At 28.1% G+C, this 114913-nt stretch carries 94 protein-coding genes, 1 riboswitch and 1 other annotated feature (1 of these 96 running past the window's edge); of the genes, 80 read left to right on the top strand and 14 right to left on the bottom strand.

Features of this window, described 5'->3' with window-relative positions; all coding sequences use genetic code 11:
- The first annotated feature begins 373 nt into the window (after positions 1-373).
- The 11 genes from infC (at position 374) to OW729_RS08800 (ending at position 13487) form a co-directional block, all read left to right on the top strand.
- Positions 374-892: a translation initiation factor IF-3 gene (gene infC, locus OW729_RS08850; RefSeq protein ID WP_268061135.1), complete on the top strand. Its 519-nt coding sequence runs from the start codon at positions 374-376 to the stop codon at positions 890-892.
- A gap of 19 nt (positions 893-911) precedes the next feature.
- Positions 912-1109, top strand: a complete 198-nt coding sequence (gene rpmI / locus OW729_RS08845) for a 50S ribosomal protein L35 (protein WP_268061129.1) — start codon at positions 912-914, stop codon at positions 1107-1109.
- Between the two features lie 30 nt (positions 1110-1139).
- Positions 1140-1499 (top strand): 50S ribosomal protein L20, encoded by a 360-nt coding sequence (rplT, locus tag OW729_RS08840; protein ID WP_268061128.1) that lies wholly within the window; start codon positions 1140-1142, stop codon positions 1497-1499.
- Positions 1500-1900: 401 nt separating this feature from the next.
- Positions 1901-3256, top strand: a complete 1356-nt coding sequence (locus tag OW729_RS08835) for a TrkH family potassium uptake protein (protein ID WP_407647656.1) — start codon at positions 1901-1903, stop codon at positions 3254-3256.
- A gap of 12 nt (positions 3257-3268) precedes the next feature.
- Complete coding sequence (locus tag OW729_RS08830; RefSeq protein ID WP_268061126.1) at positions 3269-3931, top strand: potassium channel family protein; 663 nt, start codon at positions 3269-3271, stop codon at positions 3929-3931.
- Between the two features lie 12 nt (positions 3932-3943).
- A complete protein-coding gene (locus tag OW729_RS08825) occupies positions 3944-4738 on the top strand; it encodes a TrmH family RNA methyltransferase (protein WP_268061125.1) in 795 nt (264 codons plus the stop codon).
- Positions 4739-5218: 480 nt separating this feature from the next.
- A complete protein-coding gene (locus OW729_RS08820) occupies positions 5219-7300 on the top strand; it encodes a methyl-accepting chemotaxis protein (RefSeq protein WP_268061124.1) in 2082 nt (693 codons plus the stop codon).
- A gap of 229 nt (positions 7301-7529) precedes the next feature.
- Positions 7530-7779: a binding site (T-box leader), on the top strand.
- A 46-nt stretch (positions 7780-7825) separates the two neighbouring features.
- The gene (gene pheS, locus OW729_RS08815) at positions 7826-8845 is read left to right on the top strand and encodes a phenylalanine--tRNA ligase subunit alpha (RefSeq protein ID WP_268061123.1); all 1020 of its coding nucleotides are present in this window, start codon (positions 7826-7828) and stop codon (positions 8843-8845) included.
- A 74-nt stretch (positions 8846-8919) separates the two neighbouring features.
- Positions 8920-11298, top strand: coding sequence for a phenylalanine--tRNA ligase subunit beta (pheT, locus tag OW729_RS08810; protein WP_268061122.1), 2379 nt, complete (start codon positions 8920-8922; stop codon positions 11296-11298).
- A 91-nt stretch (positions 11299-11389) separates the two neighbouring features.
- The gene (locus tag OW729_RS08805; RefSeq protein ID WP_268061121.1) at positions 11390-11983 is read left to right on the top strand and encodes a cell division protein ZapA; all 594 of its coding nucleotides are present in this window, start codon (positions 11390-11392) and stop codon (positions 11981-11983) included.
- A gap of 364 nt (positions 11984-12347) precedes the next feature.
- Positions 12348-13487, top strand: a complete 1140-nt coding sequence (locus OW729_RS08800) for an aminotransferase class V-fold PLP-dependent enzyme (RefSeq protein WP_268061120.1) — start codon at positions 12348-12350, stop codon at positions 13485-13487.
- 222 nt (positions 13488-13709) lie between these two features.
- On the opposite strand, the gene OW729_RS19485 is transcribed toward OW729_RS08800, so the two are convergent.
- Positions 13710-14006 carry a DUF3343 domain-containing protein gene (locus OW729_RS19485; RefSeq protein WP_407647654.1) on the bottom strand — a complete coding sequence of 99 codons (297 nt, stop codon included), beginning with the start codon at positions 14004-14006 and terminating at the stop codon, positions 13710-13712.
- Between the two features lie 344 nt (positions 14007-14350).
- Positions 14351-15199: a hypothetical protein gene (locus OW729_RS08795; protein WP_268061119.1), complete on the bottom strand. Its 849-nt coding sequence runs from the start codon at positions 15197-15199 to the stop codon at positions 14351-14353.
- A 227-nt stretch (positions 15200-15426) separates the two neighbouring features.
- Here OW729_RS08795 and OW729_RS08790 point away from each other — a divergent pair, with 227 nt between their 5' ends.
- On the top strand, positions 15427-17010 hold the full coding sequence (locus OW729_RS08790; RefSeq protein WP_268061118.1) for a ligand-binding sensor domain-containing protein: 1584 nt from the start codon (positions 15427-15429) through the stop codon (positions 17008-17010).
- A gap of 155 nt (positions 17011-17165) precedes the next feature.
- Here the strand turns inward: OW729_RS08790 and OW729_RS08785 are convergent, their stop codons facing one another.
- A complete protein-coding gene (locus tag OW729_RS08785) occupies positions 17166-18599 on the bottom strand; it encodes a hypothetical protein (RefSeq protein ID WP_268061117.1) in 1434 nt (477 codons plus the stop codon).
- A gap of 146 nt (positions 18600-18745) precedes the next feature.
- Here OW729_RS08785 and OW729_RS08780 point away from each other — a divergent pair, with 146 nt between their 5' ends.
- From OW729_RS08780 to OW729_RS08750, 7 genes are all read left to right on the top strand, one after another.
- Entirely contained in the window at positions 18746-20815 is a 2070-nt protein-coding gene (locus OW729_RS08780) for a glycosyltransferase (RefSeq protein WP_268061116.1), read from the top strand.
- 263 nt (positions 20816-21078) lie between these two features.
- Positions 21079-22044 (top strand): NAD-dependent epimerase/dehydratase family protein, encoded by a 966-nt coding sequence (locus tag OW729_RS08775; RefSeq protein WP_268061115.1) that lies wholly within the window; start codon positions 21079-21081, stop codon positions 22042-22044.
- Positions 22041-22922, top strand: a complete 882-nt coding sequence (locus OW729_RS08770; RefSeq protein WP_268061114.1) for an NAD-dependent epimerase/dehydratase family protein — start codon at positions 22041-22043, stop codon at positions 22920-22922. Before OW729_RS08775 ends, OW729_RS08770 begins: the two co-directional genes overlap by 4 nt.
- A gap of 90 nt (positions 22923-23012) precedes the next feature.
- Entirely contained in the window at positions 23013-24329 is a 1317-nt protein-coding gene (locus tag OW729_RS08765; protein WP_268061113.1) for a nucleotide sugar dehydrogenase, read from the top strand.
- Positions 24330-24434: 105 nt separating this feature from the next.
- A complete protein-coding gene (locus OW729_RS08760) occupies positions 24435-25724 on the top strand; it encodes a hypothetical protein (RefSeq protein ID WP_268061112.1) in 1290 nt (429 codons plus the stop codon).
- A gap of 66 nt (positions 25725-25790) precedes the next feature.
- Entirely contained in the window at positions 25791-27587 is a 1797-nt protein-coding gene (locus OW729_RS08755) for a tetratricopeptide repeat-containing glycosyltransferase family 2 protein (protein WP_268061111.1), read from the top strand.
- A 12-nt stretch (positions 27588-27599) separates the two neighbouring features.
- Complete coding sequence (locus OW729_RS08750; protein WP_268061110.1) at positions 27600-28043, top strand: DUF6385 domain-containing protein; 444 nt, start codon at positions 27600-27602, stop codon at positions 28041-28043.
- Positions 28044-28248: 205 nt separating this feature from the next.
- Here OW729_RS08750 and OW729_RS08745 read toward each other — a convergent pair whose 3' ends face one another.
- Positions 28249-29127 (bottom strand): DNRLRE domain-containing protein, encoded by an 879-nt coding sequence (locus OW729_RS08745; protein ID WP_268061109.1) that lies wholly within the window; start codon positions 29125-29127, stop codon positions 28249-28251.
- A gap of 224 nt (positions 29128-29351) precedes the next feature.
- On the opposite strand from OW729_RS08745, the gene OW729_RS08740 reads away from it, so the two are divergent.
- Positions 29352-29852, top strand: a complete 501-nt coding sequence (locus OW729_RS08740) for a BclA C-terminal domain-containing protein (RefSeq protein ID WP_268061108.1) — start codon at positions 29352-29354, stop codon at positions 29850-29852.
- 508 nt (positions 29853-30360) lie between these two features.
- Positions 30361-31350, top strand: coding sequence for a glycosyltransferase family 4 protein (locus OW729_RS08735; RefSeq protein WP_268061107.1), 990 nt, complete (start codon positions 30361-30363; stop codon positions 31348-31350).
- Positions 31351-31504: 154 nt separating this feature from the next.
- Here OW729_RS08735 and OW729_RS08730 read toward each other — a convergent pair whose 3' ends face one another.
- Positions 31505-31651 carry a hypothetical protein gene (locus tag OW729_RS08730; protein WP_268061106.1) on the bottom strand — a complete coding sequence of 49 codons (147 nt, stop codon included), beginning with the start codon at positions 31649-31651 and terminating at the stop codon, positions 31505-31507.
- A 501-nt stretch (positions 31652-32152) separates the two neighbouring features.
- Between OW729_RS08730 and OW729_RS08725 the strand changes: the two genes are divergently transcribed.
- The 8 genes from OW729_RS08725 to OW729_RS08690 all read left to right on the top strand — a co-directional run bounded on the left by OW729_RS08725 (position 32153) and on the right by OW729_RS08690 (position 42133).
- On the top strand, positions 32153-32920 hold the full coding sequence (locus OW729_RS08725) for an exodeoxyribonuclease III (RefSeq protein ID WP_268061105.1): 768 nt from the start codon (positions 32153-32155) through the stop codon (positions 32918-32920).
- 172 nt (positions 32921-33092) lie between these two features.
- Positions 33093-33956: a response regulator gene (locus OW729_RS08720; protein ID WP_268061104.1), complete on the top strand. Its 864-nt coding sequence runs from the start codon at positions 33093-33095 to the stop codon at positions 33954-33956.
- The gene (locus tag OW729_RS08715; RefSeq protein WP_268061103.1) at positions 33947-34411 is read left to right on the top strand and encodes a chemotaxis protein CheX; all 465 of its coding nucleotides are present in this window, start codon (positions 33947-33949) and stop codon (positions 34409-34411) included. The genes OW729_RS08720 and OW729_RS08715 overlap by 10 nt, the downstream gene beginning before the upstream one ends.
- Before the next feature lie 474 nt (positions 34412-34885).
- On the top strand, positions 34886-35776 hold the full coding sequence (locus OW729_RS08710; protein ID WP_268061102.1) for a hypothetical protein: 891 nt from the start codon (positions 34886-34888) through the stop codon (positions 35774-35776).
- An 82-nt stretch (positions 35777-35858) separates the two neighbouring features.
- Entirely contained in the window at positions 35859-36608 is a 750-nt protein-coding gene (locus OW729_RS08705; RefSeq protein WP_268061101.1) for a hypothetical protein, read from the top strand.
- Positions 36609-36890: 282 nt separating this feature from the next.
- The gene (locus OW729_RS08700; protein ID WP_268061100.1) at positions 36891-37391 is read left to right on the top strand and encodes a hypothetical protein; all 501 of its coding nucleotides are present in this window, start codon (positions 36891-36893) and stop codon (positions 37389-37391) included.
- Positions 37391-38791, top strand: a complete 1401-nt coding sequence (locus OW729_RS08695; RefSeq protein WP_268061099.1) for a hypothetical protein — start codon at positions 37391-37393, stop codon at positions 38789-38791. Before OW729_RS08700 ends, OW729_RS08695 begins: the two co-directional genes overlap by 1 nt.
- 354 nt (positions 38792-39145) lie before the next feature.
- Positions 39146-42133, top strand: a complete 2988-nt coding sequence (locus OW729_RS08690) for a DUF5050 domain-containing protein (protein ID WP_268061098.1) — start codon at positions 39146-39148, stop codon at positions 42131-42133.
- A 180-nt stretch (positions 42134-42313) separates the two neighbouring features.
- On the opposite strand, the gene OW729_RS08685 is transcribed toward OW729_RS08690, so the two are convergent.
- Positions 42314-43885 (bottom strand): methyl-accepting chemotaxis protein, encoded by a 1572-nt coding sequence (locus OW729_RS08685; protein WP_268061097.1) that lies wholly within the window; start codon positions 43883-43885, stop codon positions 42314-42316.
- 573 nt (positions 43886-44458) lie between these two features.
- Here OW729_RS08685 and OW729_RS08680 point away from each other — a divergent pair.
- On the top strand, positions 44459-46123 hold the full coding sequence (locus tag OW729_RS08680) for a ribonuclease J (protein ID WP_268061096.1): 1665 nt from the start codon (positions 44459-44461) through the stop codon (positions 46121-46123).
- Between the two features lie 263 nt (positions 46124-46386).
- On the opposite strand, the gene OW729_RS08675 is transcribed toward OW729_RS08680, so the two are convergent.
- Complete coding sequence (locus OW729_RS08675) at positions 46387-47343, bottom strand: DMT family transporter (protein ID WP_268061095.1); 957 nt, start codon at positions 47341-47343, stop codon at positions 46387-46389.
- A 95-nt stretch (positions 47344-47438) separates the two neighbouring features.
- Positions 47439-47546, bottom strand: a riboswitch (glycine riboswitch).
- Positions 47547-47722: 176 nt separating this feature from the next.
- Between OW729_RS08675 and OW729_RS08670 the strand changes: the two genes are divergently transcribed.
- On the top strand, positions 47723-48205 hold the full coding sequence (locus OW729_RS08670; protein ID WP_268061094.1) for a 50S ribosomal protein L7ae: 483 nt from the start codon (positions 47723-47725) through the stop codon (positions 48203-48205).
- A gap of 224 nt (positions 48206-48429) precedes the next feature.
- On the opposite strand, the gene ablB is transcribed toward OW729_RS08670, so the two are convergent.
- The gene (gene ablB, locus OW729_RS08665) at positions 48430-49284 is read right to left on the bottom strand and encodes a putative beta-lysine N-acetyltransferase (RefSeq protein ID WP_268061093.1); all 855 of its coding nucleotides are present in this window, start codon (positions 49282-49284) and stop codon (positions 48430-48432) included.
- Between the two features lie 169 nt (positions 49285-49453).
- Here ablB and OW729_RS08660 point away from each other — a divergent pair, with 169 nt between their 5' ends.
- From OW729_RS08660 to OW729_RS08615, 10 genes are all read left to right on the top strand, one after another.
- Positions 49454-50341 carry a MerR family transcriptional regulator gene (locus OW729_RS08660; protein WP_268061092.1) on the top strand — a complete coding sequence of 296 codons (888 nt, stop codon included), beginning with the start codon at positions 49454-49456 and terminating at the stop codon, positions 50339-50341.
- 498 nt (positions 50342-50839) lie between these two features.
- Positions 50840-53794, top strand: coding sequence for a DUF5050 domain-containing protein (locus OW729_RS08655; protein WP_268061091.1), 2955 nt, complete (start codon positions 50840-50842; stop codon positions 53792-53794).
- Positions 53795-54030: 236 nt separating this feature from the next.
- Positions 54031-54321 (top strand): YciI family protein, encoded by a 291-nt coding sequence (locus OW729_RS08650; protein WP_268061090.1) that lies wholly within the window; start codon positions 54031-54033, stop codon positions 54319-54321.
- Positions 54322-54428: 107 nt separating this feature from the next.
- Entirely contained in the window at positions 54429-54935 is a 507-nt protein-coding gene (locus tag OW729_RS08645; RefSeq protein WP_407647653.1) for a GNAT family N-acetyltransferase, read from the top strand.
- A gap of 87 nt (positions 54936-55022) precedes the next feature.
- A complete protein-coding gene (locus OW729_RS08640) occupies positions 55023-55568 on the top strand; it encodes a GNAT family N-acetyltransferase (protein WP_268061089.1) in 546 nt (181 codons plus the stop codon).
- Positions 55569-55707: 139 nt separating this feature from the next.
- A complete protein-coding gene (locus OW729_RS08635) occupies positions 55708-56328 on the top strand; it encodes a hypothetical protein (RefSeq protein ID WP_268061088.1) in 621 nt (206 codons plus the stop codon).
- A 116-nt stretch (positions 56329-56444) separates the two neighbouring features.
- Positions 56445-57539, top strand: a complete 1095-nt coding sequence (locus OW729_RS08630; protein WP_268061087.1) for a GerMN domain-containing protein — start codon at positions 56445-56447, stop codon at positions 57537-57539.
- 384 nt (positions 57540-57923) lie between these two features.
- Positions 57924-59027, top strand: a complete 1104-nt coding sequence (locus tag OW729_RS08625) for a TlpA disulfide reductase family protein (protein ID WP_268061086.1) — start codon at positions 57924-57926, stop codon at positions 59025-59027.
- 35 nt (positions 59028-59062) lie between these two features.
- Positions 59063-59203: a CD1871A family CXXC motif-containing protein gene (locus OW729_RS08620; RefSeq protein WP_268061085.1), complete on the top strand. Its 141-nt coding sequence runs from the start codon at positions 59063-59065 to the stop codon at positions 59201-59203.
- Positions 59196-60035, top strand: a complete 840-nt coding sequence (locus OW729_RS08615) for a 4Fe-4S binding protein (protein ID WP_268061084.1) — start codon at positions 59196-59198, stop codon at positions 60033-60035. The genes OW729_RS08620 and OW729_RS08615 overlap by 8 nt, the downstream gene beginning before the upstream one ends.
- A gap of 113 nt (positions 60036-60148) precedes the next feature.
- On the opposite strand, the gene OW729_RS08610 is transcribed toward OW729_RS08615, so the two are convergent.
- Positions 60149-61120 (bottom strand): MBL fold metallo-hydrolase, encoded by a 972-nt coding sequence (locus OW729_RS08610; RefSeq protein ID WP_268061083.1) that lies wholly within the window; start codon positions 61118-61120, stop codon positions 60149-60151.
- 263 nt (positions 61121-61383) lie between these two features.
- Between OW729_RS08610 and OW729_RS08605 the strand changes: the two genes are divergently transcribed.
- Positions 61384-61836: a YjbQ family protein gene (locus OW729_RS08605; RefSeq protein WP_268061082.1), complete on the top strand. Its 453-nt coding sequence runs from the start codon at positions 61384-61386 to the stop codon at positions 61834-61836.
- 179 nt (positions 61837-62015) lie between these two features.
- Here OW729_RS08605 and OW729_RS08600 read toward each other — a convergent pair whose 3' ends face one another.
- Positions 62016-62555 (bottom strand): superoxide dismutase family protein, encoded by a 540-nt coding sequence (locus OW729_RS08600; RefSeq protein ID WP_407647652.1) that lies wholly within the window; start codon positions 62553-62555, stop codon positions 62016-62018.
- Positions 62556-62828: 273 nt separating this feature from the next.
- On the opposite strand from OW729_RS08600, the gene OW729_RS08595 reads away from it, so the two are divergent.
- Entirely contained in the window at positions 62829-63179 is a 351-nt protein-coding gene (locus OW729_RS08595) for an SdpI family protein (protein ID WP_268061081.1), read from the top strand.
- Entirely contained in the window at positions 63176-63646 is a 471-nt protein-coding gene (locus OW729_RS08590; protein ID WP_268061080.1) for a methylated-DNA--[protein]-cysteine S-methyltransferase, read from the top strand. The genes OW729_RS08595 and OW729_RS08590 overlap by 4 nt, the downstream gene beginning before the upstream one ends.
- A 196-nt stretch (positions 63647-63842) precedes the next feature.
- Here the strand turns inward: OW729_RS08590 and OW729_RS08585 are convergent, their stop codons facing one another.
- The 3 genes from OW729_RS08585 to OW729_RS08575 all read right to left on the bottom strand — a co-directional run bounded on the left by OW729_RS08585 (position 63843) and on the right by OW729_RS08575 (position 67619).
- Positions 63843-64931: a GerAB/ArcD/ProY family transporter gene (locus OW729_RS08585; protein WP_268061079.1), complete on the bottom strand. Its 1089-nt coding sequence runs from the start codon at positions 64929-64931 to the stop codon at positions 63843-63845.
- A gap of 137 nt (positions 64932-65068) precedes the next feature.
- Positions 65069-66151 carry a GerAB/ArcD/ProY family transporter gene (locus OW729_RS08580; RefSeq protein ID WP_268061078.1) on the bottom strand — a complete coding sequence of 361 codons (1083 nt, stop codon included), beginning with the start codon at positions 66149-66151 and terminating at the stop codon, positions 65069-65071.
- Complete coding sequence (locus tag OW729_RS08575; protein WP_268061077.1) at positions 66144-67619, bottom strand: spore germination protein; 1476 nt, start codon at positions 67617-67619, stop codon at positions 66144-66146. The genes OW729_RS08580 and OW729_RS08575 overlap by 8 nt, the downstream gene beginning before the upstream one ends.
- Positions 67620-67743: 124 nt before the next feature.
- Here OW729_RS08575 and OW729_RS08570 point away from each other — a divergent pair, with 124 nt between their 5' ends.
- From OW729_RS08570 to OW729_RS08535, 8 genes are all read left to right on the top strand, one after another.
- Entirely contained in the window at positions 67744-70173 is a 2430-nt protein-coding gene (locus OW729_RS08570; RefSeq protein WP_268061076.1) for a U32 family peptidase, read from the top strand.
- A gap of 241 nt (positions 70174-70414) precedes the next feature.
- Positions 70415-72772 carry an endonuclease MutS2 gene (locus tag OW729_RS08565; protein ID WP_268061075.1) on the top strand — a complete coding sequence of 786 codons (2358 nt, stop codon included), beginning with the start codon at positions 70415-70417 and terminating at the stop codon, positions 72770-72772.
- A 222-nt stretch (positions 72773-72994) separates the two neighbouring features.
- On the top strand, positions 72995-73270 hold the full coding sequence (locus tag OW729_RS08560; protein ID WP_268061074.1) for a hypothetical protein: 276 nt from the start codon (positions 72995-72997) through the stop codon (positions 73268-73270).
- Between the two features lie 134 nt (positions 73271-73404).
- A complete protein-coding gene (locus tag OW729_RS08555) occupies positions 73405-73860 on the top strand; it encodes a DUF523 domain-containing protein (RefSeq protein WP_268061073.1) in 456 nt (151 codons plus the stop codon).
- A 266-nt stretch (positions 73861-74126) separates the two neighbouring features.
- The gene (locus tag OW729_RS08550; RefSeq protein WP_268061072.1) at positions 74127-74273 is read left to right on the top strand and encodes a hypothetical protein; all 147 of its coding nucleotides are present in this window, start codon (positions 74127-74129) and stop codon (positions 74271-74273) included.
- A complete protein-coding gene (locus OW729_RS08545; RefSeq protein ID WP_268061071.1) occupies positions 74255-74401 on the top strand; it encodes a hypothetical protein in 147 nt (48 codons plus the stop codon). Before OW729_RS08550 ends, OW729_RS08545 begins: the two co-directional genes overlap by 19 nt.
- A complete protein-coding gene (locus OW729_RS08540) occupies positions 74383-74508 on the top strand; it encodes a hypothetical protein (RefSeq protein ID WP_268061070.1) in 126 nt (41 codons plus the stop codon). Before OW729_RS08545 ends, OW729_RS08540 begins: the two co-directional genes overlap by 19 nt.
- A 141-nt stretch (positions 74509-74649) precedes the next feature.
- Positions 74650-77166, top strand: a complete 2517-nt coding sequence (locus tag OW729_RS08535) for a glycoside hydrolase family 31 protein (RefSeq protein WP_268061069.1) — start codon at positions 74650-74652, stop codon at positions 77164-77166.
- 121 nt (positions 77167-77287) lie between these two features.
- Here the strand turns inward: OW729_RS08535 and OW729_RS08530 are convergent, their stop codons facing one another.
- Entirely contained in the window at positions 77288-79276 is a 1989-nt protein-coding gene (locus tag OW729_RS08530) for an amylo-alpha-1,6-glucosidase (RefSeq protein ID WP_268061068.1), read from the bottom strand.
- A gap of 305 nt (positions 79277-79581) precedes the next feature.
- Here OW729_RS08530 and OW729_RS08525 point away from each other — a divergent pair, with 305 nt between their 5' ends.
- The 28 genes from OW729_RS08525 to wecB form a co-directional block, all read left to right on the top strand.
- A complete protein-coding gene (locus OW729_RS08525; RefSeq protein ID WP_268061067.1) occupies positions 79582-81510 on the top strand; it encodes a glycoside hydrolase family 15 protein in 1929 nt (642 codons plus the stop codon).
- Between the two features lie 76 nt (positions 81511-81586).
- Positions 81587-83206 (top strand): alpha-glucan family phosphorylase, encoded by a 1620-nt coding sequence (glgP, locus tag OW729_RS08520; protein ID WP_268061066.1) that lies wholly within the window; start codon positions 81587-81589, stop codon positions 83204-83206.
- 78 nt (positions 83207-83284) lie between these two features.
- Positions 83285-84406 (top strand): ABC transporter ATP-binding protein, encoded by a 1122-nt coding sequence (locus OW729_RS08515; protein ID WP_268061065.1) that lies wholly within the window; start codon positions 83285-83287, stop codon positions 84404-84406.
- 166 nt (positions 84407-84572) lie between these two features.
- The gene (locus OW729_RS08510; protein WP_268061064.1) at positions 84573-85586 is read left to right on the top strand and encodes a LacI family DNA-binding transcriptional regulator; all 1014 of its coding nucleotides are present in this window, start codon (positions 84573-84575) and stop codon (positions 85584-85586) included.
- A 204-nt stretch (positions 85587-85790) separates the two neighbouring features.
- Positions 85791-87053: a sugar ABC transporter substrate-binding protein gene (locus OW729_RS08505; RefSeq protein ID WP_268061063.1), complete on the top strand. Its 1263-nt coding sequence runs from the start codon at positions 85791-85793 to the stop codon at positions 87051-87053.
- A gap of 169 nt (positions 87054-87222) precedes the next feature.
- Positions 87223-88170 carry a carbohydrate ABC transporter permease gene (locus OW729_RS08500; RefSeq protein WP_268061062.1) on the top strand — a complete coding sequence of 316 codons (948 nt, stop codon included), beginning with the start codon at positions 87223-87225 and terminating at the stop codon, positions 88168-88170.
- A 1-nt stretch (position 88171) separates the two neighbouring features.
- Complete coding sequence (locus OW729_RS08495; protein ID WP_268061061.1) at positions 88172-89041, top strand: sugar ABC transporter permease; 870 nt, start codon at positions 88172-88174, stop codon at positions 89039-89041.
- Positions 89042-89366: 325 nt separating this feature from the next.
- Entirely contained in the window at positions 89367-90206 is an 840-nt protein-coding gene (locus OW729_RS08490) for a hypothetical protein (RefSeq protein ID WP_268061060.1), read from the top strand.
- A 76-nt stretch (positions 90207-90282) separates the two neighbouring features.
- Complete coding sequence (locus OW729_RS08485; protein ID WP_268061059.1) at positions 90283-90900, top strand: 50S ribosomal protein L25; 618 nt, start codon at positions 90283-90285, stop codon at positions 90898-90900.
- A gap of 149 nt (positions 90901-91049) precedes the next feature.
- Entirely contained in the window at positions 91050-92786 is a 1737-nt protein-coding gene (locus OW729_RS08480; RefSeq protein ID WP_268061058.1) for a phospho-sugar mutase, read from the top strand.
- A 252-nt stretch (positions 92787-93038) separates the two neighbouring features.
- Positions 93039-93911, top strand: a complete 873-nt coding sequence (locus tag OW729_RS08475) for a CPBP family intramembrane glutamic endopeptidase (protein WP_268061057.1) — start codon at positions 93039-93041, stop codon at positions 93909-93911.
- Positions 93912-94095: 184 nt separating this feature from the next.
- Entirely contained in the window at positions 94096-95154 is a 1059-nt protein-coding gene (locus OW729_RS08470; protein WP_268061056.1) for a tetratricopeptide repeat protein, read from the top strand.
- Positions 95155-95279: 125 nt separating this feature from the next.
- On the top strand, positions 95280-96185 hold the full coding sequence (gene galU / locus OW729_RS08465; RefSeq protein ID WP_326498366.1) for a UTP--glucose-1-phosphate uridylyltransferase GalU: 906 nt from the start codon (positions 95280-95282) through the stop codon (positions 96183-96185).
- 196 nt (positions 96186-96381) lie between these two features.
- Positions 96382-98220, top strand: coding sequence for a polysaccharide biosynthesis protein (locus tag OW729_RS08460; protein WP_268061055.1), 1839 nt, complete (start codon positions 96382-96384; stop codon positions 98218-98220).
- Positions 98221-98366: 146 nt separating this feature from the next.
- On the top strand, positions 98367-99683 hold the full coding sequence (locus OW729_RS08455) for a nucleotide sugar dehydrogenase (protein WP_268061054.1): 1317 nt from the start codon (positions 98367-98369) through the stop codon (positions 99681-99683).
- 63 nt (positions 99684-99746) lie between these two features.
- A complete protein-coding gene (locus tag OW729_RS08450) occupies positions 99747-100850 on the top strand; it encodes a Gfo/Idh/MocA family protein (RefSeq protein ID WP_268061053.1) in 1104 nt (367 codons plus the stop codon).
- Between the two features lie 24 nt (positions 100851-100874).
- Positions 100875-101615 carry an N-acetyltransferase gene (locus OW729_RS08445; protein WP_268061052.1) on the top strand — a complete coding sequence of 247 codons (741 nt, stop codon included), beginning with the start codon at positions 100875-100877 and terminating at the stop codon, positions 101613-101615.
- A gap of 123 nt (positions 101616-101738) precedes the next feature.
- The gene (locus OW729_RS08440) at positions 101739-102449 is read left to right on the top strand and encodes an acylneuraminate cytidylyltransferase family protein (protein ID WP_268061051.1); all 711 of its coding nucleotides are present in this window, start codon (positions 101739-101741) and stop codon (positions 102447-102449) included.
- Entirely contained in the window at positions 102437-103483 is a 1047-nt protein-coding gene (gene neuB, locus OW729_RS08435) for an N-acetylneuraminate synthase (RefSeq protein ID WP_268061050.1), read from the top strand. The genes OW729_RS08440 and neuB overlap by 13 nt, the downstream gene beginning before the upstream one ends.
- Before the next feature lie 25 nt (positions 103484-103508).
- Positions 103509-104657, top strand: coding sequence for a UDP-N-acetylglucosamine 2-epimerase (gene neuC, locus OW729_RS08430; protein ID WP_268061049.1), 1149 nt, complete (start codon positions 103509-103511; stop codon positions 104655-104657).
- A gap of 13 nt (positions 104658-104670) precedes the next feature.
- Positions 104671-105309, top strand: a complete 639-nt coding sequence (locus OW729_RS08425; RefSeq protein WP_268061048.1) for an acetyltransferase — start codon at positions 104671-104673, stop codon at positions 105307-105309.
- Positions 105310-105313: 4 nt separating this feature from the next.
- Positions 105314-106363, top strand: coding sequence for a nucleotidyltransferase family protein (locus OW729_RS08420; protein WP_268061047.1), 1050 nt, complete (start codon positions 105314-105316; stop codon positions 106361-106363).
- Positions 106364-106467: 104 nt separating this feature from the next.
- Complete coding sequence (locus OW729_RS08415; protein WP_268061046.1) at positions 106468-107463, top strand: NAD-dependent 4,6-dehydratase LegB; 996 nt, start codon at positions 106468-106470, stop codon at positions 107461-107463.
- Positions 107464-107630: 167 nt separating this feature from the next.
- The gene (locus tag OW729_RS08410; protein WP_268061045.1) at positions 107631-108734 is read left to right on the top strand and encodes a LegC family aminotransferase; all 1104 of its coding nucleotides are present in this window, start codon (positions 107631-107633) and stop codon (positions 108732-108734) included.
- A gap of 78 nt (positions 108735-108812) precedes the next feature.
- Entirely contained in the window at positions 108813-110234 is a 1422-nt protein-coding gene (locus OW729_RS08405; RefSeq protein WP_268061044.1) for a lipopolysaccharide biosynthesis protein, read from the top strand.
- Between the two features lie 96 nt (positions 110235-110330).
- Complete coding sequence (locus OW729_RS08400) at positions 110331-112124, top strand: capsular polysaccharide export protein, LipB/KpsS family (RefSeq protein ID WP_268061043.1); 1794 nt, start codon at positions 110331-110333, stop codon at positions 112122-112124.
- Entirely contained in the window at positions 112121-113593 is a 1473-nt protein-coding gene (locus tag OW729_RS08395; RefSeq protein ID WP_268061042.1) for an O-antigen ligase family protein, read from the top strand. The genes OW729_RS08400 and OW729_RS08395 overlap by 4 nt, the downstream gene beginning before the upstream one ends.
- Before the next feature lie 420 nt (positions 113594-114013).
- Positions 114014-114913 carry the 5' portion of a non-hydrolyzing UDP-N-acetylglucosamine 2-epimerase gene (gene wecB / locus OW729_RS08390; RefSeq protein WP_268061041.1) on the top strand. 150 nt of this gene lie beyond the right edge of the window, so only the first 900 of its 1050 coding nucleotides appear in the window; the start codon lies at positions 114014-114016; its stop codon lies off the right edge, out of view.

The following is a 114913-nucleotide window of genomic DNA, read 5'->3' as shown; positions in this document are numbered from 1 at the left end:
TCTTAAAGCAACCTTTCTCAGTATGTCCACCTCATTTCAAGTTATGAGGTTTATTGTATACTAAAATTTATATTTGGGACATAATCACATGTGTTATATTAAGACATTATCATATATCAATCAGAGAAAAAGAAAATAATTTATAAAAAAGGTTGACAATACAATAAATAAATAGTACAATACTACGTGTCAAGAAGAAACGGGCTGTTTCTCACCTTACAGCACTGCTAGTAAGGTTATGAGGTAGAATAATCAACCTAAATGAATTTTGATTATAATACAAGGAACGGCTCAAAGCTGTTCCTTTTTTATTATGTATTTATATAATGAAAGTATGATTTATATTTCTTGTTTTATAAAAACTCGGAGGTGAATTAATATAAAAAAAGATAGTCTAATAAACGAAGAGATCAGAGAAAAAGAAGTAAGAATTATAGACGATGAAGGACAACAATTAGGAGTAATGAGTTCTAAGGAAGCATTACAAATTGCAGAAGGAAAAGAACTTGATTTGGTTTTAATATCACCAAATGCTAATCCACCTGTTTGTAGAATAATGGACTTTAATAAGTATCTTTATGAACAAGCGAAAAAAGTTAAAGAAGCTAAGAAAAAGCAAAAAACTGTTAGCATAAAAGAAATCAGATTAAGCCCTACTATAGAGGAACATGATATAGGAATAAAAGCTAATCATGCTAGAAAATTCCTAATGGGTGAAGATAAAGTTAAAGTTACTGTGAGATTTAGAGGTAGAGAAGCAGACCATTCTTACAAAGGTCATGAAATTCTAAAAGCCTTTTTATCAAAGATAGAAGATGTTTGTGTTGTTGAAAAAGCAGCAAAACTTGAAGGAAGAAACATGGTAATGGTATTAGCTCCAAAGAGAGCTTAGTTGAAAGGAGGAACTTACAATGCCAAAAATGAAAACACATAGAGGAGCCGCAAAAAGATTTAAGAAAACAGGAAGCGGAAAACTTAAGAGAGCTAAAGCTTTCAAAAGCCATATCTTAACTAAGAAGAGCTCAAAAACAAAGAGAAATCTTAGAAAAGGTACTCTTGTATCTGAAACACAAGAAAAAGCAATGAAGAAATTATTACCATACTTATAATCGATATAGTAGGAAAAGGAGGTCTTTAAAATGGCAAGAGTAAAAAGAGCAGTACACGCTCGTAAAAAACATAAAAAGGTTTTAAAACTTGCAAAAGGTTATTATGGAAGAAGAAGTAAAACTTTTAGAGCTGCTAACGAAACAGTAAACAGAGCTTTAAGATTTGCTTATGTTGGTAGAAAATTAAAGAAAAGAGATTTCAGAAGACTTTGGATTGCTAGAATAAATGCAGCAACAAGAATGAGCGGTCTTTCTTATTCAAAATTTATGAATGGAATGAAGCTTGCTGGAATAAATATGAATAGAAAAATGCTTTCAGAAATCGCTATAAATGATCCTAAAGCATTTGCTGATCTAGTAGAAGTAGCAAAAAAACAATTAAATGCTTAAAACAAAATGCGGCTTTCATAGCTGCATTTTATTTATATTTGGATATGTTTTAAGAAGTTATTGACTTTATATGATTTTTTTAAACATATTTTTAGAGCTAATAAAGGAAGGTTTATATTAAAAAAATATAGTTCATAATTTTTAATGGATTTGTCTGACTGAACGTTATCATTTATACATCTATAACATCGATATATTTTTTATAAAGTATGTTTTAGATTGGTATTGATTATAATAAACAAAGAGAATATTATTATACATAATAAAGTATTTAATTCCCAGTCTACAATTATCAATATTTACTCAAATAATGTTTACTTATAAGTAGTAAGGAAAATAACATTTTTGAAAATTGATAAATGGAGAGTGGGTATTATAGAATATAGATTTTTTAAATTTTTATGAATTATGAGGTGTTGAAATTGCAAAACAAAAATAAACGAAAATTATCACCTGTTCAAATATTAGCTATAGGATTTGCAATTGTTATTTTAATTGGAGCGATTTTATTAAGTCTTCCGATAGCTTCTAAAAATGGTATAAATACGCCCTTTATAGATTGTATATTTACATCTACTTCTGCAGTATGTGTTACTGGGTTAACCACGTTAAATACTGCTGAACATTGGACTTATTTTGGTAAGACAGTTATAATATGTTTAATTCAAATAGGTGGTCTTGGATTTATGTCTTTTGCTACTTTACTTGCACTTATTTTAGGTAAAAGAATAACTTTAAAGGAAAGACTTGTAATGCAGGAGGCAATGAACTCATTTTCACTTCAAGGACTTGTAAAATTAGCTAAATACATATTAATATTTACTTTTTCCGTAGAAGGTGCAGGGGCACTATTAATGTCTACAAAGTTTGTTCCGGAATATGGATTTTTAAAAGGATTATATTTTAGTATATTTCATTCTATTTCTGCATTTTGTAATGCAGGATTTGATCTTACTGGAAATAGTTTAGTACCTTATTTTAATAATTCTGTTATCATACTTACTATTGCTGCGCTTGTAATTATAGGAGGCTTAGGTTTTTCAGTTTGGGCAGAAATATATAATTATAAGGGAATAAAGAAACTTTCACTCCATGCTAAACTTGTAATATCAGCTACTATTGTTTTAATTTTAGTTGGATGGATTTTAATGTTTTTATTTGAAGTAAATAATCCAGGTACTATAAAAGATTTTTCCATAAAGGATAAACTTTTATCATCTTTTTTTGCATCTGTTACTCCAAGAACAGCTGGTTTTAACTCTATATCAACTGCAGATATGACTCCAGCAGGTAAGGGATTGACTATACTTTTAATGTTCATAGGAGGATCACCAGGTTCTACTGCAGGGGGAATCAAAACAGCTACCGCAGGATTACTTTTAATGACCGTTATTTCTGTAATAAAAGGAAGAGAAGATACAGAAATTTTTAAAAGAACTTTAAGTAAGGAATTAGTATATAGAGCATTTGTAATAACTACAATAGCTTTTGGAGTTGTGGTAACTGGATCTATGATATTATCTGTTACTGAGCCAGGAGCTTCACTAGAACATATAATATATGAAACTACTTCAGCTTTTGCAACAGTAGGTCTTACTTTAGGATTTACACCTAAGTTAAGTTTTATTGGTAAAATAGTAATAGCTTTAACTATGTATATAGGAAGGGTGGGTCCTTTAACATTGATCTTAGCATTAGCAAATAAAAAGAAAGGAAGTTCAATAAAATATCCAGAAGGTAAAATATTAGTTGGTTAGGGGTGATTTCTTATGAAAAAAAGACAATTTGTAGTAATAGGACTTGGTAGATTTGGAAGTTCTATAGCTAAAACATTATATTCATTAGGAAACGATGTTCTTGCAATTGATGCAGATGAAGATATAGTTCAAGGTATTGCAGACAGCGTAACTCATGCAGTACAAGCAGATACAACAGATGAAAATAGCTTAAGGACTCTTGGAATAAGTAATTTCGATGTAGCTGTAGTAACTATAGGCTCGAATGTTCAAGCTAGTATAATGACAGCGCTTTTAGTAAGAGAGCTTGGAGTTGATTATATAGTGGCTAAAGCACATAATGAGTTACATGCAAAAGTTTTAAAGAAAATAGGAGTAGAAAGAGTAATTTTCCCTGAAAGAGATATGGGAGTGAGGGTTGCTCATAATCTAGTTTCTTCTAATATACTAGATTATATAGAATTATCTTCTAATTATAGTATTGCTGAAATAGCGGCCCCTAAAGAGTGGTATGGAAAGACGCTAAAAGATATTGATATGAGAGCAGAATATGGAATAAATGTTATGGCAATTAAAAAGAATGATGAGGTTAATATTGCACCTTTAGCTGATGATGTAATACAACCAGATGACATTGTTGTTGCTATAGGTGGAGTAGAAGAATTAAACGATCTTGAAAATCAAATAAACAAATAAAGGGTGAAGTTTTTGAATATAATTGAGAGCAAACAGAACTCGCTTATAAAAGAAGTAAAAAAGCTACATAAAAAAAAATATAGAAATGAAAAAAAGCAATTTGTAGTAGAGGGCTTCAGATTCGTAGAGGAGGCATTGAAGTCCTCTTTTAACGTCCCTTATATATTTGTAAGTGAAAGTGGGATGGATAGATATAAAAGTTTTAAGATAGAAGCTTTAATTAATAAAAATACTGAAGTATATTCTATCAGTGATACCATATTAAAAGAGATATGTAATACAGACACACCTCAAGGAATTTTAGGCGTAGTTGATAATAAATCTGTAGAAGTTGAGAATACCATTGGATTTTATGTATTAGTTGATAAGATTCAAGATCCGGGAAACATGGGAACTATAATAAGAACTGCACATGCTTCAGGTGCTTTAGGAGTTATAATAACAAAAGGAACTGTAGATATATACAACGATAAAACCTTAAGGTCAACTATGGGATCAATATTTAATATTCCTATAATTGAGGATGAAGACTTAGTAACAATAAGAAGTCTTAAGGAAAAGGGATTTAAAATAATAGTAAGTTCTTTAGATACAGACAAAAATTTTTATGATATCGATTTAAATCAAAAAATTATTATTGCTGTAGGAAATGAGGGCAACGGAATAAGTGAAGAAATATATTCCATTGGAGATGAAAAAGTTAAGATTCCTATGCCGGGAGGAGCTGAATCTTTAAATGCAGCTGTTGCAGCAGGAATAATGGTTTATGAAGCAGTGAGACAGAAAACAGCCCAAAATAATCAATGATCAGTGTATAATAATGAGATAGAAACTAAATTTACTGTAAAGAAAAAAATCAGTTATACTGGTTGTTGAAAATTGGCAACTTAATTCTAAAATAGTAATTATATATTTGCGTATAAAATTTTAACATTTATTAAATACAATAATAAAACATATAAAAACATCCACTAAATAATCAAGGGTATTAGTGGATGTTTTTATATGTTAAGAATAATGTTTTTAACTTGCTTATTTGGATACATTTTAATAAATATATAAGTTTAAACAATATAATTTTTTCTATCTGTAAAATAAACATAAAACAGGTTACAAAAGAATTAAGAGATTAGAAATAACTAATTATAGGAAAAAATATAAAGCTAATGGTAGTTTAGTCGAAAATATAGATATAAACATGGCCCTTAGTTTCACCCAGCTGAGAGTTAGAATAACTAGACATCAGATAAAATTCTGAAATGATGTAAAATACAAAGGAGTAAAAGTATGTCAAAATTTGCAACGAGAGAAATAAGGAGTTTTACAAAAATTAAAAGTATTAAAGCAGTAATAATTCTTTCAATTTTACCAGTTGTTTTAATATCTTTGCTTATTATGGGTATTTTTTCAAATTATACTTCTAAAAAGCTTTTAACTTCAGAAATTGAAAGTAGGATGAAGCATCAATTAGAAGAAACTATAAATCTTATAGAGAAAGATATGGAAAGACATGCACAAATAGCAGTGGATTTGGCTAAAGTAGCTGGAGCAAGTAGTACAATCTTAACTAAAGATGCAATTATAAAAGCTCAAGAGGGGGTACTTTCTACTAATAAAGATACTCTAGGAGTTGGTGTTTGGTTTGAACCCTATAAATATAGGTCAGATATTAAATTTTTCGGGCCTTATGTATACAAAGACAATGATACAGTAAAAATTACTGAAGATTATGCTACAGAACAATATAATTATCCAAAACAAGATTGGTATCTTATGGGCAAAAGTGCTAATAAAAATATTTCATGGAAAGAACCTTATTATGATGAAACGTTAAAAATGACTATGGTAACATCTACAGCACCAATAAGTGATGGGAATAAAAAATTTTTAGGTGTAGTTACTGCAGATATGAGCCTGGATACTATACAAAAAAATATTAAGAATATTAAAGTAGGAAATACGGGTAAAGCTATGCTTCTAGCCAAAGATGGGACATACTTAGCTGGAGTTTCTGACAAATCAGTTATGAAAATTAAGATTACAGAAGATGAAAATAAAAGTATAGCTAAATTAGGTAAAGAAATTTTAAAAAATAAAGAAGGGATTTCATCTTTTGATGAAGAAGGTAAAAATTTTGTATACTATAAACAGATACCAAATTTAGAGTGGAGTATAGTTCTATCAATTCCACAAAAAGAACTATATGCTCCAGTCAATAAGCTATTAATGAATATAATTATATTAAGTACAATTACTTGTATATTAGTAATACTTACAGTTAGTATATTTGGAGCATATATTACTAAAAATATTAAAGAAGTAAATGACCTTTCATATGCAATTGCAGAAGGAGATTTAACACAAACAACAAATATTAAAAGTCAAAATGAGCTAGGGTCAATGGGAAAGAACTTAAATAGAATGACCAATAACTTAAAAGAATTGATTGGTAAAGTTACAGGAAGTTTAGAACAAGTAGTGGCAACCGCAGAGGAACTTACTTCAAGTTCTGAACAGACGCAAGAATCTGCTGAGCAGGTATCTTTAGCTATTCAACAAGTAGCAGCGGGTAGTGTGGAACAGGTGTCTATAACTAATGATACAACAAAGATAGCAGAAGATATATTTACAGGTATGGAACATATATCAAATAATATACAAACAGTAACAAATACTTCTTTAGAAGCATTTAAAAGAGCTGAAAAAGGTAATGATGTAGTTTGTTCTGCCATAAAACAAATGAATAATATTAGTGAAAAAGTATCTATATCTTCGCATGGGGTATTGGCATTAGGAGAAAAATCAAAAGAAATTGGAAATATAGTATCAGTTATAACAGATATTGCTGGACAGACAAATTTATTAGCATTAAATGCAGCTATTGAAGCAGCAAGAGCTGGTGAACAAGGGAAAGGTTTTGCAGTTGTGGCTGATCAGGTTAAAAAATTGGCAGAACAATCTGCTTTGGCCGCAGGTAATATATCAAATTTAATAAATGAAATACAAAAAGAGATATCAAATGCTATTAATGCTATGAACAATGGTAATAGTGCAGTTGAAGATGGTATAAATATGGTAAATCAGGCAGGACAATCTTTTGGAGAAATATTAGAAGATATAAACCATGTAGCTTCTCAAATGCAAGATGTAACAGCAGTAACAGAAGAAATTGGTGCAAGAACACATAACATGGTATCTGCAATTGAAAATGTAGCTAAGATTTCTACGGAGTCCTCAGAAAAAGCAGAAAATGTAGTAGCAGCTTCTGAAGAGCAGACAGCATTAATGAAAGAAGTAGCTAATGCTGCTGAAAATTTAACTCAGATGTCTGTGGAACTTCAAACTTTAATGAGTAATTTCAGACTATAGTTTTGCTAAATAGTTATATATTAGTTGAGTTAGATTTTATATGAAATTTGCTATACTAGTAAAAGATCGGTTATTGATTATAAAAAAAATATTTGAAATTAATCTTATATATGGTTATAATATAATGTAAGTTTAAGATATGTTTTAAAAAGTTATTAATTGGCAATTAAGACATATCTTTAGCTGATGATGTGAAAACTTAAGCTATATCAATTCAAAAATGTTAATAAAATAAACTATGATGAAGAGAGTAGGTATATGAATTCTCACAGGGAGAGAAGGTCTTAGAGTGGGAACCTTCTTAGAAAACAGTATACTGAAGTTCACTTCGGAGTTCTGATTGTGAAATTTAAGTAGTAATCAGCGGCAAAAAAGTCGATAATATTTAATGAGAGAATTTATATAGTATTGTTTTTAGATTTAAAACAATATTGTTGCAATTAATCAGGGTGGTAACGCGGATAAACTTCGTCCCTTTTGTTGGGGATGGAGTTTTTTTGTATAGTAAGAGAAAGGAGAATAACAATGAGAGAAAAATTAGAAGTTATTAAAAACAATGCTTTAGAAGAAATTAAAAAAGTTTCAAGTAAAGTTGAAATTGAATCACTAAGAGTTAAATATCTTGGTAAAAAAGGTGAGCTTACTCAAATATTAAGAGGTATGGGTGGATTATCAGCAGAGGAAAGACCTATTATAGGTAAAATGGCTAATGAAATAAGAGAAAGTCTAGAAAGTTTTATTACTTCAGCAGCAGAAGAAATTAAAAATAAAGAGAAAGAATCTAAATTAAAGAGTGAAATAATAGATATTTCTATGCCAGGAAAGAAGCAAATAATAGGTAAGAAAAATCCTCTTCAACTAACTTTGGATAGCATATGTGATATATTTATATCTATGGGATTCTCTATAGAAGAAGGTCCTGAAGTTGAAAAAGATTATTACAATTTTGAGGCTTTAAATATACCTAAAAATCATCCAGCAAGAGGAGAGCAAGATACTTTTTACATAAATGAAGATGTAGTTTTAAGAACTCAAACATCTCCAATTCAAATAAGAACAATGGAAAATCAAAAACCTCCAATAAAAATGATTGCACCAGGTAAAGTTTATAGATCAGATGCAGTAGATGCTACTCACTCACCTATATTTTATCAAATAGAAGGTTTGGTTATAGACAAGGGAATAACTTTTGCAGATTTAAAAGGAACTCTTGAAATGTTTACTAAGAAAATGTTTGGAGACAAAATGAATACTAAATTTAGACCTCATCACTTCCCATTTACAGAGCCTTCGGCAGAAATGGATGCTACATGTTTTGTATGTGGTGGAGAAGGATGTAGTGTTTGTAAAAATAGTGGATGGATTGAAATTCTAGGATGTGGAATGGTTCACCCACAAGTTTTAAGAAATTGCGGTATAGATCCAGAAGAATATAGTGGATTTGCTTTTGGATTTGGATTAGATAGAATGGTTATGCAAAAATATGCAATAGATGATATAAGATTATTATACGAAAGTGATATGAGATTCTTAAATCAATTTTAGAAATAAATATATGCTCATTTGGGTTACAGATAAATAGGCAACTTATAGAAAATAATAAACAGGAGGGAATTTTAATGAAAGTACCAGTAAAATGGCTTAAAGATTATGTAGATATAGATTTATCACCACAAGAGCTTGGAGATGCTTTAACTCTTTCAGGTTCAAAGGTAGAAGAAGTTATAGTGACAGGAGATATAATACAAAATGTTGTTACAGGAAAGATAATAGAACTTGAAAAACATCCTGATGCTGAAAAGCTATCTATATGTCAAGTTGACATAGATAAAGAAGAGCCTATACAGATAGTTACAGCAGCAACAAACATGAAAAAAGACGACATAGTTCCAGTTGCACTTCATGGGTCAACATTAGCGGATGGAACAAAAATCAAAAAAGGAAAATTAAGAGGAGAAGTATCTAATGGTATGTTTTGTTCTGAAGAAGAACTAGGAATAGCAGGAGATGAGCCAGTTGTAGGACTTATGATACTTCCTAAAGATACCCCAATAGGTAAGGATATTAAAGAAGTTTTAGATCTTCAAAAATCTATTATAGATTTTGAAATAACATCTAATAGACCAGATTGTTTAAGTGTTGTTGGTATTGCAAGAGAAACAGCTGCAACTTTAGGTAGAGAGTACAAAATCCCAGAAACAGAATATAAAGCTTCATCTTCTAAAAAGATAGAAGATATTATAAAGGTAGAAGTTAAAGACACATTATGTAGAAGATATATGGCTCGTGGAGTTGCTAATGTAAAAATAGAGCCATCCCCACAATGGATACAAGAAAGACTTTTAGAAGCTGGGGTTAGACCTATAAATAATATAGTGGATATAACTAACTTTGTTATGATAGAACTTGGTCAGCCAATGCATGCTTTTGATAAAAGACAAATAACTTCAGGTACTATAGTAGTAGAAAAAGCAAATGATGGAGAGAAATTTACTACTTTAGATGAAGAAGAAAGAACTTTGGATTCAACTATTTTAAATATTAAAGATGGTGATAGAACTATAGCTCTTGCAGGAATTATGGGAGGACTAAATTCTGAGGTTGTAGAGGATACTTCTGAAATTATATTTGAATGCGCTAATTTTGATGGAACAAATATAAGAGTTTCTTCTAAAAAGTTAAATTTAAGGACAGAAGCTTCAGGAAAATATGAAAAAGATCTAGATCCTAATGCAGTAGAAATTGCTATGAATAGAGCTTGTAGATTAATTGAAGAATTAGGTGCAGGAGAAGTTATGGAAGGCACAATTGACGTGTATCCAGAAAAATTAGAACCCCATACTGTAAAAGTCGATAGCATCTGGATTAACAAATTCTTAGGACTTAATCTTTCAAAAGAAGATATGAAAATGTATCTTGATAGACTTGATTTAAAAACAGTTATAGAAGGAGATACATTAGTTGTAAATGTTCCTACTTTCAGATGTGATATAAATATTAAAGAAGATGTGGCAGAAGAAATTGCAAGAATATATGGATATAATAATGTTCCTTCAACTACTCCATATAGTGTAACTGTTAGAGGTGGAAAGAGCGAAAAGCAAATTCTTGAAACAAAAGTTATTGATACTTTAATGGGAAGTGGATTAAATCAATCTATAGCTTATTCTTTTGTAAGTCCTAAAGTTTTTGATAAGATATTAATTCCACAGGATAGTCCTCTTAGAAAAACTGTAAAAATAATGAATCCTCTTGGAGAAGATTATAGTATAATGAGAACCACATCTATACCATCAATGATGGAATCTTTAGGAAGAAACTATTCTAGAAATAATGCTTTAGTTAGATTGTTTGAAATAGGAAAAGTGTATATTCCAAATGAAGATGAAAAAGAGCTTCCAGAAGAAAGAAATATAGTTACTATTGGAATGTACGGAGAAGCGGATTATTTAGATTTAAAAGGAATAGTTGAGAATATACTAGATTCTCTAGGAATTAAAAAAGCTAAATTTACAAGAGAAAGTGAGAATTCTACTTTCCATCCAGGAAAAACAGCAGCATTATATATAAAGAATGAACTTGTAGGAATAGTTGGAGAGATACATCCAGATGTATCTGAAATTTATGAAGTAGAGGAAAGATGTTATGTTGCAGAACTTAATTTAGATATACTATTTAAGTATGCAAATAGGGAAAAGAAATATAGTCCTCTACCAAAATTCCCTGCTGTTACAAGAGATATTGCTATTTTGGTTGATGAAAATATATTAGTTCAAGAAATTGAAGAAACTATAAACAAACAAGGTGGGAATATTCTTGAAAGTGTTCAACTATTTGATGTGTACAAAGGAAAGCAAGTTCCAGAAGGTAAAAAGAGCATAGCCTATGCTTTAGTTTATAGAAGAGAAGATAAAACTTTAACAGATAAAGAAGTTAGTAAAGTACACGATAAAATTGTTAGGGCATTAGAATTTAAGCTTGGTGCAGAACTTAGATAAATCAATTGGATAAATTCATATTTAATAAAGTTATAAAATGTGATAGAATATAAGTAAGAATTTTCTTGAATTTATCTAAGAGGGTGTTCAGATGAATAAAGTAACTGTAAAGATAAATGGTTCTGAATATAATTTAAAGGGTGATGAAAAAGAAGAATATTTACATAAAGTAGCAATGTATGTAGATAAGAAAATTACTGATATATTAAAGATGAACGATAAGCTTAGTATATCAGATGCAGCTGTTCTCACAGCAGTTAATGCAATAGATGAATTGTTCAAGTGCGGAGAAGAGATAGAGATTGTAGATAAAGAGTTAGAGGAATCTAAAAAAGAGCAAAGAAGACTCCTATCTCAAGCAGAGGACTTGAAACGTCATATTAAAAATCTAGAAGAATATAATGCTGAACTTCAAAGCAAGCTTGAAAGTAGTCAAGATGGCGAATACTTAAAGCAATTTGAAGAAGAGAACAGAAGATTGAATGAAGAAATGGAAATTATAAAAGACAAAACGAAACAATATCTTAAAGATAAAAATGATTTAAAGTCTGAAAATAAGGAATTAAAATTTCAAGTTCAATCTGCTAAGTATAAGATTATGGATTTGCAGAATAGGTTAATAGAGAATCAAATAGACCTAGTAAAGATGAAGAAACAGGAAAATCCACTATTGAATGTAAAGTAATAAAAATATGCTATGAGAAATTATTGAATTACTATAACTAAAATATATTCAATAAATAAGATTAAGTTTTAAAAACAAAATAGAATATTAGTAAAATCGCTGTAAGATGTATTATTTGCAGCGATTTTTTTCTTATGATTCAGATTAATGATGTATCAGTATTTATAAACAGATTCCTTGGTTTCTAGTCGATTTTTATCTAGCTCAAAATTATTAATAGACTTTTCGAATAAATATATTAAAAAAATTCTAAAGGTAGATATCATCATAAAAAGTAGTAAAATTTCACATATACACATAATAGTATATTATTAGGATTAATAAAATATATTTTCATTAAATAATATATTTGGAGGATAATAATATGATATATCTAGACAATGCGGCTACTAGTTTTCCTAAACCTCAAAGCGTTTATGATGAAATATTAAACTGTATGAAAAATTATGCTGCAAATCCAGGAAGAAGTTCACATGATATGGCTATAAAAGCGGAAATGAAAATTATGGAGACAAGAGAAGAAATAAGTAACCTATTTAATATAAGTAACCCTCTTAGTGTAATATTTACAAGTAATGCAACAGAATCTTTAAATATAGCAATAAAAGGGCTTGATAAGAAAGGTGCTCATTTTATAAGTACTACTATAGAACATAATTCAGTACTAAGACCCTTAAATAGTATAAGTAGAAAAGGTGGAGAAGTTACTTTACTTGGAGTAAATAAGGAGGGGTATATTGATATAAAATCTCTGAAAAAATATATAAAGAAGAATACAAGAGCTATAATAGTAAATCATGCCTCTAATGTCTTAGGAACTATACAAAATATAAAAGAAATAGGGAGTATAACAAAAGAAGAAGGAATAATTTTTATTGTAGATGCTTCTCAAAGTGCAGGAGTTATTCCAATAGATGTGGTTCGTGATAATATTGATATATTGGCTTTCCCAGGACATAAGGGACTGTTTGGACCACAAGGAACAGGGGGAATATATATTAAAGAAGGGATTGATATTAAAAGTTATACAGAAGGGGGTACAGGTAGTCAGTCTAATTTAATAAGTCAACCTAAGTTTTTACCGGATAGATTTGAAAGTGGAACAAGAAATACTCCTGGAATTGTTGGACTTTGTGAGGGAATAAAATTTATAAAGAAAATTGGTATAAATAATATAAGAAAGCATGAAAGTATGTTAGTAGAATATTTAATAGAAGAACTAGAAAAAATGCCACAAGTTACAATTTATGGCGGAAACAATTATAAAGATAGAGCGGCTGTGGTTTCTATAAATATAGATGGTGTAGATAGTGCGGATGTAGGGTATTTATTGAATGAGAAAGGGATTGCAGTGAGAACAGGATACCATTGTGCACCTTTAATTCATCCTATTATAAGAACAGTAAATAAAGGTACTGTAAGAATAAGTCCAGGATATTTTAATACTATAGAAGATATAGATGAATTAATTAAAACTTTAATAGAAATAGCTAAAAAAGATTAAACATGATCTTAGGGATACTAAAGTAAGTTTACATTCTTTTAAAACAGAACCTAAATATAATATGTAGAATGATTTTGCAAAATGATATATAAGCAAAATAAATATAAAATAGTAAATTGCTTAAAATTTTAATTTTCATGGTGAATTTATTAAGCATGCTACAAAATAAAGCTATTATGAAAAGTTAAGATTTATATTTTATATTTATTTTGCTAAAATAAATTATGGGGCAATTTTGGTGTAATCAATCTTGCATCCATTGTAAGTTTTTTTATATATTCCTAAAATATCTATATTACTATTCTTTATTTCTTCTCTTATATGATCCAAATCGTAATCATTAAATTTAATAGCTCTTGCGCACCCTTTTGTGATTAGGCAAGGAGCTGAAATTATTCTTATATTATATCCTTTACTTCGTAGTATATTAAGCAGAGCTAAGCTTTCGTTAGGAGATTTAAATATTATTATATAATGCTCATCTTTTTTTATGATAATACACCTCTTTTGATAAAGCATATTATTTTAGTATAACTTTATCTAATATAAAATATGAAGTAACTATAAATTATGTTATTTAAAATATAACCTAAAAAACTTAATTTTAAGTAAAAAATGATTTTATAATTAATTTGATAAAATTAACTACTTAATAGTTCTAATACCATATAATTGGGTTTAAATAAAATCCTAATAGATTATAAAAAGAAGGTCATGTAATACTATTCCAAAACAAATACCCCTATGTTAGACATAGAGGTTTGTGATGAACAGTTATTTTACCTTCTTATGGAGGTTTAAAGTTCATTTGAACATTAATAGCTGTTATATAGGTTATTACCTATAGTATAGTTTTTGATAAACTAATCATCTAAAGGACATTCAGGATCAAAATCCTTAAATGGAAAATCTAGTTTACTAAAGAATTCGCAAGGGTCATCAATATCTTCTTGGCAAGGGTTTTCTTCTACTAAACAATCTCCAGAAGTCTCTACTAACATATTGGCAATTCTATATGTTTTTATAATAGAGAATAGTCCTATAGTAGCATTAATTGGTTTTGATGTATCAGAAGGAGTGCCAAAATCAAGTTGTAATAAACATCCCTCTACTTGAACTAAAGCAAATGGTTTTTCATTTGAATAAGGTCCACATGGCTCATATAAACTATTACAAAAAGCTATATCTACACAGTCATCGTTGCATTTACAAATATCTCCGCCAAATAATATTACGGTTTTTTCCCATGTAGTACATGCAAGGATACTGTCTACAGGAACGTAGGTTCCAGATACATCCTCTTCAAGTGGTACTGGAGTAGTTCCTCTAAAGAAATTGATAGGATAGGTAAATTTATATCTTATAGTAATTTTCCAGTAACCCTGTTGACCAACTCCACAGCATGCATTTAGTGGTTCTATACTTACTATACAGCACTCAGATACGCTAAATTTACCTGCTAATTTTACTGAAGTAACATCAAGTGGTACTGAAAGTAAATCCCCAGGTTCAAAAACAAAGTTGTCATTTTCATCGATTCTAACTGTTTTCTCTCCACATAAACGTGCAGAGTCTATAAGTCTACTATTTTCTGATGGTATAGGACTCAAACAATCACGTTGAGTACAAATATCGCATACCTTTTTTGCTATAATACATTGAGATTCTGTAGTACAATTATTTGTGTCTTTTACTTCAACGGTATTCTCCATAACAATCCTCCTCTTGCAAAGATTAACGTATAAGTATTGCTTCACATTAATATATTATGTGGCGTAATAATATGTGTGATTATTTATTGAAGAAAATAATTTTAAAATTTAAGTAATATTTTTATTATTATATGATATATTTTTATAAGAGAAGCAATTTAAATGAGGGGATTTTTATAGTAATAAATAATAAAGATTTTTATATAATTAAACAATCTGATGGTACTGTGTGGAAGTTTTGTTTTCATGAGAAACTTGGACTATCCTATAGAATTTTAATAGATAATAAATGGTCAGAACCTAATGTAATAAGTAAAAATAGTAGTGATAATTTTTCTGTAGTGTTATTTCCAAATGATAGTATATATGTTTTATATCAGAACTTAGATAATAATATAATTTTGTGTGTATATAGTGAACAACAATGGAAAGAAAAACAAATCCTTGAGAATACCAAAAAGGATAAGTTACAAACTTATTTTAAAGCTATATTAAATGAAAATAAAATGCATATTCTATACAGTATATCAAATAAGGAAACTCAAGTAGCCACATTCTTTCATCAAGTAGTTGATGAGAATATCAATTTATCTAAGCCTAAAGTTATAGATACAGTAAGTATCTATGGAAGCAGACCTTTTATTATTCATGTTTCTAAAGATAATAGGGTTTTAATTATGTATCAAAAATCTATGGACAAATATCAACTTGGCTATAGAGAATTAAAAAATAATCTTTGGTCTAATTTTCACATTATAGAAAAAAATATATATCCTTATTTAGACTACTCTTTATTGGCATTTAATGAAAATATTCATTTTCTATATATAAAAACTAATAAAAACAGTAAAGTATTGGTTTATTGTAATGGAAAATACCCTAGGTTTAACCGTAATGAACTATTTGAAAGTGTAAATATAGATTCTTGTTCATTATTTATATTGAAAGATAATATTTGGATCAATTGGATAGATAAAAATAATGTATATAGTTCTTTTTCTATAAATAATGGTAAAAAATTTAGTATGCCTCCTCACTATGAAGTTATAGATTTTAAGGAAATTATAAAATCTAGTTATATTTCAAATTTGAATGTAGATAAGGAATCTATTATAATAGATCAGGTTTATATTGAAAATAAAGATAAGTTAAATTATATAATGCTTTCTAATATATATCCATATATATATACTACTTCTAAGACTATTGAAAACAAAAAATATAATAGTTACTGGATTTATATTAAAGATTATATGAGCAAAGCTTATGAACAAATATCAAACTTTGAAAAAATGGTTAAACAAAAAGAAAGACTAATTTCACAACTTAAATTTAATTTAGAAGATGAAAAATCACAAATAGATATGTATAAGAGTAAATGTAGTATTATTGAAAAGAAATATGATGAATATGAAAAAAGTAAAGAGTTAATGATTGATAACATAAACTCTCTTCAAGAAAATTTAATGGAAAGAGACAAAAAAATTAATGAATTAGAGGATATAAATTTGGAAAAAGAAAATCAGGTTATCTCCTTAAATAAGAAAATAAATGAACTTGAAAAGAGCATACATTCTTTAAAAGAGGAGTTTTTGAATCATAAAGACAAGGTTTCTCAATTAGAGGACATTAATTCTCTTAAAGAGAATGAGATAGGTTTTCTTAGAAACAATATAGAATTGCAGAATAGTAAAATTGTTAAATTTGAAGAGGAATCAGAAAATTTAAAAAAACACATAGATAATTTAGAGTTTGAACTGAAATCTTCTAATACATCAATATTTAAAAAAATATTTGGTAATAATAACTAAAAAGGAAATTGTATGATTTTAAAATGGTATAACAAAATACAAGTTTTATTGTTCACTGCTTCGAAATTTTCTCTTTTAAAGCTATTTACAATAAAACTTGTATTTTGTACTTGAAATTTTTAATTATCCAATTTTCTCAGTTAATAATTTTATATTTATTTCTTTAATAAGCTATATAAATTTTTTATTGTAGCTTCTTTTTCTTCGATTATTTTTAATAAAGATTGGATATTATTATTTTTAGTTATTAGATTATCATTAATTTTTGATTTTAGATTATGAATCTCCATCTCATAAGAAATTATATCATTAGTTAACTTCTGTTCTTTTTTTAATTTATCTGATTTTAGTTTCTTTATTATTAATTCACAATCATTCAAGTCATTTTTTAGCGAATTTATTTGAGATAAAAGGTATGAATTCATAGAATTGATTTTATCAATAGTTTTATTTTTTTCACAAATTATTTCTTCATAATTTATTTTTGAAAGTGAGGATGAGTCAAAATACAAATTAGTATTACTACTAGGTAGCTTATAAATAGACGAATTTATATTATTCAACTTGTAAGCAGTATTCAATTTATGAGGAGTTTCTAATTTGTGTTGGATCAAGGAGTATATGTGTTCAATACAGTAGGTATACATATTGTTAATTTTAAAATTGGAATTGGGTGGAATAGTGTATATATATGCGTATGCTCCTGTAGTATTTTCATTAATATTTAAAGTATATTCTTTACTCCAGTGAGTAAGAGTGCCAGAAAATTTATAAACTATATTATTGCCATGACTCCACATTATATAGGTATAATTTTCTTTATAAAAAATTAACGGTTTGAAGGAGTTTAAGGTATTATCAGAAATAACAATATCTTTAGACCAAGTACAATTAGAATTATTAAAATCTTTGTATTTTATTAAGGTTTGAATATTTTTATTTATTGATTTATTATAAGAAATTATTCCTATGTTGCGAGGGGTTATGAAAAAATTTAAGTTATGTGCATTTTCAATAAAAATATTTTTATCAAAATCTTCCCATAGGTTAGAATTTAAGTTGAATTTTTTTATTTTATAATTATGGTTGCAATAATTATCACAATAAAGCATGTATATATTATTATCATTAGTATCTAAAAAATAGGGACAAATATACTTTGGACAATTTATTTCAATCATTTTTTCATCAAGGCAATTATTATTACAAAAATAATAGTGGCATAAAAGAGACTTGTTTTTATATAGAAGGTCTGTTTTATAAAATATATGTATGTTATTTTCAATAGCTTTTATATCCAATGTATCTGGGAAAAAGTTATCTTTAATAGTAACTACATTAAAATACTTAGATTTAGAAGAATATACTGTATAATTAAGAATTCCATCATAAGTTAGATATATCAAATGTACATTTCCTTTTTTATCAACATCTAAGGCATAGTTTATTATATCCTCATCTAAAATAAATTCTTTTAATTTTTTACCTTTAATGAATTTTTCAGAAGCTAATTTTTTATTATCAATATAGAATTTTGACAATTCATTTTCAGAAGTTTTAATAATGTAAATTCTTTTACTAGATAGCACAAATTTTCACCTCAAATAATTAATAATACTTCTTCTATAATTTATGAGAGATGAGAGTAGATTATTATAGTATATTTTTATCACACTGTACTATTTTTCATATTATATAATGTAGAAATTTTATGAGTAGGGGGTATATAGTATTCATGGATAGAAAGAAAATAGTTTTTTTTGTCTTGCCAGGATTAGATAGTTTTATTAATGATATAATCAATTTTTTGTCTGAAGACTATAATACAAAGAAAGTAATTGTGACTAATTACAATCAAATTAATGAGGGGATGGAATGGGCAGATATTTGTTGGTTTGAGTGGTGTGATATACTTGTTGCTTATGGAAGTAATCTTGATATATCTAAAGATAAAAAGGTTATATGTAGACTGCACAGCTATGAAAGTTTTACAGATAGTATATATAAAGTAAATTGGAGCAATGTAGATAAATTAATATTTGTAGCTAACAGCATAAGAGATATTGTGTTAAGTAAAATCAAGATTAATAAAGAAAAAACCATAGTCATTCCAAATGGAGTTGATTTAGAGAGATATACTTTTAAAGAGAGAATGGATGGATTTAATATAGCCTTCATAGGATATATGGATTTTAAGAAAGGGCCTATGCTCTTATGTCAAACATTTAAAAAGATTTTTGATAAAGATAATAGATATAAGCTTTATATTGCAGGAAAATTTAATGAAGAAAGATATTTGTTGTACTTTAAACAGATGATAAGGGAAATGGGTCTTGAAGATAATGTTATATTCGATGGCTGGCAAAATGATATTAATAAATGGCTTGAAGACAAGAATTATATATTATGTACAAGTGTTCTTGAATCGCAAAATATGAGTGTGATGCAAGCAATGAGCAAGGGTATTAAACCGATTATTCATAATTTTGTTGGAGCAAAAGAAATTTATCCTAAACAATATGTATGGAACTCAGTAGATGAGGTAGTAAATATGCTTAATAATGGAGAGTATTCTTCAATAGAATATAGGAATTTTGTAGAAAGTAAATTTGAATTAACTAAAACAAACTATAGAATTCTCAAAGAAGTTATAGAAAAAGAAAAGGCTGGTAATTCAGGCTACAAAATAATTAAAAATGGTATAGAAGAAAAAAGTGAAGATATGAATATTCGGTATGAAATTGATTTATATAATAGGGAAGAGAATGAGATGGAAGGAGAACTAATCTACAAACACAATAATAATAAGGATAAAATAACAGTTGTTACACCTATGTATAATGCTAGTAGATTTTTAGAAGAGCTTTTTAGGTGCATAAGCAAGCAAACTATCGCAACTAATATAGAATGGATATTAGTTGATGATGGTTCTAGAGATAATAGTTTACAGAAATCTATTGAATTAGGCTCTAAGTACAAAGAATTAATAGGATCAATAAAAATATATAAAATGAAGAGAAATTTTGGAGCTACTTCTGCATTATACTTTGGATTTGAAAATTCTTCTACAGATTATGTGGCTTGGATAAGTGCAGATGATTTATATGTAGATGAGGATAAGTTAGAAGAAGATATAAGTTTATTAAGTAGCAATAATTATGATGTAGTTTTTTCAAATAAAATGATGGTTGGAGAAAATTTTAAAAATGCTGAATTATTAATTATGAACAAAGATACTTGTAATTTCATAATATCTAAAGAGACCATAAAAAAATTAGCTTATTTAACTTATTTTAATCCTATAAATGGAAGTAGCCTTGTTTTTAGTAAAAAAGCTTATGAAAAATGTGGTGGTTTTGATAAGAAATTAATAAATGTTGATGGAGATTGGGATCTGTTAAGTAGAGCATTCTTGTGTAATTTAAGATTTATTTATGATGACAAGAGAGTATTTAATACATCTCATATAGAACAAATTTCAAAAAATAAAAAAATTATGTTAGTAGGATCAAGTATAACCAGATTGAGAGTTTTGCATATATTGAAAGATAGGAGTAAATTAGATGAATTTTTATCTAATTTAATAAAGAGTAAACCTATAAATGATAATGTCCTAATGATAAGACCTATATTTAGTTATTTTTTACTTCAATTTTGTGAGAAAAAGGTTGCTGATGAATATAGTAGTTTTACAAATAAGATTGAAACTATTTTTGGCAAAAATAACTTAGAAGAAATATTAAATACTTCTAAAAAGCTTATGGATAGTCAAGCTTTTAGAAAGTTTAAGAGCTTTATAAAATAATTTAATTTTATCGATGTCTACCGCCAGTAATACTCCGATACACTCTGTGAAAGCTATTCACACCAAATCAAAGATTTGGGTTCTCTGCTTTTCGAAAGGTTGGAGATAAATGGCGCTAAGACTATGGATAATGGTTTACCCTAAAGGATAACGACTTCTAAGGAGTAAAACTCCTAAGAATTCTGTTAATAAACTTTAGGTGGAGTTTAAAACTTCATCTAAAGTTAAGAATCCTATTTATAAAAAATTAGGAGATGATAGATTTGAAGGATATTATTTTAGTAACAGGTGGTTTAGGTTTTATAGGAAAAAAGCTTGTAGAAAAATTAAAAGATGAATATAAGGATTGTAAGATAGTTGTTCTAGATCAATATATAAGAGATTATGATGATTATATAAGGTCTGATATTATTGATTTTGGTGAACTATATTCAAATATAAAAAGAATGAATGGTAATATAAAATGTATAATACACGCGGCTAGTGAGGTTGGAAGAATAAATGGAGAAGAACATCCATGGAAAATGATTGATTCATCAGTAAAAGGAACTTTAAACCTTATAAATATTGCCTTAGAAAACAATTCTAAATTTGTATATTTTAGTACTTCTGAGGTTTATGGTGATATTTTTGATGAAAAGGAAGTTATTGAAGAAGATATGTTAAAGGTAAGCCCTCTCATATTGAATAATGTTTATGCAATGAGTAAGTTATTTGGTGAAAGTTTAGTTAGGCATTATGTAAAAAATTATGGATTAAAGGGGCTATCTATAAGACCATTTATGGTTTATGGATCTGGGGTATATTCATCAAAATATAAATCTGCTTTAGATATTTTCATATGGAATTTGATGAATGGAAAGGGAATTAAGGTAGATGAAAATTGCGTTAGATCTTGGTGTCATATAGATGACTTTGTTAATGGGCTATTGTTAGTTATCAAAAATCATGATTTTAACAAAAATATTTATGAAGCGTACAATATAGGAAATAACAAGGAATACAAAACTATAGAAGAAACGGCTCATCTTATTGCAAAAAAATTAGGAGCAGATACTAATCTAATTAAAAAACAAGAATTCGATGGAAAATTTAAATCACAAAGCAAGTACTTCAATACAGAAAAATTAGATAAATTTGGTTTCAAACCAGAAATTACTATTGAGCAGGGAATAAATGAAATGATAGATTGGTATCAATATGTTAAGGGTATGGAAGAGAAAAAATGATTGCTGTAATAGGAGCTAGTGGTTTTATAGGTAAAAATATTCAGTTAGTATTAAAAGAATATTATAAGGGAAAATGCTCAGAATTCATCATGGTGTATTTTCACAATTTTCACCAGATTGACGAGTGTTTTAGGAAAATGAGTTTTGAAAAGTTTATTAATGATGCTAGATTATACAATGAAATAGATACTATTATAATTACTTCAGGTAACAGTAATAGAAATATAAATAGTTGTGATTTTAGTACATTTCTAAAAAAAGATACAGAGTATATATTGAAATTGAAAGATAAATTTAATTGTAATTTGATTCTTCTATCTAGTGGAGCTGTTTATGATGGTAACTCAGGTATAGTAGGTGAAGAAACAAATACTATGCCTAATAGCTTATATGGAATATGCAAGTATAATTCAGAAATGGTTGCTAAATATGTTATAGATAAGTTAAATAATAAAAAATTAATTATTTACAGGCTAATGTACGCTTATGGGAAGTTTGAAAAAAGTAATAGACTTTTTCCATCGATAGCTTTAAAAATTAAATCAGAAAAAGTATTTAATGTAAATGGATATAATAACTATTTAAATCCACTGAGTGGAGAATTTGTAGCAAGAGTTTTTATAGAAACAGCATTAAAGATGAATGATTTTCCTAGATTCGATATTATTAATCTAGCTAGTTTAAAGAAATTTAAATTAGTGAAGATACTACAAATAATGAGAAAGCAAAAGGGTTTAAGATATAGGTTAGTGTCTGAAGAACCCTGCCTTGAATATATATTATCAACTGATAAATTAGAACACTATCTAAATAAATTAGATATAGATGAAGAAGATATAGAAAAAAATATAATTAAGTATATAGATGATTTGTTTTAAGAAATGGCTATGTTTTAATTAATTATTGAATATAGATAATTTTTTAGAATATAGCCATAGATATCCTAAAAATAAGAGGAGTGTTACAGCATGTCTAATAAGGATGTTTTAATAGAGCGGATAGAAAATAAAAGTGCTGTTATAGGGGTTATAGGTTTGGGATACGTTGGACTACCTCTTGCAGTTGAAAATGCTAAATTTGGATATGAGGTTATAGGATTTGACATTCAATCAAATAAAGTACAAATGGTAAATGAATGTCAAAATTATATAGGAGATGTATTAGATTCCGATCTAAAAGAAGCGGTTAAAAGAGGAAAACTTAGAGCAACTACAAATTTTGATTTTGTATCTGCTGTAGATATCATATTAATTTGTGTACCAACTCCCTTAGATGAATATCAGCAGCCAGATATAAGCTATGTGAAAAAATCTACAGAGGCTGTTTCGGAACATCTTCATAAAGGAATGTTAGTAGTACTTGAAAGTACTACCTATCCAGGGACAACAGAAGAATTGTTATTGCCAATTCTTGAAAAAAAGTCTGGTTTGAAATGTGGTGAAGATTTTTATCTAGTATTTTCACCAGAGAGAGTAGATCCAGGAAATGCAGTATATAAAACTAAAAATACACCTAAGGTAGTTGGTGGTGTAGGGAAAGACAGTACAACAATAGCCGCTGCATTATACAGAAATGTTTTGGATGGACAAGTGTTCGAAGTATCTAGTCCAGCAGTAGCAGAAATGGAAAAGATTTTAGAAAACACTTATAGAAATATAAATATTGGATTAATAAATGAAATGGCTATTATTTGCAACAAAATGAATATAAATATATGGGAAGTCATAGAAGCGGCAAAAACAAAGCCATATGGATTTCAAGTATTTTATCCTGGACCAGGATTAGGGGGACATTGCATACCTTTAGATCCATATTATTTAACATGGAAAGCAAGAGAATATGGATATCATACAAGGTTGATAGAAACTTCTGGTGAAATAAATAATTTTATGCCTCAATATATACTACAAAGATCTTCTAAAATATTAAATAGGTTTAAAAAGCCACTAAAGGATTCAAAAATTCTAATATTGGGGGTAGCTTATAAAAAAGATATAGATGATTATAGAGAGAGCCCTGCACTTAGAGTTATAGAAGCATTTGAGAAAGAAGGGGCAGATATTAAATTTAATGATCCTTATATATCAAATTTAAAGTATAAGTCTAAGGAGTATAGTGGAATACAATTGACAGAAAAGGTTCTAAAATCAGCAGATCTAGCTATTATTATTACAGATCATACAATATATAACTATGATTTTATTCAAAGAAATTCCCAATTTATATTTGATACTAGAAATGCAATGAAAAATGTAATCAATAAGAAAAATATAGAGATTTTATAAAAATAAATAAACTTGTCCAAATTTGGTAGCACTTAATAAACTTTCTTCATATTATGTAATGAAGCTTTGAAAAAGTTTCAATTTTAAAATAGGAAGTGACTAGCTTTGGCTAATAGTATAGTTTTTTCAAATTCTGCTGAGCAACTCAAAACCTCAGTGTTTGGATATGACGGAAGTAATTATCAACCCCTTAAAGTTAATGAATATGGAGAATTATATGTAAATATAGGAACTATAAGTGAGATAGAATCCATTACTAATGGAACAGTAGATGTAACAGAAGTAACATCATTGACTAGTGGAACAATAGCAAAAGTAAGCTCAATCACAAATGGAACGGTAGATGTAACACAAATAACTTCATTGACAAGTGGAACAGTAGATGTAGCAGAAATAACATCATTGACTAGTGGAACAATAGCACAAGTAAGTTCAATCACAAATGGAACAGTGGATGTAACACAAATCACATCATTGACAAATGGAACAGTAGACGTAACAGAAGTAACGTCATTAAATAGCGGAACAATAGCAAAAGTAAGCTCAATCACAAATGGAACGGTAGATGTAACACAAATCACATCATTGACAAGTGGAACAGTAGATGTAGCAGAAATAACATCATTGACTAGTGGAACAATAGCACAAGTAAGTTCAATCACAAATGGAACAGTGGATGTAACACAAATCACATCATTGACAAATGGAACAGTAGACGTAACAGAAGTAACGTCATTAAATAGCGGAACAATAGCAAAAGTAAGCTCAATCACAAATGGAACGGTAGATGTAACACAAATAACTTCATTGACAAGTGGAACAATAGCACAAGTAAGTTCAATCACAAATGGAACAGTGGATGTAACACAAATCACATCATTGACAAATGGAACAGTAGACGTAACAGAAGTAACGTCATTGACTAGTGGAACAATAGCACAAGTAAGTTCAATCACAAATGGAACAGTGGATGTAACACAAATCACATCATTGACAAACGGAACAGTAGACGTAACTCAAATCACATCATTAACTAGTGGAACAATAAATGCAAACATTAGTGATAGATATTTTGAACAGACATCTGAAACAGTTTCAACTATAGCATTAGCTACGCCTCAATATGGTACAGCAGTAGATACTTCTAAGATGCAAGATACTACTTGGTATATTAAAAAGGTTGCAGGTGGAACACAGCCAGTAACAGTAAGTCTTGCAGTATGTCCAGAAGAAAATGGAACCTATGTTTTAATAGGTGAAACAGCTACTGTAGGAGCTATTGGAAGTGCACAAGTATTAACCAATGCTTATTATATGCATTATACAAAAGTTTATTGTACTACTGCAGCTGGAACAGATCAAAGCGTACAAGTTTTCTTTAACGGTAGATATTAATGATTTAGCCGAGAAGTACCTTCGGGCACTTCTTGGCTTATTTGAAATAGAGGTGAATGTACAAGAATGAGTAATGAAATAAGTTTATGTATGATTGTTAAAAATGAAGAAGAGAACCTAGGAAGATGCCTTAAGAGTGTAAAAGATATGGTTGATGAAATAATAGTTGTTGATACAGGTTCTATAGATAAAACAGTAGATATAGCTAAAGAATATGGGGCAAAAGTTTATTATTTTAAATGGTGTAATAATTTTAGTGCTGCAAGAAATGAATCTTTGAAATACGCTTCTAAGGATTGGATTCTTATTATGGATGCAGATGACGAATTTTGTAATGGAGATAAAGAGAAGTTTATTAATTTGATTAACAGTGATTTAAAAGAAAATGCAATTGGATTTTTTGAAACATTGAACTATTTTGGCAGTTCTATATCAAGTAGTAATATATCAGTGAATTTAAACCCTAGGCTTTTTAAAAATAATTATGGATATGCTTATGAGGGAGAGGTTCACAATCAATTAGTTAATAAAGAACATGAGACAGAGGGTATAACTTATCCTATAAGAATATACCATTATGGGTATTTAGATAAAAATATAGTATCAAAGGATAAGAGAAAAAGAAATATTCAGTTACTTGAGAATCAAATAAAAAAAGATCCCTATAATAAGTTTTCTTATTTTAATTTAGGAAATGAATATTTTTCATTAGATGACAAAAAAACAGCTTTGGAAAACTATTATAAGGCTTATGAGAATTTTGAATCTAACGCAGGGTATGCTTCTAGGTTAATAGAAAGAATAGTTATATCTAATTATGATTTGAAGTATTATGATAAAGCCTTAGAATTTATAGATATAGGAATGAAGTATTATCCACAATTTACGGATTTATATTATTTAAAGGGCATTATATTAGAAGAACAAGACAAACCTACTTTAGCTATAAAGGCTTTTGAAAAATGTATAGAATTAGGGGAAGCTCCACCTGTATTTAAGTCTATATATGGAGTTGGAGGTTTTAGAAGTTTTCATGAAATGTCTAAAATCTATATGAATTTGAAGGATTATGACACTGCCTATAAATATTGTGTAGAAACTATAAGATCTAAACCAGATTTTTTGGTACCTTTATATAATATTATGCATATACTAAAAGAGAAAAAAATAGATTTACCAGAATTTAAAAACATTATAGAAAGCTTTTTTACAGATTTTCCAAGAGAATATCCCATAGTTGCAGATTTGTTTTATATGATAGGCTATTATAATACAGCTTTAGAGTATATAGAAAAATGCGAAGAGGAGAAAATGCTCTCGGAAAATCTTAAAATTTTTAAGGTTAAATGTTTGGTTTATTCTTCTAAAATTGATGAATGTATAGAGTATACAAGCGATATTTCTGAAAATAATTTATACTATTTTCAGATTATGATGTATAGAGTAGTTTGTTATATAACTAAAGATAGATATGATTTAGCTTTAGTTACAGCTAATCAATTTAATGATAGTAATTTGTCAAATTATAATAAAAAAGTAGTGCAAGTTTATAGACAATTGATAAATTTATTTACCAATAAAGCTACTACTATCTTATCTGAAGATGAAAATATGAAAGATTTTACACCTTCTATTTTTGAAATTTGTGAAATATTTCTCATGAATAAAGAGTTTGATAAGTTTGAAAAGTCTTTAAACTTACTAAATTTAGTAAGTGATAAGTCAGTTCTTTTGCAGTTAAGCAAACTGTATTATAAATATGGGTATATCGATATGGCAAAAAAAGAGATGATAAGATCTATAAAACTCTTTGATGTTATTGATAGGGAAGGGGCAAATATATTGAAGGGGATTTTAAATTAGGAGTGATTTAAGATGTTGACTCAATCTCCAAAAATATATACAGAAGACGAGAAAATGATAGAGGTAGGAGAAGATATACTAAACTGGTTAGAATCATATACACCTCCACCTCTAGGTACTAATGTCAATATGGTAGGTAGAAAATTTGAAGAATATGAACTTGTAATAACAACTTCTAGTAGTTTTCAATACACTAATCCATTTGATACTTCTCAATACTCTACAGTTACTTTTTTTGTGAAAAATACAGGTAGCAATCCTGCCAAAGTTAGGCTTCAGATAAGCCCTAAACAAACAGAAGTAGATTATGGATATGTAGATGATAGTCCAATTGTAAATGTTGGAGCTGGAGAAATAGTAGCTCTAGTTCCTATGATTTTTGGCAAATATACAAGGATAGCTTATAAATCAGATATTTCTACTGATCTAGAGATAATAATGCAAGCCCATATTTAATATATTTTTAGACAAATAAGTATAAGGTATATTTACATTTAGAATTAAGGTTTAATAAATCATTTATTCTAGCTTATATTTAGTAAACTGTTGACTAGTATAATAAGTTAATTATAAGACTAAAATTCTAAATGTGAATATTTGTCTTAAACTATAAAATCATGGACAAGCTAATAAAAAAATGCCCTTTATAGGGCATTTTTTATTAATATCTGAGAGTTTTATATATCTTAATAGTAGCATCCTCATTATCAAGATTATTAACATTAGTAACTTGATAGTGAATAAATTTTAATCTAGCATAATTCATATAACCAATTGAAGTCAAAGTAGCAGTTTCATCAGGACCAAGAATACATGGGCTTCCGTATATGAAATTGTTGTTTATCCAAGTATTCATATCATTACTGATTTCTATGACTACAGAAACGGTACCAGGACCTTCATTTTTGATTCCAAAAGTGGCTACATTAGGTCCTAAAGGAATTACCATAGAAGTAATAGATTCATCGTCTCCTGAAAACTCAAGTATTTCCTCATCATAAGCAACAATATTCTGAGTAAGCTCATAATTTACTTCTATTACTGGTTGAGTGTTAGGAGATGGAGACACTCTACTTCCAAAAGCAGTAAAAGAATATTGAGTATCTAAACCTTCTAATAATACACCAAAGTTTTGCTGAGGAAAAAGTTTCCACTGACTTAAAATATTTGTTATATCCCATTGAACATAAGTGTTTAATTGAGAAGTTATATCTAAAGTTGCTAAAGGAATTGGGTCAAAAGAAGGTATAGTAGAATAACTAACAGTATTTTCATCAAAATTATCTAATAGCTTGTACAATTTTGTTGGTTTTATAATATTTGGAACATCATTTCTTTTTATATATAATTTTAAATAAGCTGAGGTTATAGTGCAGTTAACAGGTAAAGGTAACATATTAAATTTTAATAAACTTTTGTAGATATCTGAAGCACTTGTATATCTACCAGAATAAAGAGTTCCTGTGTCGGGAAAATGGACTGTTGGGCTTGCTAATGATACATAAGCATTTGAATCACATTCTAAAATTAAAGATGCCATAAATTACACTTCCTTTTTATAATAAAGGTTTAACATAGTTAAATACAACCATAATAGTTAAGGTTATATCCCATAATTATAATATGCAGTTTGAGAAATAGTTGTGATGATAAAGAATTATAATAATTAGAACCAAACAAAATAAACTAACATATAATAAAGTAGCTACAATAATTAGTAGTTTAATCAAATAATAATTTAGAATATTAAGGATGTGATTAAAAGTGGAACCATGTACTTCTAATGGACCATTAACAATAAGTACAGTGCAATCTAATGGTGGAGAAGATGGAACTATTTTTACAAATTACGCATATATTTATAATTTAGGAGAACAAGAAGTAGAAAAGGGAACAGATGTGGAGTTTAGTAATAATGAAATATTGAGTGGAGATATAACTCATACTGCAGGACAAGCAGAAATAGCTATAGGTAAAGCTGGAGTTTATTATATAGAATATTACGCTTATGCAGATATAGCAACTCAATTTGGATTGTATTTAGATGGAAATTTAATTTCAGTATCTACAGTATATTCTCAAAGTAATTTGACTTCACCAATTATGGGAACGGCAATTGTTAGGATACCTAATCCAGGAAATCTTACTTTAAGGCTTATAGATGTAGGAGTAGGTATAGTTGCAAATTTAATAGATGCTAAACCATTAACAAGTGCTATAGATTCTGTAACAGCATCAATAGTTATAATGAAAATAGCAGATTAAGATAACGAAGAGGTATACACTTTTATTTCAGGTGCTAGGTGTTAGGTACTAGGGATAGTAATAATTTCTTATTTCTAGTATCAGAAAATAGTTTAATTAAAATTAAAAATAAACAGCTAATAAAAAATTAAATTTTTTATTAGCTGTTTTCCTTATGTTGTTAAGAGGTTATGTTTTAATAAATTGTTATTTCTTATAATTTAAAAAAACATTATTAAAAAATAGGTGTGAGTTTTAAATCTTATAATCAATAAAGTAAGTTATTAATTTAAAATTAATAGTAATTAAAACTAATTATATGGTGGCACTTTATTCTAGGAATAAGTGATAAATCCTATATTGAGTGCATAGTAATAAGTAGCCTGATTTCATAGTGAAAACAGGTATTACTGATTTATAGGTGTTATTTTTATAATAAGTATTTATAAAAATATAAAATAAACAGTTACTAAAATTTTCAATAGATATATAATCTAACTAAATTTGGTGATTAGGGGGATAGATTAATATGAAAATACTTTTATGCACAAGACAAGATTATTATAAAAACTTTAAAGGCGATTCTACATTGGTCTTAAAAACAGCTCAGTATTTGAAAAAATTAGGTGTAGAAGTAACTATAAATGCAGGATGTATATGTGATTATTCGCAATATGATATAATTCATCTATTTAATTTAAATAAGGTAGGAGAAACCTATAAATATTTTAGGACGGCTCATAAATTCAAAAAAAATATTGTGTTATCACCAGAATATTTTAATTTAAGTAGATATTATAAATACAATAATTTTGATGAAAAACTTAAGTTATGGGAAAGTTCTAATCTGTATAGAAAAGAAATATTAAAAGGTGTCACAAAGATTATTGCTAATAGTAATGTAGAAAAGGAAAATATAAAAAATGATTTTGGTATTAATAAATCTTGTGAAATAATTTATAAAGGAGTAGAAATAGAGGATGAAGAAATACCTTTATACAACTTTAGGGAAAGATATAAGTTAAACACTTATGTATTATGTGTTGGTAGTATTTCACCTAAAAAAAATCAACTTTATCTTGCAAAGATTTGCAGTAAGTTAGGAATACAACTTCTTTTAATTGGAAAGGTAAAAAGTGAGGAGTATTTTAAAGAATGTATGAGATATGATAATGTTTTATATTTAGGGTTTATGGATAGTTATAATATATATAACGCATATAGATTTGCTAAAGTTCATGTTCTTCCTGGGTATTGCGAGATCCCTGGTTTTTCTTCTATGGAAGCGGCTGCTAGTGGATGTAATATAGTTTCTACTATAGAGGGGAATGCTAAGGAATATTTTAAAGATATGGCTATTTATTGCAACCCTTATGACTATGATAGTCTATATAAGGCAGTAGAAAAGGCTTTAAGAATAAATAAAAGAGAGAAATTAAAAAAATATGTTAAAGAAAATTATTCTTGGGAAAGATATAGTGAAAAATTGTATGATATTTATAAGGAATTAAAAGAATAATCTTATGACGCAACATAAAGAAAGTTCTTGGCAAAGAGATATAATGTGTTAAAGGGAAATTGTAAAATGTTTCGTAGTAAATATATTATTTAAAAACAATAAAAAACAGTCAGTAACATAATAAAGTTATTGACTGTTTTTTACAAGATAGAACTTAAGATTTCTGCTTAGAATTTATGTCTTCATTTGTATAAACATAATTTCCAGTAGATGGAGTTTTCTCTATTTCATCAAGTCTATTATTTATTTGCGTTACTTCTGATTGAAGATTTAGTAATAGGTCTTTTATATCTTTATCCATTTAATCATCCTACTCCTTTCTTAGAATAGTTTTTTCTAATAAAATGATTTTATTCATACAACTACATGTTTCTAACTATAGAATTTAAATTTTAAATAAGGAAAATAAAAAACTAAATGATTTATATTTAACAGAAGAATATAACAAAACTTTAAATGTATATAGTGTTAATTATAGAGGTAATTGTATAATTCCATAAGAATAAAAACTTGCATTACGTATTTGAAATTTTTAATTATGCAATTTTCTCAATTAAAAGTTATATTCAAATATTGTAATTAAGTCCCACTTTTATTTTAAGCTGTTGCTATGACACAAGTAATACATTAGAATAGTTAGTAAAGAAAGATAAATAAGTAAAATGTGGATAAATATAAGATGAAAATATTTAGAGTAGGCTATGTTTTAGAAAATTGTTGATTTCGTATAAATTTAAAAGCAATTTAAGACATAGCCTTAGATTGATATATTTGAGTAGAATAAAAAAAGGGGAGAAAAGTTTTGAAAATTTATTCGTGGAATGTTAATGGTATAAGAGCTATAACAAAAAAAGGATTCATAGATTGGGTTAATAAAGAACAGCCAGATATATTATGTATTCAAGAAACTAAAATACAACAAGATCAAATAGATGATAACATTAGAAATATTGAGGGATATAAAAGCTATTTTTCTTGTGCAGAGAGGAAAGGATATAGTGGGGTTGCTGTATATACAAAACAAGAACCTATATCTGTTTCTTATGGAATAGGCATAGATAGATTTGATAGTGAGGGAAGAATACTTATATGTGAGTATAAAGAATTTATCTTATTTAATATATATTTTCCTAATGGACAAAAAGATGATGAAAGATTGAATTATAAGATGGAGTTTTATGATGCTTTACTAGAATACTGCAATAATCTTAAAGATCAAGGGAAAAAACTTATAATATGTGGTGACTATAATACTGCACATAAGGAGATAGACCTTAAAAATCCTAAGTCAAATGAAAAAAGATCGGGATTTTTACCAATAGAAAGAGAATGGATGGATAAATATATAGCCAACGGATATATAGATACTTTTAGATATTTATATCCTGAAGAAGTTAAATATTCTTGGTGGAGTTATAGATTTAATGCAAGAGCCAACAATGCGGGATGGAGGATAGATTACCATTTTGTATCAGATAACATGAAAGAAAATATAGAAAATGCAGATATTTTAAATAATGTTATGGGTTCTGATCACTGTCCTGTAGTATTAGAAATTAAATTTTTATAATAATATATAAAAAATAAGTTTATTAAAGGTAATTTGATATAAATACATTCAGTTTTTATAAAAAATAACGAATAATTTTATGAGGTATAAACAAGATTTCAGCTTTTATAAAAGATATAGTTATAAGTTAAATTATAATAAATTTATTAAAATGGTAAGGGGATGATTTAAAATGGAAAATATTAAAGTTGTAATAGTAGACGATTCACCTTTTTCAATAAGTATTCTTAGAGATGTATTAACCGAAAAAGGATTTGAAGTAATTGGTGATGCATCTTCTTTAGAAGAAACTATAGAAGTTGTTAAAACTACAAAGCCAGATTTAGTAACGATGGATATGACAATTCCAGGAACTGATGGATTAGAGTGTACAAGAGCAATTCACTCAATAGATCCAAATATTAAAGTAGTCGTTGTAAGTTCTATGATGGATGATGAAATTGTAAAAAAGGCAAAACAAAATAGAGTATCTGGATACATACAAAAACCAGTAGATCCTGATGAATTAGCAACAGTAATACAAAGGATAATGTCAGGAGAAGAATTATTTAAAGAGTTAGAAGCCATTTATTTTGATATATTTAAAGAGGCATTTTTAGATAATATGAATAGGATGGCAAAAACTGTTCCAAACTTTTCACAGGAAACTGGATTAAAAGATACTCAAGAATCAAAGGGAGTTTCCATTGTAGTAGGAATTATAGGAAGACATTGTGGAAGTATGATTATTGATTTATCTTATGAAACTGTAGATAGTTTAGCAAAACATATACTAAAAAGAGAACTTAAGAGCAGGGAAGAAGGACTAGCTATGATGGCTGAATTTGCTAATATTATTGCTGGAAATGCTTGTTCTTTATTGAATAGAAAAAATAAAGCTTTTGGATTGCGTGTAGCACCTCCTGCTGTATTCCATGGTAGTTCTTTAAATATATCTAAAACTATAATCCAGTCTAAATCAGTAGTTGCAGAAACTATCTTTGGTGAGATATCTATAGATGCAGGATTTACAAGGGGGGATTCTGAGTGGATGTAAAGTTTATAAATCCTTTTATTGACTCTATTTTGAGTGTAATGCCGGAACTTGGATTTAAAGAGATAAAAAAGCAAGGTATTAGTATTAAGGAAAAAAGCATAAAAAGTTTAGGGGTAATGTTAACTTTAGGTGTAGTTGGAGATATTAAAGGAAATGTTGTATATTGTTTAGATATGGAAGGTGCTAAGAAAATTGCATCTGTAATGATGATGGGGATGCCAGTTAATGAGTTAGATGAAATGGCACAAAGTGCCTTATCAGAACTTTCAAATATGTTAACAGCAAATGCAAGTACTCATTTTGCTAATGATGGAATAAATATTAATATTTCTACACCAGCAATGATGTATGGGCATGATTTTGAAGCGAAAATGAATACTGAAAAGATTTTATGTATAGGTGTTTTGGTTGATGATGTTCTTATTGAAATTAATATTGCATTAGAAAAATTTTAAATATACCATTTCATTATTAAATATTTAGTGGAATTTTTAGCAGTTTAGGGCTATGTTTTAAGAATTTAAATTTCTTAAAACATAGCCTAATTTTATTGTATGTAAGAAATTTATATAAAAGTAATTTTACACATAATTATAGTGCAATAAACATAGTATTTTTATATAAAAGCATATTACAATTTTTAAATAGAATACAATAAAAAGGATATTACTTGTATAGAGAAGTATATTAGCATGAAATTAAAGAAAATAAAGAAATTTATTGTTATAAAAGCCATATATAAATAATTGTTATTTAAAAGGTACTGACTTATTTGGAAATAATTTAAAAAAATGCTTAATTATATTAATATATAATTAGAGCTATTTTATATAAAATACAAAAAGTTAATATTATACGAAATGTATTTAAAAATAGTTTGATTTTAGAGAGATGGTATTTAATATGATATTCTCTGAAAGGGGGTAATAATGAAACATAAGTATGGTTTAAATCAAGAAATTATAAATTTGAAGAAACAACTTGACAAGGACTACTTAAACGAATATCAATTCTTATGTAAACAGCTAAAACAAGATTCAGAAATGAGTACAGAGGCAAAAAAAGCATGTTTAGGAGTATTGACGCTACTCTATAAGGCTCAAAGTGAAAACCAAGAACCAAAGAGTATTTATAATGGGAATTTTCAAAATTTTTATAACAAGCTATTAGAAAAGACATTAACAAATGATATAAATAATTTAGAAAAAACAGATAGGAAAAATATTATTATAGTCCTATTATCAGTATTAATAGTTATATTAATTAGTGTGTTTATATGTACTGAAAATGGAGTTATAGGAACTATTGCAAATGGAATGAGTTATCTACAAAGTAATTCTAATTATGCAAGTAGTTACAAAAAATTACAGGCACCAGTAGAGATAGAGCTTAATTTGGCTAATTTAGAAAGTAATATTGGAAAAGAAATTTATCAAGATGGACAATGCAAAATTATTATTTCTAATATAGAAAAGGATTTGAATAATGAGTATAAGGTAATATTTCGGAGCATAGGTACTTATGATAAAAATGGTGGAAGATTAGTATCACCAATAAAGCATTATGTAACACAAGGAAAACATCAAAAGTATGATTTGGAAGGAAACTTAAAAACTACTTATCAGCGTACAACATATATGGGAAGTTGGAGTGCTATATGCCCTCTAATATATAAAGATGGGGATCAATTTACTTATTCTTTATTTCCTATTAAATTATATGAAAATGGTACATTTTTACTGCAAGATAAGTTACAAAAAGATGGAAATGTTAAAGTAAGTTTAGAGGGATTAATTGAAACAACTTGGATGAAAAATTAAGAATACAAAGGGGGGATTCCAGTGTTTATATAATTGATGTAGAAAATGATTAATGATAAAAATAAAAGAAAGGGTTAAGATAATGCATAAGAAGATATTTGTAAGTGTATTAGCATTATTGATAGGATTTGGTTTATACTGCATGAAACCAACATACGCAATGGCAACAGAGAAGATTCCTTTTACAGCAGAGTATATTCAACAGCTTAATGATGATGACTTTATTAATACAGTTATTCGGTATGCGGTTGATAAGGAAAATGAAGGGGTTGAATTTAAAGATGTTCAAGAAGCTTTAAATACAGTGGGAGTGAAAGTAACAAAATCGGAATCTTTATTAAAAGGTAGTTCTGATGTAAAACATACTGTTTATATTACACATAGAGCAGGACAATCTTATTATTATCTAACAGCAGGTGTTACAGCTAATAGGAAATTATCTGATCCGGGAGGAGAAGATGCTATTAGTATTGAATGGGAAGCATCTAAAGCATCATACTATTCAACAACTGAAGGACAGTATACAACATATATGGATGGAACAAATAGATTAAAAGGTATTGTTATGTTCAATTTAGACGATTCAAAATTAAATGCAGCAGATAAATATGCATATTGTAGTGTAAGAGTGGTACCTAAAGTTTCAGGAAAATGGATTGAAGTTGGAAGTAAGTATGTCCATACGTACAGTGTTACGAATTATTCATGGACATTAGGATCAACATTTAATTATTCTAGTACAGGTCCAGCTGGAGGGTTATCATATAGTGTGACTGGTACACCTGCAAGTAGTAGCTGGCAAACATATGCAGATAATGCGTTTAAAGCATAAGCATTTGTTTAGGTTAATAATTTATAGATTTATCAAATATAAAAATTTTATGATGATGATATAATTTTAGGCTATGTTTCAAGAAAATATATACAATAAACAATTTTCTTGAAATATAGCCTATTTTATTATATACGTTTATAGACATTGAAAAGTTAAATAAGAAGTTGAATATAATAAAGTTTTTAAGTTAAGAAAATCTTAATAAATTAGAATGTTTTTTATTAAGATTTTCATATTATCATATAGGTAATGAAAGATAATATGAAGGAGATGGAAATTTTGAGAAACAAAAAGTTTTGGGCATTATTTTTTTCAATGATACCAGGTGCGGGGCACATGTATTTAGGTCTTTCTAAAAAAGGACTTCAACTTATGGCATTATTTTTTATCGCAATAGGTTTTGCGGATGTATTACATCTTAGTATGGTTGCTGGATTAATACCTATAATCTGGTTTTATAGTGTATTTGATGTTAGAAAATGTTACGAACTTAATGTACAGCCAAATGACAATCAAGATATTAAGATACCTTGGTCAGGTAAGGAAACAAAAATACTAGGATATATATTCATTTTTATGGGGGCAATTAGTATAGTTAATGAAATAATATTTCCTATGTTAGATGTAGTACTTGGCTGGAGAACTATTCATTCAATAAAAACTGGTATACTTTCAGCAGTATTTATAGTAATTGGGTTAAAATTAATTATTGGTAGGAAAGTAATAAATGACCCCAGTAGACTTTTAAAATCACCTAGTAAGAGGGGAGAATCTAATTAATGCGTCAATGGAGAGTTGGTTCAATAACTTTAGGAGTGACTTTAATACTTATAGGAATAACCTGTATACTTGGAAATATATATGATCTCACTTTAGTAGGAAAAATTATAAAATGGTGGCCTGTTATATTAATAATATTTGGAATTGAAATTTTAGTTTCTAATACTTTATCAGAGAAAAATTTAGGAAAGCTTAAATTTGATGGGCTTAGTGGATTCTTAATCTTGATTATATTAGGAATTTCAGGGGTTTTGTTTATAGGAAGCCATATTTTCAATTTTAATAAGGAAGGAATAAATATCAGGGGATTTAATAATATAAATTACAAATTTGAATCCAAGTTTACAAAACAGCAGGTGATTGACCCTAAAACTGCTAAAAAACTTATCATAAGTAGTGATTTAGCAAATATAAATTTAGAAAAATCTTCAAAACAAGTTATTGAAGTAAATTCAGACATAAGAATTTTAAATAATGATGAAAAAGAAGCTAAAAAAATTGCTGACTCGATTATAAAAGTAAGTCAAGGAGAAGATATAAGAATAGATACACAAAAAGATTTTAAAAATAATAGTAATTATTCAGTAAGTCGATTAAACATCAATATAAAAATCCCAGAAAAAATTTATTCAGAAGTTACTAATGAATATGGAAGTATATCTGCTAAAAACATTGGAAATGGCATAAAAGTAAAAAATTCAAATGGAAATATTAATCTAAATTCAATAAGTGGAGATGTTATTTGCGAAAATACTTATGGAAAAATAGAAGTAGATATAATAAAAGGAAAAGTTGAAATAAAGAATAAAAATGGTAGTATAAAGGTGAAAAATATAGAAAAAGATTTAGGTGTTGAAAATGAGTATGGTACTATTAATGTAGAGGATGTAAATGGTAATGTTATAACTAAAAACTCAAATGGGAATATTAGGATAATTAATGTAGGAGGAAATGTTAAGGCACAAGATCAATATGGACTAATATATTTGAAAAATATTAAGAAGAATGTTGAAGTAGAAAATAAAAATGCAAAGATAGATGTACAAGATATTTTTGGAGATTTTAAATGTGAAAATGATTATGGTAATATTAAAGCTGTAAATATTTTAGGTAAAGTAGATATAAATTCTGGTAATGGATCTGTAGAATTTAAAAATTCAAATATAGTGAATAAAGATTTAAAAATAATAAATGAAGGTGGTTCTGTTAAAATGACTTTTGCAAAGGAACAAAAGGGTCACTTTATATTGGAATCAACTTATGGAAGAATACACAGCAGAAATTTAGACTTAAATCCTAATAAGACTGAAGAAGTAGAAAGTGTAGATAAGGTTTTAGGAAATGATTCTGTTAAAATAAAGGTTACTAATAAAAATGGAAGCATCAACATATACAATTAGTATAAGGTCAACTTTTGTTGGCCTTTTTACAATTTAATAGGATAATATATTGTTATATGTATAAATTTCATATAAAATAGTATTATTAGCAATATTGTGCTTTGAATTTATTTATGAATTATTAGTTTGGATTATATTCATAAGTAAAATAATTATAAAATAGTGACTTATATATATAATTAAGTTTTTGAAGGTTTGTTTATCCTAAACTGAATTAATAAGTTATAAGTTTCTATAATCTATTTGAAATTTTTAATTATGCAAAATTCGTAATTCTAAATGAAAAACAAATATATATTTATTTTACTAAAATGAATTGAGGGGCAAGCTATAAAAAGGGAGATGAAATGAGTATTGAAAAGAATAGGTAAGACATGCATTAGTTTTGTACTTTTATCTTTTATGATTATTGGATTTAAATCAGATGTTCATGCTGAGGGTATTAATTCTGGACAAGTAGTAGATAGCCATAAAATATGGACTATTAAGTTTAATGACAATATCAAATTTGATAACTTTTCTAAAAATTACATAAAGGTAACTAATAGTAAGGGAATAGTTCAGGAATCACAGTTAGAGCTATGTGAAGATAAGAAATCAATAAGAGTAAAGCCAAACTCAAATGGATATACGCCAGGAGAAAAATATACTTTAAAAATTACTAAGGGATTAAAAAGTGGAAAGAGCAAAGATTTGAAAAAAGAAACTTATATGGATTTCTACATAAAACAAGATGGAGCTAATGTTTTACAAAGCTCTTCACCTAATAATAAAGAAAATGAATCTTTAGTAGTACAAGATGGCGAATGGGTATATTATAGCGATTTTACTTACAATGCTAGTATATACAAAATGAAGAAAGATGGTACTTCAAAAAAGCTTGTATATAAAGGAGAAGATAGAATTTGTCAACTTTATGCTAGTAATGGTTACATATATTTTGTATCACATAGTCCTTATACAAAAGAAGAAGTTTATACAGCTTTTAGAGTTAAAAATGATGGTTCTGGACAAGCAGAGACTATATGTTACAGTTTATCTCCATACAGTCAATTTCAAATATATGGGAATAACATATATTATGTAGATAGTTCTAAATTATATAAAAGTGATTTAAATGGAAAAAATCCAAAGGAACTTTTGAACAATATAGAAAACAAAACAGATGAAGTCTTCTTTATGATAAAGGATAACTTAATATACTATTGGGGGTTTAATTATTTAACAGGAAAAGAAACTGGAATATATAAAATGAATGTTGATGGTAGTGGAAAGCAATGTATAGTAAATAATACTGATGCTCAAAGTATGCTAGCAGATACCATTAATGTAGATGATGAATACATTTATTATAAGAATTTTTCTGGTATAGTTTATAAATCAGATTTAAAGGGGAACAACATTCAGAAGCTAACATTCTTGAATAAAGTATCAGCTATAAATACTTTTAAAGGGTATATATATTATTTATGTGAAGGAACTATATATAAAATAAAGCCAGACGGTACAGATCAAAGTATTATTGCACATCAAGTAGATGATGATGCGAATTATATTAATATAGTTAATGGATGTTTATGGTACTTTAATATTCATGATGAAATAAAAAAAGTAGATTTAAATAATGAAAGTAGTGATAATGGATTAGAGTCAGAAGAAAATATTTCTGTAAAAGATGGAGAAACTTTTTATGTAAGAGGTGTAAATAATCCTTCTTCAAAAATTATTAAATGTACTTCAGAAGATGTAAATGGGGATGGAAAAAAGGAAAATATAGTTCTTACAGGGGATTATGTAAATTACGCCTATAAGAATTTGAAGTTATTTGTTCAAGATACTTCAAATGGTGAAATAATAAGTTATGATGCATTAAGTACCTCTAACTGTCAAGAGGTTGGAAATATTATAACATTAGGCGACTTTAATAAAGACAAGGTAAAGGATATAAAGATAGATTTACTTACTAATATGCAAAGAGGAATACATTCCACTTATATATATTCTTTAAGCAATAATAAGCTTAATAAAATATTTGATGATACAATGATTCCAAGTCAGGGACAAGACTTTGGATATGAGCTTTTAAGTAATCGTAACATTAAAATTTCCAATAATAATGCTTATTATTTAGTAGATCTTAGTAAAGATAATGATACACATTATAATAATTTAATGAGTACAGGATTAAGTACCTCTCTTACAATATGGTATGATGGAGAGGACTTAGATAAAGATGGAAGTTTGGAATTGAGTAGAAATATTTACTTAGCAGGAGTTTCTTATAGTGATTTCTTATGCAAAGTTAAAACTACTTATAAATTCAATCAAGCTACAGGGAAATGGGAATATAAATATATAGAAGTAGAAAGTGAAAATTACCCTTGTAGTAAAGTTGAAATAAATAGACCTGATGAAGAAAATGCTAATACGCAAGAAAATAGTGAAACTGAAAATAATGAAGAAGGTAATATTGAGAAAAATACTAATAATCAACAGGAAGACAATTTAGGGATACAAAGTTTAATAGAAAAAGATGGGTTTGTTTACTATGTTGAAGAACAGTGGACAAAGAGTGGAGAAGCTTACTGTTTAACTGGGTCTCCTTTATATAAAGTAAACAAAGCTTCAGGTGAACGTGCAATTATTGCAAAAAATTGTTATGACAAAATCCAGATATATGGAGAATGGATATATTATATAAGCTCTTTTAATGGAGGTATGCATAAAGTTAAGTTAGACGGAACTTCTGATACAAATCTTTCTATTTCAGGAGTGAGAAGCTTTGCTGTCGTAAAGGATTGGATTTATTATACTGATGGTATGTACAGTGTTTTGGGCGGCATTTATAAAATGAAACTAGATGGCACAGAACTTACTAAATTAAGCTTAGATGCAGGAGAAGAAATAGCTGTTTTTGAAGATTGGGTTTATTATATAAATTCAAAGGATTATAAACTATATAGAGTTAAAGTTGACGGAACTTCAAAAGAATGTTTAGAAGAAATAGCTACTCATTCATTAGGTGTAAATAAAAATGGTATATATTATTTGGTAAGACATAGTGCAGCATCATCTCTACACAAAATGGATCATGATGGAACAAATAGTAAATGGATTTCTAATGAAATAGTAGGTAGATATTCTATTTATGATGAATTTATATATTATATAGATTACAAGGATAAATGCATTTATAGAATGAACGCTAATGGAAGCGGAGCAGTAAAGTTAAGTGACACAAAAGCTGATGATATAATAGGAGTATCAGCAGACTCTATTTATTATATAGCAGGAGATTCAAAGGACAGTCAGCAAGTTTATATTCTTAAAAAAGACCGCTAGCTTTTAAATAAGGTAGTTAGATACCAGAAATTAGGAATTAGTGATTAAAGAATTTGTTGTTTAGTATAAAATGAAGGAACCTATGAAAAACTTAATTTTCATAGGTTCCTTGTTTTTAACTTTGAGAATTTTTAATGCAAGGAATAAAAAATTGTATCTATACCTAAAGTTAAGTGCTTTTTATAATTTAAGCAAGGAGTCTACAGATAATCCTGCTTGATAAATAATACCGTCATGAATAATGGCCAGAAATTTAAATAATTTTCCATCTTCAGCTCTTTTCTTTATTGGGGTTGTAATATGGTTTGCTTTGCCTTCTTTTAATAAAGTAAATTTTGAATCTACATCATAAAGATTAAGGCCAATAGCTGATTGATCATTACAATATTTAACTATACCTTTTTTATCCGTAATAATAATGCTATCTACGTTAGAATCTATTAATAATCTATCTAATAATGTTTTATTAATGTTTTTATCTGAAACTTGATTTTTTATATAATCAACAGCTTTTAGCATTCTGTTTTCCATTACTTTTCCTGCCACATATTGTTGCATATCCTCAGCCTTTGTTTTAAGATTACTTGAAATTTCTTTTAGATTGGATAGTTCATTATTTTCTTCATTAACATGAGCTTGAGATTCCTGCATTTGTGTATATATTTCTATAGAAAATTGAGTTATTTCTTCAATACTAGAAGCTATTTCCTGACCATTGTTATTTATATTGTTTACGTCTTTACTTATCTTTTTTATTTTATCAATGCTGGTGCAAAGAGAAGAGTTTATTTTGTTGAATTCTTTTATAGTATTTTGAACCTCATTATATCCTTCTTCAACATGTTGAGTTTCCTGTAAAGTGGAATTAGCTATATTGGTTATTTCTTTTTGTAAAGTGGTTACAATACTATCTATTTGTTTTGCTACTTCTGTAGTTTTGCTAGAAAGTTTTCCAACTTCATTAGCAACCACTGAAAAGCCTTTTCCATGTTCTCCAGCTCTAGCTGCTTCTATAGTTGCATTTAAAGCTAACATATTTGTTTGTTTTGCTATGGTACCAATAAGATTTGTCATAGATACTACTTGTTCTGAATATTTTTTTAGAGATTCTGCTTCATTATGAGTGTTTTTCGTAAGAAGTTTGATTTCATTAATTTTGCTTGATATATTAGAAGTTGAATTTATACCGTTTTGTGCAGCACCTATAGATTCTTCAGCAAATAATGCTGTGTCCTTCATTTCATCAGTTATATATCTAAGAGTATTTACTATGCTTATAGTATTTTTAGATATTTCTTCAAGCATCATTACTTGTTTTTCACTACCGTCACAAGTGAATTCAGCAGAAGTATGCAGTGCATTCATGGATTCTCCAGATTCATTTGCTATAAAATTTAATTTGTTACTTACTTCTGTAATTTCAGTAGTCATTTGTACTTGTTGCTTAAAGTTTTCTTTTAAATTTTCAATAAGATTTTGTATTTCTTCGGCTATTTCTTTAAAACCACTATCGCTTATATTGCTAAGATCTATTGTGTAATCGTTTTTGTTGATTTTCCACATGAACTCCTTAATTATTTCTAATTTTTTGCAGTAGATTTTATTTATTATGATAGTTATAAATAATGAAAAAACTAAGATACTAATTAAATTAAGAATTAAGTTAGTTAACAGCTTAGCTGTGATAGTGTTTATAACAAATAATATTATTAAAGATGTAAAAATTAAATAGTTAGACTTATTGTTTTTCAATTAATCTTCACCTCGTTTTATAAGTATATGATAATAAGTATATAATATATAAAATTCTATGCTTTTATCAATAATCCTTCCAATAATGGTAAAATTTTAAATAAATATCGACAGATTTTTAAATAATTTTTATATGATCCCTATAATTTATTTTTCTTATAAGTTAGGTGTTAATCTATATATAAATGTACAAAAAATATCTGCATTTGGATTAAATTTATTTATATAAGGCAAAATAAGAGTAAGATATGTTTTAAATTGTTGATCTCCTATAATTTCGAAAACAATTCTAAATTTGTTATGACTAATGTATCTAGGCTTTCATAAACTCGCTTAAGGCTCAAACATATGAAAGCTCTTAATGCTACATTAGTTATAACAAATAAGAATAGTAATTTCTTATTATAATGAACTCACCAATTTAAAATATATCTTTAGGGAAACGGAAGGAAAGTTTTAAATTGTTGATCTTCTATAATTTTAAAGACAATTCTAAAATTAATATAATAAAAAATTATTGAATTCGTATAAATAGCGAAAACAATTCTAAATAAATATAAAGAGGTGAATTTAATGAAAAATAAGGATAGTGTAAGAGTTATTCCTTTAGGGGGACTTGGAGAAATTGGTAAGAATATAACTGCTTTTGAATATAAAGATGAAATAATAGTAATAGATTGTGGTATAGCCTTTCCTGATGAGAATATGCACGGGGTAGATCTAGTAATTCCTGATATAACTTATCTATTAAATAATGCGGATAAGGTAAAGGGTATTTTTCTAACTCATGGACATGAAGATCATATTGGAGCATTACCTTATATATTGAAGCAGTTAAATGTACCTGTTTATGGTACTAGGTTGACATTGGGATTAGTTGAAAACAAGTTGAGTGAAGAAAACATACTTTCACAGTGTAAGCTTGAAGTAGTAGAAGCTGGAGGTATAGTTGAATTAGATAATTTTAAAATTGAATTTATAAGGGTCACTCACAGCATAGCAGACTCTTGTGCCATCGCCATCCATACCCCGGTGGGAGTAATATTACATACGGGTGATTTTAAAATAGATCATACACCTATTGATGGGTTAGTTATGGATTTAGAGCGTATATCAGCCTTGGGTAAAGAGGGCGTATTGCTGCTTATGGCCGATAGCACAAATGTAGAACGTAAAGGACACACAATATCAGAAAAAGCAATAGGAGATACTTTAACTAGAATTTTTTCTAGTGCAGAAGGAAGAGTTATTGTGGCAACTTTTGCTTCTAATATTCATAGAATGCAACAGATAGTAAATTCTTCTTTGCAATATGGAAGAAAGGTAGCTTTCAGTGGAAGAAGCATGGAGAACGTATCAAAGGTAGCTATGGAGTTGGGATACTTACATATACCAGAAGGTTGTATTGTAGATGTAGATGAAATGAAAAATTATCCTAATAACAAGATAACCATAATAACTACTGGAAGTCAGGGAGAACCCATGGCAGCTCTTGCAAGAATAGCTTTTTCTAATCATAGAAAAATTAGCATTGAACCAAAGGATTTATTTATTATATCTGCATCACCAATTCCTGGAAATGAAAAACTTATATCTAAAGTAATTAATGAATTGTTTAGAAAGGGTGCAGATGTAATTTATGATGATTTAGAAGAAGTTCATGTATCAGGTCATGCATATAGAGAAGAATTAAAGTTAATTCATGCACTAGTTCATCCTAAATTTTTTATGCCAGTTCATGGTGAATACAGACATTTAAAACATCATGTGGATTTAGCAAAAAAATTAGGTATGAAGGATGAAAATATATTTAAGTTACAAATGGGTAACGTATTAGAAATATCAAAAGAAGAAGCTAAGGTATGTGGTAAAGTTCACACTGGTTCCGTATTTGTAGATGGACTTGGGGTTGGAGATGTAGGCAATATAGTCCTTAGAGACAGAAGGCATTTAGCTGAAGACGGTATGCTCACTATAGTTGTAACATTAGAAAGAGAATCTTATAGTATTATAGCGGGACCAGATATTATAACTAGAGGTTTTATATATGTAAAGGAATCAGAGGAGTTAATTCAAGAAGTAAAATCCATTGTTAGAAGTGAACTTAACAAATCTTTGGGAAATAATATCATTGAATGGTATGTATTAAAAACTAGTATGAAAAAAGCTGTAGAAACATTCCTATATGAAAAAACAAAACGAAGACCAATCATTCTTCCTATTATTATGGAAATTTGAATTAAGAATTAGGTGTTATAGGGATAAAGAAATCACTAGTTGCTAACCACTAAAAGGATAAAGGGGATTGCTTTTATGAAAATAGTGACTAGGGATTAGCGATTAAAAAGTTGTTGGTTGTAGGAAATTTAGAATAAAAGTAAAGAAACATATGAAAAATTCGGTTTTTCATATGTTTCTTATTTAAAATTCAGAGGTTTTCTGACCTAAAGAAGAAAATAACACTTATCTAAAACCTATCCCTAATAAATATAAAATAGAGCTTAGTGGCTAGATTCTTTTAAAAGCATATTGCTTTTAAAGTAATCGTCTAGAGATTCTTCTTCAGCATTTTCTTTATCTTTTAATTGAATTAATAGTATTGAAGAAATAATTAAAGCCATACCTATTAATTGAGGAATTTCAAATAGTTCACCAAAAATCACAAAAGCTAATACAGAAGCAACTAAAGGCTCTATACTTGCAATAATACTTACTTTACCTGACTCAACATATTTTAAAGCTCTAAGAATTGATTCATTTGGTAAAATGGTAGCAAAAAGTCCTAGACCAAGAATAGCAATTAATGAATTTGTATTTTCAATTGATTTTACTAAAGTCCATGGAGGTATAAAGAACCACAAAAATATTGCTCCAAATAAAAATGTATATACTAAAAATGTTTTTTGAGAATATTTTTTTACTGCGATTTTTCCTAAAATATTTTGTACTGCAACAGTAAGTCCTGAAATAATTCCCCATACTATTCCTATAAAGTTCACTTTGAAAGCTGTACTATCATATGCTTTTACAACTAAACAGCAACCTATCAAAGTTAAAGTTAAAGCTATGAATTTTTTTAGTGTAAATTTTTCTTTAAACACAAAATAGGATAAAATAACTACAATAATAGGATTTATAAACAATAAAACTGAAGCTGTAGCTACTCCTGTATATTTAACAGCATAACTAGAAGAAATAAACATTCCATCTAAGGCGAATATGCCATAACAAGCGAAGAATAGTATTCCTTTTAAATCTGTTTTAAAGCATTGAGGATCTTTTATTAAGGTTACTATAATATAAAAAATTATTCCTATTGTTGGTCTAAAAGCAGATATTGTCATAGACTCAAAGCCTAAATTATTTAAAAGCTTTACAAAGACACCTAAAAATCCCCATGAAATTCCTGCAATTAGAGCTAATAAATAACCTTGTTTAGTTTTAGTAAAATTTAGCATAAAAATCTCTCCCTTCTGATTGGTTTACAAAAAAATTCAATAAAAAAACAGAGAGAACAAAACCCAGCCTGTTCTCTCTGTTTGTATTCAGAGTCTATTCAGATATAATTCTTTTGCCTGAAAATTTCACTTTATTTTACTGGGATAAAATAAAGCTTGTCCCTTCGGCGGTTTTATTCAAAACTCTCTCTTATATCCTTCAACTAGTGAACTTATGTATTTTTACCAATTGTTAGTTAATCCGAAACTCACTTGCATTGTACAATATAAAAATATCATTGTCAACCGTTGAAATTTAACTTTTCGTTAGGCTTAATTGCAACTGCTACAATTGTATTATAAAATGTAAGGAAGGAGAAAAATGTAAAGGAGAATGAAAATGAAATCTAAAAAAAGAATAATATCAATATTTATGGCAATTATCATAATTAGTCTATTAATTGGATGTGGAAATAATACCATGGATAAGGTTTATAATGATAATAATAAAATAGCAGATCAAAGTGATACTTTCGGACTAGATGAAAGTGAGGAAACAATACAGTCAGGAAGTTATAAAGGAAAGTTAAAGTTAAGTGGAAGTGGAACTGTTTGGAGGTACCAAAGTAATAAAGAATTTAATTTGGAGGTTCCATATACCTTATCAGTAAAAAGTGGAAAGGCTAAAATTGTGTTAATATCACCTGATAATACAGTTCATACGCTTATTGAAAATACAGAAAGATCTACTACAACAGAAGGAACAATGACACTAACTATACCAATAAAAAAAGGTATTAATAGAATAAAAGTAGTGGGTTATAAAAAAGCAGATATTGATATTGAACTACATATAAAACAAGGAGAATTTGAAAAAATATAAAGCATTTAAATGATTTTTTATAAAAAATATTATAAATACATTTGTTAATAAGAGAAGTAGCTGTTTTAAAATAAACTTTATACAACATACTAATGATTAAATTAAAAAATGGTTGTTGTATTATGTCAATTTTTATTTTAAGACAGCTATTTTTAAAAGGATATATAGAGGAAAGGATGTTATGTAGTATAATCTTATTAGATAGTTATTGGTTAAAGTTGTTTTTATAATTTTTTCAACCAAATGTTCATATCTTCCAGTTGACCACATATATTACAATGGTTTATTAAACGACCACCATAATTATAATCATGTTTTGAAAAAACAATATTCATTCCTGGTGAAAGAGCTCTAGCCATACTGTATAGAATTTTGTAGTTTGTTTTTTTTAGTTCATTTTCTAATTCATAGATCAGTTTACCCATTAAGCCTTCACCTCTATATTGTTTAAGAGTTGCGCAATCTGTCATTTCTGCATTTAAATACCTTGGATCCATATCAGCAGAAGCTGCACTTACAACCTTGTTATCTGATAATATTAGTTTAAATAATACATTATTGTTAATTGCCCATTTTATGAACTTAGGATCATGTAGTGGAGTAGGGTATGTTTTAAAAACTTCATCATACAATTTTGATAATTTTTCGGAATCTTTTTCTTTAGCCGTTTTTATTATAAATTTATCTTCTATTAGATAAGAAAAATCTCTATCCATATATTCTCTAGCTTTAATTAGTATCTCCTCTTCTTCTGGAATATTAATACTCATCTTTCTTTCGGTTGTTATAAACTTAGAAATAAAATATCCAGGTAATCCGTTTAAAAAACCATCAATTTTTGCTTCAATAATAAATCCTTCTTGTTTAAATGGTTCCAAATTTTTTTCAGTACAAATATGAAATATTTTAGCTAATTTATGTTCTTCAATTAATGGATTTAGTTTATTTAATAACTCATTTAAGTTTCCATTTAATTCAATGATTTTTATTCTTTTATTAAAAGTATCAATTTTTATTTTTGCATTTCCTCTACTGAGAGAAATAACTTCAATTGAAGGTACATCAGCAAGTATCATCATAACACCTCTCATTTTTAAAATATACTTATATTATTTACAGATGAAATATAAGTTATTCTTTTCTACTATACCAAGCTTGAATATATTAAAATTATTTATATAATATTTATTAGATAAGTATTGACTATCACCTTGGGGGGTGGTCTATGATAATTATGAGGTGATTAAAATGTTTATTAAAGATGTTTGTAATAAATGTAATTTAACTAAAAAAGCTATTGAGTATTATGAAGAACAAGGGTTGATTTTCCCTACTATTGGAGATAATGGTTACAGAAATTATACTGCAGATGATATATTAATATTAAAAGAGATTGCAGTATTAAGGAAATTAAATATTAGTGTGGCTGATATTAAGAATATTACTACAAGTAATAATAAAGTTAGTGCTTTAGCAAGATATAAATATAAGATGGATTTAGAAGTACAAAAGTCAATTGCTAAAAAAACATGCTTAGAGCAGCTGTTAAATGATTATAATATTAACCAAGCGATTGACTATATAGAAGAAAATATTGAAAGAAATTTTACAATTAAAGAAAGACTGTTACAAGCTTTCCCAGGACCTTATGGAATGTATATATGTATACATTTTGGGCAGTTCCTTGATGATAAAATTGAAACAAAGGAAAAAGAAGAAGCCTATTATAAAATCATTAATTGGTTAGATAAAATCAAAAATATAGAATTTTCAGATGAATTGGAAGAACATCTATTGAAAAGCTTTGAACTAATGGAACAAAGAGATATGGAAAAAATGAATGATTCACTTTTAGAAGCTGTAGATAATATGGATGTATATTTGGAAGATAACAAGAAAAATATAGATGAATATTTGAAGCTTAGAAATTCAGATGAGTTTAAAAATTCAATAGCATTTAAAATGCATCAATCATTAGTGGGATTTTTACAAAATAATGGTTATTATGATATATTAATTCCTAACTTAAAAATATTAAGTGATTCGTATAGGGAGTATTGTGAAAAGCTTGAGGTTGCAAATAAAATATTTGTAGAGAAATATCCCAAAGCAAAAGATATTTATAATGAGTTATAATGAAAGAAAAGAGCGATTATTTATGGTTAGAGCTATAGTAATGGTGATTAAAATAAAAGTAATTTATCTTAAATAAAATTTTTTGTAATATTATTCAGTAACAAAAGATTTAGAATATAAAAAGAGCCTAGTTATTCTAATATGTATCAATACAATATTAGAATAATTTAGGCTTTTATTTTTATATGTATGATAACTTCACTTTATTTAAATGGTAAAATTTATTTCAAAAAGATACAAGTTACAAAAAAGTAAGATATAATAACAATATGACAAATAATGTTGTTAATTAAGAGGAATTAATATAAAATAATTAGTAGTAAAGGTATATTATAGAAAGTAGTTAATTATAAGTAGAATATTCTATAATTTACAAGTCAAAATTAATTATATAATAGCCTAATAAGCTCAATATAAGGGGGTCTTATAAAAATACTAAGTAATATAGAGTTTGAATTAAATTAAATATTCAAATTTGTAAAGGAGATGAAGGTATAATTGAAAAAGGCAATGAGAGTATTGGCAAAAACAACGTTTTTAATTTGTGCAACTCTAGGGTTGGGATCACAAGCAAATGCTGAGGTTTTAAATTCAGGACAAGCTGTAAATGAGAAAAAGGTTTGGACAATTAAATTTAATAATAAAGTCAAACTTGATAATGTTACTAAAAATTATATTAAGGTAGTAGATTCAAGAGGAATATTTCAAAATATAAATTTAGAATTGGAAAAAGATAAAAAGTCGATAAAAGTAACACCTTGTGATAATGGATATAAACCAGGGGAGAAATATACATTAAAAGTTATGAAAGGTGTTAAAGGTGAAAGCAACAAAGGATTGAAAAAAGAAATTTCTATGGACTTTTATATAAAAGATAATATGAGTAGCGATAAGCTAAATACTTCTATTAATAATGTACAAAATGCCTCTTTTGTTGTACAAGATTCTGAGTGGATATATTATAGTGATTTAACTGAAAGTAATAGTATATATAGAATGAAAAAAGATGGAAGTTCTAAAAAGGTACTTTATAAAGGTAATAGTAGAATATGCAAACTTTATTTATCTAATGAATACATATATTTTGTATCACACAGTGGTAATTTTACACAAGGAGAGGAGTATTGCATTTATAGAGTAAAAAAAGATGGGGTTGGTAAGCCACAAGTTATATGTAAAAACATTTCTGTAAATTATCAATTCCAAATAGATGGTGATAGCCTTTATTATGTACAAGATTCTAGGTTAATGAGAAGCGATTTGTTAGGAAACAATGCTAAAGAAATTTTGAAAAATATAGAAAATACTACAGATGAAGTTTTCTTTTTATTAAAAGATAAATGGATATATTACTTTGGATTTGATTATAGGTCTGGTAAGGCAACTGGTATATATAAAATAAAAACAGATGGAAGTCAAAAGCAATGCATAGTTAAAAATGTAGATGCTCAAAGTATGAAGGTAAGTTCTATAAATATAGATGGAAACGATATTTATTATAAAAACTTTTCAGGGGATATATTTAAATCTGATTTAAAAGGTAGAGACTTAGAACGTGTGAGGTTCTTAAATGGAGTATCAGGTGTTAATGTGTTTAATGGATATATACATTATTTATATGAAGGTGCTGTACATAAAATAAAAGCTGATGGAACAGAGCACAGTATATTAGCACAAAAAAGTTTAAATGATTTTGATTATATAAATATAGTCAATGGGGAATTGTGGTACTTAGATACAAATAAAGAGTTAAAAAGTGTACCTGTAGTGACTAAAGATAGTGGAGAAGATGATGGAGATTCTAATCCTGGAAATCCTGTTTCTCTAAAAGAGGGAGATAGCTTTTATATTAAAGGTGTAAATAGTCTTTCTTCAAAAGTTATTAAAATTGAAACTGCAGATGTTAATGGGGATGGGAAAAAGGAAAATGTAATATTAGCAGGAGTAAATGAAAATTATTCTTATAAGGATTTAAAAATATTCATTCAAAAAACATCAAATGGAGAAATATTAGGTTATGATTCATTAAAGAATTTTAGTTGTGAAGAAATAGGAAACTCTATATCTTTAGGGGATTTTAATAAAGATAAAATAAGTGATATAAAAATTGATTTGCTTTTAAATACTCAAAGAGGGATGCATGCAACATATATATATACCTTTACTAAGGACAAATTAAATAAAATTTTTCATGAAAATATGATTCCAGCCAAAGCTCAAGATTTTAAATATAAACTTTTAGATGATAAGAGCATAAAAGTTTATGATGATAAAGGAAATAGTTATATAGTGAATCTTGCATCAGATGATGAGGAACATTATAAATATTTAACCAATATAGGAATCGGACCTAGCATTACAGTATTTTATGAAGGTGAAGATATAGATAGGGATGGAAGCTTAGAATTAAGTAGAACTATATATTTAGTAGGTGTTTCTTATAGTGATTTTTTGTGTAGTGCTAAAACAACATATAAATACAACCCTGCTACATCAAAGTGGGAATATAAAGGATTGCATGTAGAAAGCGAATTTTTCCCATGTACTAAGGTTAGTAGCAATAGCGATAATGATGATGAAAACAATAATGAACAAGATAAACAGAAGTCATCTATACAAAATTTCGTAGAAAAGAATAATACAATATATTACGTTCAAGATAAGTGGACTAAAAGAAGTAAAAATGATTATTATTTAAGTGATTCATATTTACGCGGAATTAAAAATGATTTAAGCACAAGTAGCACAATAGCAAATGATATAAGTGGAAAGATTCAAACTTATGGCAAATACATGTACTATGTAAGTGCCTATGGAGTAAATTTGCATAGAGTAAAATTAGATGGAAGTAACGACACAGTAATATCTAAGGACATTGTTAAAAATTTCTGCATCTCAGATGGTTATATTTATTATTGCAGTGATAAGGGCGGAATCTATAAGATGAAGCAAGATGGAAGAGACGTATCTATGTTAGAGAAGGATAAAGCAGAGGAATTAGTTGTTTTAGATGATTGGCTTTATTATATTAATAATGGAAGTTTATACAAAATGAAAACAGATGGAACTTCAAGAGAAGATTTAGGAGTTACAGCTAATAAAATGTTAGGTGCAAGTGAGGATGGAGTGTATTATTGTATATCACAAAAAGATGGTTCTTCAAATTTATATAGAGCAAATATTGATGGAAAAAGATCTAAATGTATTTTTGAAGGACTGTTGAAGGGATATGCTGTATATGATGGATATGTTTATTGTATAAATAATACTAACAATTACATTTATAAGATGAAATATGATGGAAGTGATTTAGTTAAGGTAAGTGATGAAAAAGCTAAAGATGTAGTGGGTGTGTCAGAGAAATTTATCTACTATAAAGCAGGAGATACTTTAAATAATGAGCATTTATATAGAATAAAGAAAACAGGTGGAAAACCAGAGAAAGTTGATTAAATCAAAATTGCATATTTTAGTTTGAATTTTTAATTATTCATGACATTAAAGGGCCGTATGGCCCTTTAATAATTTTGACAAAAATCACAAATACCTGATAAAAATCAAGGAAATCATTGAAAATATTGGCACTGATATATATAATATATTTTAAGAGTAGATTATTTATAGTGTTGCAATTAACATAAGATATATTTAGATTATAAAATTTAAAACACTTTTAGAGGAGAAATATAATGTTTATTTTATTACTAAAATATATAAAATCAGTAGAAGAAGTTGATAAAGAATTAGAAAACCATATTAAATATCTAGATAAGTATTACTCATTTGGAAAGTTTATTTGTTCAGGAAGAAGAAATCCAAGAATAGGTGGAGTGATTCTTTGCAAATCCGAAAGTAAAGAAGAAGTTAAAGATATAATCAAGGAAGATCCATTTTATGTTAACAAAATTGCAGAATATGAAATAATAGAATTTTTGCCTACAAAATATGTAGAGGGGTTTGAAAGTTTTATAAACGTATGATGTTTCTATGTTGTGCACTAAAGGAGGGAAGTTTCCTCCTTTAATTTTATATTTGTATCAAAACATTAATTAATAGTAATTAAGTTAAAGGAGGAGTAAGTATCCAGATGACGATTGATACTAAGCTGAATGATTTCAAGTTAAGATTTGCAGAAGTAAAGGATGTTTCAATAATTTTAGAGTTTATAAAGGAATTAGCAGATTATGAAAAAATGTTGAATGAAGTTGTAGCAACAGAAGAAATCTTAACAGAATCTTTATTTGAAAAAAGAATAGCTGAGGTTATCATTGGTGAGTATAAAAAAGAACCTGTGGCTTTTGCGTTGTTTTTTCATAATTTTTCTACATTTTTAGGAAAACCAGGTATTTACTTAGAGGATTTATATGTTAAGCCAGAAATTAGAGGAAAGGGTATCGGAAAGATTATGCTCTCTTTTCTTGCTAAATTAGCTGTAGAGAGGAACTGTGGAAGGTTGGAATGGTCTTGTTTAGATTGGAATGAACCATCTATTGAATTTTATAAACAAATGGGTGCAATTCCAATGGATGAATGGACAGTGTATAGAGTACATAATAAGACATTAGATAAATTGGCTATGAAATTTAATAATTAATAAAATTTTAAGTATGATAAGCAAAATAATAAAAAATATTTGTAAATGACATAGGATAAAAAGTCTAATAGCAATACGGAGGAGATTATGGATAGTAAGATTAAACAATTAGATAAAGAGTATCAATTGCTTTTATTGACAGAACAACATATTCGTACATTATATAATTGGAATATTGAAGAAGAACACTTTGAATATTACACTTGCCGACCTTTAACATCACATAAATCATTTAAAGAATATGCCTGTAAAACATTAAAGTCAATTTTAGGAAAAAAATCAAAAATCTATGTATTGGTAAAAAAAGATAATTGGAATATACCTTTAGGCAAAATAACTTTATTTGATTTAAATCTAAGAAACCATAGTGCTGAATTTGGATATTATTTACCTAAGAATAATAGAGCCAAAGGGTTAGGTGGTATTATGTTGAATAAGTTCATTGAAGTAGCTTTCAAGGATTATGAACTGAATTTAAATAAGATATACGCAACCACATCTTCAAATAATTTCCCTTCAATAAAACTTTTAGAGAGATTTGATTTCAAATTAGATGGAAGATTGAGGGAACATTATTGGATTAATGAAAACAAATATGACCAACTTATTTATTCAATGCTAAAACACGAATAAGTTTAGTTTTAAACTCATAATTTGAAAATAACATAAACATATATTATAATGTAAAAACACTAGGTTATTATTATATATATTATCGAATTGTTATAGCATAACTTTAAAAGATTGACTTACAGTGGGGAGAGAGTTTATTATGGGGAAAAGAACCAAACTAAAAACAGGTGTAATTACACTTTGTATGACAGCTATTATTATAGGTGCTATAGGCAAGAAATATTATAAGAAAAAAATGGATGAGAATTTAAAAGAGCCGCTAAAAGAAATTTGTTTAGAAACTATGAGAAATACTGAAATTAGAGATGGAGAATTCCGCATAAATATGCCAAGAGCTATTTCATATTCTGAAGAAAAATTAAAAGAATTTTTTAATAAAAACAAAGATAAATATAAAGATATATTTGGAAAAGATATATTTGAATATGATAGTTGTTTATTTTTTGTACATGATAATGACGAGAAAATATATCTTCAGTGTTTTTTCAGTTTAAGAGGTAAAGCACAGTATTGTTTAGGAAAAACTTATGAGATTCGAACAGAAACATATAAGTGGAAAGATAATATAAAAACTTTTGAAATGGATAAAAAGATAGCTGAGGAAATTAATAAAAAATCAAACGTAAAAAATTTAAAGGAAAAAGATATTGTAAAGATGCCAGGTAATACATGTGCAATAGTGAGGAAAAAACAAGGAGATAAAATTATACTAGAGATGTTGAAGTGGGACTACAGTAAAATGATAAATTATTTTAAATAAAAATACTTCATATATTTCAATATTAGTGGTAATATTTTAATAAGGAAACTTTTACTATACTTGTGTTACTGAATACTTTATAAGTATAAATAAACTTATATTAGGAGGATATAACAATGAAAAAACTAATTCTATTAATTACAATACCTCTAGTATTATGTAGTTGTGGACAGAAAAGTGTGAAAAATGAAAATAATACATCAAATAAAACAGAGCAAGTTCAAAGTGATGGTAATACAAAACAAGTAGTGAAAGAAGAAGTAAAAGAAGAAATTCAAGGAAAAGCTTCTGACTATTATCCTTTTACTAAAAATACAGAATATAAATATGAAGGGACAGGTAGTGAATATGCTTCTAAAGATATTTACCCAGACTTCATTGAAGATAATAAAATGCAATTAAGAATAATAACCTCAGGAACAACTTCTGTAAATATTATAGAGAAAACCGAAAACGAAGTATCTTTGGTGTATTCTAAAGGAGAAGTTTATCATAGAGAAAATTGTATTCAAAAAGAATTCAAAGGGAATAAAGATATTTTGATTAAATCACCGATAAAAGTAGGTAATATATGGACTACTTCTAGTGGAGATAAGAGAAGTATTACAGCAATTAATAAGGATATAGAAACTAAGATAGGAAAATTAAAAGCTTTAGAAATAAAAACAGAAGGAAAGAATGGTACAACTTTAGATTATTATGTTAAAGATATAGGACATGTAAAGTCCATATATGAAGATAAACAAAATAAAGGACTTAAAGTAATAACTGAAATAAAAGAAATTAATAAAGATAAAGCAATAACAGAAGAAATTAAGTTTAATTATATAAAATCAACAGACACAGACTTTATTAGAAAGACTCAATATATAAATGTTAATTTCAAGACTAATGAAGATATAAGAAAAGTATTTGAAAAAAATCTTAAAAACCCACCAGTGAAAGGGTTAATACCTTGTTTTACTAAGAATGTAAAGATAAATGAAATGGGAATAAAAAATGAAGGTAAGATTTCATATATTGATTTGTCACAGGATTTTATTAAGGATATGAATGCAGGAGCTAGTTTAGAAGGTGATATACTTAACTGTGTTGCTTACACTATAGGAAATTACTATAACACAAGTGAAGTTTTGTTAACAGTAAACAATAAGCCTTATGAATCTGGTCATATAATTTTTAAAAATGGAGAAACGATTAAATTAAAATAATAGAATCTAAGAAACTAGTTGATAACTAGTTTCTTGTTTTTTAAATAATTTTATAAATAGGGTTTTTGGTTTCAGGTAGAGTTTTATTCCAGCTGAAAGTTATTAACAGAGTTCTTAGAAGTCGTTATTAGGGAAAACCGTTATCCAGGGCGTGCTATTCTAATACCCCCATTTTCTTTAAAATAGGAGTATTAGAATGGTTAGAAATCGAATAAAGTATAGTAAATTAAAAATTCTAAAGATGTTAACAAATAAGATAAAATTTATCAAACTTACGATATTGTAAGTTTATTATCATATTTTGTAAGGTAAAGGAATAGATTAGTTAGCAGTTATGAATTATAATTACATATGATATAAATAAGTGACTTAAGGAGTGGTAATATGAAAAGAAAATTTTTATCAGGAATTATAGTTTTGGCTCTATGTTTCTCTGTAGTAGGATGTGGCAAAACTTCAAAAGATAAAGCAGTTGAAAATAAAACTAATACTGAACAAACGCAGAAAAAGAATATTGATAGTGAAAAAATAGTTAAATTTGAAAGCTTTGGAATAGAGTACATACTTCCTGATTCTTGGTTAAAGGCTTCAAAAAGCAATACTCTTGGACCAGAACCATGTGGTGCTGGAGAAGAGGATAAAAAAAGAGAAGTGTTTGGTGAAGTTGGATTTGCATTTATATCAAAGGAAGATGTTAATGAATTACAAGATAAAATGAAAAAAGTAAAGACAGAAGAAGAGCAGATGAAAGTGGTTATGGATCTTCAAAAAAAGAGTAAAAAGTTATTAAATATAGTTATTTTCAATAAAGATAAGGCAACAAAGGCAGCAAAAGATAAGATGTTTGCTGATTTTAAAAACCATGATAAATTAGGAGAAAAAGGTAATTACGAATTCTATTTCTTATATAATGATCAATATGATGATAAGGGGTTATCAGATAGTTCTAAAAAAGAATTTAAAGAAATATGTGATTCAATTAAAGAGTTTAAGAATTCAATAAAAATTTCTATAGCAGTAACTGAGGAAGAGAAAATTAAAAATAGTGGAGTTAAAAATATTGGAGATATTAAGACTAAAGATATTCATGGCAAAACAGTAGATAAGAGCATTTTTAAAGAGAACAAATTGACAATAGTAGATATATGGGCTACTACTTGCGGTCCTTGTGTTCAAGCTATGCCTGAACTTCAAAAATTACAAGAAGAATTAAAGAAAGATAAAATAAACGTAATGGGAATTGTTATTGATGCACTGGATGAGGAAACTACAGAAGTAGCTAAGAACATTGTTGAGAAAAAAGGTGTAAAATATATTGATATAGTACCAGATGAAATTTTGAAGAATGGTATATTAAAAACTATAACAGGAACTCCAACTTTTATATTTGTTGATAGTAATGGCAATATAGTAGGCAAACCAATTATTGGAGCTAATATTGAAGCTATAAAGAAAGAAGCATTAGATTTAGTAAAAAATATAAAATAAACTTAAAGTAAAAATATATAAAGGGTGAAAATAGTATGGGCAAAAGGAAAGTGGTAACTTACGGTATTTTACTAGGAAGTATATGCCTCATGGGTGTTGGAATATATAGAAATGAAGTGAATACAGTTTTAAAAAAAGCGGTTAATATATGTTTGGAGTGTATAGGAATTGGATAAAAGGACTTTAACTCAAATAATTGCAACTGTAGCAACTAATGCTAATATAAAAGGTTTTTTTGAAGGAAGTATATTTAAAGGTAATTCTAAAAAATTGTGTGTTCCAGGATTAAATTGCTATTCTTGTCCAGGAGCCTTAGGATCATGTCCTATAGGTTCCCTTCAAGCAGTAATAGGAAGTATAAAATATAATTTTTCGTTTTATATAGTTGGATTTATGTCTTTAATGGGTGTTATATTTGGTAGATTTATTTGTGGATGGCTATGTCCTTTTGGATTTATTCAAGATTTATTACATAAAATACCATTCCCTAAAATCAAGGTTAATAAGAGAGTAAATAACTATTTAAAGTACTTAAAATACATTATTTTATTAGTATTTGTAATAATGCTTCCTATGTTTCTAGTTAATGATGTAGGGATGAGTGATCCTTATTTTTGTAAATACATTTGTCCTGCTGGAACACTAGAAGGTGGAATACCCTTAGTATTAATGAACGAATCCTTGAAGGCTACTGTTGGATTTTTGTTTAAATGGAAAGTTACCATTTTAGTGATTACTGTTTTACTTTCTATTGTTATATATAGGCCGTTTTGTAGATATATTTGTCCTTTAGGAGCATTTTATTCTTTATTTAATCCTATAAGTTTCTATAAATTAAAGGTGGACAGGGATAAATGTACTATGTGTAAGGCGTGTTCAAGAAAATGTAAGATGAATATAGAGGTTTATAAGAAACCTAATAGTATGGAATGTATAAGATGTGGAGAGTGTGTGGGAGAATGTCCTACAAAAGCAATTGAAAAAGGTTTTTATATTAAGTCTAACTAATTTTAAATAAAATAAAAGTAGAGCTGTCAAAATTATTTTAAGATAACTCTACTTTTATTATTTGCTCATGTTTTAAAAGAGTATCAACAATCTATTAAAACATAGTCAATTAATTATTTTAATTTATAATATAAGATTCCATTTTCTTCTGTTCTATCAGCTTTCCCAATAGAATATAAATGCTCTAAATGAGACATAGCTTCTCCTGATGCAAACCATTTCTGAGGGTTAGGAAAGTCTTCCCATGTATCATACTTTAATTCCCAATGCATATTAGCAGCGGTATCTCTTACTGACTTTTTATCATCTTTTATTATTTCCATAATTTCATTAAGACGAGCATCATGGTGGTTTAAAAGTTCATGTATCCTTTCCTTGTGATCAGCTACAGTGCTTCTATGAGCTGAAAAAAGATGTTTTATATCGTATTCATGTACTTTTTTCAAACTGTTGAAATAAACAGATAATATATCTTGTTCAAATCCCCAAAAAGCTATATTAGGAGTTATTTTGTGTAATATGTGATCTCCACAGAAAAATAATTTGTGGTTTTTTTCATATAAACCTATGTGTCCTGGAGTATGACCTGGAATATTAACTACTTCAAAAGAGTAATGACCAATATTTATTGAATCACCTTCATCAAGAGATATAAACTCAATAGGTTCTTTGGGACAATATTTATATCCTGGGTGGTTATCAAAAGATACATTGTCTTTTTCAAGATCAAATAGTTTTTTATATCCTTCAAATTTGTCCCAGTAAGCTTGTCCTGCCATTTCATTAATCATTTTACCGTCAATTTTACCAGCATATATTTTGGCACCTTCTTTATTTAAAGCAGCAGCAAGACCAGAATGGTCTGAATGTAAATGAGTAACAAGCAAATCAGTTTTATTAAGGTCTATACCTAGTTCATTAATACCTTCCATGAATGCATTTCTACATTCTTCAGTATTAAATCCTGAGTCTATGATTAAATTTCTGTCTTCTGACAGAATAATATAACTATTAATCGCTCTTAAAGGATTTTTAGGTAAAGGAATTTCTTGCATATAAATATTAGGATAAACTTCTACAACCATCTTATCACCCTTATCGTAAGTATTTTTATTGCGTTTTTATTAAATTAACTAAAAAATATTTTAACTTATTATACCAAAAGCATAACATAGTGACAACTATATACTAGTGAATGGTAACTGGATACTAATAAGTAAAATGGGATTATTGTAAATTGATTATAGTATGCTAAGAAGCAGTATAATAAAAGATAAAGAGCTTTGATAATTTTTTATGAATTGGTATAATATCATTAGTTTAGCAAGCAATAGAGGAGGTTATTTTTATGTCAGTACATACAGTTATGAAACAATATAATACTAAAGCACATATGGGAATGATAGATGTAACAGAAGATTTTCAAGGTGCTATTGATGAGGCTTTGAATGTTAAAGATATCAAGAATGGAATAATTACTGGATTTACGACAGGAGGAGTAGCAGGACTTACAACTTTAGAGTTTGAGCCAGGAATTGTATATAATGATTTAAAAGCAGCTATGGATATTTTTTCTCCATATATAGACGAAACTGGAAGAGTAATTCATTATAAACATCATGATACATGGCATGATGATAATGGTTCAAGCCATATAAAAGCAGCTCTTTTATCACCATTTATAACTATACCTTTTGTAAATGGAAAATTAACTATAGGACCTTGGCAAAACTTAACTTTAATAGAGTGTGATACAAGAGACAGGGTTCGAGAGATAGTATTTCAAGTAATGGGAGAATAGAATATCAGTAACCAGTATCCAGTAATTAAATAACATATCATGGGAAAATATTAGTTATTAATTGCTAATTTCTAAAAGAACAAATATAGGTGAATTTATGAATATAGTTGATAGTAATTGGAGATATCAATTAAAAGGTTAGTTACTGGAATTGGTTACTAGTTATTAAAAATTAATATTTATTGAATAGAAACAATTCCACAAGCTAGTCTTTTACCTGAGTTACCAGAAGGTTGAGTTCTATAATCATCAGGATTTTCATGTATTACAACTGATTTACCTATAATATCAGATACCTTAAATTTATTTGTAAAAAAACTCATTTTGGCAAATCCATCATTAGAAAATAATACTGGGAAATCTCCAGCGTGGTTACCATGAGGTTGATTTGTTGGATTATAATGTCCTTTTGCACAACTAAAAGGATTATTAGGATCTCCAATTTCACAACATCCTTCACTATGAAGGTGGAATCCAAAAGGTCCAATAGGTTGAGTATCTTTTGTACCAGGCTTAAACCTAGGAAGTCCAGTTACTTTTACGAAAACCTCAGTACCATAAGGTACATCTACAAAATACACAACTCCTTTGAGATTTGGGGCCAAAGGGCCTCCTTTTAAGATTGCTGTTGCATAATTCTCAGATGGCATTTGAGAATGTCTCATAAATTGGTTTGTATAAGGGCAGTAGTAAGGTGAAAAACCATAATTAAAGTACATATTCTAATCCTCCATGTATAAATTCTATTTAATTTTATGATAGGAGTATAGTATTTATTAACAACTTATTATGATAGTTTTATACAGCATATCACTAATATTAACTTTTAATGGTAAAAATGGATGAAAAATATTAAAAAAATTAGAAAAATATGTTATTATATAAATATAATGTTAATTAAAGGTTTATTTTAAATTTAAAAATATTTTTATTATATTAAATAAATAATTTTTAAAATATAGCCTAATATGATATGCTAAGGAGAGGTTTTTATGCCAATACTTACTAATTCCTTCATAGGAATAATATTTATTGTTGTGGGGGTTATGTTCAAGTTGTTTCCTCCAAATCACACAAATAGTATATATGGATATAGATCTCCATTTTCTACAAAAAACAAAGAGGTCTGGGAAGAAGGTAATCGATTTTCTGCACTTATGATGATAGTTGGTGGTACTATAAGTGTAATTTTTTCAACAATAGTTACCATTATATATAAAAACAAGGTAAATACGTCAAAATCAATATCTAATTTATTTTCTATGATAATAGCTTTAGGGTTAGTTTTATATACTGAAGTACATTTAAGAAAAATATTTGATAAGGATGGAAAGAGAAAATGAGTAAAACATACAGAGTTTACTATGATTCACCTATTGGAATTATAGAAATAAAAGGAACAGAAGAGGTTATTTTATCAATCATGTATGTTGATGAATCAAAGCCTAATGAAGAAAATGAATTATTAATAAAATGTTGTAACGAATTAGATGAATATTTTAAAGGTAAAAGAAAAGATTTTACAATAAAAGTAAGTTGGAATGGTACAGAATTTCAAAACAAGCTGTGGAATCAACTTACAAAAATACCTTTTGGAAAAACAGTTACATATAAGGAAATTGCACAATTCATAGGAAATCCTAAAGCAGTAAGGGCAGTTGGAAATGCTAATGGGAAAAATATATTAAACATATTAGTACCTTGTCACAGAGTTATTGGATCTAATGGCAGTTTAACTGGTTATAGTGGAGGTATTTGGAGGAAAGAGTGGCTTATTAGACATGAAAAAAATATAAATGATATTAATTGATTGAAGCAATTTAATAAAATTTAAGTATAATTATATAATAAAGTGAGTTTATGTGAAAAATGATTAAATATCCCCTAGGTAAAAATTATATTATTAATTTCCCCTAGGGATATTTAATGTCTTCTTTAAAAGTATGTAGTTTAAAAGTAGATGTTTTTTATTCATTAAATTATATTTATTAGATTACATTATATAATCATCTATATTTTTCAGTACTATTTTTATAGTTACTTTTAAAGAAGGTAACTATAAAGGTTATTATACACCAAATAAAGATTAATATTAACACATAATTGAATATAGGTTTTAATATTTTCACCATAAATTCATTACTTATTATGTTTATGATACTTAGCAATAAAACAAAAGGCATACCGATATAAAGGGTCTTTTCATAATTTAAATTAAACATTTTTGATAGACAATAACACATAATAAATTGTTCAATTGAAAGAGTTAACAATATTGATGTACTCCAAATTATCATAAAAAAGGAAGTAAAGTCGGAGAAAATAGCAGGACGTACAAGTTTAAACACAAATAAAAGTGAATAGTCCGTTTTAGAAGTTAACGTCCATCCAAAAAAATATACTGTTATGGCAGTTATAAAAGTATATATTAGAGTTACGATTAAAGCAGGAAATATATTATGTTTTGTAGTATTTTTTCTATTTGAAATAGAAGCAAATAGAAAAAAACTTATTTCAGATCCACCATAAGCATTAAAGCTTGTTGGTATAGCAGAAACTATAGCTTTAGCATTTTCAAAGCAAGGCATTAAATGGGTTTTGTTGCCAAAACCAATATCTAATAAAGGAAGAAATAGTAGGGGTACTGTAAAATAAAGAGAAAGTTCACATAAACGGCCTAATGTAGTTAGCTTTTTTGTAGTTGTATACATTGTTATTAAAATTATTAATACTAATATTATGATACTAGGTATGTATACAGATATAGAAAGTTTTAGGATTTTTATATATCCACATATTATTAAAGATTGAGATAAAAAAGCGTTTATTAAAAATATAAGTAGCAACAACTTACCTAAAAATTTTCCATATAAACTTTCTAATATATATGAAAAATCTTCATGATACATTTTTTTATCTACATAAGAAGCAACAAGTAGCATTAAAAGAGGAAATATGCCTGATATTAAAACGGATATCCAAGAGCATTGATGAGCTTTTTTACTAGTTTCAGATGCTAAAGAAACTATTCCTACTCCTATAAAAGAATTTAAGATAATAGCAGTATATTGGTTATGTGTTATTTTATTTTTCATTTTTATATTCCCCTATTTTTAAAGATATTTTATGTAGAGTTAAATGGATAATGTTTTTAGATTTTATCTCAATATTACATTTCTAAAATAACACTTTCCATACTTAATATTTATAATTATGAATAAAACATTCGCATTTACATTTCCTTACCTTGTGTTTTTCTAGTTTTAAAAAAAGTAACTATAAAGGTTACTATACACCAAATAAAGATTAATATTGATACATATGTATATAAAGGTTTTAATATCTGTATCCTAAAGTCTTTATTCATTGTAGTTATGAGACTTAGTAATAAAATTATAGGGATGTTTATATAATTAGTTTTTTTATAATCTAAATTAAATATTTTTGATATACAGTAGGACATCATAAATTGTTCAACTGATAAGGTTATTAGTATTGCTGTACTCCAAATTATCATAAAAAAGGAAGTAAAGTCAGAGAAAATAGCAGGACGTACAAGTTTAAACACAAATAAAAGTGAATAGTCCGTTTTAGAAGTTAACGTCCATCCAAAAAAATATACTGTTATAGCTGTGATAAAAGTATATAGTAGGGTTACCATTCCAGCAGGAAAAAGATTATGTTTTATAGTATTTTTTCTATTTGAAATAAAAGCAAATAGAAAAAAGCTTATTTCAGCTCCAGAATAAGCTTGGAAGCTGGCTGGCATAGCAAAAATAATTGCTTTAGCATTCTCAAAATAAGGCATCAAATAGGTCTTGTTTCCATTATTAATATATAATAAAGGAACAAATAGTAAGGGCAGTGTAAAGTAAAGGGAAAGTTCACATAAACGGCCTAATATGGTTAAGTTTTTTGTAGTGGTGTACATTATTATTAAAATTAATAATAACAATATTAGGATACTAGGAATGTATACAGATATAGAAAGTTTCAGTACTTCTATGTATCCTGAAATTACTAGGCACTGCAACAAGATAGGATTTATTAAAAACATAAATAAAAATATTTGTCTAAGAAACTTTCCATATAAATTTTCTAATATATATGAGAAATCTGCATGATTCATTTTTTTATCCACATAAGATGATATAAGTAGTATAATAAGAGGAAATGTTCCTGACATTAAAACTGATATCCAGGAACATTGATGAGCTTTTTTACTAGTTTCCGATGCCAAAGAAACTATTCCTACGCCGATAAAAGAGCTTAAAATAATAGCAGTATATTGATTGTGTGTTATCTTATCATTCATTTTTATTCCCCTTATTTTTAGTAAACTTGAATAAATTTTGTCCTTTATTTAAATCATTTAAAGGACCTCTTATAGCTGAATCTTCTAAGTGGCTACCTCTAATAGGGGCAAAAGGAGTAAAATAAGGTATACCAAAAGAATCCATACTTATTAAATGCAAAAATAAGAAATACAAACCTAATATTAAACCTAAAAAGCCAAATAATTTTGTTAATATAAGCAAAGGAAACCTTAAAAACCTTATGGACAAGGTAGCATCATAATTAGGTATTATAAAGGTTGAGATTACATTTATAGATACAATAACAAGGGTTACATTACTAACTAAGCCAGCTTTAGTTGCAGCTTCTCCTAAAACTATACCACCCACAATACCTAAGGTTTGACCTATTGGAAAAGGAAGACGTAATCCTCCCTCTCTTAAAAATTCAATAATAAGCTCCATAGACAAAACTTCTAAAAAGGGGCTAAGGGGTATTCCAAGCCTAGAGTTTATCAGTATCTTAATTAAAGGTAAGGGTAATAATGCGGCGTTATATTCTAACAAAGTTAAGTATACTGGTGAAATTGTAAGTACGATAAAAGTGGCCAAAATTCTCAATATTCTTATAAAGTTTGCAAGAGGAAGCTCATCTGAATAATCTTCTACAGATTGGAAAAATTCTATAAAAACTGCAGGTACTATAAGTACTTGTGGGCAACCATCCATCATAATAGCAACCTTGCCATGAAGTAAGTCTGAAACTACTTTATCAGGTTTTTCAGTTGTTTTTGATTGAGGCAAAATGTTTAATTTTGTAGTTTGAAAGCATTGAGCAATATAGTCTACGCTACCAAGATAGGGTAAACTTATAGATTTAAGCTTTTCTCTAATTTGATTTAGAAGCTTATGGTCTACAATGTTATCTACATACATTAAGAGCACGTCTTTTTGACTATCGATTCCTAATACATAGTTTTCTATTTTAAAGTAATCATTTTTAAATCTTTGTTGTAAAAGAGCAAGGTTAATCTCTAAGCTCTCAATAAAAGAATCCTTACCGCCTTTTATAGTGTTTTCTATATTTGATATAGTGATGTTTCTATAGCTTCCTCCTGTAGTATTGCAAATAAGGCATGAATCATTATTATCTATTAATATTACGCATTTCCCATGTTTTAAACTATAGCAAATGGTAAGTAACTCTTTAACTATTTTACAATCATAACAAGATATATATCGTTCAGAAATATATTTAGGAAGGTTGATGTTGTTTTCTAAGTTTTCCTCTATCTTAAATAAAAGAGGATAAATTATTCCTTGTTCAATATAATCCTGATTTGCAAGTCCGTTTATATATAAGAGTGTGCACTTTATATTTCCTTTTAATACTAAATCTCTTTTTACAAAATTAAAATTTGAAGGTATTTTAGATGAAATTAAGCTTATATTGTTTTTTAGATTTTCTGTTAATATTGATTTTTCCAAAATAACACCTCCTGTAGTTAGTATCTATATTTATGTATAAAATATACATTTTTTATCCTGTTAATTGGCAGAAGGTTTTGTTATAATGTATAATTAGGTGTGGGAAGGTAAGGAGAGATAATTTATGAAAAAAATTGAGTTGTTAGCACCAGCAGGAAGTATGGAAAGTCTTCATGCAGCAGTGCAAAATGGAGCAGATGCAGTTTACCTTGGAGGAGCTAAATTCTCAGCAAGAGCCTATGCTTCTAATTTTGATGAAGCGAATATGATAAAAGCAGTAGAATATTGCCATTTATATAATGTGAAAATTTATGTTACAGTAAATACTTTGATAAAAGAAGATGAAATTAAAGAAGCATTAGAATATATAAAATTCTTATATGAAATAGGTGTTGATGCTTTAATAATTCAAGATACAGGAATAGCAGAACTTGTATCAAGGAATTTCCCAGAGTTTCATCTTCATGCCTCTACCCAAATGACAGTACATAATGGGGAAGGAGCTATTCTTTTGAAAAAATTAGGGTTTTCAAGAATAGTTTTGTCAAGAGAACTAGATATTAATGAGATAAAGTATATTTCAAAGGAATTAAATATAGAGACAGAAGTGTTTATACATGGGGCTCTATGTATATCTTATTCAGGACAATGCCTAATGAGTAGCTTAATAGGGGGAAGAAGTGGGAATAGAGGGCGTTGTGCTCAACCTTGTAGACTTCCTTATGAAATTATAGATAAAGTATCAGGTAGAAATAAAAAAGGGTATATTTTAAGTCCTAAGGATATATGTACTATAGAAAATATTAAGGATTTAATAGAAAGTGGAACTAGTTCTTTAAAGATAGAAGGAAGAATGAAAAGACCAGAATATGTAGCGGGAGTTGTAGCTGCTTATAGAAAAGTAATAGATGAAGCACTTAACAATTTACAGTCTACTAATAGTGCGCAACTTAAAGGCCAGGAGCTTAATATAGGGGTTGGTAATTGTAAGTTACATCACAAAGAAAATGAAAAGTACAACCAAGAAAAAGAGAAGAAAAAGCTTCTTCAATTGTTTAATAGAGAAGGATTTTCTAAGGCTTATTTATTTGGTAATATGGGAAAAGATATGATGTCCTATAATTTTCCTAAGAATACAGGGATTGAAATAGGAAAAGTTAATAAAGATATGACTATACTTCTAAAAGAAGATATACACCTTCAAGATGGAATAAGAGTAAAAGAAAGTGGATTTACTATATCAAAAATATTAAAGAAATCTAAATCTGTAGAGGAAGCTTTTGCTGGAGACATAGTCTCACTAAAACCTTCTAAGTATAAAGTAGGAGATATACTTTACAAAACCTCTGATGTTAGACTTTTAGAAAATCTAAGTAAATCTTATATTGATATATATGGACATAAAAATAATTTAAAATTAATTGTTAAGTTTAGTGTTGGTCAGCCATTTACCTTAGAGACAGAGTATGAAGGAAAACCTTTTGAGTATGAAGCAGATATTGTACAGAAAGCTTTAAAGAAGCCTTTAGATAAGGAAAAAATAATAAATAATTTAAGAAAAACAGGAGATACAGCTTTTAATTTTAAAGAAATAGAGTTTGAAGTTTTTGAAGATGGATTTATGCCTGTATCAGCTATTAATTCTGCTCGACGTGAACTTATAAATAAGATAGAAAGTTTTATAAAGCATAAGGATAAAAAAATATTTAAAAAAGAGATAGATTTTAATAGAAATTATAGGGAAATTTTTCAAATGGACATACAAGGGCCTTTGGTTGTAGTGACTACAAAAGATCAGCTTAAGGCAGCACAACATATGAAAATTGATAGTATAGCTGTAGAAATGTTTATGAGAGACTCTAGTATAAATTTAGATGAAGTAAAATGCAAAAATGTATTTATTAAAACATTCTCTATAATAAAAGGTGAATTTGAAAATGTTTGTACTAAAATAGAAGAAAGGTTACCATACATAAAAGGTATAATTACTTCAAATTTAGGGATTATAAATAGATTTAAAGATAAAACTCTTATAATAGGAGACTATAAGTTAAATAATTTTAATAGTTATGGTATAGGATTTTATAAAGATTATTTGGATATAATTTCTATAAGTGTGGAACTTAATAAAAAAGAAATAACTAATTTAGTTAAAAAATCAGTACTTCCTTGTATAATGCTTGTTTATGGAAAAATAGAACTTATGATAAGTGAATATTGTCCTATAGGAAGTGTTTTGGGAAATAAAAACAGAAAGAAAGAGTGTAGTGGAGAATGTGAAAGAGGAAGTTTTGTTTTAAGGGATAGAAAGGGAGAAGAGTTTCCAGTAAAGACGGATAAGTACTGCAGAAGCCACATATACAACGGAACATCAATAAATTTAATTCCAAATTTAGATGAAATAAAAAAATTAAAGGTAAATTTATTAAGAGCTGATTTTATAGATGAAAGTTACGAAGAAACATTGGAAATATTGAAATCTTTAAAAGAAGAAGTCTTTAATAAGGATTTCAAAGGATTTACAAGAGGACACTTTAGAAGAGGAGTGGAGTAACCATTAATTAGGTACTAGACTGAAGGTACTAGGTCATAGGAAAAGAATAGAAAATAAAAGAGAATCACTAGTTGCTAGTCACTAGTCAATAATTGCTAAAAGAGCCGCAAAAGCTTTTAAACAAAGCAGTTAGCGACTAGAAATTAGAGATTAGAAAAGGAAAATCTAGGGTGTTTGACAAAAGTTTTATAAAGGCTAAAATCGACCTAGCATGTAGTAAAAGTAAGGGAGTTGAAATACATTGAATCATAAGTCATTAAGAGTTTTAGAATTTAATAAGATAAAAGAGGAACTTAAGAAATATACAGTAACAGGGGCAGCTAAGGATATTATAGAAGAGTTGGAACCTTATGATAATGCTTATGAGGTTAGAGAACATTTAGAAGAAACTAAAGAGGCTTTTCAGCTTCTTATAAAGAAAAGCGCGCCTCCTTTCGAAGGGTTATTTGATGTTAGGGAAGGAATTGAAAAGGCACAGAAAGGGTTTGTACTTCTTCCGGTACAACTTCTTAGAATTGCAAACTTATTAAGATGTTCAAGAAGATTTAAAGATTATATAAGTCATAAAGATGAAGAGGAATCTTTCAGAATTATAGAAGATATTTGCGCAGGACTTACTCCCCTTAAAAAGCTTGAAGATGAAATATTTGTAGCTATTATATCAGAAGAGGAAATATCTGATAGAGCTAGTTCTACATTATATAATATAAGAAGAAATCTTAAAGAAAAAAATTCCTCTATAAAAAATAAGGTGAATTCTCTTATTAGGAGTTATTCTCAATACCTTCAAGAAAGTATATACACAATAAGAGGAGAAAGGTATGTGCTTCCTGTAAAGGTTGAAAATAAAAGTTCTGTGCCAGGACTTGTACATGATCAGAGTTCATCAGGAGCTACTTTATTCATAGAACCTATGAGTTTAGTTACTTTAAATAATGAAATAAAGGAATTAAAACTCAAAGAAAAAGCAGAGATTGAAAGAATACTTCAAGATTTATCAGGCAAGGTGTATGAAAATGTAAGTATTATAAAGGTTAATGCCAATATAATTTGGGAATTAGATTTCATTTTTGCAAAAGCTAAATATGGTGGAAGCTTAAATGGAATAGTACCAAATTTAAATGAAGAAGGGCACTTTGATATTATAAAAGCAAAACATCCATTAATAGACCCTAAGATGGTAGTAGCTAATGATATTTATTTAAATAAAGGAATAACATCTATAGTTGTAACAGGGCCTAATACTGGAGGTAAAACTGTTACACTTAAAACTGTTGGTCTTTTACATCTAATGGCATTAAGTGGTCTTATGATACCTGCAAAAGATGGCTCTATTATAAGCTTCTTCAAGGAAGTTTTTGCAGATATCGGAGATGAACAAAGCATAGAACAAAGTTTATCCACTTTCTCATCTCACATGACTAATATAGTGAATATAATAGACAACGCAGATGAAAATTCTTTAGCTCTATTTGATGAATTAGGTGCAGGAACTGATCCTACAGAAGGAGCTTCTCTTGCGGTATCAATATTAGAAGAGTTAAGAAAAAGAGGAAGTAAAGTGGTAGCTACAACTCACTATAGTGAACTTAAAGCTTATGCCTTAAAAGTAGAAGGCGTTGAAAATGCTTCCGTAGAATTTGATGTGGAAACATTAAGACCTACTTATAGATTATTAATAGGGATTCCAGGAAAGTCAAATGCCTTTGAAATATCAAAAAGACTTGGACTTCCATCTTATATAATAGAAGATGCAAAGGAAGGTATTTCAAGTGATACATTGAAATTTGAAGATCTTATACAAAGTCTTCAAGATAAAAACATAAAAGCTCAGAAGGATGTGCGTGAAGCTGAAAATGCTAAAGAAGAAGCATTAAAAATAAAACAAAAATATGAAGAAAAATTAACTAAGCTTCAAAATGTAAGGGAAAAAGCTGATATAGAAGCTAAAAGAGAAGCTAAACAAATCATAAAAGAAGCAAAAGAAGAGGCAGATAAAATATTAAAAGATATAAGAGAACTTGAAAGAATGGGATATTCTTCTGAAGTTCGTCAAAAATTAGAAGAGAATAGAAAGAAACTTAAAGATAAACTTGATAATGTAGAAAGTGATATTAACAAGCCTAAAGAAGGTGGAAAAGAACTTAAGAAGGTTAATGAAGGGCAAGAAGTGTATCTTCCTAAGTTCAATCAAAAGGTTATAGTTCTTTCTAAACCTGATAATAAAGGTGAGGTACAAGTACAGGCAGGGATAATGAAGATAAGTGTAAATATAAAAGACCTTAGAGAAATAGATGGGAATAATAAAAACAAAACAGAAAATAAAAAGAAACGTTTAAATTTGAATTTAAGACAAATATCATCTTCAGTGGATCTTCGTGGAATGGATTCAGAAGAAGCAGTTTATACAGTAGACAAATATTTAGATGATGCTTATTTAGGTGGACTTGGTGAGGTTACTGTTATTCATGGTAAAGGCACAGGAATACTTAGAAAAACTATAACAGACATGCTTAAAAGGCATCCTCATGTAAAAAACTATAGGCTTGGAGCCTATGGGGAAGGTGGAGATGGAGTTACTGTAGTTGAACTTAAATAATAACTAACTATTTTCAAAGAAAATTACTATGAATAAAGTTGAAAAATATAGTAAAATCAAATTGTCTAAATAATTTAGCAATATATAATTTATTTTAGTTCTTAATTTTAATTGAAAAAGTTCAGAGATTAACAAACAGAGTTCTTGGTTCCCGATGGAGTCTTACTCTAACGGAAAGTTGGAAGTCGGATAAATATTCTGATAAAACAGGAGGAAAAAAAATTGTCTCTTACTATTTTAATTGTAACTTTTACAGTAACTTATATTGTTTCTTCTATAATATTTACTGCTCTTAACAAGAGTAATCTTCAACTATTTGTTCCTATTCAGAGATTAATTAAAGAAAGTGGAAAAGAGAAGATAATAAGAAGGTTTAGCTGGTTTGTAATGTTAGTTTTATTTTCTGTTGTTTTTGGAATCACGGGTGTTAATGTATATGTAGTAATTATCTTAAGTATAGGCTATGGATGCATAGATACTATTTTGAGAGAACAGTAAACTTAGTAATACGTTGCCAGATACTAGTGATGTTTAAATTAATTTTATGTGAAGTAGAGAATTTTTTAATGTCAGTTAATAGGGATTAGCAACCGGTTACTATAAGCATATATCAAAAAAAGGTGGTGATTTGAATGATAGTAATAAGTGCCTGCCTTTGCGGAGTTAATTGTAAGTATAGTGGGGGAAATAACTTAAATGAAAAGGCTTTAGAGCTTTTAAAACAAGGAAAAGCAATCTTAGTTTGTCCTGAACAGTTAGGAGGACTTACAACTCCAAGATTGCCCCATGAAATAGTGGGTGGAACTGGAAAAGAGGTTTTAGAAGGAAAAATTAAGATTTTAAGTAATGAGGGAGAAGATTCTACAAATAAATTTGTAGAGGGAGCTTATGAGGCTTTAAAACTGGCAAAATTAGTTGGAGCTACTAAGGCTATTTTAAAAGCTAAAAGTCCTTCTTGTGGATGTGGGGAAATATATGATGGAAGCTTTAGTGGTAAGAAAATAGAAGGTAATGGAGTGACAGCAGAGTTATTTTTGAAAAATGGAATTAGGGTCTATACAGAAAATCAAATCGAAGAGATAATTTAAATATTGGGCTATGAAAAATATAGGTACTAGAATAGGGATTAATAATTAACCTAATCTAGTACCTATAAAACTATAAAAGATCAAAAATTTAAATCATACCTAATTTAAATAAGTTATTTACAAGTCAATAATTACCATATATAATCAAAGGTATAGGTATAATAAAAATTTTCATAATATTATACATGTTTATTCAAACGTTTGCATAAATTTTATCCGATGTCTAGTCATTCTAATATTTCCATCTTTTTCAATGGGAATAAAGAATGGCACGACCCTGGATAACGATTTCTAAACTTTCAGATGGAGTAAAAATTCCTTCTGAAACTAAGAACTCTGTTTATCCGATGTCTAGTCATTCTAATATTCCCATCTTTTTTAATGGGAATAAAGAATGGCACGACCCTGGATAACGATTTCTAAACTTTCAGATGGAGTAAAAATTCCTTCTGAAACTAAGAACTCTGTTTATCCGATGTCTAGTCATTCTAATATTTCCATCTTTTTCAATGGGAATAAAGAATGGCACGACCCTGGATAACGATTTCTAAACTTTCAGATGGAGTAAAAACTCCTTCTGAAACCAAGAACTCTGTTTATCCGATGTCTAGTCATTCTAATATTCCAATCTTCTTTAAGTGTGAATAAAGAATTGTACGACTCTGGATAACGATTTCTAAGCTTTCAGATGGAGTAAAAACTCCTTCTGAAAGTTTAGAAACCTGTTTATTAATGTATTTAACTCATATGAAAAATGGATAAAATATTATTTTTATTGGAGGGATTTATATGAAAACAGAAAAAGAGAAGGAACTCAATAGAAAAATGGTTTTAGATTATGCAGGTGAAAAATCTAAGGAAAAAGAGAGAGAAGAATTTGATATTAATAGAGAGTTTGTTCATTGTGGAGATTTTGAATTAATGTTAGTTAAAAACAATAGTTTAATGTTTAAACTTACAAATTCAATTGTTAAATTATATGTTCTCTCAAATAAAATAGCTAAGATTGAAATGTTTAAGTATCCTAAAAAAGACTATTCAGATGGAGAGAAAGATAAATTTTTTAAAAAGATTTGTGAAAAAGAATTTAAAGCTAGCCTAGCAATATACAAAAAACAATGGAATAACTTTAAATTTGGCGTAGAAGAAGCTAAAGATAAAATTTTTATAGATACAGGCATGATAAATATTGAAATTAATAAGCGTCCTTTTAATATTAGATATTTACATGACAAAATGATTATAAATGAGGATTTTGAATCTAAAGGGATGGGGAGTTTTGGACAAGGAGTATGTGCATATAAAAAATTAGATAATAGTGAGCATTTTTATGGTTTTGGAGAAAAAACAGGTGGATTAGACAAAAGACAATGGGAAACTATTCAATGGAACACAGATAATCCAGAAGAACATAACGACGAAACAAAATCATTGTATTGTTCTATACCTTTCTTTATAGGTTTAAGAAATAAAAAAGCATATGGGATATATTTTGATAATACACATAAGACATATTTTAATATGGGAAAAGATGATAGTGATTATTATTATTATTTTGCAGCTGATAAAGGTGAACTTGTATATTACTTTATATATGGGCCTTCTATGAAAGAAGTTATAGAAGGATATACAGAAATTACAGGAAGAATGAAAATGCCACCTATGTGGTCTCTTGGTTATCAGCAATGCAGATGGAGTTATTGTCCAGAAAATCAAGTACTAGAACTTGCTAAAACATTTAGAGAAAAGGATATACCTTGCGATACTATTTATTTAGATATAGATTATATGGATGGCTTTAGAGTTTTTACATGGGACAAAGAGAGATTTCCTAACCATAAAGATATGATAAATCAGCTTCATGATATGGGGTTTAAGCTTGTAACTATAATAGACCCTGGTGTAAAAGTAGATGAGAAATATAAAGTCTATAATGAGGGAACAGAAAACAATTATTTTCTAAAAGATCATAATGGAAATATTTTTAGTGGTAAGGTATGGCCTATGGACTCAGTTTTTCCTGATTTTTCTAATAATAAAGTAAGAACATGGTGGGGAAATTTAAATGCAGAGTTAATAAAGCAAGGAGTAGATGGTATATGGAATGACATGAATGAGCCTTCTTTATTTGACACTAAATCAGGAACGTTACCTAAAGATTTAGTTCATAATAGTGATGATAGAACTATGTTTCATGAAGAATTTCATAATTTGTATGGAATGATAGAAGACAAAGCTACCTTTAATGGAATAAAAAATGCTTTTCCAGATAAAAGGGTTTTCTTATTGTCTAGAAGTGGATTTGCAGGATTACAGAGATACTCTGCTTTGTGGACTGGAGATAACCAAAGTTTGTGGGAACATATTAAATTATCTATTCCAATGAATTGTAACTTGGGGCTTTCAGGTATATCTTTTATTGGAAATGATATAGGAGGATTTGGAGGAAATTGTACTTCAGAACTATTGATAAGATGGACTCAGTTAGGAACATTTATTCCAATGTTTAGAAATCATAGTGCTATTGGAACAATAAATCAAGAACCATGGGCTTTTGATAAACAAACTGAAGATATATGCAGAAAATATATAAAATTTAGATATGAATTGTTACCTTATTTATATAATTTATTTTATGATTCTGTAAAACATGGAGAACCAGTTTTAAGACCACTTATTTATGAATTCCAAGAGGACAATGAAGTTGTTAATATAAATGATGAATTTATGTTTGGTGAAAATGTACTTATTGCTCCTATACTTGAAAAAGGGTGTACAGAAAGGAAAGTTTATCTTCCACAAGGAAATTGGATTAATTATTATACAATGGAACAACATAAAGGAAAAGCTACTATAAATGTAAGTGCACCACTTGAAATTATACCTGTATTTGTCAAAGAGGGATCTATAATCCCTAAATATAAAACTGCATCATCTACTAGTACTATAGATAAAAATATTTTATTATTAGATATTATACCTAATATGAATTCAAAGGCAGAGTATAACTATTATGAAGATGATGGAAAAAGCTTTAATTATGAAAAAGGAGAATATAACATAACTAAGATTTCTCTAGAAGAGAATAGAAATAAATATAAGTTAGAAGTGAAGAAAATATATAAAGGTTACGAAAAATCTTTTGATAAACTTTATGTAAACATAATAAATTCTGTACAACCACAAAAAATTAAATTTATGTGTAAAGATAGTGAGATTTCTGACATAGCATTTACTTACACTAATAATACTATAAGTTTTAATATAGAAACTAAAAATGATTTTTGTATAGAAATTCAAAAATAATTTTGTTGTTGTTTAGTAATTATTTCAGTAAAATAAATTTTTATTAAAATGAGTCTGTATGATTCTTAATAAGAACCATACAGACTCATTTGTTTTAAATATTTTATAGTTAAGTATTATTTTAATTTAATTTAATATCTTCAACAAGACACCTTAGAAGTTCTCCTGTAGACCATGCCTGAGCAAAACATCCTCCAGAAGTGTGAGGAGTATCTCCGTCAAATACTTCATTTATATGATTTATACATACTTCATTTAAATGGTTTATTAGAGGAGTTACAAAATTAAGGGCAGCATGGGTATCATTATAAACTTTCATGAAGGCTGTAATAAAATGTCCCATAAGATGGCTCCAAACCGTTCCTTGATGATATGCACTATCTCTCTCATAGCTATCTCCTTTAAATTCTCCTTTGTATTCCTTGTCAATAGGACTTAAACTTCTAAGACCGTAAGGAGTAATCAAATGTTTTATTACAGTATCAATAATACACTTTTCTTTTTCATAATCTAACATAGTAAAAGGAAGACTTACAGAGTAAATCATATTTGGTCTTATTTTTGTATCTTTAAATTCATCTCTTACAACATCATAAAGATATTTGCCTTCATTATACCAAAAAATTTTATTAAAGCTATTTTTTATTTTTTTAGCTAAATTTTCATAGGTGCCTTGTATATAATTTAAACTTTGGATATCTGAAATACTTTTAATATTAAGTACAATCTCTTTGTATAAATATTCAAATGTCATTAATGAATTATACCATAGAGCATTTATTTCTACAGCTTTACCATGTCTGGGAGTTGGAACAAAATCATTTATTTTTACATCCATCCAAGTTAGTTGAGTACCCTCAAATCCACCTGTAATAAGACAATCTTTATCCATTTGTATATTGTTAATAGTTCCTTTAATATGATGTTCAATTATAGATTTTAATGTAGGCATAATTTGTAATATAAAATTAATATCTTTAGTATATATATAATACTTGTATATTGCATAAAAATACCATAATGATGCATCTATTGTATTATATAAAGGATCTACACCATCATCAGGAAACATGTTAGGCAGTATTCCTTTATTTAAATATTTAGAATAGGTTTCTAGTATGTTTTTTGCATCATCAAACCTTCTGCTACACAATGTTAAACCAGTAAAAGAAATCATCGTATCTCGTCCCCAATCAGTAAACCAAGGATATCCGGCAATAATAGTTTTAGAATTTGTAGAGTTCCTTTTCACAATATAAGCATCACAAGAATAACATAATTTTTTTAAAATTGGATTTTTATAAGGTGAGTTATTAATCATATTTAGTATTCTCATTTTTTCATGGTCAATTATTTGGAAAGCATTTTCTGATAATATATCTTCTTCATCAGATAGAACTGCTTGAAATATAATGCCTATATTTACTTCTGAATTTTTGGCAATATCTATTTTAAAATATCCTGGGATAAAATGGTTGTCTATAGGATTTAAGCCTCTTATTTCTTCATCTACATAGTACATGTTTTTATAAATTTTTTTTTCTTCAACAAACTTACCTAAAGAACAATAAATATTAAGATTAAGATCATTGTTTATCTTAACATTTAAATGATTATTTGTATGAGAATATTTTAAATTCAAATCTTTTACTAATGAATTATCATGATGGTCTCTATTGTTTAAGAGCGGGTATAGTTTAAGGGATATATTTTCAGTAGAATTTTTAATGTTATAAGTAACCGCTGTAACATTAGAATTATATTTTAACCCAATAGTTTTTTCTATACGTATACCATTTATTTCGTATACAAATCGAGGTAATGGATTAAGAACAAAATCTACTTGATTTTCATAGCCTTTGTCATATCCATTAAGTATTTGATTAGAACATGGTTTATATTGATTGTTATTCATTTCAATAAACTCATTAATTTTAGAAACTAGTAAGTATCTTTCTGTAGGTGGATTTATAGAAACATTTAAAAGAGAATGATATTTTCTTATATTTGCACCTATTACAGTAGAAGAACAAAATCCTCCAAGGCCATTGGTTAGTAAGTATTCCTTATTTATTCCATTTTCAAAAGTATCAAATTTATTGATTTTCATTTTAGTAAGCCTCCATATTAAATAATAACGCTTACACTTTGCATATGAGTAGTTTAAATATAATATAATATAAAATTTGGAAAAAATAAAGAAGGAAAATTTTCAAAATATATTACATTTTTGAAAAATCTGTGATATACTATGATTAATAAATTAGTGCAAACGTTTGCGCAAATTTTGCATATGAGTTAATAATTAATTTTAGGTAGCTTATGTTAAAGAGTTACGAAAAAATAGCTTTAAAAAGTAGGAAACTATTTTATGATTTATTTTAAGTAATAAAAATATGTAGCAGGAGGTGTTTTATGAATAACAAGGCATATTTGATAGATGGTGTAATAGGAAATTCAAAATTATTATTGTCTATGCATAAAAATGGGCAAGTAAGTAGAATGTGGTGGCCATCTATTGATTTGTATCAGCATGCAGATGAAATATCTGATGGGGTTTATGTAGAAGATGCTAGAGATATGCTATGGAGGAATGAAGGAGAATGGGAATATTCTCAAGGATATATTAAGGATACAAATATACTTAAAAGTAAAGCTTTACATTTAAAATATAATATTGAAATTGAATCAATAGATTTTTGTACATTAAGACAAGATATTGTGGTGAAAAAATATATAATTAAGAACAATAGCTCAAAAGGATTAGATTTAAAATTTATATTTAAATCAGGATTTGCGATTAAAGATAGTATTAAATTTAATTCCTTGTATTTTGACAAAGAAAACGATGCACTGGTTCATTATAAACAGGATTGTGTTTTGGCAGTAGGAAGTTCTGAAGAAATAAGTGAGTACACAGTTTCAAATGTAAAAGATCAAGCCGAACTTGGAAAACTGAACGGAGATGATACTGCTCAAGGCACAGAAGGAGCCTTATTATTTGAATTAAATCAAGTAGATTCTGGTGAAGAAAGAGTAATTACCATTTTTATTACCCCAGGAAGAAATAAAGAAGATGCTCTAAGGTTACTTCAAAATGCAAAGAAATTGAAGGCAGAAAAACTTTATTGTGATACAGAGAAATATTGGAATGAATATCTAAATAAAGCTAATAACATAGATATAATAGATGACGGGTTGCAAAATCTGTATAAAAGATCTCTTTTAGCAATAGCATTGATGTATAACAAGGAGACTGGTGGATTTTTAGCAGCTCCAGAGTTTGATGAATATATAACCAAAAGTGGGGGTTATGGATTTTGTTGGCCAAGAGATGGTGCATTCATAGCAAACGCAATGTTAAAAGCAGGATATGAAAATATGAGTAAAAATTTTTATGAATGGGCAGTGAATGTTCAGGAGAAGGAAGGGTTTTGGGATCAAAGGTACTATATGAGTGGATTAAAAGCACCTACTTGGGGAGTGCAAATAGATGAGACAGCTTCTGTCGTTTGGGGGATGAATGAATACTATAAACAAACTGGTGATAATGAATTTATTAAATATATATGGGATAGCGTGTATAAGGCAGCAGAATTTTTATGTAATAGTATAGATTCAGAAACAAATCTTCCAATACCTACTATGGACTTATGGGAAGAGAGAAAAGGAGAACATACTTATTCTTGTGCTGCAGTTGAAGCAGGTCTTAGAGGGGCAGCTAATATAGCCAAGGAATTAGGATACAATGAATATGAAAAAAAATGGAGAATATGTTCTGAAAAGATTAAAGAGTCTATAGAATATAATTTATGGAATAGTGCAAGACAAAGTTTTTATAGAGGAGTAAAGCTTATTATAAATAGAGATGAGTATGACAAACTTAAGGGTTCCAATGAAAAGGTATACTACTGTTTAAGAGATGGCAAATATGATGAGTATTTGAAATATTATGATGATGTAGTAGATGTGTCACTTTTAGGAATAAGCTATCCTTTTAAAACTTTAGAAGATACAAATGAAAAAATGATTAAACAAGGAGAAGCAGTAGAAAAATATTTATGGGTAAATAAAGTGGGAGGAATAAAAAGATACGAAAATGATGCTTATATAGGGGGAAATCCTTGGATTTTAACAACTTTATGGTTAGCAATCCATTATAGCAATGTAGGAAATAGAGAGAAAGCCCAAAAATTAGTGGAGTGGGCAGTAGAACATAGGACATATTTAGATTTGTTACCAGAGCAGATAGATAAAGAAAGTGGTGAAATAGCTTGGGTTGTACCTTTAGCTTGGTCACATGCAATGTTTATTCTTTCTATGTTAGAAATATATGACAACTAAATAGATAATAAAATAAAAATGTAAGAATTATAAGAGTGTGTAAAGAAATTTTAATATTATAGAGGAGTGAATTTATATGTATAAAGGTAAATATCCAAATGTTGCATATTTATGCATGGAATATGGTTTAGAGTCTGACTTTAAGATATATGCTGGTGGTCTTGGAATTTTAGCAGGAGATTATTTAAAAGGAGCAAAAGATCTTAATGTACCAATAATAGGCATAGGAATAAAATGGAAACAAGGGTATTCAGACCAAAGAATAGATGAAAGAGGAAAGGCCTATGACTCATATTATAACAATGCTTATAGTGATTTAGAAGACACAGGTATGAAAGTTACTGTGAAGATAAGAAAGAGAGATGTTGTATGTAAGGTTTGGAAAACTGAACAATATGAAAATAATCCTATATATCTATTAGATACAGATATACCAGAAAATGATGGTGATGATAGATGGATAACAGGACAACTATATGGATGGTTTAAAGAAGAAAGAATTGCTCAGGAAATAGTTTTAGGAATTGGAGGAATTAAATTATTAAGAGAACTTGAGATACCTATAGATGTATATCATTTTAATGAGGGACATGCGGTATTAGCAGCTTTTGAATTAATAAAAGAGAAAATGGAAAGTGGTTGTACTTTTGAAGAAGCATGGAAAAGGACTAGAGAAGAGATTGTATTTACAACTCACACTCCTATAGTTCAAGGAAATGAGTCCCACACAATCGAAGCCTTAGAATATATGGGAGCTTTTAATGGACTTACTAGAAAACAAATAATTAGGATTGGTGGGGAACCATTTAATATGACTGTTGCTGCATTAAGACTTTCTAGAAAATCTAATGCTGTTTCAAAGCTACATTCAGTAACTTCTAATAAAATGTGGAAAACAACATCAGGAAGAAGCGAAATAATAGGAATAACAAATGCAATACATGTTCCAACATGGGTGGACAAAAGAATATTAAATGTTGAAAAAGACAGTGATAAATTATGGGAAGCTCATATGGAAATAAAGAAGGAGACGGTAAGTTTTATAAAGGATAGAACAGGGTCTCAATTAGATTCAGATAAACTTCTAATTGGTTTTTCGAGAAGAGCAGCGACTTATAAGAGAAGTGATTTAATATTTAAAGATAAAAATATAATAGAACCTTTGCTTAAAGATGGAAAAATACAAATTGCTTTTTCAGGGAAGGCTCATCCATTGGATGATACAGGAAAACAAATAGTTCAGAATCTTGTAGAAATGATGAATAAATATCCAAATGCTGTAGTATTTCTTGAAAATTATGATATGAATATAGGATCAGCACTTACGAGGGGATGCGATATATGGTTGAATAACCCAAGAAGACCTTTGGAAGCTAGTGGTACATCTGGTATGAAAGCTGCTATGAATGGAGTATTAAATTGTTCAATACTAGATGGATGGTGGCCTGAAGCATGTGTTGATGGAGTAAATGGATGGCAGTTTGGAGATGGATTTGAAAGTGATAATATAGAGGAATTAGATAGACATGATTTGGAAGCATTATATGATGTGCTAATAAATAAAATTATCCCGACTTACTACAACAACAAAGAAAAATGGATAGAAATGATGATGAAAAGTATAGCTACAACTAAGGAAAGCTTTTCTGTAAACAGAATGATAAGAGAATACTATGAAAAACTTTATATAAAGTAGATATTAAATGTTCTTTAGAAGTAAATTCAAATAGATTCGATAAGGTCTATCTTAAACTGTGTTATGGGGGGAATGAATATGGCAGATGTTGTTTTGAAAAATATACAAAAGCAATATAGTGGAAATGATAAATTAACAGTAAAAGATTTTAATATAGATATAAAAGATAAAGAATTTGTTGTTTTAGTAGGGCCTTCAGGTTGTGGTAAATCAACAACACTTAGGATGATTGCAGGTCTTGAAGATATAACCTTGGGAGAATTATATATTGATGGTAAACTTGTAAATGATGTTTCACCAAAAGATAGAGATATAGCTATGGTATTTCAAGATTATGCACTATATCCTCACATGACGGTATATGAAAATATGGCTTTTGGATTAAAATTAAGAAAAACACCTAAAGATATTATTGATAAAAAAGTAAGTGAAGCGGCTAAAATATTAGGCCTAGAAAGTGAACTTAAGAAAAAACCAAAACATTTGTCAGGAGGTCAAAGACAAAGGGTTGCACTAGGACGTGCCATAGTTAGAAATCCTAAAGTGTTTTTAATGGATGAGCCTCTATCAAATTTGGATGCAAAATTAAGAGTTGAGATGAGGACGCAAATTACAAAATTGCATAAAGAACTTCAAACTACATTTATATATGTTACTCATGACCAAACAGAGGCTATGACCATGGGAGCAAGAATTGTAATAATGAAAGATGGAGATGTTATGCAAATAGATACTCCACAAAATGCATATGAACATCCTAATAATTTATTTGTTGCTCAATTTATTGGAAGTCCTCAAATGAATATTATGGAAGGAAAAGTTGTAGAGGAAAATGGAAGGGTTATAATTGACGTTTGTGATAAATTAAAAGTAGAATTACTTCCACGTATACAAGAAATATTAAAGGAAGAAGGGTATTTGGATAATAATGTATACTTAGGTGTAAGACCTGAGTATATTTCGGAAACAGAGGGATCTTCATTAGAAAATGAGTTTACAGTAATAAAGAGTAAGGTAGAAATGGCTGAAATGATGGGGTTTGAGACATATATTCATTTCAATTTAGGGAAAAATAAACTTATAGCTCGTGTCAATTCTAGTAATACCAAAAGCATAGATGAAGAGATTTCCCTAAAGATACCAGCTAAAAATATTCATTTGTTTGATATTAGTACAGAAAAAGTTATTACAACAAATTAAAGATTAAAATAAAAGAAATATTTTAAATAAGTTGATAATATATTATATAATTATAGTTTACATAGATTGTTTTAAAGTTATGAATTAATGTTGCCTGTAATAAGAATTTATATGATAAAATAATCTATATAGTATAACTATAAATTATTAAGAAATTGGTGGTAAAATGGTTACTATTAAACAAATTGCAGAAAAAGCAGGGGTTTCACCATCTACTGTTTCTAGAGTGATATCAAATGATTCTAGAATAAGTGAAGCAACAAAAAATAAAATAAAAAAAATAATGTCAGAAATGAATTATCATCCAAATGCAATAGCACGTAGCTTAGTTTCAAAAACTACAAAAACAATAGGTATTATTATGCCCTATTCAGCAGATCAAGCATTTTTAAATCCATTTTTTATAGAAGCTATAAGAGGTATATCTAAATATACTTATAATGAGGATTATTGCATATTAATTACTAATGGTTTTACAGTTCAAGAGCAAATAAAATCACTTCATTCTCTTGTGTTTGGAAGAAGGGTTGATGGAATTATTTTAATGTATTCAAAAGCAAATGATTCTGTATTAGAAGAACTTGAAAATAGTAAGATACCATTCTGCATGATAGGCAGACCTGTTGAATATAATGATATAACTTATGTAGATAATGATAATATTTTAGCAGCATATAAAGCAACTCAATATTTAATAGATATGGGTCATAATAAAATTGGTTTTTTGAATGGGTCTTTGGACTTTACTGTGTGTGTAGATAGGTATAAAGGATTTAGAAAAGCTTTAGAAGAAAATAATATACCTATTATAGATGACATAGTTGTTTCGCTAGAATTTTTACAAGAAGATGGGTATAAAGGGATGAAAAAGATTTTAGAATCACCACATAAGCCTACAGCTGTGTTAGCAACGGATGATTTATTAGCTTTTGGAGCTATAAGAGCTGCTGGAGAAATGGGTGTTAAAGTTCCTGAGGATATATCTATAATTGGGTTTAATAATATCCCTTTATCAGAATTAATATTTCCATCATTAACTTCTGTAGATATAGATAGTTATAAAATAGGAGCTACAGCAGCACAACTTGTTTTACAAAAAATAAAAGGGGATACAGAGGTAAAGAGTAGAATAATAGATACTAAACTTATTATGAGAAATTCAGTTTGTTCAAATTGTTAAAAAATAAATCATGTTGAAAATTAGAATATAAACTAAATAATAGGAATGGATTTTCAACATGATGGAATTAATCCAAATGGTTAGTTAATATTTTATATATTAATGCAAACGATTGCTTAATTAATAAGTAAATAATTTTTTTAAAATTTATTCAATCGTTTGCGCAAATTATAAATATAAATTATAAAATAGGAGGGTTAAGTTATGGGTAAACATTTAAAAAAAGTAGTTTCTTTAGTAACAGGATTAATTGTAGCTAGCAGTATTTTTACAGGATGTGGTTCTAATGCTGATAATAAAGCTAAGGATACCAGTTCAAATGGTGAAACAGTAAAATTATCATTTTGGCATGGATGGACTGGAGCAGAAGAAAAAGCATTAGGAGAAATTATTAAAAAATTTGAAGCTAAAAACCCAAATATAAAAGTTGAAACTTTGCCTACACCTTTTGATAAATTAAATGAGAAACTTAAAGCATCATTGCCAACAAATGAATCACCGGATTTATTTTTAGGACCAAATGATTGGATAGGCACTTTTGCTACATTAAATCAGTTGGAAGAAGTTGATTCATATATAAGTGATGTTAAAGATAATTATTTACCAAACGCATTAGAAGCTGGAAAATTTAATGGTAAGCAGTATGCTTTCCCTGACTCTGTTAAAACATATGTATTAATATATAATAAGGATTTAGTTCCGAGTCCACCTAAGACAATAGAAGAAATGAGAAAAATAGCAAAAGTAAATACTAAATCTGGAAAATATGGATTAGTATTTGATATTACTAACTTTTATTATGATTATGCATTCTTTGCAGGATATGGCGGAAAAGTATTTAAAGACGAAAAAGGAACAATAGATTTCAGTCAAAAGGGAGTTGCTGATTCAATAAATTTATTAAATGATATAAAAAATAAAGATAAGGTTACTATAAAAGATTTTGACTACAATGTAATGATGGATTTAATGCAAACTGGTAAGGCTGCTATGATAATAAATGGACCATGGTGTTTTGGAGACTTAGATAAGGCAGTTAAAGAAGGAAAAGGATTAAAAAATTGGGGAGCAGTTAAGTTACCTGTGATAGAAGAAGGAAAACCATTAAAACCATATATGGGTACAGAAATGTTGTTTATGTCAAAAAACGGTAAACACAAAGAAGAGGCAGCAAAATTCATTAAGTTTATGACTTCTGCGGAATCACAAGAGTTTATGAATAAACAAGCAGGACACGTTCCAGCAAATGTTAAAGTGAATATTGGTGATGATTGGAAAACAAAAATAATTCTTGAACAAGCAAAAGAATCGGATCCAATGCCAAATATTGCTGAAATGGGACAGGTTTGGGACCCAGCAAAAGAAATGTATAGTAATGTATTTACAGGAAAATCAACACCAGAAAAATCAATAAAAGATACTCAAGACAAGATAAATAAATTGATAAAATCTATGCATGGCGAATAAATAAATGTAGTATTGGCGCTGATATACTTGTTAATTTAAGGACTTACTTATATATTAGGTTGATAACAAAGTGGGAAAAGCTAAAGTCAGGGTTACCCTGACTTTAGCTCTATAGTTTGCTATTAATCCTATGTTTTTAATTAACAATTATTAATAGGGGGGACGATTGATGAGGACTAGCCTAAACAAAGATCAAACTATTAAATACGTAAAAAAAGAAACTTTATGGCATAGAATAAAGAAAAATAAAACTGCTTATGCATATATTTTACCGTCTACACTTGTAGTAATAATTTTTTCATTGATACCTATTCTATATGGTGTAAGTTTAGCATTTACTAATAGCAATATATATACAATGTCAAGTAACTCAGTAAAGTTTGTGGGATTAAAGAATTTTATTAAGATTTTCAAGGGGATGGATCAGGAATTTGTAACAATATTATTAAGGACAATAGTATGGACTATAGTCAACGTTTTCTTCCATGTTTCTATAGGGCTTTCTCTAGCATTGTTATTAAATAAAAAAGGTCTTAGATTTAAAAAATTGTATAGAATTTTACTAATACTTCCTTGGGCAGTTCCTCAATTAGTTACATGTCTTATCTGGAAAATAATGTTTAACTATGATATTGGTATGATAAATCAGATACTTACTAAAATAGGATTAGCTAAAGTACCTTGGCTTAATGATCCTAAGATGGCTTTTGTAGCAATAATAATGGTTAATGTATGGCTTGGAGTACCATTTATGATGATGGTAGCAACTGGCGCACTTCAAAGCATATCAGATAATTTTTATGAAGCGGCTAATATAGAGGGTGCTTCTTGGTGGCAGAAATTCAGGTATATTACACTTCCAATGATTAAACCAGCAATGGTTCCAGCTATAACACTGGGCTTTATATGGACATTTACAAATTTCAATGTTGCATATTTAGTAACAAAAGGAGAACCTAATAGAGCAACCGAATTGATTCAAACGTACACATACAATCAAATGACAGCAGGAAACTATTCTAAAGCAGCAGCTTATGGTGTTATAGTATTTGCCATATTATTTATACTAAATTTGATTAGTACTAAGATAAATAATATATTTGAGGAGGACAATTAAAATGGAAAGTGAAGTAAAAAAATCTTCAAGAAAAAAGAGATTTAATCGTATAGATCACTTTTTTACGCATATAGTTTTAATTATAATAACTATAATTACATTGATACCTATATGGTGGATAGTAACTACATCAGTAGATGGTAAGGCGGTGGGTCTTTCTGCTTCTTCAATAAAGTTATTTCCTCAGAGTTTCTCTCTTAAAAATTATGTTCAAGTTTTCAATAATCCTAACTTTTTAACATGGGTAAAAAACAGTATAATATTTTCTGTAGTAACTACTTTAATAGTAATGTCTTTAGTTTCTCTTGGAGCATATGCTTATTCTAGATTTAACTTTCCAGGTAAGAAAGCAGGTATGATGTTTTTCCTTATAGTTATGATGCTTCCTATTACAACAGCATTATTACCTCAATATTTATTAATGTTGAAATTGAATTTAGTAGGTAAATATATAGGAATTATTTTAATATACACAGCAGGAAATATGACTTTTGGAATTTGGAATTTAAAGGGATATTTTGATACTGTTCCAAAGTCTCTAGAAGAAGCTGCAATAGTGGATGGTGCATCAAAAGCACAAGTTTTTACTCAAATTATACTTCCTCTTGCAGCCCCAGCTATAGCTGTTACATCATTAATAGTTTTTACAGCAGTATGGACAGAGTTTGCTACAGCATTCATGTTTGTTAAGTCATCTAGTCAATACACATTAGCTATGGGACTTTATAACTGGGCATCTGATGCTAATAATATACCATATCCTTTATTTTGTGCAGGATCAATGGTAGTTGCTGCTCCTATATCAATATTATTTATGGTATTTCAAAAATATATAGTTTCTGGATTAACAGTAGGAGGAGTAAAAGGCTGATTTAATAGTATACTGATAAAAAATATATTTATAGGATAATAGCTATATTTTGATATGAAGGGGAATTTTAACTTCTTTAAATTGAAACCTTGTAATTTAATAAGAATTAATGTTAAAATTCTTTATATAGATATATTCTGAAAAAAGTCATAGTGTATATTATGGCTTTTATTTTGTGTATAATATATGGATTAACTTATATATTGTAGTTTTTTGAGCATATTAAATAAGAATAGGTTAATATTATATTTTTGATTAAAACACATTTTAGTTTATACATATAGTACTTTTAAGAATGGAATTTGAAATGGTAGGGGGAAAACTAATGAAAGTATATTCAAAAATTTTTAAAGAAGCAGAAAATATTATAAATAAGTACAAGAATAGAGGAGAAGAAACTAGGATATCTACTCCTATAGAATATAATGGAAAACTATACAGAGAAATAATGTTTATAAAAAAGGAACAAGGGAATAGAATTGCTGTAGGTTATTTATATATTGATGATGAAAATAAGGAAGTAGAGGATAAATCTATAATAAGACAATTGGCCAAATTAGGATATTATCTTAACATATTTTATAATGATGAAAGTAGTCTTTACATAAAAAGAGCTATGGAAGGTATTCAAAATATAAAGAATCAAAAAATTGAATATTCTAAACTATGTGTTGGTTTGGATAAGTTGAAAAAAGAGGGGGAAAAGGGAACTGATAAAGTAAAAGAAATAATAGATGAGGTAATTAATCTTAGAATAGAAAATGATGATAAAATATCAGAACTTTTGTCTTTAGCAGAAAATCATATAAATGATAACAAATTTTACGGAGAAAATATATTTGAATCATTAAATTCTTTATATAAAGAAATAATGATGCTAAATTTTAAGAGAGTTAAGATTATAAATTCAGGAAAAGAATATTATGATAGTATTGAAACTAAAGCAAAGAAACGAAAAGGATCATTGCTGACTATATTTATAGGAAGAAATAAATATATACCTTTTATAAAGTTAGAAAGTTTAATAAATAATTATAAAAAAATATTAAGTACTTATGAAAAGATACTTAATATGGATGAAAGTAAATACGATAAATTTTTAATAAATGTAGAAAAGGATAATATAAATTTAAAGATGGATGTACTTAGAAATGTTAGGGATTAAAAAGTAGTAGCTTTTAAAAAAAAGACGTATAATATTATTCCTTCTGTAAATAATAAGAAAGACAGGAGGGATAATAATGGAAATTTTGAAAGGCGAAATAAGAGAAAAAAATACAAACCATTATCCAAGAAGTAGAAGAAAACAAGGAAAGGTGCCAGGAATACTTTATGGAGCTTTAGTAAAAAACTCTTTGTTTGAAATAGGAGAATTAGAACTTAACAGAGAAGTTAATGCAGTAGGTGAATATGGTACTCTTAATTTGGAGCTAAATGATGCCCAACATAAAGCACTAATAAAAGAGGTGCAAAGAGATCCTGTAACTCATAGAATAGTACATATTGATTTAGAAGAAGTATCTGATAATCAAATAGTTCAAACAGAAATACCTATAATATTTAAAGGTGAAGGATTAATTAATAAAAATGGAGGAATTGTCCAAAAAGAAAAAAGTAGTATAAAAGTTCAAGGACGACACAAAGAGATTCCTAAGAGTATAAAAATTAATTTGGCAGAAGTAGGTATAGGTGGAGTTTTAAGAGCTTCAGATCTTGAAATGGCTCGTGAGATATCTATAGTAGACAATATAGATACTGTTATTGCGGCTATAAGTCACTACAGCGTTGGAGCTGAATCAGAGGAAGAAGAGAAAGATACTGCCCAAGCAGTGGCTAAAGAAATTCACATGGAAGAATAAAAATAAAAAGGCTGTTTTAAAACAGCCTTTTTATTAAAAAACATAATTATTTTCGATAAAATCATAAAATATATACAAAAATTAGTAATTGTTCTAATAAGTGGTTTTATAGTATAATTGGTTTAAGTATTAAAAAAGGGAGGTAAAATATGAGATATACAGAAAAATATGAAAAATGGTTAAACTCAGAAATTATTGATGAAAATACAAAGGAAGAATTAAGAAATATAGATAATGAAAAAGAATTAGAAGATAGATTTTATAAAGATTTAGAGTTTGGCACTGGTGGCCTTAGAGGTAAAATGGGTGCTGGGGCAAATAGAATGAATATATACACAGTTAAAAAAACAACTCAAGGATTTGCACAATATTTGTTAGACAAATATAAAAATGAAGAAATTTCAGTAGCTATAGCTTATGATTCTAGAAATATGTCTCAGGAGTTTGCAAAGGAAGCCGCATTAACCTTGTGTGCAAACAAAATAAAAGTAAATCTTTTTGAGTCTCTAAGGCCTACACCTATGCTTTCATATGCTGTAAGAAAGCTAAAATGTGAAGGTGGTATAGTTATTACTGCATCTCATAATCCAAAGGAATATAATGGATATAAGGTTTATGGAGAAGATGGTGGACAAGTTACAGACAAATATGCAGAAAAAATTACTTCTTTTATAGAAAAAATAGAAGATTTTTGTGAAATTAAAACTATGGAAATAGAAGAAGCTAAAGCTTCGGGTTATTTAAACATAATTGGAGAAGAGATAGATAAAGCATATATAGATAGTGTTAAGAGTTTAGTTATAAGGGAAGAGTTAGTGTCTAAATATGCAGAAGAATTAAATATAATATATACTCCTATTCATGGTAGTGGTAATGTACCTGTAAGAAGAGTGTTAACGGAACTTGGATATAAAAATCTTTATGTAGTTAAAGAACAAGAAAAGCCAGATGGCAATTTTCCTACTGCTGAATATCCAAATCCAGAGGAACCTAAAGTATTTAAATTAGCGTTAAAGATGGCGGAAAATATAAAACCTGATATTATTTTTGGAACAGATCCTGATTGTGATAGAATAGGTGCTGTTGTAAAAGATGAAAAAGGAGAATATAAAGTTATAAGTGGAAATATGATGGGAGTACTTTTAACACACTATATTTTATTGTCCCTTAAAGAAAAAGATAAACTTCCATCAAATGGTGTTGTTATTAAAACAATAGTTACTACAGAGATGGCATCCAAAATTGCAGATAAATTTGATGTTGAAATTATAAATGTTTTAACTGGATTTAAATATATAGGGGAAAAGATAAAAGAGTTTGAAGAAACTCAAGATAAGCAATATTTGTTTGGATTTGAAGAAAGTTATGGATATTTAGCAGGAACTTTTGTAAGGGATAAAGACGCTGTCATAGCTTCTATGCTTATATGCGAAATGGCTCTATATTATAAGAAAAAAGGAATGAATCTTTATAATGCTATAATGGAACTTTATAAAGAATATGGATATTATAAAGAAGAACTTGTATCTATCAAACTTGAAGGAAAAGAGGGAAAAGAAAAGATAGATAAAATTCTTGAACATCTAAGGCATTCTATGAAAGTGGAAATTAACGCAGTAAAGATAATAAAGAAACAGGATTACAACATAAGTAAAGAAAAGGACTTAATAAACCTTACTGAAAAAGAAATAAAATTACCTAAATCAAATGTATTGAAGTTTATTTTAGAAGATGGATCTTACTTTGTTGTAAGACCTTCAGGGACTGAGCCTAAGATGAAGATATACATGGGAGTTGTAGGGAATAGCGTAAAAGACTCAGAAGAAAAGATGAGAAAATTTAAAGAATATATTCTTAATGTAGTAAATATAGCATGTGGTGAATAAAGAATAAACAGGGTTTCAATCTTAAAATGGAGTTTTACTTATTTGAAGGTTGGAATATGTTAAGATTATTATTAGCTATCCTCAATTTTTATCCTAAAAAGGACTTAAAATAGGGAAATATGGCATGAAAAGAACTAATGGAGATTAAGTTTTCCATTAGTTCTTTTATGTTTTTTAGAAACCTTATAAAAACTTTATAAATGAGATTTAATATAGGTTTGCAGGAAAAATAATATATATGGAGTGATAGTAATGATAAAGAGTAAGGATTTATCAACAAATTTTTTCGTGGTATTAGTGTTAGCATTATCTGTAATATTTACTTTGATGGGAATTTTTCTAAAAAATGATATAGTACTTGCGTTACAACAAGCTACACCAATTATGGCAACTATAATTGTATGCATTATGTTCTTTAAAGAAAAACATTTTAAAAATATTGGAATAAACCATATTGGAAAGTTACGCTATTATATTTTGGCTTTAATAATTCCAACATTAACACTATTTATAAGTTATTTTTGTGGATGGATATTAGGTTTTTTAAAATTAGGTGGAAAAACACAGAATGCACTTTTAGAAATAAATTTTCCAGTTATAAAAGATGTTATTAAATTATTCTTTTTTCAAGATACAATGTATTCATTAAACTTTTTTTATATAGTTTTAATTTGGGGAGTAGCAGAAGAAGTTGGGTGGAGAGGTTTCCTTCAACCTAGATTTATAAATAAGTTTGGGGTCAAAAAAGGAATATGTTTAACAGGATTAATATGGGCTATATGGCATTATCCGCTTATAATAAGTGGACAATATTATGAAAGTGGAAATGTAATTTTAAATACTGTCTTATTTACTGTGACAGTTGTGATTATGGGAGTATCTATAGGCTATGTCACTTATAAAACAGATAGTGTGTGGCCAGCGGTTATATTTCACACAAAATCTAATTTAACATGGCAATTATGTAGTGTGATGTTTTTATCAAATAATTCTAATAGTATATACTTATGTGGTGAAGCAGGTATTTTCAATATTATTATATGGAGTATTTTTGCAATACTTATTTTTGGAAAAATTTCAAAAGAGAATAAAGTGGTTAATAAGGTTAATAAGACTGTAAATTAAATTAAAATATCTAAAAATTTATTAATAATATACTAGCTTGTCCTAATTTTATAAATAAAAATAAATATAGGGCAAGCTAAATCTATATAAAAACAAATATATTGCTTTGATATATAACTTTTTTTTGATAAACTAAATAAGAGGTATTGTAAAATAAAATTGGTAAGGTTGGTGAATGCTACAAATGGACTTTAGAGATAAGCTTTCTAATTTACTATTTTTAGAAGTGAAAAAAGATAGAGTTTTTTCGATTTTTAAAACATCTGTAAATGAGGATATATATTTACCTATTGCAGCAGAAAGTATAATACAAAAAGTTAAAGTTGGAGAGAGTGTGGAAAGTATTCCTATAGGATTTTTTGTTGAAGGTATGGCGTTTGTTTTAGGAGCAGATGAGGAGTTTGGATTTAATTCTGTATATATAAATTTAATTTCAAGTGTACCAAAGAGTAGAGAATTTATAAAAGGCAAAATAGCAGATAATGTTAAAAATAAAAAATATGAAGATGCTTATATATTATTAAAAGGATTAAAGGAGATTGAAAAAAGCAAGGAGATATATGACAAATTAATATTGCTTTTAGAAAACTTAAAAACTTATGAAAAGTCTTATGAAGAAGAAGAAGTTAAGATAATAGATGAGGCTAAATTAATAGAAGATTATTCAAGTCCATATCTTTATGAAGCTTTTATTAAGAAGAATAAAGGAGACTATGATGGAGCTCTTTTTTCTATTAATACATACATATCAAAAGGTGGAGAAGAAACAGTTGAAATTACTGAATTAAAGAATTCATTAAAGCTTATAACAAATTATGAAGAAGCTAAAACTCTTGTTTATGAAGAACCAGAAAAGTCTCTTGCAACATTAATACCACTGACATCTGAATTAGGAGATAATGCTGAAATTTATTATTATATAGCTATAGCATACAGAGTTCTTGAAAATTATCATAAGGCTATATATTATCTAGAGAAGTCAATGGAAATAGACAATTCATATCCTGAAGTTTTTAATGAAATGGGAATAAATCATGCTTGTATTGGGGATTTTCAAAGTGCAATAGCTTATCTTAGAAAAGTATTTGAGGTTACAAAATCTATAGAAGTATGCACAAATTTAATAATGTGCTATCTTAACTCAGGTGATATGAAGCAAGCAAAACTGCATTTAGAAATGGCTAAAAAAATTGATCCTAATGATGAGATAGTTGTTGAATTAGAAAAAATGATTAAAAATTAATTATGCAATAATATTTGAAAGTTTAGACATCGGATAAATTTGGGCCTAGTGTGACATAATATTTATTGTGTGCGCATTATAATTTTAATGGGGTTATATTAAATGTTTGAAGGGAGAATTATATTATGAGGGTTAAAAAAGCCATTATACCTGCAGCAGGTTTAGGAACAAGATTTTTACCAGCAACTAAAGCTCAACCAAAGGAAATGCTTCCTATAGTTGATAAACCTACTATACAGTATATAATTGAAGAAGCTGTAGCTTCAGGTATAGAAGAAATATTGATTATTACAGGTAGAAATAAAAGAGCTATAGAAGATCATTTTGATAAATCTATAGAATTGGAAAACCAATTAGAAGCTAAGGGTCAAAAAGAACTTTTAAATATGGTAGAAGAAATATCTAATATGGTTGATATATACTACATAAGACAAAAGGAACCTAAGGGGTTAGGGCATGCTATAAATTGTGCAAGAACTTTTGTAGGAGATGAACCTTTTGCTGTTATGCTAGGAGATGATGTAGTAGATAGTGAAACCCCTTGTTTAAAACAGTTAATAGATTGCTATAGTGAGTATAAAACATCTATCTTAGGAGTTCAAGAAGTGCCTACTAAAGATGTAGACAAATATGGCATAGTTAGAGGAATACACATAGAGGATAGAGTGTATAAAGTAAAAGATTTAGTTGAAAAACCAAGTGTGGAAGAGTCTCCTTCCAATATTGCTATTTTAGGGAGATATATAATAACTCCTAAAATATTTGACATATTAGATACAACAGAACCAGGAAAATCAGGGGAAATCCAACTTACAGATGCTCTTAATACGTTAATTAAAAGAGAAGCAATGTATGCCTATGATTTTGAAGGAAGAAGATATGATGTTGGAGATAAGTTAGGATTTTTAGAAGCAAGTGTTGAATTTGCATTAAAAAAAGAAGAACTTAGGGAAGAATTTATGAAATATTTAATTACAATAAAGGATAATCCTAAATTTGCTCAATTATATAAAGAAATGAGTAATAAATAAGAAAAAATTTATGGTATAATAGACATGTCGTGCATAAATGGTGTGATATACACTGAATAAATAATTTATGCTTTGACATGTCTATTTTCTAGTATTAAAATTAATTGTTGTAATACATAATAAAAAACATTGAATAATTTTAAAAATGATGTAAAATAATTTAAGGTGAAAAAATTAAAAACGAGGAAGTGAGAACTTGAAGAATAATAGAAAATTTCTAATATTGGATATAATTTTAGTTACAATTTCACTATACTTTGCCCTGCTTTTAAGATTTGAATTTAAAATACCAGGTGAATATGTAACCTTCTTTAAAGTTTCAATTATTCCAGTAATATTCATAACTCTTTTGTGTAATAAACTTGTAAAGTTATATGATTTTATATGGAAATATGCTTCTGTAGAAGAACTTATCTCTATAATTTATTCTGTTTCCATAGCTAATATAATATTTATAATATATAGTTATTTTATAAGTTATAAAGTTTTTAAAAGCATACACTACAGATTTCCTTTTACAGTACATATAATATTCTGGTTACTATGTGTAATTGCTTTAGGAGGAAGTAGATTTATATACAGAATAATGGCAAGTCGCGATGAAACTAGAGATGCAGCAGGAGAAGTTAAGAAACTTCTAATAGTTGGAGCTGGAGATGCAGGGGCAATGCTCATAAAGGAAGTTAAGAAACATAATTCACTAAATTATGATATTGTGGGACTTATTGATGATGATGAGTCAAAAGTAGGCCAGGTTATTAATGGTATAAAAATATTAGGTGGTAGAAATGATATTGTTAGGATATGCAGTAAAAAGCAAATAGAAGAAATATTTATTGCTGTACCTTCTATTCCTTTTCAAGAAAGAAAAGAGATATACAATATATGTAAACAGACAAATTGTAAGCTGAAAACTCTTCCAGGGATATATGAAATAATAAATGGAGATGTAAATATAAGTCAGCTTAGAGATGTGGATATAAATGATCTTTTAGGAAGAAATCCTGTTAAGTTAAATAATAACAATATAAATCAATATATAAAAGATAAGGTTGTTCTTGTGACAGGGGGAGGAGGATCTATAGGATCCGAACTTTGTAGACAAATAGTTAAATTTAATCCTAAAAAGTTAATAATTCTTGATATATATGAAAATAATGCTTATGATCTTCAAATGGAATTACAATATAAATATCCTGATTTAGATCTTGATGTTGTTATAGCATCTATTAGAGATTTTGATAGGTTAAAAGAAGTATTTGAAAAATATAAACCTTATGTTGTATTTCATGCAGCGGCTCACAAACATGTTCCGCTTATGGAAAATAATCCTGCAGAAGTTGTAAAGAATAATGTAATAGGTACTTACAATTTAGCAAAATGCAGTCATATGTATAAAGTTAATAGATTTGTTCAAATAAGTACTGATAAAGCAGTAAATCCAACTAATATAATGGGAGCTTCTAAGAGATTTTGTGAAAAAATTATTCAGGCTTTTGATAGAGAAAGTGATACAGAATATGTAGCTGTAAGGTTTGGTAATGTTCTTGGAAGTAATGGTTCAGTAATACCTTTATTTAAGAAGCAAATAAAACAGGGGGGGCCAGTTACAGTTACTCATCCTGAAATAAATAGATTTTTTATGACTATACCTGAAGCAGCACAACTTGTAATACAAGCAGGAGCTATGGCTGAAGGTGGAGAAATATTTGTTTTAGATATGGGTGAGCCTGTTAAAATAGTTGACCTCGCAAAAGATTTAATAAGATTATCAGGATTAAAACCAGGTGAAGATATACAGATAGAGTATACTGGTTTAAGACCAGGGGAAAAACTATATGAAGAACTTCTAATGGATGAAATTGCGTTAACTTCTACAGAACATGAAAAAATATTTGTAGAAAAACCTATGGAGTTTGATCTTAAATATATAGAGAATTCAATTTTAGAGTTTAAAGAAGTTATAAACAAAGATAAAGAAGAAGTATTTAAACTTATGGAGGAAAAAGTTCCAACATACAGAAGGAAAAAGTAAGAATTAGGAAGCATAATACTATGGGTCACTGTAGTATAGAAAAGAATATATAGCAAAATATTAATATGTAGTATTAAAAATTCAAGAATTTTTTAAAAATAAATAATTAAGGTATGAGCATAATTTAATAATTGGGAGGAAATCTTATGTCACAAATAAAAGAAACATTATTATCTAAATTAGAGAACAAAACAGCAAAATTAGGTGTGGTAGGTCTAGGATATGTTGGACTGCCTCTTGCTGTAGAAAAAGCAAAAGCTGGCTATGAGGTTATTGGCTTTGATGTTCAAGATAAAAAAGTAGATATGGTTAACGATGGACATAATTATATAGGCGATATATTAGATACTGATTTAGAGGAATTGGTTAAAGAAGGAAAATTAAAGGCTACAACTGATTTTTCATTTGTAAAAGATGTAGATGCAGTTGCAATAGCAGTTCCAACTCCACTTGATAAATTTAAACAACCAGATGTATCTTATGTGGTAAACTCTACAAAGAGTGTGGCTAAATATATTCATAAAGGAATGCTTGTTGTTTTAGAGAGTACAACTTACCCTGGAACAACTGAAGAAATAGTTAAGCCTATACTTGAAGAGTCTGGATTAAAGTGTGGAGAGGATTTCTTTTTAGCATTCTCACCAGAAAGAGTTGATCCAGGTAACAAGCAATTTAAGACTAAAAACACTCCAAAAGTTGTTGGTGGAATAACTGAAGAATGTACAGAAGTTGCAGCAGCATTATATTCAAAGGTATTAGAAGGAGATATACATCCTGTATCTTCACCAGCAGTTGCTGAAATGGAAAAAATACTTGAAAATACTTTTAGACACATAAATATAGGTCTTGTAAATGAAATGGCTGTTCTTTGTAAAAAAATGAAAATAGATATTTGGGAAGTAATAGAAGCAGCTAAAACTAAGCCTTATGGATTTATGGCATTTTACCCAGGTCCAGGTTTAGGAGGACACTGTATACCACTTGATCCATTTTATTTAACATATAAAGCTAGAGAATTTGATTATCATACAAGACTTATTGAAACAGCAGGTGAAATAAATGATTTTATGCCTGAATTTGTAGTTGATAATGCTATGAAACTTTTAAATGGCCACAAAAAAGCGTTGAATGGTGCAAAAGTTCTTTTAATGGGTGTAGCTTATAAAAAAGATATAGATGATATGAGAGAATCACCAGCTCTTAAAGTAATAGAGCACTTAGAAAAGAATGGTGCAGAGGTAATATATAATGATCCATATGTAGCAAACTTTAAGCATAATGGAAACGAATATACATCAGTAGAGTGGGAAAAAGCTATAAATACAGCTGATATAGTATTAATTACTACAGATCATACGGATTATGATTATGAGGCAATAGTTGAAAAAGCTAAACTTCTTTATGATACTAGAAATGCCACAAAGGATGTTAAGAGAAACAGGGAAAAAATACACAAACTTTAAATTAAATTAAATAGGATAGACCTTTAAGGGTTTATCCTTTATTATGATTAGGGAGTGATGGAAATGAAAAAATTAAAATTTGCAATTATAGGGTGTGGAAGAATATCTTATAAACACGTAGAAGGACTAATTCAAAATAAAGATGAGGCTGTACTTGTAGCTACATGTGATATAGACTTAGAAAAAGCCGAAGCTAAAAAAAATGAATACATAGAAAAAATGGAAGAATCCATACAAATAAATACATATAAAGATTATAAGGAAATGCTTGAAAAAGAAGATATTGATGTAGTAACTATTGCTACAGAAAGTGGATACCATCCAGAAATAGCTATATACTGCATGAAAAAAGGAAAACATGCTGTGGTTGAAAAACCAATGGCTCTGTCCATCAAAGATGCAGATGAAATGATAAAAGTGGCTAAAGAAAACAATGTTAAGCTTGCTATTTGTCATCAAAACAGATTCAATAAACCAATTCAGCAATTAAGAAAAGCTGTAGAAGAAGATAGATTCGGAAAACTTGTTAATGGAACAGCAAGAATACTTTGGAATAGAAATATGGGATACTATGAGCAAGCACCATGGAGAGGTACATGGAAGCTTGATGGTGGTACTTTAATGAATCAATGTATACACAATATAGATCTTCTTCAATGGATGATGGGTGGAGAAATTGATACAGTATATGCTCAATGTGATACTTTCTTAAGAGATATTGAAGCAGAAGACTTTGGTGCTATAATAATACGTTTCAAAAATGGTGCTATAGGAATAATAGAAGGGACAGCATGTGTATTCCCTACAAATTTAGAAGAAACTTTAAGTGTTTTTGGACAAAAAGGAACAGTAGCCATAGGTGGTCTTGCAGTAAATAGGATAGAGACATGGAGATTTGAGGATAATAAAGATAGTGAAGATGAAATACTTAAAGCTCAAGAAGGTGATCCAGATAGCGTTTATGGATTTGGACATACGCCATTATTTAAAGATGTTATAGATTCTATAAACCAAGATAGAGATGCTTTAATAAGTGGTGAAGAAGGTAAAAAGGGAATGTCAATTATACTTGCTGCATACAAATCAAGACTTACAGGAATGCCTGTTAAATTCCCATTAGAAGATTTCTCAACGTTAGATATGGAAAAAGCTTTTCCTAAAAAATAGAATTGAAACTTCGGAGGAAAGAATATGAATTACATTTCTGAAAAGGCTGTACTTGGAAACAATATAAAAATTGGACATTTTACAGTAATAGAAGACAATGTTACAATAGGTGACAATTGTATTATAGGAAATAATGTAGTTATTCATGAAGGAAGCAAAATAGGAAAGAATATTAGAATAGATGATAATACTGTAGTAGGTAAAACACCTATGAGATCTGTAAATAGTATATTTAAAGATGAAAAAAAATATCCACCATGTACAATAGGTGATGAGTGCTTAATAGGAGCAGGCGTTATAATTTATTGTGGATGTTCTATAGGAGAGAAGACTCTTGTAGCAGATGTTGCTACTATAAGAGAAGATGTCACTATTGGAACAAAGACTATAATAGGCAGAGGAACAACTGTTGAGAATTTCTGCAAAGTGGGTTCAAATTGTAAAATTCAAACTAATGTTTACATAACTGCTTATTCAGAAGTAGAAGATGGAGTTTTTATAGCTCCTTGTGTTGTTACATCAAATGATAATTATGCTGCTCGTTCTAAAGAAAGATTTGACCATTTTAAAGGTATTACAGTAAAAAAAGGAGGAAGAATTGGTGCCGGAGCGGTAATTCTTCCAGGAAAAATTATACATGAAGATGGTTTTGCGGCTGCTGGAAGTTTAGTTACAAGGGACGTAGAAGCAAGAACAATAGTAGCTGGAAATCCAGCCAAGAAATTTAGAGAAGTTCCAGAAGAACAACTTTTGGAAAATCAATAATATACAATAGTTAAGTGTTAGGGTAAAGGTATTAGGTATTAGGATAAGATGCTTTGTTTGGACAGAACTTTTAAACGAGAATCGCTAGTACCTAGTATCTAGAAAAAGTAGGAGAGAAAACTTATGTATAATGATAAAAAAATTTTAGCTATAATTCCAGCTAGAGGTGGATCAAAAGGAATACCTCATAAAAACATAATGGATATATGCGGTAAACCTTTGATAGCTTATTCTATAGAAGCAGCTAAAAAGTCTAAATATATCGATTATACTTTAGTTTCAACAGATGATATTGAAATTAAAGAAGTAGGATTGAAGCATGGAGCAGAAGTTCCTTTTTTAAGACCAGAGAGTATATCTAATGATGTTGCCAAGTCCATAGATGTAGTTATACATGCAATTGATTTTTTAAAGGATGAAGAAAAGGAATTTGATTATGTGCTTCTTCTTCAGCCAACTTCTCCTTTAAGAACTTATGAGGATGTAGATAATGCTATAGAAACTCTAATGAGTAATGGAGAAGAATCCTTAGTTAGCTTGTGTGAGGTAGATGAAAACCCTGTTATTATGAGAACAATAGAAAATAACAAATTGAAACCTATAATGGAATTCAAGGGAGATAATCTAAGAAGACAAGAGCTTCCTAAGGTTTATATTTTTAATGGGGCATTATATTTAAATAAAGTAAGTATGATTTTAAATGATAAATGTTTTGTTAATGAAAAAACTATACCTTACATTATGGATAGAAAGAAGTCTGTGGATATTGACAATATAATTGATGCAAAGTTAGTAGCGCTTATTTTAAAGGAGAATGGCCAATGTTTAAAATAGGGAATAAAATTGTGGGAGACAAGTCTTCTTGCTTTATAATAGCAGAAGCTGGCGTCAACCATAATGGAGATATAAATCTTGCTAAAAAACTGGTAGATACTGCTAAAGATGCAGGGGTTGATGCAGTAAAGTTTCAAACTTTCAAAAGTGAAAAGTTAGTTACTGGATATGCTCAAATGGCAAAATATCAAAAGGATAATATAGGTGAAGAGGATAGTCAGTTTAATATGTTAAAGAAACTGGAATTAACTTATGAGGACTTTGTTGAATTAAAAAAATATTGTGATGAAAAAGAGATAATTTTTATGTCAACACCTTTTGATGTGGAAAGTGCAAATTTTTTAAATTCAATTGGTATGAAAGCTTTCAAAATAAGTTCTGGAGATCTAACGAACATTCCATTATTAGAACATGTAGCAGAGTTTAAAAAGCCTATTATACTTTCTTCTGGAATGGCTGTTCTTGGAGAAATAGAAGATGCTATTATTTGCCTTAAAAATAAAGGAGTAGAAGATATAGCTGTACTTCATTGCACGTCAAATTATCCAGCAGCATTAGAAACTGTAAATTTAAGAGCTATGAACACAATTAAAAACTCTTTTAATATTGTAGGTGGATATTCAGATCATACTAAAGGAATAACTATACCTATAGCTAGTGCAGCTTTGGGGGCAGATATAATTGAAAAACATTTTACTTTAGATAAAAATATGGAAGGACCTGATCACAAGGCCTCTTTAGAACCAGTTGAACTTAAAGAAATGGTTAAAGGAATAAGAGAAACTGAAATTTCTTTAGGAAATGGTATAAAAATGTTTAGTGGAAGCGAAATAAACACTATGCAGGTGGCAAGAAAAAGTATTGTAGCATCAAGAAACATAAAAAAAGGTGAAATGATTGAATTAAAAGATCTTGATTATAAAAGACCAGGAAATGGATTGAGTCCAAAGTACTACAAAGAATTAATTGGTAAAAAATTAATGAAAGATATAGAAAAAGACGAACAGATAACCTTTAGCTCTATTGAAGACTAAAAATTCATAGAAAGGTTTTGAGAAGATGAAAAGAAAGATAGCAGTTGTAACTGGAACAAGAGCGGATTATGGAATATACTATTCAGTATTAAAAGCAATAGAAAAAAATCTAAAGCTAGAGCTTCAACTTATTGTATGTGGCATGCATCTTTGCCCAGAGTTTGGAATGACTGTAGATGAAATAGAGAAAGATGGATTTCCTATAGCTGATAGAATAGAAACTATACTAGCTTCAGATACAGGTAGTGCTATGGCAAAATCTATAGGACTAACATTAATGAATATAACCCAAACTTTAGAAAGACTAAACCCCGATGTTTTAGTGGTACTTGGAGATAGAGGGGAAATGATGGCAGCAGCACTTGCTGCTACTCATATGAATATTCCTGTTGCTCATATTCATGGAGGAGAGGTTACTGGAACGGTAGATGAATCAATAAGACATGCAGTAACAAAACTTTCACATATACATTTCCCTGCTACAGAAGATAGTAAGGAAAGAATATTGAGAATGGGAGAAAAAGAAGAAAATATATTTGTAACAGGAGCTCCAGGTCTTGATTACATAAAAAATACAGAATGTCTTTCTAGAGATGAAATGCTAAAAAGGTTTGATTTGAAAGATGAGAAAATTTTTGTGATGACTCAACATCCTATAACTACAGAAAGAGATATGGTAGAATGGCAAATAAGACAGACCTTAGATGCTGTTGTAGAATTAGGAATTCAAACTATTATTTCATATCCAAATAGCGATAATGGTGGTAGAGAAATAATAAAAGTTATAGAAGAATATAGAGCAAAATATGATTTCTTAAAAGTGTTTAAAAATCTTTCTCAAGTTGAGTACTTAAGTCTTTTAAATATTGCTGATGCAATGATAGGAAATTCATCTTCAGGAATAATTGAAGCACCTAGTTTTAAACTTCCTGTAATAAACATAGGAACAAGACAAGAAGGAAGACTTAGAGCTGTTAATGTAATAGATGTAGGTTATGAGAAAGAAGAAATATTAGAAGGAATTAATAAAGCTTTACATGATGAAAAATATAAAGAAGAATTAAAGTCCTGTGTAAATCCTTATGGAGATGGAAATGCAGGAGAAAGAATAAGTAAGTATCTAGGTGAAATTGAAATAAATAGAGAGCTTATTCAAAAAAGAATAACTTACTAGAGAAGGTGATTGTATGGAAAAGATAGTACTTGTAGGTGGAGGCGGTCACTGTAAGGTTATAATTGATATAATAAAAAGTATGAGAAAGTATGAGATAGTAGGTATTACAGACAGCAAGGGAATAGGAGATAAATTATTAGATGTACCTATAATAGGAGATGACGATGTACTTTCTCAAGTTTATAAGGGTGGAGTTAAGAATGCATTTATCTCTTTTGGATCTATAGGCAATATGGGATTAAGAGATAAAATTTATTATAATTTAAAAAGAATAGGCTATGAAGTGCCTGTATTGATTCATAATAAAGCCGTAGTTTCCCCTTATGCTAAGCTAAGAGAAGGTACTTGTGTTATGGCTGGTGCTGTTGTAAACCCAGGAACAGAAATAGGAGAAAATTGTATAATAAATACTTCTTCTGTAGTAGAACATGATTGTATTATAGGAAGAAATACACATATATCGCCAGGAGCATGTTTGGCAGGAGGAGTTAAAGTAGGGATCAATTCTCATATAGGTTCTAGAGCTTCTGTAATTCAAGGTTTAAACATTGGAAGTAATGTAGTAATTGGATCAGGAACAGTAGTGCTAAAAGACATACAAGACAATGTTACTGCTGTGGGAGTTCCTGCAAAAATCATAAAGTGTAGGTGATTTGGTGAGATTTTCGAATGAAACATACTGTATAAATATAGATTCAACTATAAAGGACGCTATGGAGTGTATAGATAAAAACTTGATTGGTGCCGCTTTAGTTGTGGATGATAATAAACATGTTAAAGGAATTATAACTGATGGAATTATAAGAAGGGCTATACTTAAAGGTTATACAATACAAGAAAACATTGAAGGTATTTATAATAAAGAATTTAAGTATGTGGACAAATTTGTAAGTAAGAAAAAAGTTAAAGAATTTATGCTTAAATACAAGATACGTCAAGTGCCTTTACTAGATGAAAAAGGAATACTTGAAGATTTATATTTTCTTGATGATATAATTTCTTATGATAAAAAAGATAATTATGTATTTATACTTGCAGGTGGACTTGGAACAAGACTAAGACCTCTTACAGAGAATATTCCAAAGCCTATGCTTAAAGTGGGAGATAAGCCCATTTTAGAGCGTATTATTGAACAATTTAAAGAATTCGGCTTTAAAAACTTTATAATTTCTTTAAATTATAAAGGAGAAATTATAGAAGATTATTTTAAAGATGGCAAAGAATTTGATGTAAATATAGAGTATGTAAGAGAAACTAAGAAACTTGGAACAGCTGGTTCTATAAAGCTAGCAGAAGATAAATTTAAAAAACCATTTATAGTTATAAATGGGGACATATTAACTGGAATAGACTTTGATGCTTTTTTAAGCCATCACATGAATAATAAATTTGATGTAACTGTAGGAGCTAGAAACTATGAAATGAAGGTTCCTTATGGAGTAATGGTTACAGATGATATTTTAATAAAATCATTAGAAGAAAAGCCAGTATATACTTTTTATATTAATAGTGGAGTGTATGCTTTAAGTGAAAATGTAATCAAGTACATTCCAGAAGATGAAGAATATAATATGACAGATTTGATAGAAGATGTTATAAACAATGATGGAAGATCTGGGGTATATCAAATAACAGAATATTGGTCAGATATAGGACAGATGGAAGATTTTAAGAAGGCTAATGAAGATGTTAAAAAGTTCTTCTAGAATAAAAAAATTACTAAAAGAATATAACAGAGCTTTTTAGATATGGCAAATAGATATCAGAAAAATGAATCAATATATAACGTGAATTTGAAAGGAGTAAATTTATGAATTGGACAGGAAAGAAGGTTTTAGTAACAGGAGCAGAAGGATTTATAGGAAGTCACTTAACTGAAAGGTTAGTTGAACTTGGAGCTGATGTTACAGCTTTAGTACAATACAATTCTTTTAATAACTGGGGATGGATTGACAGTTTTGATAAAAGTGTTAAAGATAGCTTAAATGTTATAACTGGGGATGTAAGAGAATACGACAATGTAAAAAGAATGGTAAAAGGACAACAAGTTATACTTCACCTTGCTGCTCTTATTGCTATACCATATTCTTATTTATCACCAATGGCATATGTTAGAACAAATGTAGAGGGAACAACAAATGTTTTAGAGGCATGTAGAGAAGAAGAGAACATAGAAAAGATAGTTCATACTTCAACAAGTGAAACTTATGGAACAGCACTTTATGTACCTATAGACGAAAAACACCCTATGCAAGGGCAATCTCCATATTCTGCTTCAAAAATAGGTGCAGATAAGATGGCAGAAAGTTTTTATAGATCATTTAATTTGCCTATAACAACTCTAAGACCATTTAATACATATGGACCAAGACAATCAGCAAGAGCTGTTATACCAACAATAATTTCACAAATACTTGCAGGTAAAAAAGAAATTCAATTAGGAAGTTTAACTCCAACAAGAGACTTTAACTATGTAAAAGATACTGCAGAAGCTTTTATAAAAGCTGCTGAAAGTGATAAAACTATAGGAGAAGTTATAAATGCTGGTTCAAATTATGAAATAAGCATTGGAGATCTAGTTAAAAAGATAATCGAATTAACAGGAAGAGATGTAAAGATAATTTGTGATGATGAGAGAATAAGACCAGAAAAAAGCGAAGTAAACAGATTATGGGCGGATAATACAAAAATTAAAGAATTGACTGATTGGGCTCCAAAATATACACTTGATGAGGGTCTAAAAGAAACAATAGAATGGGTAAAAAATAATTTACAATATTTTAAAACAGACATTTATAATGTTTAGTAACCAGTAACCAGTAACCAGTAACCAGTAACCAGTAACCAGTAACCAGTAACCAGTAACCAGTAACCAGTAACCAGGTACTAGAATCAGATGACTAGTAGAAAATTACGTAAGCTGGTTACTGGAAGTTAGAAATTGGTTATTGACAATTAAAAGGAGTGAATAAAATGATACCTTTATGTATACCAGAAGTTAAAGGTAATGAATGGAAGTATGTAAAAGAATGTATAGATACAAATTGGGTTTCTTCTGTAGGAAGTTATGTTAATTTATTTGAAGAAAAATTTGCAGAGTATGTAAAAGCAGAAAAAGCTGTTGTTACAATGAACGGTACAGCTGCACTTCAACTTGCACTTATAACTTTAGGAATTGGAGAAGGGGATGAGGTTATATTACCTTCTATGACTTTTATATCTCCGGTAAATACTATAAAGTATGTAGGTGCAGTTCCAGTTTTCTGTGATTCTTGTAGAGATACTTTTGTTATGGATGCAGAGAAAATTGAAGAACTTATTACTCCTAAGACAAAAGCAATAATGCCTGTACATATTTATGGACATCCTGTAGATATGGATAAGCTAATGGAAATTGCAAATAAATATAATTTATATGTAATAGAGGATGCAACAGAAGCATTAGGCTCTACATATAAAGGAAATATGCTTGGAACTATAGGACATATAGGAGCTTTCAGCTTTAATGGAAATAAACTTATAACTACTGGTGCAGGTGGAATGCTTGTAACTCAAAATACTGAATATGGAGAAAGAGCAAAATTCTTATCAACACAAACAAAAGTAGTTACAGAAAATAAGGCTTTCTACCATCCAGAAGTAGGATATAACTTTAGAATGCCAAATCTTTTAGCAGCTTTTGGAGTAGCTCAACTTGAAAATGTAGAAGAGTATTTAAAAGTAAAAATAGAAAATGCAAAATACTACAATGAGTTATTAAAAGATGTTAAAGGAATAACTCTTCCAGTAGAAAAAGAATGGGCAGAAAATTGCTATTGGCTTTATTCTGTTATGGTAGAAGATGAATATGGAATTACAAGAGATGAACTTATAGCAAAATTGAAAGAAGAAGGAATAGAATCAAGACCATTCTTTATGGCAGTACATGAAATGCCTCCATATAAAGATTGTAAACATGGAGATATGAGCATAACAAAAGAACTATGCAATAAAGGAATAAATCTTCCTAGTTCAGTTTCTTTAACAAAAGAACAAATAGAAGAGGTATGTAAAGTTATAAGAAAATACAGCAAATAGAGTGTTGTTTTTGTATATTATAAATCTTTTTTATTTGAATATAAAGAAATATAGTAAATAGAATGTAGAGGTTTTTTTATGATAAAAGCAATTACACAAAAGCTTAGTAAAAGTAAACTAATAAAGGGTGGTATATGGTATACCATAGGAAATTTATTCCTTCAGGGAGTTTCATTTTTTACTGTGCCTATTTTCCTCAAAGTACTTAAACTTACTACAGAAGAATTTGGTATAATTAATACATATACCACTTGGCTTGCTGTATTTACGTCAATTGTAAGTTTAGGACTTGTAGCAAGTGTATCAAGAGGGAAGTACGATTTTGAAGAAAAATATGATGATTTTTTATCGTCTATAATGCTTCTTTCAACTTTATGTTTTGGGGTGTTTATTGCACTAACACTAATATTTCAAAATTTTATTTCAAATATTATAGAGTTAACTCCAACATTAGTTAAGCTTTTGATTCTTCAAAGCTTTTGTGCTTTTATAATTGATTTTTGTAACACTAAATTTACAATAGAATATAAATATAAAAAATACTTATTTGTATCTATTACTAGTACCTTGTTAAATGTAATTTTATCTATTGTATTTATATCTTATATGACTGTAAATAGACATATGGGAAGGATAATTGCAGGCGCCTTAATTACATTAATATACGGTATAGTTTTATATTTTTCAATAATAAGAAAAGGAAAATTTTCTGTAAAAAAAGAATATTGGAAATATGCTTTAGCAATATCACTTCCATTAATTCCACATAGTTTATCAGGAATTATTTTATCGCAATTTGATAGAATAATGATACAGAAAATGGTTGGAAGTAGTGCTACTGGAATATACAGTTTTGCATACAGTATAGGTATGATTTTAAGTGTAGTGTGGACTGCCTTAAATAAAGCTTGGGTTCCTTATTTTTTTGAAAGTATGAAACAAAATAAATATGAAGATATAAGAGAAAAATGCAAGTATTACATAGGAATATTTTCTTTGATAACCTTTGTCTTGATATTTGTTTCTCCAGAAGTAGGTAAATTAATGGGATCAAAAGATTTCTGGGTGGGACTTGATTTAGTTCCGGTTGTTATGGCAGGGTATTTCTTTGTATTTTTATACAGTTTGCCATCAAATTTAGAATTTTACGCTAAGAAAACACATTTAATATCTATAGGAACTTTTGGAGCAGGGTTTTTAAACATATTTTTAAATGTTATTTTTATTCGTAAATATGGATATGGAGCAGCAGCATGGACAACATTAGTCTCATATGTAGCACTTTTTATATTCCATTATGTCATAGCTGCTAAGATTTCAGAAAATAAGATATTTGAATTAAAATATTTTATTTATTCTACAATTTTTGTATCTATATCAGGATATGTATTTTATATAATTAAAGATAATTGGCTAATGAGATATGGATGTGTGCTTTTAGTTATGTTTGTATTAGCTTATATTATACAGAAAAAACTAAAAATTAAATTTAAGTCATAGATTTCACTTTAAATATATTGATTATAGATTTTAAAAATTAATAAAAGTGTGATCTTTTTACACAAATTATTTAAATTTATAAAATAGGAGAAACACATGGTTAAGATTGTATACACTAGGGAAGAAAAAAGTTTAATATTTGAAAAGAATCAAAGGTTTGAGCAGAATCATACAAAAAATCAAGAGGTAATGCAGGACTATATAAAAAAAGATATATATGAATATGTTAAAAATATAAATATAGATGAAAAAGCATTTACATGGTTTTGTAATATAGAAAATATGAAAGTAAAAGATAGCTTTCTGGAAGAATTTTACGTGTATGATAATATACCTTTGTATTACTTTGAACGGCCAACGATTTATTTGAATTTTAAACAAATACTTTCATGCTTTTTTATAGTAAAAAATATTGTTCAAAATATTCGGGATGATGTAGAAGTAGAAAGCGATGATAATATATTCTTAGATGTATGCAATCATGTTTTTCATTTAAAATGTCATAAAGTTTTAGGAGAAAGTGTTGTTAACACAGTTTCTAAATCTGTAAAAGATAAAAAATTTAAAATGTTACTAAGAACCTTAAGAGGAATAAAAAGTTATATTAAGTTTAAATTTAACTTTTCTAGTAAAGACAATGTTTTAGTTATATCTAATGTAATGAATCTAAATTTATTAAAAGTGAACAATGAAGAAAAGTTTGTTGACACTCAAATAGGCTCTGTAGTAAATGAGTTAAAAGAAGATTTTAATGTATTTAATATGCAGTGTATATTTAATTTGGATATGTTAGATAAAGGTCTACTTTACAAGGAAGATTATGTTCCTTTTGAATTTTTTATGATTTACAAAAAATTAAAAGGTAAAAAATTAGTTCGTACTAATTTAATAAAAAACAATTTATCTAATTTTGAAAATATAAATTGGATTTATGAAGGGTATGATCTTAAAGAAGTAATGCTAAAATATGCTTTTAATAATTTAGAAAGTAAGTATATGTCTGATTTAATAGAGATATTATGTGCCGAAAGATTTATTAAAAAGCATAAAATAAAAAAGTGTATTCTTACGGATGAAGGAGATAGACCTAGATGTTTTATAACTGCTGGTAACAGGCAAAATATAGATACTTTTGCAATTCAACATGGCATTATAAATGAAGTATCTCCAGCTTATATAATTAATACTAAGTATAATAATATAATACCTAAATGTTCTTTTGTATGGGGAGAACGATATAAAAATATGCTTAAAAACAACTCAAATATATACAATAGAAATAAGGTAGAACCAGTTGGACAGCTTAGAACGGATTTTTTAATGAATTATTTAAAGCATAAGGCAAATGATAATAACAAGGTTAAAATATTGTATGCAACTCAATATTTTAAAGATTTATTAATGCCAGCAACAGATATTCTATTTGATGCTATAAATTTAATGGAAAAAGACTATGAAGTTATAGTTAAATTGCATCCAGCAGATCAATATTATGATATATACAAAAGTAAGGTAGAAGAAAAAGAAATAAAAAATATTAAAATAGTAAAAGATGGAGATTTGTATGAACTTCTGGCTTGGTGCGATGTTGTTGTAAGTGTGCATTCAACTGTTGTTGTGGAAGGGGCTCTTTTGAATAAACCATCTATATGTATAAAGCTTCCTAAATATAACGATGCAGGGGGATTTATAAAAGATGGGTTATCTATTGGAATAGAAAATGAAAATGAATTAAAAAACTATTTAGATAATATACATAGTTATAAATTTGATGAGAAATTTAATCAGTACATGCAAAACAATTTTTATAAAGTTGATGGAAAGGTTACTGAAAGAATTACTTCAACTATGATTAACTTAACCAAAAACCAACTTGGAGGTAAAATATGAGTTTTACAAATGAATGTAAAGAATATCTTAGTTATTTAAAAAAATACATGTACATTATATTAAGTCTATACATATTATGTGAGGTAGCTATTTTTATAAAAATAGGTAGATCAAATGTTTTTATGTTTGCCAGTACTATATTTGTTACACTGTTTATTATATGTAGTATAATTTTATGTTTTAAAAATTTTGAAACGACTATAAAGATGTATATACTCTCTGTACCATTAATACCATTGATACTTTATATATTTTTTAGGTTGAAGATGACATGGATAGGTACTAGTATGTATTGGTTATATTTTTTAATATTCATAATAAACGCTTATAAAGCTTTTCAGAATAATAAATTAGATTTTTCAAAAATATCATTAAAAAATGGAAGATATAAAAAGGTTGTATTAGTGTATTTAGTGCTTATAGTATTATCTTTTATATCTGCTATGCTTAGTATACATAAGCTTGAATCACTAAATATGATGGGAGTTTCTTTAGTATCTATGGCTGTGATAAGTTTACTAATTTTAAGCTACAAAGATACAGATAAAGAATTTGTAAAAGATATTATAGCTTATTTATGTGGTGGGGTAGCGTTATCTTCAATTCCAGATATAATAGTTGCTCTTTATACTATTATATTTCAAGGTAAAAACCAACACTTATATGGAGTTTTAGGAAGTAATTTTATGCTTGGATATACTATCATCGTTTTACCATTTATATTATTATTTGCAATTAATAAAGATATATGTCCAAAATATAATAAAATATTTAAACTTTTACTAATAATAGAAACTGTAAATTTATGTACTCAAATGTCGAGAGGTATATTAGTAGCAGTGTTTATATGTTTCTTCTTAACAATAATATTGGATAGAAAAAACTTTATAAAATATTTGTTAGTTGCAGCTATTATATTTAGTGGGCTTGGATACAATATTATGCACAGGTGGGAACTTAATGAAATAAGACAAGAGATAGAAGTCGAAGGAATTGGTGGAGTGGTACAAGGACCAGGATTCCTAAAACAAGTATTAGACCAAACAAAGAGTAGAAGACCTATATGGATTGTTGCTTTTAGGATGATAGGGGATAATCCTTATTTTGGAGTTGGTCCAGGGCAATTTAAGAATAATTATCTTGATTATGGTGGAAAGCCTACAAGGATGTATATAGATGCACATAATATAGTTTTGAATGTGGCTACTGAGATGGGAGTAATATTTACAGTAATATTCTTTATTGCATGTCTTTTCCCATTCTTCAAAAGTCTAATACATGGATGGAAATACAAGAAAACTATGGGGGTTCTATATCCTTCTCTAATAGGTATATCTGCATTATTTGCTTATGGAAATATAACAGGCCAGGCATTTATGACTTCAACATATCCTGTGAGTATTGTACCAGCATTTGTATTTGTTATGACTTATACAATTATGATTAAAACCACTAAGGAATATAAGTAAATGATCTAGTATATTTAAAAAATTAGTTATTTAAAGGTGACATTTAGGAAATAAATAGAATATAGTATAATATAACATACAAATAGAATCCTTGGCTTCAGATGGAGTTTTAAACTTCTGCTGAAGCCTAGAGTTCATTATACAGAATAATGATTCTAAATTATATGTTTAATTTGTAAGAATTAGATTATTATTTATAGTATGTATAATATAAAATATTATAATGAAGAATACAGTGGCTAAACTAAGCACTTCTACATAAATAAGGTTTTTGGTTTCAGGTGAAGCTTTTACTTTAGTTGAAATTTAGAAACCGTTATCCAGAGTCATAACATTCTTTACTCCTACTTTAAAGAATATAGGAGTATTAAAACGGTTAGACTCAGATAGATTATTTAAGAAGGTAGATGTTGTAGTATTATGAAAATAGTTACTGTTATAGGAGCAAGACCACAGTTTATAAAGGCAGCTACTGTTTCTAGAAAAATAAGAGAAAAATGTATAGAGATTATAGTGCATACAGGTCAACATTATGATGACAATATGTCAAAAATATTTTTTCAAGAATTAAATATACCTTTACCAGATTATAATTTAAATATAGGTTCTGGTAGTCATGGGACTCAAACAGGAAGAATGCTTGAAAAAATTGAAAATATATTGTTAAATGAAAAGCCAGATTATGTATTAGTATATGGAGACACCAATTCAACTCTTGCAGGGGCCTTAGCCGCAAGTAAACTTCTTATACCTGTAGTTCATATAGAATCAGGACTTAGAAGTTTTAATAAGTCTATGCCAGAAGAACAGAATAGGATATTGACAGATCATATATCAAAATATGTTTTCGCGCCTACAGATACAGCTGTAAAAAATTTATTTAATGAAGGTATAAAAGAAAATGTATTTAATGTAGGTGATGTAATGTTTGATGCGGTACTTTATTTTAAAGATTTAGCAAAAGACAAGAGCAGAGTTCTACAAAAGTATTTCTTAAAAAGAGAAAATTATATCCTTGCTACAATACACAGGGCAGAAAATACAAATAGTGTAGAAAAATTAAAAAATATATTTAAAGGCTTGAATGAAAGTGGACAAAATATAATTCTTCCATTACACCCAAGAACCAAAAAATATATAAAAAAATATAACATTATATTAGAAGACAATATAAAGATAATTGAACCGTTAGGATATTTAGATATGATTATGTTAGAAGATAATAGCAAGAAAATAGTTACAGATAGTGGTGGAGTTCAAAAAGAAGCGTTTTTTTTAGGGAAACCTTGTATTACTTTAAGAAGTGAAACAGAATGGGTA

The sequence above is a fragment of the Clostridium brassicae genome (assembly GCF_026738875.1).
Lineage (GTDB): Bacteria > Bacillota > Clostridia > Clostridiales > Clostridiaceae > Clostridium_H > Clostridium_H brassicae.
The sequence above is the reverse complement of the archived record's forward strand: the minus strand, read 5'-3'. Positions and strand labels throughout refer to the sequence as shown.

Bases quoted from the DNA above. Each gene is read 5' to 3' on its own strand.
- OW729_RS08755 (WP_268061111.1), top strand. From the start codon at position 25,791: ATGAGTAATGAAATAAGTTTATGTATGATTGTTAAAAATGAAGAAGAG.
- OW729_RS08805 (WP_268061121.1), top strand. From the start codon at position 11,390: ATGAATAAAGTAACTGTAAAGATAAATGGTTCTGAATATAATTTAAAG.
- OW729_RS08640 (WP_268061089.1), top strand. From the start codon at position 55,023: ATGGATAGTAAGATTAAACAATTAGATAAAGAGTATCAATTGCTTTTA.
- OW729_RS08730 (WP_268061106.1), bottom strand. From the start codon at position 31,651: ATGGATAAAGATATAAAAGACCTATTACTAAATCTTCAATCAGAAGTA.
- OW729_RS08410 (WP_268061045.1), top strand. From the start codon at position 107,631: ATGATACCTTTATGTATACCAGAAGTTAAAGGTAATGAATGGAAGTAT.
- OW729_RS08590 (WP_268061080.1), top strand. From the start codon at position 63,176: ATGAGTAAAACATACAGAGTTTACTATGATTCACCTATTGGAATTATA.
- OW729_RS08800 (WP_268061120.1), top strand. From the start codon at position 12,348: ATGATATATCTAGACAATGCGGCTACTAGTTTTCCTAAACCTCAAAGC.
- OW729_RS08780 (WP_268061116.1), top strand. From the start codon at position 18,746: ATGGATAGAAAGAAAATAGTTTTTTTTGTCTTGCCAGGATTAGATAGT.
- OW729_RS08495 (WP_268061061.1), top strand. From the start codon at position 88,172: ATGGAAAGTGAAGTAAAAAAATCTTCAAGAAAAAAGAGATTTAATCGT.
- OW729_RS08705 (WP_268061101.1), top strand. From the start codon at position 35,859: ATGCATAAGAAGATATTTGTAAGTGTATTAGCATTATTGATAGGATTT.
- OW729_RS08745 (WP_268061109.1), bottom strand. From the start codon at position 29,127: ATGGCATCTTTAATTTTAGAATGTGATTCAAATGCTTATGTATCATTA.
- OW729_RS08535 (WP_268061069.1), top strand. From the start codon at position 74,650: ATGAAAACAGAAAAAGAGAAGGAACTCAATAGAAAAATGGTTTTAGAT.
- OW729_RS08485 (WP_268061059.1), top strand. From the start codon at position 90,283: ATGGAAATTTTGAAAGGCGAAATAAGAGAAAAAAATACAAACCATTAT.
- OW729_RS08425 (WP_268061048.1), top strand. From the start codon at position 104,671: ATGGAAAAGATAGTACTTGTAGGTGGAGGCGGTCACTGTAAGGTTATA.
- OW729_RS08570 (WP_268061076.1), top strand. From the start codon at position 67,744: ATGAAAAAAATTGAGTTGTTAGCACCAGCAGGAAGTATGGAAAGTCTT.
- OW729_RS08660 (WP_268061092.1), top strand. From the start codon at position 49,454: ATGTTTATTAAAGATGTTTGTAATAAATGTAATTTAACTAAAAAAGCT.
- OW729_RS08515 (WP_268061065.1), top strand. From the start codon at position 83,285: ATGGCAGATGTTGTTTTGAAAAATATACAAAAGCAATATAGTGGAAAT.
- OW729_RS08510 (WP_268061064.1), top strand. From the start codon at position 84,573: ATGGTTACTATTAAACAAATTGCAGAAAAAGCAGGGGTTTCACCATCT.
- OW729_RS08605 (WP_268061082.1), top strand. From the start codon at position 61,384: ATGTCAGTACATACAGTTATGAAACAATATAATACTAAAGCACATATG.
- OW729_RS08625 (WP_268061086.1), top strand. From the start codon at position 57,924: ATGAAAAGAAAATTTTTATCAGGAATTATAGTTTTGGCTCTATGTTTC.
- OW729_RS08475 (WP_268061057.1), top strand. From the start codon at position 93,039: ATGATAAAGAGTAAGGATTTATCAACAAATTTTTTCGTGGTATTAGTG.
- galU (WP_326498366.1), top strand. From the start codon at position 95,280: ATGAGGGTTAAAAAAGCCATTATACCTGCAGCAGGTTTAGGAACAAGA.
- OW729_RS08555 (WP_268061073.1), top strand. From the start codon at position 73,405: ATGATAGTAATAAGTGCCTGCCTTTGCGGAGTTAATTGTAAGTATAGT.
- OW729_RS08550 (WP_268061072.1), top strand. From the start codon at position 74,127: ATGGCACGACCCTGGATAACGATTTCTAAACTTTCAGATGGAGTAAAA.
- OW729_RS08580 (WP_268061078.1), bottom strand. From the start codon at position 66,151: ATGAATGATAAGATAACACACAATCAATATACTGCTATTATTTTAAGC.
- neuB (WP_268061050.1), top strand. From the start codon at position 102,437: ATGTTTAAAATAGGGAATAAAATTGTGGGAGACAAGTCTTCTTGCTTT.
- glgP (WP_268061066.1), top strand. From the start codon at position 81,587: ATGTATAAAGGTAAATATCCAAATGTTGCATATTTATGCATGGAATAT.
- OW729_RS08500 (WP_268061062.1), top strand. From the start codon at position 87,223: ATGAGGACTAGCCTAAACAAAGATCAAACTATTAAATACGTAAAAAAA.
- OW729_RS08710 (WP_268061102.1), top strand. From the start codon at position 34,886: ATGAAACATAAGTATGGTTTAAATCAAGAAATTATAAATTTGAAGAAA.
- OW729_RS08415 (WP_268061046.1), top strand. From the start codon at position 106,468: ATGAATTGGACAGGAAAGAAGGTTTTAGTAACAGGAGCAGAAGGATTT.
- OW729_RS08400 (WP_268061043.1), top strand. From the start codon at position 110,331: ATGGTTAAGATTGTATACACTAGGGAAGAAAAAAGTTTAATATTTGAA.
- OW729_RS08455 (WP_268061054.1), top strand. From the start codon at position 98,367: ATGTCACAAATAAAAGAAACATTATTATCTAAATTAGAGAACAAAACA.
- OW729_RS08770 (WP_268061114.1), top strand. From the start codon at position 22,041: ATGATTGCTGTAATAGGAGCTAGTGGTTTTATAGGTAAAAATATTCAG.
- rpmI (WP_268061129.1), top strand. From the start codon at position 912: ATGCCAAAAATGAAAACACATAGAGGAGCCGCAAAAAGATTTAAGAAA.
- OW729_RS19485 (WP_407647654.1), bottom strand. From the start codon at position 14,006: ATGCTTTATCAAAAGAGGTGTATTATCATAAAAAAAGATGAGCATTAT.
- OW729_RS08610 (WP_268061083.1), bottom strand. From the start codon at position 61,120: ATGGTTGTAGAAGTTTATCCTAATATTTATATGCAAGAAATTCCTTTA.
- OW729_RS08440 (WP_268061051.1), top strand. From the start codon at position 101,739: ATGTATAATGATAAAAAAATTTTAGCTATAATTCCAGCTAGAGGTGGA.
- OW729_RS08525 (WP_268061067.1), top strand. From the start codon at position 79,582: ATGAATAACAAGGCATATTTGATAGATGGTGTAATAGGAAATTCAAAA.
- OW729_RS08695 (WP_268061099.1), top strand. From the start codon at position 37,391: ATGCGTCAATGGAGAGTTGGTTCAATAACTTTAGGAGTGACTTTAATA.
- OW729_RS08820 (WP_268061124.1), top strand. From the start codon at position 5,219: ATGTCAAAATTTGCAACGAGAGAAATAAGGAGTTTTACAAAAATTAAA.
- OW729_RS08505 (WP_268061063.1), top strand. From the start codon at position 85,791: ATGGGTAAACATTTAAAAAAAGTAGTTTCTTTAGTAACAGGATTAATT.
- OW729_RS08750 (WP_268061110.1), top strand. From the start codon at position 27,600: ATGTTGACTCAATCTCCAAAAATATATACAGAAGACGAGAAAATGATA.
- OW729_RS08480 (WP_268061058.1), top strand. From the start codon at position 91,050: ATGAGATATACAGAAAAATATGAAAAATGGTTAAACTCAGAAATTATT.
- OW729_RS08675 (WP_268061095.1), bottom strand. From the start codon at position 47,343: ATGCTAAATTTTACTAAAACTAAACAAGGTTATTTATTAGCTCTAATT.
- OW729_RS08405 (WP_268061044.1), top strand. From the start codon at position 108,813: ATGATAAAAGCAATTACACAAAAGCTTAGTAAAAGTAAACTAATAAAG.
- OW729_RS08645 (WP_407647653.1), top strand. From the start codon at position 54,429: ATGACGATTGATACTAAGCTGAATGATTTCAAGTTAAGATTTGCAGAA.
- OW729_RS08600 (WP_407647652.1), bottom strand. From the start codon at position 62,555: ATGTACTTTAATTATGGTTTTTCACCTTACTACTGCCCTTATACAAAC.
- OW729_RS08490 (WP_268061060.1), top strand. From the start codon at position 89,367: ATGAAAGTATATTCAAAAATTTTTAAAGAAGCAGAAAATATTATAAAT.
- OW729_RS08595 (WP_268061081.1), top strand. From the start codon at position 62,829: ATGCCAATACTTACTAATTCCTTCATAGGAATAATATTTATTGTTGTG.
- OW729_RS08450 (WP_268061053.1), top strand. From the start codon at position 99,747: ATGAAAAAATTAAAATTTGCAATTATAGGGTGTGGAAGAATATCTTAT.
- OW729_RS08680 (WP_268061096.1), top strand. From the start codon at position 44,459: ATGAAAAATAAGGATAGTGTAAGAGTTATTCCTTTAGGGGGACTTGGA.
- neuC (WP_268061049.1), top strand. From the start codon at position 103,509: ATGAAAAGAAAGATAGCAGTTGTAACTGGAACAAGAGCGGATTATGGA.
- OW729_RS08830 (WP_268061126.1), top strand. From the start codon at position 3,269: ATGAAAAAAAGACAATTTGTAGTAATAGGACTTGGTAGATTTGGAAGT.
- OW729_RS08620 (WP_268061085.1), top strand. From the start codon at position 59,063: ATGGGCAAAAGGAAAGTGGTAACTTACGGTATTTTACTAGGAAGTATA.
- ablB (WP_268061093.1), bottom strand. From the start codon at position 49,284: ATGATGATACTTGCTGATGTACCTTCAATTGAAGTTATTTCTCTCAGT.
- OW729_RS08585 (WP_268061079.1), bottom strand. From the start codon at position 64,931: ATGAAAAATAAAATAACACATAACCAATATACTGCTATTATCTTAAAT.
- OW729_RS08395 (WP_268061042.1), top strand. From the start codon at position 112,121: ATGAGTTTTACAAATGAATGTAAAGAATATCTTAGTTATTTAAAAAAA.
- OW729_RS08445 (WP_268061052.1), top strand. From the start codon at position 100,875: ATGAATTACATTTCTGAAAAGGCTGTACTTGGAAACAATATAAAAATT.
- pheT (WP_268061122.1), top strand. From the start codon at position 8,920: ATGAAAGTACCAGTAAAATGGCTTAAAGATTATGTAGATATAGATTTA.
- OW729_RS08540 (WP_268061070.1), top strand. From the start codon at position 74,383: ATGGCACGACCCTGGATAACGATTTCTAAACTTTCAGATGGAGTAAAA.
- OW729_RS08765 (WP_268061113.1), top strand. From the start codon at position 23,013: ATGTCTAATAAGGATGTTTTAATAGAGCGGATAGAAAATAAAAGTGCT.
- OW729_RS08630 (WP_268061087.1), top strand. From the start codon at position 56,445: ATGAAAAAACTAATTCTATTAATTACAATACCTCTAGTATTATGTAGT.
- OW729_RS08795 (WP_268061119.1), bottom strand. From the start codon at position 15,199: ATGGAGAATACCGTTGAAGTAAAAGACACAAATAATTGTACTACAGAA.
- OW729_RS08835 (WP_407647656.1), top strand. From the start codon at position 1,901: ATGAATTATGAGGTGTTGAAATTGCAAAACAAAAATAAACGAAAATTA.
- OW729_RS08735 (WP_268061107.1), top strand. From the start codon at position 30,361: ATGAAAATACTTTTATGCACAAGACAAGATTATTATAAAAACTTTAAA.
- OW729_RS08650 (WP_268061090.1), top strand. From the start codon at position 54,031: ATGTTTATTTTATTACTAAAATATATAAAATCAGTAGAAGAAGTTGAT.
- OW729_RS08635 (WP_268061088.1), top strand. From the start codon at position 55,708: ATGGGGAAAAGAACCAAACTAAAAACAGGTGTAATTACACTTTGTATG.
- OW729_RS08670 (WP_268061094.1), top strand. From the start codon at position 47,723: ATGAAATCTAAAAAAAGAATAATATCAATATTTATGGCAATTATCATA.
- OW729_RS08545 (WP_268061071.1), top strand. From the start codon at position 74,255: ATGGCACGACCCTGGATAACGATTTCTAAACTTTCAGATGGAGTAAAA.
- rplT (WP_268061128.1), top strand. From the start codon at position 1,140: ATGGCAAGAGTAAAAAGAGCAGTACACGCTCGTAAAAAACATAAAAAG.
- OW729_RS08470 (WP_268061056.1), top strand. From the start codon at position 94,096: ATGGACTTTAGAGATAAGCTTTCTAATTTACTATTTTTAGAAGTGAAA.
- OW729_RS08530 (WP_268061068.1), bottom strand. From the start codon at position 79,276: ATGAAAATCAATAAATTTGATACTTTTGAAAATGGAATAAATAAGGAA.
- OW729_RS08720 (WP_268061104.1), top strand. From the start codon at position 33,093: ATGGAAAATATTAAAGTTGTAATAGTAGACGATTCACCTTTTTCAATA.
- pheS (WP_268061123.1), top strand. From the start codon at position 7,826: ATGAGAGAAAAATTAGAAGTTATTAAAAACAATGCTTTAGAAGAAATT.